General features: G+C 62.9%; 114 protein-coding genes and 1 pseudogene (2 of these 115 running past the window's edge). 66 read left to right on the forward strand and 49 right to left on the reverse strand.

Annotated features, from left to right (window positions below):
• The 4 genes from ACYG97_RS02675 to ACYG97_RS02690 all read right to left on the reverse strand — a co-directional run.
• Positions 1 to 959 carry the 5' portion of a transporter gene (locus ACYG97_RS02675; protein WP_023684466.1) on the reverse strand. The gene continues 34 nt to the left of window position 1, outside the view, so only the first 959 of its 993 coding nucleotides appear in the window; it begins with the start codon at positions 957 to 959; its stop codon lies off the left edge, out of view.
• Positions 960 to 1,117: 158 nt separating this feature from the next.
• A complete protein-coding gene (locus tag ACYG97_RS02680) occupies positions 1,118 to 2,422 on the reverse strand; it encodes a sulfotransferase family protein (RefSeq protein ID WP_023731975.1) in 1,305 nt (434 codons plus the stop codon).
• 121 nt (positions 2,423 to 2,543) lie between these two features.
• Entirely contained in the window at positions 2,544 to 2,750 is a 207-nt protein-coding gene (locus tag ACYG97_RS02685; RefSeq protein WP_023731974.1) for a hypothetical protein, read from the reverse strand.
• Positions 2,751 to 2,784: 34 nt separating this feature from the next.
• On the reverse strand, positions 2,785 to 3,396 hold the full coding sequence (locus tag ACYG97_RS02690) for an LOG family protein (RefSeq protein ID WP_023673582.1): 612 nt from the start codon (positions 3,394 to 3,396) through the stop codon (positions 2,785 to 2,787).
• A gap of 125 nt (positions 3,397 to 3,521) precedes the next feature.
• Here ACYG97_RS02690 and ACYG97_RS02695 point away from each other — a divergent pair, with 125 nt between their 5' ends.
• A complete protein-coding gene (locus ACYG97_RS02695) occupies positions 3,522 to 5,207 on the forward strand; it encodes a LysM peptidoglycan-binding domain-containing protein (RefSeq protein ID WP_460221553.1) in 1,686 nt (561 codons plus the stop codon).
• 344 nt (positions 5,208 to 5,551) lie between these two features.
• Here the strand turns inward: ACYG97_RS02695 and ACYG97_RS02700 are convergent, their stop codons facing one another.
• A complete protein-coding gene (locus ACYG97_RS02700) occupies positions 5,552 to 6,634 on the reverse strand; it encodes a transposase (protein ID WP_460221554.1) in 1,083 nt (360 codons plus the stop codon).
• A 133-nt stretch (positions 6,635 to 6,767) separates the two neighbouring features.
• Between ACYG97_RS02700 and ACYG97_RS02705 the strand changes: the two genes are divergently transcribed.
• The 3 genes from ACYG97_RS02705 to ACYG97_RS02715 all read left to right on the forward strand — a co-directional run bounded on the left by ACYG97_RS02705 (position 6,768) and on the right by ACYG97_RS02715 (position 9,628).
• Positions 6,768 to 7,103 (forward strand): ArsR/SmtB family transcription factor, encoded by a 336-nt coding sequence (locus tag ACYG97_RS02705; protein ID WP_023734826.1) that lies wholly within the window; start codon positions 6,768 to 6,770, stop codon positions 7,101 to 7,103.
• A gap of 24 nt (positions 7,104 to 7,127) precedes the next feature.
• Positions 7,128 to 9,008 carry an ABCB family ABC transporter ATP-binding protein/permease gene (locus tag ACYG97_RS02710; protein ID WP_023734827.1) on the forward strand — a complete coding sequence of 627 codons (1,881 nt, stop codon included), beginning with the start codon at positions 7,128 to 7,130 and terminating at the stop codon, positions 9,006 to 9,008.
• 284 nt (positions 9,009 to 9,292) lie between these two features.
• Positions 9,293 to 9,628, forward strand: coding sequence for an antibiotic biosynthesis monooxygenase (locus tag ACYG97_RS02715; protein ID WP_023734828.1), 336 nt, complete (start codon positions 9,293 to 9,295; stop codon positions 9,626 to 9,628).
• On the opposite strand, the gene ACYG97_RS02720 is transcribed toward ACYG97_RS02715, so the two are convergent.
• Positions 9,607 to 10,497 (reverse strand): SMP-30/gluconolactonase/LRE family protein, encoded by an 891-nt coding sequence (locus tag ACYG97_RS02720; protein ID WP_023734829.1) that lies wholly within the window; start codon positions 10,495 to 10,497, stop codon positions 9,607 to 9,609. The two genes, ACYG97_RS02715 and ACYG97_RS02720, sit on opposite strands and share 22 nt — an antisense overlap.
• Before the next feature lie 277 nt (positions 10,498 to 10,774).
• Positions 10,775 to 11,038 (reverse strand): hypothetical protein, encoded by a 264-nt coding sequence (locus tag ACYG97_RS02725; protein ID WP_156937252.1) that lies wholly within the window; start codon positions 11,036 to 11,038, stop codon positions 10,775 to 10,777.
• Here ACYG97_RS02725 and ACYG97_RS02730 point away from each other — a divergent pair.
• Positions 10,949 to 11,176 carry a DMP19 family protein gene (locus tag ACYG97_RS02730; RefSeq protein ID WP_460221623.1) on the forward strand — a complete coding sequence of 76 codons (228 nt, stop codon included), beginning with the start codon at positions 10,949 to 10,951 and terminating at the stop codon, positions 11,174 to 11,176. The two genes, ACYG97_RS02725 and ACYG97_RS02730, sit on opposite strands and share 90 nt — an antisense overlap.
• Positions 11,091 to 11,978: pseudogene (locus ACYG97_RS02735) on the forward strand (hypothetical protein); the annotation flags it as partial. The gene ACYG97_RS02730 and the pseudogene ACYG97_RS02735, both read left to right, overlap by 86 nt.
• An 11-nt stretch (positions 11,979 to 11,989) precedes the next feature.
• Here the strand turns inward: ACYG97_RS02735 and ACYG97_RS02740 are convergent.
• Positions 11,990 to 12,682, reverse strand: coding sequence for a lysozyme inhibitor LprI family protein (locus ACYG97_RS02740; RefSeq protein WP_023734832.1), 693 nt, complete (start codon positions 12,680 to 12,682; stop codon positions 11,990 to 11,992).
• A 170-nt stretch (positions 12,683 to 12,852) separates the two neighbouring features.
• Here ACYG97_RS02740 and ACYG97_RS02745 point away from each other — a divergent pair, with 170 nt between their 5' ends.
• Positions 12,853 to 13,635: a phosphatidylserine decarboxylase gene (locus ACYG97_RS02745; protein WP_280799849.1), complete on the forward strand. Its 783-nt coding sequence runs from the start codon at positions 12,853 to 12,855 to the stop codon at positions 13,633 to 13,635.
• A 3-nt stretch (positions 13,636 to 13,638) separates the two neighbouring features.
• The gene (pssA, locus tag ACYG97_RS02750; protein ID WP_023672701.1) at positions 13,639 to 14,454 is read left to right on the forward strand and encodes a CDP-diacylglycerol--serine O-phosphatidyltransferase; all 816 of its coding nucleotides are present in this window, start codon (positions 13,639 to 13,641) and stop codon (positions 14,452 to 14,454) included.
• A 206-nt stretch (positions 14,455 to 14,660) separates the two neighbouring features.
• Here pssA and ACYG97_RS02755 read toward each other — a convergent pair whose 3' ends face one another.
• The 3 genes from ACYG97_RS02755 to ACYG97_RS02765 all read right to left on the reverse strand — a co-directional run bounded on the left by ACYG97_RS02755 (position 14,661) and on the right by ACYG97_RS02765 (position 18,744).
• On the reverse strand, positions 14,661 to 15,743 hold the full coding sequence (locus tag ACYG97_RS02755) for a transposase (protein ID WP_460221555.1): 1,083 nt from the start codon (positions 15,741 to 15,743) through the stop codon (positions 14,661 to 14,663).
• A gap of 203 nt (positions 15,744 to 15,946) precedes the next feature.
• On the reverse strand, positions 15,947 to 18,169 hold the full coding sequence (locus tag ACYG97_RS02760; protein ID WP_023733850.1) for an AMP-binding protein: 2,223 nt from the start codon (positions 18,167 to 18,169) through the stop codon (positions 15,947 to 15,949).
• A gap of 167 nt (positions 18,170 to 18,336) precedes the next feature.
• Entirely contained in the window at positions 18,337 to 18,744 is a 408-nt protein-coding gene (locus tag ACYG97_RS02765; protein WP_023733851.1) for a tautomerase family protein, read from the reverse strand.
• A gap of 111 nt (positions 18,745 to 18,855) precedes the next feature.
• Between ACYG97_RS02765 and ACYG97_RS02770 the strand changes: the two genes are divergently transcribed.
• Positions 18,856 to 19,719, forward strand: coding sequence for a LysR substrate-binding domain-containing protein (locus ACYG97_RS02770; RefSeq protein ID WP_023685675.1), 864 nt, complete (start codon positions 18,856 to 18,858; stop codon positions 19,717 to 19,719).
• Positions 19,720 to 19,853: 134 nt separating this feature from the next.
• Here ACYG97_RS02770 and ACYG97_RS02775 read toward each other — a convergent pair whose 3' ends face one another.
• The 3 genes from ACYG97_RS02775 to ACYG97_RS02785 all read right to left on the reverse strand — a co-directional run bounded on the left by ACYG97_RS02775 (position 19,854) and on the right by ACYG97_RS02785 (position 23,356).
• Complete coding sequence (locus ACYG97_RS02775) at positions 19,854 to 20,762, reverse strand: DMT family transporter (protein ID WP_023685676.1); 909 nt, start codon at positions 20,760 to 20,762, stop codon at positions 19,854 to 19,856.
• A 52-nt stretch (positions 20,763 to 20,814) separates the two neighbouring features.
• On the reverse strand, positions 20,815 to 21,702 hold the full coding sequence (locus ACYG97_RS02780; protein ID WP_023685677.1) for a DMT family transporter: 888 nt from the start codon (positions 21,700 to 21,702) through the stop codon (positions 20,815 to 20,817).
• A gap of 148 nt (positions 21,703 to 21,850) precedes the next feature.
• Positions 21,851 to 23,356: a S10 family peptidase gene (locus tag ACYG97_RS02785; RefSeq protein ID WP_023733852.1), complete on the reverse strand. Its 1,506-nt coding sequence runs from the start codon at positions 23,354 to 23,356 to the stop codon at positions 21,851 to 21,853.
• A gap of 289 nt (positions 23,357 to 23,645) precedes the next feature.
• Between ACYG97_RS02785 and ACYG97_RS02790 the strand changes: the two genes are divergently transcribed.
• Positions 23,646 to 24,152, forward strand: a complete 507-nt coding sequence (locus tag ACYG97_RS02790; RefSeq protein ID WP_023702954.1) for an OsmC family protein — start codon at positions 23,646 to 23,648, stop codon at positions 24,150 to 24,152.
• Between the two features lie 152 nt (positions 24,153 to 24,304).
• On the opposite strand, the gene ACYG97_RS02795 is transcribed toward ACYG97_RS02790, so the two are convergent.
• From ACYG97_RS02795 to ACYG97_RS02855, 13 genes are all read right to left on the reverse strand, one after another.
• Positions 24,305 to 24,526 carry a hypothetical protein gene (locus ACYG97_RS02795; RefSeq protein WP_023689120.1) on the reverse strand — a complete coding sequence of 74 codons (222 nt, stop codon included), beginning with the start codon at positions 24,524 to 24,526 and terminating at the stop codon, positions 24,305 to 24,307.
• 136 nt (positions 24,527 to 24,662) lie between these two features.
• Entirely contained in the window at positions 24,663 to 25,292 is a 630-nt protein-coding gene (locus tag ACYG97_RS02800; RefSeq protein WP_023733853.1) for a hypothetical protein, read from the reverse strand.
• 77 nt (positions 25,293 to 25,369) lie between these two features.
• Positions 25,370 to 26,125: an SDR family NAD(P)-dependent oxidoreductase gene (locus ACYG97_RS02805; protein ID WP_023733854.1), complete on the reverse strand. Its 756-nt coding sequence runs from the start codon at positions 26,123 to 26,125 to the stop codon at positions 25,370 to 25,372.
• 30 nt (positions 26,126 to 26,155) lie between these two features.
• Positions 26,156 to 27,637 (reverse strand): amidophosphoribosyltransferase, encoded by a 1,482-nt coding sequence (gene purF / locus ACYG97_RS02810; protein ID WP_023672714.1) that lies wholly within the window; start codon positions 27,635 to 27,637, stop codon positions 26,156 to 26,158.
• Positions 27,638 to 27,745: 108 nt separating this feature from the next.
• A complete protein-coding gene (locus ACYG97_RS02815) occupies positions 27,746 to 28,411 on the reverse strand; it encodes a CvpA family protein (protein ID WP_023672715.1) in 666 nt (221 codons plus the stop codon).
• A gap of 48 nt (positions 28,412 to 28,459) precedes the next feature.
• Positions 28,460 to 29,863, reverse strand: a complete 1,404-nt coding sequence (gene radA / locus ACYG97_RS02820) for a DNA repair protein RadA (protein WP_023733855.1) — start codon at positions 29,861 to 29,863, stop codon at positions 28,460 to 28,462.
• 231 nt (positions 29,864 to 30,094) lie between these two features.
• Positions 30,095 to 31,588, reverse strand: coding sequence for a replicative DNA helicase (locus ACYG97_RS02825; protein ID WP_023672717.1), 1,494 nt, complete (start codon positions 31,586 to 31,588; stop codon positions 30,095 to 30,097).
• 220 nt (positions 31,589 to 31,808) lie between these two features.
• The gene (locus tag ACYG97_RS02830) at positions 31,809 to 32,786 is read right to left on the reverse strand and encodes a small ribosomal subunit Rsm22 family protein (RefSeq protein ID WP_023733856.1); all 978 of its coding nucleotides are present in this window, start codon (positions 32,784 to 32,786) and stop codon (positions 31,809 to 31,811) included.
• Between the two features lie 157 nt (positions 32,787 to 32,943).
• The gene (locus ACYG97_RS02835) at positions 32,944 to 34,293 is read right to left on the reverse strand and encodes an SAM-dependent methyltransferase (RefSeq protein ID WP_023733857.1); all 1,350 of its coding nucleotides are present in this window, start codon (positions 34,291 to 34,293) and stop codon (positions 32,944 to 32,946) included.
• 190 nt (positions 34,294 to 34,483) lie between these two features.
• Positions 34,484 to 35,071 carry a 50S ribosomal protein L9 gene (gene rplI, locus ACYG97_RS02840; RefSeq protein ID WP_023672721.1) on the reverse strand — a complete coding sequence of 196 codons (588 nt, stop codon included), beginning with the start codon at positions 35,069 to 35,071 and terminating at the stop codon, positions 34,484 to 34,486.
• A 266-nt stretch (positions 35,072 to 35,337) separates the two neighbouring features.
• Positions 35,338 to 35,586: a 30S ribosomal protein S18 gene (gene rpsR / locus ACYG97_RS02845; RefSeq protein ID WP_006203718.1), complete on the reverse strand. Its 249-nt coding sequence runs from the start codon at positions 35,584 to 35,586 to the stop codon at positions 35,338 to 35,340.
• Positions 35,586 to 36,086 (reverse strand): 30S ribosomal protein S6, encoded by a 501-nt coding sequence (gene rpsF / locus ACYG97_RS02850; protein ID WP_023672722.1) that lies wholly within the window; start codon positions 36,084 to 36,086, stop codon positions 35,586 to 35,588. Before rpsF ends, rpsR begins: the two co-directional genes overlap by 1 nt.
• Positions 36,087 to 36,397: 311 nt before the next feature.
• On the reverse strand, positions 36,398 to 38,326 hold the full coding sequence (locus ACYG97_RS02855; protein WP_023733858.1) for an LTA synthase family protein: 1,929 nt from the start codon (positions 38,324 to 38,326) through the stop codon (positions 36,398 to 36,400).
• 277 nt (positions 38,327 to 38,603) lie between these two features.
• On the opposite strand from ACYG97_RS02855, the gene fabD reads away from it, so the two are divergent.
• The 7 genes from fabD (at position 38,604) to gmk (ending at position 45,396) form a co-directional block, all read left to right on the forward strand.
• Positions 38,604 to 39,551, forward strand: a complete 948-nt coding sequence (gene fabD, locus ACYG97_RS02860; protein ID WP_023733859.1) for an ACP S-malonyltransferase — start codon at positions 38,604 to 38,606, stop codon at positions 39,549 to 39,551.
• 60 nt (positions 39,552 to 39,611) lie between these two features.
• The gene (gene fabG, locus ACYG97_RS02865) at positions 39,612 to 40,349 is read left to right on the forward strand and encodes a 3-oxoacyl-[acyl-carrier-protein] reductase (RefSeq protein ID WP_023685686.1); all 738 of its coding nucleotides are present in this window, start codon (positions 39,612 to 39,614) and stop codon (positions 40,347 to 40,349) included.
• Positions 40,350 to 40,570: 221 nt separating this feature from the next.
• On the forward strand, positions 40,571 to 40,807 hold the full coding sequence (locus ACYG97_RS02870; protein WP_006203723.1) for an acyl carrier protein: 237 nt from the start codon (positions 40,571 to 40,573) through the stop codon (positions 40,805 to 40,807).
• 34 nt (positions 40,808 to 40,841) lie between these two features.
• A complete protein-coding gene (gene fabF, locus ACYG97_RS02875) occupies positions 40,842 to 42,104 on the forward strand; it encodes a beta-ketoacyl-ACP synthase II (protein ID WP_023685687.1) in 1,263 nt (420 codons plus the stop codon).
• 201 nt (positions 42,105 to 42,305) lie between these two features.
• A complete protein-coding gene (gene mltG / locus ACYG97_RS02880; RefSeq protein ID WP_023715070.1) occupies positions 42,306 to 43,562 on the forward strand; it encodes an endolytic transglycosylase MltG in 1,257 nt (418 codons plus the stop codon).
• A gap of 262 nt (positions 43,563 to 43,824) precedes the next feature.
• A complete protein-coding gene (locus tag ACYG97_RS02885) occupies positions 43,825 to 44,715 on the forward strand; it encodes a YicC/YloC family endoribonuclease (protein ID WP_023695597.1) in 891 nt (296 codons plus the stop codon).
• A 6-nt stretch (positions 44,716 to 44,721) separates the two neighbouring features.
• Positions 44,722 to 45,396 carry a guanylate kinase gene (gene gmk / locus ACYG97_RS02890; protein WP_023672729.1) on the forward strand — a complete coding sequence of 225 codons (675 nt, stop codon included), beginning with the start codon at positions 44,722 to 44,724 and terminating at the stop codon, positions 45,394 to 45,396.
• A gap of 84 nt (positions 45,397 to 45,480) precedes the next feature.
• Here gmk and ACYG97_RS02895 read toward each other — a convergent pair whose 3' ends face one another.
• The 8 genes from ACYG97_RS02895 to lptF all read right to left on the reverse strand — a co-directional run bounded on the left by ACYG97_RS02895 (position 45,481) and on the right by lptF (position 54,044).
• Positions 45,481 to 46,059 carry a Fic/DOC family protein gene (locus tag ACYG97_RS02895; RefSeq protein ID WP_023733860.1) on the reverse strand — a complete coding sequence of 193 codons (579 nt, stop codon included), beginning with the start codon at positions 46,057 to 46,059 and terminating at the stop codon, positions 45,481 to 45,483.
• A gap of 9 nt (positions 46,060 to 46,068) precedes the next feature.
• Positions 46,069 to 46,272 (reverse strand): hypothetical protein, encoded by a 204-nt coding sequence (locus tag ACYG97_RS02900; protein ID WP_023733861.1) that lies wholly within the window; start codon positions 46,270 to 46,272, stop codon positions 46,069 to 46,071.
• A 114-nt stretch (positions 46,273 to 46,386) separates the two neighbouring features.
• Positions 46,387 to 47,223, reverse strand: a complete 837-nt coding sequence (gene rsmA / locus ACYG97_RS02905) for a 16S rRNA (adenine(1518)-N(6)/adenine(1519)-N(6))-dimethyltransferase RsmA (RefSeq protein WP_023705356.1) — start codon at positions 47,221 to 47,223, stop codon at positions 46,387 to 46,389.
• Between the two features lie 24 nt (positions 47,224 to 47,247).
• Entirely contained in the window at positions 47,248 to 48,276 is a 1,029-nt protein-coding gene (gene pdxA / locus ACYG97_RS02910) for a 4-hydroxythreonine-4-phosphate dehydrogenase PdxA (RefSeq protein ID WP_031195193.1), read from the reverse strand.
• Positions 48,277 to 48,288: 12 nt separating this feature from the next.
• The gene (locus ACYG97_RS02915) at positions 48,289 to 49,218 is read right to left on the reverse strand and encodes a peptidylprolyl isomerase (protein ID WP_023685693.1); all 930 of its coding nucleotides are present in this window, start codon (positions 49,216 to 49,218) and stop codon (positions 48,289 to 48,291) included.
• Between the two features lie 91 nt (positions 49,219 to 49,309).
• Complete coding sequence (locus ACYG97_RS02920) at positions 49,310 to 51,760, reverse strand: LPS-assembly protein LptD (RefSeq protein ID WP_023733863.1); 2,451 nt, start codon at positions 51,758 to 51,760, stop codon at positions 49,310 to 49,312.
• On the reverse strand, positions 51,760 to 52,842 hold the full coding sequence (gene lptG / locus ACYG97_RS02925; RefSeq protein ID WP_023702945.1) for an LPS export ABC transporter permease LptG: 1,083 nt from the start codon (positions 52,840 to 52,842) through the stop codon (positions 51,760 to 51,762). The genes ACYG97_RS02920 and lptG overlap by 1 nt, the downstream gene beginning before the upstream one ends.
• 2 nt (positions 52,843 to 52,844) lie before the next feature.
• Entirely contained in the window at positions 52,845 to 54,044 is a 1,200-nt protein-coding gene (gene lptF, locus ACYG97_RS02930) for an LPS export ABC transporter permease LptF (protein ID WP_023733864.1), read from the reverse strand.
• Between the two features lie 32 nt (positions 54,045 to 54,076).
• Here lptF and ACYG97_RS02935 point away from each other — a divergent pair, with 32 nt between their 5' ends.
• The 11 genes from ACYG97_RS02935 (at position 54,077) to ACYG97_RS02985 (ending at position 63,287) form a co-directional block, all read left to right on the forward strand.
• The gene (locus tag ACYG97_RS02935) at positions 54,077 to 54,370 is read left to right on the forward strand and encodes a hypothetical protein (protein WP_156935527.1); all 294 of its coding nucleotides are present in this window, start codon (positions 54,077 to 54,079) and stop codon (positions 54,368 to 54,370) included.
• Positions 54,371 to 54,419: 49 nt separating this feature from the next.
• Positions 54,420 to 55,910 (forward strand): leucyl aminopeptidase, encoded by a 1,491-nt coding sequence (locus tag ACYG97_RS02940; RefSeq protein WP_023733865.1) that lies wholly within the window; start codon positions 54,420 to 54,422, stop codon positions 55,908 to 55,910.
• Positions 55,911 to 55,918: 8 nt separating this feature from the next.
• Positions 55,919 to 56,368: a DNA polymerase III subunit chi gene (locus tag ACYG97_RS02945; RefSeq protein WP_023733866.1), complete on the forward strand. Its 450-nt coding sequence runs from the start codon at positions 55,919 to 55,921 to the stop codon at positions 56,366 to 56,368.
• A gap of 142 nt (positions 56,369 to 56,510) precedes the next feature.
• Positions 56,511 to 57,452 carry a 3-oxoacyl-[acyl-carrier-protein] synthase III C-terminal domain-containing protein gene (locus ACYG97_RS02950; protein ID WP_245260820.1) on the forward strand — a complete coding sequence of 314 codons (942 nt, stop codon included), beginning with the start codon at positions 56,511 to 56,513 and terminating at the stop codon, positions 57,450 to 57,452.
• A complete protein-coding gene (locus ACYG97_RS02955; RefSeq protein WP_031197144.1) occupies positions 57,449 to 58,453 on the forward strand; it encodes an NAD-dependent epimerase/dehydratase family protein in 1,005 nt (334 codons plus the stop codon). Before ACYG97_RS02950 ends, ACYG97_RS02955 begins: the two co-directional genes overlap by 4 nt.
• On the forward strand, positions 58,450 to 59,274 hold the full coding sequence (locus ACYG97_RS02960) for an MBL fold metallo-hydrolase (RefSeq protein WP_023733869.1): 825 nt from the start codon (positions 58,450 to 58,452) through the stop codon (positions 59,272 to 59,274). The genes ACYG97_RS02955 and ACYG97_RS02960 overlap by 4 nt, the downstream gene beginning before the upstream one ends.
• Entirely contained in the window at positions 59,271 to 60,527 is a 1,257-nt protein-coding gene (locus tag ACYG97_RS02965; RefSeq protein WP_023733870.1) for a F390 synthetase-related protein, read from the forward strand. The genes ACYG97_RS02960 and ACYG97_RS02965 overlap by 4 nt, the downstream gene beginning before the upstream one ends.
• Entirely contained in the window at positions 60,524 to 61,657 is a 1,134-nt protein-coding gene (locus ACYG97_RS02970; RefSeq protein WP_023711925.1) for a GNAT family N-acetyltransferase, read from the forward strand. The genes ACYG97_RS02965 and ACYG97_RS02970 overlap by 4 nt, the downstream gene beginning before the upstream one ends.
• On the forward strand, positions 61,654 to 62,658 hold the full coding sequence (locus tag ACYG97_RS02975; RefSeq protein WP_023672745.1) for a Rieske (2Fe-2S) protein: 1,005 nt from the start codon (positions 61,654 to 61,656) through the stop codon (positions 62,656 to 62,658). The genes ACYG97_RS02970 and ACYG97_RS02975 overlap by 4 nt, the downstream gene beginning before the upstream one ends.
• Positions 62,659 to 62,710: 52 nt before the next feature.
• On the forward strand, positions 62,711 to 62,992 hold the full coding sequence (locus ACYG97_RS02980; RefSeq protein WP_023733871.1) for a type II toxin-antitoxin system RelE/ParE family toxin: 282 nt from the start codon (positions 62,711 to 62,713) through the stop codon (positions 62,990 to 62,992).
• Position 62,993: 1 nt separating this feature from the next.
• Entirely contained in the window at positions 62,994 to 63,287 is a 294-nt protein-coding gene (locus ACYG97_RS02985; protein ID WP_023672747.1) for an addiction module antidote protein, read from the forward strand.
• A gap of 57 nt (positions 63,288 to 63,344) precedes the next feature.
• Here ACYG97_RS02985 and ACYG97_RS02990 read toward each other — a convergent pair whose 3' ends face one another.
• The gene (locus tag ACYG97_RS02990; RefSeq protein WP_031244168.1) at positions 63,345 to 64,502 is read right to left on the reverse strand and encodes an ATP-grasp domain-containing protein; all 1,158 of its coding nucleotides are present in this window, start codon (positions 64,500 to 64,502) and stop codon (positions 63,345 to 63,347) included.
• A gap of 182 nt (positions 64,503 to 64,684) precedes the next feature.
• On the opposite strand from ACYG97_RS02990, the gene ACYG97_RS02995 reads away from it, so the two are divergent.
• The 6 genes from ACYG97_RS02995 (at position 64,685) to ACYG97_RS03020 (ending at position 67,965) form a co-directional block, all read left to right on the forward strand.
• Positions 64,685 to 65,299 (forward strand): hypothetical protein, encoded by a 615-nt coding sequence (locus ACYG97_RS02995; protein ID WP_023733873.1) that lies wholly within the window; start codon positions 64,685 to 64,687, stop codon positions 65,297 to 65,299.
• A gap of 7 nt (positions 65,300 to 65,306) precedes the next feature.
• Positions 65,307 to 66,155, forward strand: a complete 849-nt coding sequence (locus ACYG97_RS03000) for a 23S rRNA (adenine(2030)-N(6))-methyltransferase RlmJ (protein ID WP_023684716.1) — start codon at positions 65,307 to 65,309, stop codon at positions 66,153 to 66,155.
• 192 nt (positions 66,156 to 66,347) lie between these two features.
• Complete coding sequence (locus ACYG97_RS03005; protein ID WP_023733874.1) at positions 66,348 to 66,524, forward strand: hypothetical protein; 177 nt, start codon at positions 66,348 to 66,350, stop codon at positions 66,522 to 66,524.
• Positions 66,476 to 66,823, forward strand: coding sequence for a MarR family transcriptional regulator (locus ACYG97_RS03010; RefSeq protein WP_084023740.1), 348 nt, complete (start codon positions 66,476 to 66,478; stop codon positions 66,821 to 66,823). The genes ACYG97_RS03005 and ACYG97_RS03010 overlap by 49 nt, the downstream gene beginning before the upstream one ends.
• Positions 66,824 to 66,893: 70 nt before the next feature.
• Positions 66,894 to 67,316 carry a VOC family protein gene (locus ACYG97_RS03015; protein ID WP_023684718.1) on the forward strand — a complete coding sequence of 141 codons (423 nt, stop codon included), beginning with the start codon at positions 66,894 to 66,896 and terminating at the stop codon, positions 67,314 to 67,316.
• Positions 67,317 to 67,518: 202 nt separating this feature from the next.
• Complete coding sequence (locus tag ACYG97_RS03020; protein ID WP_023733877.1) at positions 67,519 to 67,965, forward strand: hypothetical protein; 447 nt, start codon at positions 67,519 to 67,521, stop codon at positions 67,963 to 67,965.
• A 97-nt stretch (positions 67,966 to 68,062) separates the two neighbouring features.
• Here ACYG97_RS03020 and ACYG97_RS03025 read toward each other — a convergent pair whose 3' ends face one another.
• On the reverse strand, positions 68,063 to 68,686 hold the full coding sequence (locus tag ACYG97_RS03025) for a TetR family transcriptional regulator (protein WP_031198064.1): 624 nt from the start codon (positions 68,684 to 68,686) through the stop codon (positions 68,063 to 68,065).
• A gap of 62 nt (positions 68,687 to 68,748) precedes the next feature.
• On the opposite strand from ACYG97_RS03025, the gene ACYG97_RS03030 reads away from it, so the two are divergent.
• The 3 genes from ACYG97_RS03030 (at position 68,749) to ACYG97_RS03040 (ending at position 71,186) form a co-directional block, all read left to right on the forward strand.
• On the forward strand, positions 68,749 to 69,276 hold the full coding sequence (locus ACYG97_RS03030; protein WP_023733878.1) for a DinB family protein: 528 nt from the start codon (positions 68,749 to 68,751) through the stop codon (positions 69,274 to 69,276).
• A 583-nt stretch (positions 69,277 to 69,859) separates the two neighbouring features.
• The gene (locus ACYG97_RS03035) at positions 69,860 to 70,249 is read left to right on the forward strand and encodes a hypothetical protein (protein ID WP_031262225.1); all 390 of its coding nucleotides are present in this window, start codon (positions 69,860 to 69,862) and stop codon (positions 70,247 to 70,249) included.
• 340 nt (positions 70,250 to 70,589) lie between these two features.
• Positions 70,590 to 71,186 carry a glutathione S-transferase family protein gene (locus ACYG97_RS03040; RefSeq protein ID WP_023689091.1) on the forward strand — a complete coding sequence of 199 codons (597 nt, stop codon included), beginning with the start codon at positions 70,590 to 70,592 and terminating at the stop codon, positions 71,184 to 71,186.
• A 63-nt stretch (positions 71,187 to 71,249) separates the two neighbouring features.
• Here ACYG97_RS03040 and ACYG97_RS03045 read toward each other — a convergent pair whose 3' ends face one another.
• Positions 71,250 to 71,900, reverse strand: a complete 651-nt coding sequence (locus ACYG97_RS03045; RefSeq protein WP_023733880.1) for an outer membrane protein — start codon at positions 71,898 to 71,900, stop codon at positions 71,250 to 71,252.
• 409 nt (positions 71,901 to 72,309) lie between these two features.
• On the opposite strand from ACYG97_RS03045, the gene ACYG97_RS03050 reads away from it, so the two are divergent.
• From ACYG97_RS03050 to ACYG97_RS03075, 6 genes are all read left to right on the forward strand, one after another.
• A complete protein-coding gene (locus ACYG97_RS03050; protein ID WP_023684725.1) occupies positions 72,310 to 73,074 on the forward strand; it encodes an SDR family oxidoreductase in 765 nt (254 codons plus the stop codon).
• The gene (gene uvrC, locus ACYG97_RS03055; RefSeq protein ID WP_023733881.1) at positions 73,071 to 75,146 is read left to right on the forward strand and encodes an excinuclease ABC subunit UvrC; all 2,076 of its coding nucleotides are present in this window, start codon (positions 73,071 to 73,073) and stop codon (positions 75,144 to 75,146) included. Before ACYG97_RS03050 ends, uvrC begins: the two co-directional genes overlap by 4 nt.
• A 170-nt stretch (positions 75,147 to 75,316) precedes the next feature.
• Positions 75,317 to 75,913, forward strand: coding sequence for a CDP-diacylglycerol--glycerol-3-phosphate 3-phosphatidyltransferase (gene pgsA / locus ACYG97_RS03060; RefSeq protein WP_023673449.1), 597 nt, complete (start codon positions 75,317 to 75,319; stop codon positions 75,911 to 75,913).
• 1 nt (position 75,914) lies between these two features.
• Complete coding sequence (gene moaD, locus ACYG97_RS03065) at positions 75,915 to 76,172, forward strand: molybdopterin converting factor subunit 1 (protein ID WP_023673448.1); 258 nt, start codon at positions 75,915 to 75,917, stop codon at positions 76,170 to 76,172.
• 4 nt (positions 76,173 to 76,176) lie between these two features.
• On the forward strand, positions 76,177 to 76,650 hold the full coding sequence (locus ACYG97_RS03070; protein ID WP_023733882.1) for a molybdenum cofactor biosynthesis protein MoaE: 474 nt from the start codon (positions 76,177 to 76,179) through the stop codon (positions 76,648 to 76,650).
• 69 nt (positions 76,651 to 76,719) lie between these two features.
• Positions 76,720 to 77,487: a YbaY family lipoprotein gene (locus tag ACYG97_RS03075; RefSeq protein ID WP_023733883.1), complete on the forward strand. Its 768-nt coding sequence runs from the start codon at positions 76,720 to 76,722 to the stop codon at positions 77,485 to 77,487.
• Positions 77,488 to 77,489: 2 nt separating this feature from the next.
• On the opposite strand, the gene ACYG97_RS03080 is transcribed toward ACYG97_RS03075, so the two are convergent.
• Positions 77,490 to 77,969 carry a cupin domain-containing protein gene (locus tag ACYG97_RS03080; protein WP_023733884.1) on the reverse strand — a complete coding sequence of 160 codons (480 nt, stop codon included), beginning with the start codon at positions 77,967 to 77,969 and terminating at the stop codon, positions 77,490 to 77,492.
• A 64-nt stretch (positions 77,970 to 78,033) separates the two neighbouring features.
• Between ACYG97_RS03080 and ACYG97_RS03085 the strand changes: the two genes are divergently transcribed.
• On the forward strand, positions 78,034 to 78,489 hold the full coding sequence (locus ACYG97_RS03085; protein ID WP_023673444.1) for a MarR family winged helix-turn-helix transcriptional regulator: 456 nt from the start codon (positions 78,034 to 78,036) through the stop codon (positions 78,487 to 78,489).
• An 86-nt stretch (positions 78,490 to 78,575) separates the two neighbouring features.
• On the opposite strand, the gene ndk is transcribed toward ACYG97_RS03085, so the two are convergent.
• Positions 78,576 to 78,998 (reverse strand): nucleoside-diphosphate kinase, encoded by a 423-nt coding sequence (gene ndk, locus ACYG97_RS03090; protein ID WP_023705335.1) that lies wholly within the window; start codon positions 78,996 to 78,998, stop codon positions 78,576 to 78,578.
• Between the two features lie 238 nt (positions 78,999 to 79,236).
• On the opposite strand from ndk, the gene ACYG97_RS03095 reads away from it, so the two are divergent.
• Entirely contained in the window at positions 79,237 to 79,461 is a 225-nt protein-coding gene (locus tag ACYG97_RS03095) for a hypothetical protein (protein WP_023754715.1), read from the forward strand.
• A 12-nt stretch (positions 79,462 to 79,473) separates the two neighbouring features.
• Here ACYG97_RS03095 and bluB read toward each other — a convergent pair whose 3' ends face one another.
• Positions 79,474 to 80,109, reverse strand: a complete 636-nt coding sequence (gene bluB / locus ACYG97_RS03100; RefSeq protein ID WP_023705333.1) for a 5,6-dimethylbenzimidazole synthase — start codon at positions 80,107 to 80,109, stop codon at positions 79,474 to 79,476.
• 262 nt (positions 80,110 to 80,371) lie between these two features.
• On the opposite strand from bluB, the gene ACYG97_RS03105 reads away from it, so the two are divergent.
• From ACYG97_RS03105 to ACYG97_RS03130, 6 genes are all read left to right on the forward strand, one after another.
• Entirely contained in the window at positions 80,372 to 80,884 is a 513-nt protein-coding gene (locus ACYG97_RS03105) for a DinB family protein (protein WP_023673440.1), read from the forward strand.
• Positions 80,885 to 81,330: 446 nt separating this feature from the next.
• Positions 81,331 to 81,981, forward strand: a complete 651-nt coding sequence (locus tag ACYG97_RS03110) for a hypothetical protein (RefSeq protein WP_023689083.1) — start codon at positions 81,331 to 81,333, stop codon at positions 81,979 to 81,981.
• 393 nt (positions 81,982 to 82,374) lie between these two features.
• On the forward strand, positions 82,375 to 83,160 hold the full coding sequence (locus ACYG97_RS03115) for a GGDEF domain-containing protein (protein WP_023705331.1): 786 nt from the start codon (positions 82,375 to 82,377) through the stop codon (positions 83,158 to 83,160).
• A gap of 421 nt (positions 83,161 to 83,581) precedes the next feature.
• Entirely contained in the window at positions 83,582 to 85,003 is a 1,422-nt protein-coding gene (locus ACYG97_RS03120) for an MBOAT family O-acyltransferase (protein ID WP_023733885.1), read from the forward strand.
• Positions 85,003 to 86,511 carry an alginate O-acetyltransferase AlgX-related protein gene (locus ACYG97_RS03125; RefSeq protein ID WP_023733886.1) on the forward strand — a complete coding sequence of 503 codons (1,509 nt, stop codon included), beginning with the start codon at positions 85,003 to 85,005 and terminating at the stop codon, positions 86,509 to 86,511. The genes ACYG97_RS03120 and ACYG97_RS03125 overlap by 1 nt, the downstream gene beginning before the upstream one ends.
• 272 nt (positions 86,512 to 86,783) lie before the next feature.
• Positions 86,784 to 87,602 carry a class I SAM-dependent methyltransferase gene (locus tag ACYG97_RS03130; RefSeq protein ID WP_084013013.1) on the forward strand — a complete coding sequence of 273 codons (819 nt, stop codon included), beginning with the start codon at positions 86,784 to 86,786 and terminating at the stop codon, positions 87,600 to 87,602.
• Here ACYG97_RS03130 and ACYG97_RS03135 read toward each other — a convergent pair.
• Complete coding sequence (locus ACYG97_RS03135; protein WP_198020832.1) at positions 87,589 to 90,621, reverse strand: rhamnosyltransferase WsaF family glycosyltransferase; 3,033 nt, start codon at positions 90,619 to 90,621, stop codon at positions 87,589 to 87,591. The two genes, ACYG97_RS03130 and ACYG97_RS03135, sit on opposite strands and share 14 nt — an antisense overlap.
• A gap of 607 nt (positions 90,622 to 91,228) precedes the next feature.
• Between ACYG97_RS03135 and ACYG97_RS03140 the strand changes: the two genes are divergently transcribed.
• Entirely contained in the window at positions 91,229 to 91,780 is a 552-nt protein-coding gene (locus ACYG97_RS03140; protein WP_352760417.1) for a sterol desaturase family protein, read from the forward strand.
• Between the two features lie 90 nt (positions 91,781 to 91,870).
• Complete coding sequence (locus ACYG97_RS03145; protein WP_084023744.1) at positions 91,871 to 92,122, forward strand: hypothetical protein; 252 nt, start codon at positions 91,871 to 91,873, stop codon at positions 92,120 to 92,122.
• On the opposite strand, the gene ACYG97_RS03150 is transcribed toward ACYG97_RS03145, so the two are convergent.
• From ACYG97_RS03150 to ACYG97_RS03160, 3 genes are all read right to left on the reverse strand, one after another.
• On the reverse strand, positions 92,110 to 92,412 hold the full coding sequence (locus tag ACYG97_RS03150) for a DUF982 domain-containing protein (RefSeq protein WP_023670262.1): 303 nt from the start codon (positions 92,410 to 92,412) through the stop codon (positions 92,110 to 92,112). The two genes, ACYG97_RS03145 and ACYG97_RS03150, sit on opposite strands and share 13 nt — an antisense overlap.
• Positions 92,413 to 92,570: 158 nt before the next feature.
• Positions 92,571 to 94,652: an ATP-dependent helicase gene (locus tag ACYG97_RS03155; protein ID WP_023733890.1), complete on the reverse strand. Its 2,082-nt coding sequence runs from the start codon at positions 94,650 to 94,652 to the stop codon at positions 92,571 to 92,573.
• Positions 94,653 to 94,702: 50 nt separating this feature from the next.
• Entirely contained in the window at positions 94,703 to 94,870 is a 168-nt protein-coding gene (locus ACYG97_RS03160; RefSeq protein ID WP_023684745.1) for a hypothetical protein, read from the reverse strand.
• A gap of 136 nt (positions 94,871 to 95,006) precedes the next feature.
• Here ACYG97_RS03160 and ACYG97_RS03165 point away from each other — a divergent pair, with 136 nt between their 5' ends.
• A complete protein-coding gene (locus ACYG97_RS03165; protein ID WP_023693936.1) occupies positions 95,007 to 95,159 on the forward strand; it encodes a hypothetical protein in 153 nt (50 codons plus the stop codon).
• 237 nt (positions 95,160 to 95,396) lie between these two features.
• On the opposite strand, the gene ACYG97_RS03170 is transcribed toward ACYG97_RS03165, so the two are convergent.
• The gene (locus ACYG97_RS03170) at positions 95,397 to 96,365 is read right to left on the reverse strand and encodes a LysR substrate-binding domain-containing protein (protein WP_023733891.1); all 969 of its coding nucleotides are present in this window, start codon (positions 96,363 to 96,365) and stop codon (positions 95,397 to 95,399) included.
• A 111-nt stretch (positions 96,366 to 96,476) separates the two neighbouring features.
• Between ACYG97_RS03170 and ACYG97_RS03175 the strand changes: the two genes are divergently transcribed.
• From ACYG97_RS03175 to ACYG97_RS03195, 5 genes are all read left to right on the forward strand, one after another.
• Positions 96,477 to 97,310: a hypothetical protein gene (locus tag ACYG97_RS03175; RefSeq protein ID WP_023684748.1), complete on the forward strand. Its 834-nt coding sequence runs from the start codon at positions 96,477 to 96,479 to the stop codon at positions 97,308 to 97,310.
• 25 nt (positions 97,311 to 97,335) lie between these two features.
• Positions 97,336 to 98,292: a DMT family transporter gene (locus tag ACYG97_RS03180; protein ID WP_245259943.1), complete on the forward strand. Its 957-nt coding sequence runs from the start codon at positions 97,336 to 97,338 to the stop codon at positions 98,290 to 98,292.
• Positions 98,285 to 98,518: a hypothetical protein gene (locus ACYG97_RS03185; protein ID WP_023733893.1), complete on the forward strand. Its 234-nt coding sequence runs from the start codon at positions 98,285 to 98,287 to the stop codon at positions 98,516 to 98,518. The genes ACYG97_RS03180 and ACYG97_RS03185 overlap by 8 nt, the downstream gene beginning before the upstream one ends.
• Positions 98,519 to 98,684: 166 nt before the next feature.
• Positions 98,685 to 99,131, forward strand: coding sequence for a Ros/MucR family transcriptional regulator (locus ACYG97_RS03190; RefSeq protein WP_023670270.1), 447 nt, complete (start codon positions 98,685 to 98,687; stop codon positions 99,129 to 99,131).
• A 135-nt stretch (positions 99,132 to 99,266) separates the two neighbouring features.
• A complete protein-coding gene (locus ACYG97_RS03195) occupies positions 99,267 to 101,144 on the forward strand; it encodes an ABC-F family ATP-binding cassette domain-containing protein (protein WP_023705325.1) in 1,878 nt (625 codons plus the stop codon).
• An 18-nt stretch (positions 101,145 to 101,162) separates the two neighbouring features.
• On the opposite strand, the gene ACYG97_RS03200 is transcribed toward ACYG97_RS03195, so the two are convergent.
• Positions 101,163 to 101,864 (reverse strand): hypothetical protein, encoded by a 702-nt coding sequence (locus ACYG97_RS03200; RefSeq protein WP_023733894.1) that lies wholly within the window; start codon positions 101,862 to 101,864, stop codon positions 101,163 to 101,165.
• Positions 101,865 to 102,266: 402 nt separating this feature from the next.
• On the opposite strand from ACYG97_RS03200, the gene ACYG97_RS03205 reads away from it, so the two are divergent.
• On the forward strand, positions 102,267 to 104,375 hold the full coding sequence (locus ACYG97_RS03205; protein ID WP_023733895.1) for a molybdopterin-containing oxidoreductase family protein: 2,109 nt from the start codon (positions 102,267 to 102,269) through the stop codon (positions 104,373 to 104,375).
• Between the two features lie 57 nt (positions 104,376 to 104,432).
• Here ACYG97_RS03205 and ACYG97_RS03210 read toward each other — a convergent pair whose 3' ends face one another.
• Positions 104,433 to 104,909 carry an Lrp/AsnC family transcriptional regulator gene (locus tag ACYG97_RS03210; RefSeq protein ID WP_023684753.1) on the reverse strand — a complete coding sequence of 159 codons (477 nt, stop codon included), beginning with the start codon at positions 104,907 to 104,909 and terminating at the stop codon, positions 104,433 to 104,435.
• A gap of 103 nt (positions 104,910 to 105,012) precedes the next feature.
• Between ACYG97_RS03210 and ACYG97_RS03215 the strand changes: the two genes are divergently transcribed.
• The 6 genes from ACYG97_RS03215 (at position 105,013) to ACYG97_RS03240 (ending at position 110,732) form a co-directional block, all read left to right on the forward strand.
• Positions 105,013 to 106,215, forward strand: coding sequence for a diaminopropionate ammonia-lyase (locus ACYG97_RS03215; protein ID WP_023701889.1), 1,203 nt, complete (start codon positions 105,013 to 105,015; stop codon positions 106,213 to 106,215).
• A 2-nt stretch (positions 106,216 to 106,217) separates the two neighbouring features.
• On the forward strand, positions 106,218 to 107,444 hold the full coding sequence (locus ACYG97_RS03220; protein ID WP_031199450.1) for a Zn-dependent hydrolase: 1,227 nt from the start codon (positions 106,218 to 106,220) through the stop codon (positions 107,442 to 107,444).
• Between the two features lie 12 nt (positions 107,445 to 107,456).
• A complete protein-coding gene (locus ACYG97_RS03225) occupies positions 107,457 to 108,629 on the forward strand; it encodes an amidohydrolase (protein ID WP_023733897.1) in 1,173 nt (390 codons plus the stop codon).
• A 96-nt stretch (positions 108,630 to 108,725) separates the two neighbouring features.
• The gene (gene speB, locus ACYG97_RS03230; protein ID WP_023733898.1) at positions 108,726 to 109,529 is read left to right on the forward strand and encodes an agmatinase; all 804 of its coding nucleotides are present in this window, start codon (positions 108,726 to 108,728) and stop codon (positions 109,527 to 109,529) included.
• Between the two features lie 62 nt (positions 109,530 to 109,591).
• Positions 109,592 to 110,365: a 4-hydroxy-tetrahydrodipicolinate reductase gene (gene dapB, locus ACYG97_RS03235; protein ID WP_023733899.1), complete on the forward strand. Its 774-nt coding sequence runs from the start codon at positions 109,592 to 109,594 to the stop codon at positions 110,363 to 110,365.
• A gap of 142 nt (positions 110,366 to 110,507) precedes the next feature.
• Entirely contained in the window at positions 110,508 to 110,732 is a 225-nt protein-coding gene (locus tag ACYG97_RS03240; RefSeq protein WP_031262227.1) for a DUF680 domain-containing protein, read from the forward strand.
• 193 nt (positions 110,733 to 110,925) lie between these two features.
• Here the strand turns inward: ACYG97_RS03240 and ACYG97_RS03245 are convergent, their stop codons facing one another.
• Positions 110,926 to 111,241, reverse strand: the 3' portion of a protein-coding gene (locus tag ACYG97_RS03245; protein WP_023733901.1) for a SixA phosphatase family protein. 200 nt of this gene lie beyond the right edge of the window; 316 of the gene's 516 nt are visible here — the last part of the coding sequence; the start codon falls outside the window, past its right edge — the gene reads right to left on this strand; it ends in the stop codon at positions 110,926 to 110,928.

A 111,241-nucleotide genomic window follows, 5' to 3' on the forward strand; every position in this document is an offset into this window, starting at 1 on the left:
GTCGCCGCGGCGATCACGATCGAAACCGCCGAGACCACCCAGAAGCCCATCGGCGTATTGACCATGGGCAGGCCACCGACATTCATGCCGAACAGGCCTGATATGATGGTCATCGGCAACAGCACCGCCGTCATCACCGACAGCACATAGAGCAGCTGGTTGGACTGCATTGTCAGCTTGGCCATCAACTCGTCCTGCAGCAACCTTGCGCGTGCCTGCAACTGCTCGCCGTCGTGATAGAGCGTGTGTGCCCGGTGCGAGAGCCTTGTCGCCATGTCATTGATCCGATCGGGCAGCTCATTGCGATGCGAATGGTCGAGATGGCGAAAAAGGTTTGTGAGCGTCGCCATCTGCCGGTGGATGACCACCAGTTGACGGCGCGCCTCGACCAGCGACTGCCGCTCGCCGTGCCAGGCATCGCGCACGATACGGTCCTCGATGCCGTCCAGCGTATCGCCAAGACCGTGGAGCTCGGCCGCCATGCCGTCGAGCGACTGGCCCATGACCGCTTCGACCAGGTCGGCGGGGGAGCGGAATTTGCGCGAGCCGCTCTCCACCGCCTTGCGGATGAGATCGACCGATTCCAGTGGCTGCTTGCGCGCGCCGATCAGCGTCTTGTCGTTGAGCGCAAAACGGAAATGGCCGAGCCCGCGCGCTTCCGCCGAATAGTCGTGGCGCAGATCCGGCAGGTCGCCATAAAGCCAGGCATCCTCGAGATCGATGTGGCAACCCTGGCTGGCGCCGAGGAAAGCTTCGCGCACCGGCCCGGGCAGAGCCTGCTCGGCGGCGATCTCATGACGGGCGCGCAGGTCGGACAGCTGGTAGCTGCGCCATGTCCATGCAACCTCGGCCGCGTCCTTGGTGCGCAGGCCCTCGGCGGTGAAATGGTAGATGAAGAACAGCCCGTGCTCGTCGGGCAGGTAAGGCGACAGGCCTTCCGCGTTGAGAGCAATGTTCACGGCTCGCCTCGCCAAGAAATTTCGACCAGGTTCAGATTTCGACTATGCCGACGCGCGGATGCCGACCCGTCCTTCGTAACACGAGTGAGGCGGGTTCCGTGTGACGGTTTCTTGACAGGCGATCACAGTTTGTCGAGCAGCGTTTAGAGTGTTTGCTGCTATCGCCGACGAATGGAGCTCACCCATCGCAACGGTCCAGTCAATCGCCAGCTGCGTGACGCAAGCGCCGCATCGCGCTCCGCCACCAGGTCGTCTCGGATCCTGGCCAGCGCGCTACGCTCGGCTACGAGGCCGTCTTGGGCCAGGGCGAGCGCGTCACGCTCCGCCATGGAGCTGTCTCGGGCTTGGATGAGGTCCTGCTGGGCGTGAGCAAGCGCATCACGCTCCGCCATGAAGCTGTCTCGGGCTTGGATGAGGTCCTGCTGGGCGTGAGCAAGCGCGTCACGCTCCGCCATGAAGCTGTCTCGGTCTCGGATGAGGGCCTGTTGGGCGTCAGCGAGGGCGTCACGCTCGACGATGCCCTTTTCCAGTTCGCCGTGTAGCCGTTTAGCGCCCAGGTTCCCTGCGGCAACGGCCTTGCCAACCACATCGCAGCTCTCATCGAACGTTGCCCGCACCCTGTCGAGCTGGTCGCGCAAGTCCTGGCTGTCGCCTTCAGACGCCATACTGCGCAAAATGGCATAGGCGCTGCGGACTGATGGCGTGGCATCCGGATGGTTTTGCAGATCAGCGACCGAGGCCCGCTGATGATGCAGGTCCTTGTCCAGGAACTCGGCGATTGCGGCGTCGGCCTGATCGGACGTGACAGGCCAGACGATTCCGGTCTCCCTGGCCGCGCGGTCCATCTGATGTCGCCAGTCGCTCAACAGGTCTTCGTGGCGCAGGATACAGCGCGGCATGTGTCGCGAATGATGCTCCGCTTCGAGCACGTGCCTGAGCCACAGCATGAACGCTGTCGGCAGTGCCATTTGATCCCGTTCCTGCAGCGAACAGGCGACTTCGAGCGGGTTGCGGACAGGCAGAAATGCGATCGGGTCAATCCTGAGATCGGCCAGGATCGAGGCCATGAAGGGGAGGAACCGGCAGATCCGCGGATCCTTGACGAAAAACAGGGGGGCATCGCCGAACTCGCTGGCAATGATCGCCGTCATCATGGGCCGAAATCGCTCGGCTGCCGGCGACTGCAGCCACTGCCGATCTAGCGGCAGCCAATCTTGCCAGGAGGAGGCGGCCGCCGTGAGCAGGTGGTCGTCGGCGATGGTGAGTGGGGTACTTTCCCAATGTCCCTTGGGATTGTGGAGGCTCCCGGGCAGCAGATGTTTCGGCGGCGTGGCTCCATGCGCGGCGACGAGGGCGCCGAGCGCCGAGGTGCCGCTGCGGTGCATTCCGAGGACCAGGATCGCCGTCCTTGGTTGCGACGCGATCTCGCCCTTCGCGGCCGTCAATCGCTCGCGCGGATTCATCTCCCCTTTGTCTCGCTCTCCAAATTTCCGTTCCCGCCCAATGTTCTCCGATAACCAACTGCGAAGCGGGCTGCAAATGGAAATCGTCGCCAACGTGCTTACATTGCGCACAAGACGGAGCTCAAGAAAAGCTGGACAGATCGAAGTCAGCTGCCCCAACGCTACAGATCCTTGCCAAGCAGATGCAGTCGATCAGTGGCTTCGCGTTGGACTTCTGCTTCTGGGCCAGGCTGGCCTTGTTGCCCAGTGTTTCGTAGCCGGCAGCCTTGAGCGCCAGCACGACGCGGCGCAGTTGGTGCGCCAGGCCGACGACACCAACCGGGCTCAATTCCTGGCCGCCTGCGCCAAGGCCGGCTTCGTCCTCACATCTTATCAATCACCGACTGCACGCCTTCCGTCGGCGCATCGACCGACGACCCCGCCACCATGATGGCGGCGACGATGGCCTCGGGGTCTTCGACCACCAGCGGCTTGACCCGTTGCGCGGTGTGGATGAAGCCTTCGCTGGCCATATGGTCGAGCAGCGCCAGCATCGGATCCCAGAATCCTTGAACGTTGGCGAAGACGATCGGCTTGCGGTGATGGCCGAGCTGGCCCCAGGTCATGATCTCGACGATTTCCTCGACCGTGCCGATGCCGCCGGGCAGCGCCACAAAGGCGTCGGATTTCTCGAACATCTTGTGCTTGCGCTCGTGCATGTTGTCGGTGATCAGCAACTCGTCGAGCCGGTCAAGCGCGGTTTCGGTCGCCTCCTTGTTGATGAGGAAGCGCGGAATGATGCCCGTTACCTTGCCGCCGGCCTTGAGCGCGCCTTCGGCGACTGCGCCCATAATGCCTTTGGTGCCGCCGCCATAGACCAGCCGCAGGCCGGCTTTGGCGAGCGAGCGGCCAAGCAGGTGCCCGGCCTTGGCATAGATTTCATCGCGGCCCGGAGACGAGCCGCAATAGACGCAGACGGATCGAATCGTGTTCATTCGTGATTGGTGATTGGGTCTGAATGCGGGGTCAAGCCCCAAGGGCTGACAAGCCCGGGCTTTTTCTTGTCGGTGCCGGCAAAACACGCTAGACCGGCTTCAGGTGGCTAAGGGGTAGGGGAAATATGGCTGTTAATCCATTGAAGGCGTTTCTGTTCGCGGCGGGTGGGACCGTCGCGGTCGTCGGAACCGCCTATGTATCGGGCGCACTCGACCCGTATCTGAATCCCACGCCGCCTGCGGCGATTGCATCGCTGACGCCGCCGGCTGAAAAGCCGGCCGATCCGGGGACCGAGGGAAGGCTGCCGCCGGCGCCCGCCGCGCCCACCGATGCCAAGGCTCCCGCAGCACCCGCGCCTGCCGACGCAACGGCTCCCGCGACCGAAGCTGCGGCTCCGGCGGCACCTGCCGCGCCCGTTGCTGCCCCAGCAACCCCAGCACCGGCCGCGGCCGGCCCGGTTGCGCCGAGCTTCGACGTCGTGCGCGTCGAAAGCACCGGCTCGATCGTCGTTGCCGGCAATGCTGCGCCCAATTCGAAGATCGAGATCCTCAACGGCTCCTCGGTGCTTGGCTCGACTGTCGCCGGTCCGGACGGCGCCTTCGTCATCGTTCTCGACGATCCGCTGAAGCCCGGCGACTATACGATTGCGTTGCGCGCGACGGCCGGCGATGTGGTTACCCCTTCCGTGCAGACCGCCGTCGTTTCGGTTCCCAAGGACGCCGCCGGCCAGGTGCTGGCGATGGTCGAGGAACCCGGCAAGCCGGCCGAGCTGCTTAGCGTCCCGGCGCCTGAGACCAAGCCCGCGGCACCGGCCGCCGGCGATCAGGCCGCTGCCCCAGCCGCTGAGGCGCCTGCTACGGCTGCGCCTGCCGTGGCCGCTGAAACAGCACCTGCTGCTCCGGCTGTGGAAGCCGCAACTGCCCCTGCAGCGCCAGCAGTACCTGCAGCGCCGCCGGCGGCAGGCGTGGCTGCACCCAAGATCGTCGTCGAGGCGGTCGAGATCGACGGCAACAAGATCTTCGTCGCCGGTCTGGCTGACGCCGGCCGCAAGGTGCGCGCCTATGCCAACGATATCCTGCTTGGCGATGCGGTGACCTCGCCCGACGGTCATTTCCTGGTCGAGGCGACGCGCGACATCCCGGTCGGCAGCTACACCATCCATGTCGACGGTCTCGACGCCGACGGCGTGAAGGTCGTGGCCCGCGCCGCCGTGCCGTTCGAGCGCGAACCCGGCGAAGCGATCGCCGCCGTGGCGCCCGCGGAGGCCAAGCCCACCGAGACCAAGCCCGCCGAAGCAAAGCCTGCTGAGCCGGCCGCACCGGCTGCTGCCGAAGCACCGGCCGCTCCGAAGCCTGCGGCGCCAGCCACTATCGCGGCTGCCCCTGCGAAGCCCGCACCAGCTGCTGCCGCATCCGCACCAGCCGCACCGGCGGCTGAAGCGCCGGCTCCGGCTGCCCCGGCGGTTGCCGGGGCACCTGCGGCACCGGCAGCGCCTGCCGCTGAGGTTCCAGCCGTCGTCGCGGCGGCAACGCCCGATGTGCCAGAGACGGTGGCGCCAAAGCTTGAACATGCCGACGGCGCGGTGATCATCCGCAGGCACGACACGCTGTGGCGGATCTCACGGCGCGTCTACGGTCACGGCGTGCGCTTCTCGACCATCTATCTCGCCAACCAGGACCAGATCAGCGATCCCGACCGCATCTGGCCGGGGCAGGTGTTCAAGGTTCCGGAAAAGTCCAAGGAAGGCGAAGCCGCCGACCTCAACGCGATGGGCGAGCAGGTGACAACGGCGCCGGTGAAGACGCAGTAGCGGCCGAGCGCTTGATCTCCCCCCTTTGAGGGGGAGATGGCCGGCAGGCCAGAGGGGGTCGCCGCGCATAGAACGCCGACCTTCTCTTTGCTGCAAACGACGTTGCGTCAGGAAGTACCGACCCCCTCTGTCGCCTTCGGCGACATCTCCCCCGCAAAGGCATAGGCGCTAAGATAGCTTTGGCATGGACTGAAATTTGCGCTTTCGTGGTGGTTCGCGCCAGCGATATCGCAAGGCATGGAGATTTTGGCGCAGGGCCGCCAAGGAAGGTTGAGTAAAGATGGTCGCGATCAGAGAGGCGACGATCTGGCGGGTGGCGCGCCACAGTAGCGGGCGCCCGTCGCTCAAGGGGGAGAGACACCCAACTCCTGCGAGAGGGGTTCGGTCACAAGCGCGATGAGGAAGTGTGCAAGGATCCAAGGCCTTGCGATCCTTGGGTCTTTGGCGGGAGGAGAGCGCAGCCCGATCAGGCTCTTCAGGCGCTTGAAGGCGAGTTCGATGCGCCAGCGCATGCGGTAGAGCTTGAGGACCGTATCGGCGGGAAACTCCTCCCGGTCAAGCGAGGTCACAAGCAGGACGAAGCCGGCCGCAATCAGCGTCTGCGGTTGAACCTTGTTGCCCTTGGCCCTGGCTTCCTTGTTGATTTTGCGCCGCGCTTCTTGTGCCGCGGCCTCGGATTTGCGCAAGGCGATCAGGCGCATCTTCACAGGCTCGCCCTTCTTGAGTGCCAGCCGGGCAGGCGTTTCGCAGACTTCCTCCCGGCAGCTCTCCAGGTAGCCGATGAGATCGAACGCCCTGCCGTTGGCGTCGAGCCATCGCGCGTTTTTCCACGACGCGCGCACAACAACATCGCCGCCTTGCGCCATCACCTTGGCGATCCGCTCGGCCTGCAGATAGGCGCGGTCACCGATGCGGATCTCGCCCGCCACCACCGGCACGCGGTCGATCAGCTCGGCCTCGCTCTGGTCGGTGATCTCGATGAAGTCGAACTGCTCGCGCTCAAGCTCGAAGGCGCAGTGCATGCGCCAAAGACCATTGTTCTTCTTCTCATACGCACCGGCCTTGGCAACCGCTGTCGCATCGAGGATGCGAACCAGTCGGCCTTTGGCCAAACCTGCATCCTCGCGCTTCAAAAGGTGCCCAATCAACTGCTGCAGCCATGGTCCTGCATTGCGCAGCCGGCCAAGCAACGCCACGTCCGAAATGTCGGCAATCCCGCTCGCCGCCGCCCAGGCCACGACGCCCCGCATGCCAACCTTGCCAAGGCAGTAAGCCAGTGTCAGGCGCAACAGGTCGCTCGCCGACCTGACGCCGCGCGGGCGCAGGAACGCCTTTGTCTCGCGGGCGCTTCCTGCGATCAACTCTTCGCCGCCCAGAAGCTCAATCGTCTCGGCCCAGCCGTCATCAACAAGCGATTCGTGTATCATCGCAGTGTAGAATCACACCCGATTCCGCAGGGCAATACCTATTAGCGCCTATGCCTCGAGGGGGGAGATTAGGTCGCTCTACCCATCGGGTTAGCTTGCCACGCACCCGTTCATCGTCTATCGCCGATGAACGATGGCAGACTCGCTCGCTGAACCAGACCACGCAAACTGCGCACCGCCCCAAAGCCGCGCCGTTGCCGCGAGCTTCGCCGCACTCTCGCACCCGGCGCGCATCGAGATCATTAGACATCTGTCGGCCAGCCGCTCCTGCTGCTGCCGTGAGGTTGTCGACCATCTCGACCTCGCGCAGTCGACGGTCTCCCAGCATCTGAAAATCCTGGTCGGAGCAGGCTTGGTCCGCTTCGAGCCCGACCGCCAGCGCTCGCGCTATCAACTCGACCGCGCCGCGCTCGCCGACGTTTCCGCATCGCTGACCGCACTCGTCAATTCCTGCTGCTCCGGCCGCTGATTTCTCACCCAAAAGGCAAGACAAGTGGCAGAAAAAACCGTTTCCGATAGCTCGACCTTCGGCACCTTGCGCAATCTGTGGCCCTATATGTGGCCGGCCGACCGCCCCGATCTGAGGGCACGCGTCACCTGGGCGACGCTGCTTCTGGTCGTTGCCAAGCTGACGCTGGTTGCCGGGCCCTATTTCTTCAAATGGGCGACGGATGCCCTGGCCGGCGACGCCAAATCGCCGCCGCCGCTGCCATCTTTCCTGCTGGCGCCGGTGATGCTGGTCGTCGCCTACAATGTCGTGCGGCTGGTGCAGCTTGGCTTCAACCAGCTGCGCGACGCGCTGTTTGCCCGCGTTGGCCAATATGCGGTGCGCCAGCTCGCGTTCCGCACCTTCGTTCACATGCACCAGCTGTCGCTGCGCTTTCACCTCGAGCGCCGCACCGGCGGCCTGTCGCGCATCATCGAGCGCGGCACCAAGGGCATCGAGACGATCGTGCGCTTCATCATGCTGAACACGGCGCCGACTATCCTCGAATTCGCGCTGACCACCGGCATCTTCGCCTACACTTATGGCTGGAAATATGTGGTCGTGGTGGCGGCCACGGTGTGGCTCTACGTCTGGTTCACGGTGCGCGCCAGCGACTGGCGCATCTCGATCCGCCGCGACATGAATGACAGCGACACCGACGCCAATACCAAGGCGATCGACTCGCTGCTCAACTACGAGACCGTCAAATACTTCAACAACGAGGGTATGGAGGCTGAGCGCTTCGACCGTTCGATGGCGCGCTATGAAATGGCGGCGACCAGGATATGGACCTCGCTCGGTTGGCTGAATTTCGGCCAGGGCATCATCTTCGGCCTCGGCACCGTCATCGTCATGTGCATGTCGGCGCTGGAGGTGCAGGCCGGCACGCAGACGGTCGGCGACTTCGTCTTCATCAACGCTATGCTGATGCAGCTTTCGGTGCCGCTCAATTTCATCGGCTTCATCTACCGCGAAATCCGCCAGGGGCTGACCGACATCGAGCAGATGTTCGACCTGCTCGATGTGCCGCAGGAGATCACCGACAAGCCCGATGCCAAGCTACTCGCCGTTACAGCCGGCAAGGTCGAGTTCCGCGACGTGCATTTTGCCTATGATCCGAACCGCAAGATCCTGAAAGGTGTCTCCTTCGAGGTGCCGGCCGGCAAGACGGTCGCCATTGTCGGACCGTCCGGCGCCGGCAAGTCGACTATTTCGCGGCTGCTATTCCGCTTCTACGACGTCCAGGGCGGTCAGGTGCTGATCGACGGCCAGGATGTCAGGGATGTGACCCAGCAGAGCCTGCGCGGCGCGATCGGCATGGTGCCGCAGGACACCGTGCTGTTCAACGACACCATCGCCTACAACATCCGTTACGGTCGCATCGGTGCCAGCGAAGAGGATATGCAGAAAGCCGCCGAGCTTGCCCAGATCGGCCCGTTTATCGAACGGCTGCCGGAAGGTTATCGCTCGATGGTCGGTGAGCGCGGGCTAAAGCTGTCGGGCGGCGAAAAGCAGCGCGTGGCGATTGCCCGCACGATTTTGAAGGCGCCGCCGATCCTGATGCTCGACGAGGCGACCTCGGCGCTGGACAGCCACACCGAACAGGAAATCCAGGCCGCCCTCGACCTGGTCAGCAAGGGCCGCACCACCATCGTCATTGCGCATAGGTTGTCGACGGTGATCACCGCCGACGAGATCATCGTGCTCAAGGACGGCGAGATCGCCGAGCGCGGCACCCATGCCGAGCTGATGCAAAAGCATGGCCTCTACGCGTCGATGTGGGACCGCCAGCGCGAAGCGACAGAAGCCGAAGAGAGGCTTCGAGTTGCACGCGAGAGCGATGAACTGGGTGTGGTTGTGCGCAGGCGGACTTCGGAGGTGAGCTAGGCGGCGGAGCGCCGATCTCCCCCCTTGAGGGGGAGATGTCGCCGAAGGCGACAGAGGGGGTCGCCGCGCGTGGAGCGCTAACCTTCATCGGTCGCAAGGGGGGCGCATCCAGTCGAACCGACCCCCTCTGGCCTGCCGGCCATCTCCCCCTCAAGGGGGGAGATATGCAGCGTCGTCGCCATCATCACCACCGAAAATTTCCCCTTGACCTCAACCTAAGTTGAGATCGCAAACCGTTCCTGAGCCACCGAACCCAAGTCGTTCAAGAACGGAGACAGATTGAAATGGATCAACTTGCCGAGGCAGCCGTGTTCAGGGTCGACAAATTCGTCGTTCCTGCCGAGGCCCGTGAAGAAATCCTTCGCAAGGTCAGGGCGACTCATGAATTGCTGCGTCTGCAGCAAGGCTTCGTCCAGGATTTCGTGCTCGAGCAATTTTCGGGCCCGGGCGAGTTCAACCTGGTCACCATTGTCGAATGGGAAAACCAGGCGGCCGTCGACAATGTCGTGCCGATCGTCAAGGCAGCCCATGAGCGGGCGGGCTTCAACCCGCAGGAGACCATTGCCCGGCTGGGTGTGAATGCCGATATCGCCAACTATCAGCGTCTACCCGAGATGTAGGAGGGCCAGCCCGTGCCAGGTGCTGGCGCCTCGACGCTCAGCACCTGGCCAGTGCGGGCATCGCTGATCATGTTCTCGAAACCACGCCATTCGGCGGCGACGATGAACAGTGTCGTGCCATCCGGCCCGCCCAGCATGCAGGCAAAGCAGCCGCGATCGGCATCGACGGACTGCAACACCTCGCCACCTTCGCGCACCCGCACGCAGCGCTTGTTGGGAACATCCGCGTACCAGGCAGCCCCTTCGGCATCGAGGCAGATGCCGTCGGGAAAGCCATCGAGATCGGCCCAGACCCGGCGGTTGGAAAGCCCGCCATCCTCCGCGATATCGAAGGCGGTCAGCCGGTTGGCATGCGACTCCGCCACGATCAGTGTCCTGTTGTCCGGCGTCACCGCCATGCCGTTGGCGAAAGCGATGTTCTCGGCCACTTGTCGAACCGAGCCGTCCGGCGTGATCAGCACGATGGTGCCGGGCCCGAAATGCTCGCCCGGTGCAGGCGCCGACCCGCCGCCATTGACATAGATGCTGCCGCGCCCGTCGACGACGATCTCGTTCCACGGGCTGTTTGACAGCGACCGAAGATCGGCATGGGTGGCCAGCGTTCCATCCGCCTCCTGCCGCAGCAACAAGCCATCCCGACCCGAGACGATCAGCAATCGGCCATCCGGCAACCAGTCGATCGAATAGGGCAGGATGGCCGGCACGGTGAGCATCACCTGGTTCCCGCCGTCCTCATCCACCGCGACGATCTCTCCGGTTCCCCAGTTGCAGAGCCACAGGCGTCCGTCGTGCCAGCGGGGAGACTCTCCGAAAGCGAGGCCTTCTGTAATGACCTTGGCGTTCAGGGCGACTGATTTCGAGGATGGCATCTCTGACCCTGGTTTGTCGACTCGCCGCAATTCGGCATTGTCGCGAAGCGCTTTCCTGCCAAGGACGTGTGAATCTATGGCGCCCCGACATGACCGTCGACAATTTCGGCAAACCATCGTGCGGATGCCTCTGGATCAGAGTGCCTTTAATCCTTGAGGGCAGCTGATATTGTCGCGTCGGAAATAACCCGTTCGCGCAAGTTTTGCGACCAAGAGAGTATTTTCGACGTTCGGTTTCTTTTTCCGCAAATCCAAGAAAACGCCCGAGAAGTCGGCATCAGATTCTGGAAAGCAGTTGGAATTCGGCCTGCCGTTGCCAGTCGTCGTACTGCGTTCGAACGTCGAGGATCCTGATGAAGAGCCGTTTTTTCTCGTCTTCGCTGTCATGCAATTCGTCACAGCGATGGTTTCCAAAGGACTCTATCGTTATCCCGAAATCGACACCAAGGCGATGCAGGTCCTTCATGCCGACTCGTACTCTTCGGAGGTAAAGAACGGCGGCCATAGTCAATTCATCCACAATGCCGGGCATCGGCGCCATGATTGCCAACGCACGAGCTGGACTCACTGCTTGTGGCGCAAAGGGCCAGCTTGCGACTTTGGAAAAGATGTCCAGCTGGATTGCAGACCATCCCAACGAAGCCGCCCAGCAGACGGGCTTCGAGGGCGGGCGGGATGATTTTCTCGATACACTTGATCATGCGTTCTACGTTGCGGATGAGACCGCGCCCATGGAAAACCTTTTGGCGCGCTGGATCGCGTCATGGCCTGATCTGCAAGTTGTCGATAGTGACGATTACGACGACGTCATACACCGGCTGGTGATGGCCAATCCGAAGCGCCAAGGCAGGCTTCTTCATAAGTCCGTTGGCAACTTGGCAGGCCAGATGATCTTGAGCTGGCGCGATGTCGGGGCCGGCCTTGCCTGCGCCAAGATCGCGCCGCCCGAGATCAAAATCGCGTTCGGCATGGCAAGGATGCTGAACATAGAAGGAGAGAAACAGCTGGTTTTTCAACTTCAGACCAGCGCGAAGAAGACCCGACTATGCAGTGCGACGGAGACACACGTCACGGTCTACGAGTACATCGCTCCAGAAGAGTTGCTTGTCATACCGCCAGGCGAGAGCCCGCTAGCGGCTAACGCCCCGAAAGTTGGCGCCAAGCTTGGCATTGCTGAAGAGCCCGAGATCACAGCGGTCATTGAGCTGGCGGAACAATACCATGCTCCCGCCGCCGTCGACCTCCTGCTCCGCAAGGCAGGCTTCGACCCGACGGATGCCATCGTTTCTGCGAATTCGGTGGTGCAGAAGGAGGAAGGAGCAATCGTGAATTGGGTGGTGCTGGCATCAGGCCAAGTCTTCCTTTTCCAATCGTTGCGGAACGGCGGTGTCCTCTTGCGCGGCAAGGATGATGAAAGCCTCGCTGAGGCCGCTATGGCCGAGCTCAATGCCCACTTTGATCGCTCCGCTGCGGCGGGTTAGCGACAGCAAGCCTACTTTTTCTCCGTCAGGAAGAACGTGCCATCGGCATGGCCGTTGGCACCGCATGACAGGGGCTCCGATCTGCCATCCTTGCCGGCGCCGCTCTGCTCGACGACAAGCGCATCGCCGTCGCGTCGGAAGGTAAAGACAAAACCGGTTGGGTTGTCGTTGTCGACGGCACGGTCGACCAGCCGCAGAGTGTTGCGCTCCTCGACCGTGCCGTCGATCTCGCATGACCCACTTCCCGAGACTGGATTGGAAACGACATCTTCCGAGATTTCGACCTTGCCTCCGCCAACAGCCTTGATGTCGACGCTGCCGCGCACGCTGCTCCATGTGCCGATCAAACCTGCATCGGGGGGCTTGCGTATGCCGGACAGGAAGGTTGCGCGGTCGCGCAGGAATTCGCCGAGATCGAAAGTCTGTTGGTTCTTGGGCGAACTTTCGTTGAAGCCGGCGATCTGATCGCGATAGGCGATGAAATCGCTTTGGTCGTCCCGCAGCGCCTTGCCGGCATGAGCATCGAGCCTCTTCAGCAGCGCGGCATAATTCTTCGCGACGTCGGCATCGGCCTGCGCCAGGGTCGGATCGGCGCATATGGCCTTTTCCGCCACGCTGGCGGCCTTGGCGCAATCGAAGGATGGCTTGCCTTGCGCCGCTGCGTGGTCGCTCGCTGCCAGGAATACGGTCAAAACGGCACCCATGGCTGCCAATCGTATGGCAACAAGGTACGCTTTGCCTGTGTTTGGCATCATGGGCGGTCGGCCTTTTCGCCGCGCACTGAGCCAGCGGCGGTATGAACTCTGGCGGCAAAGCCGCCGGCAGGCAAGCACGTGACCGTTCCTGCCGGCTGCGGCCGATGCGGCCTTGCCCAATGTTGCGTTGCGGCCGCGGAGCCTTTCCGGTATTGAGGCCGGACCTGAAACAGGGACCGCCCCCAGCCCATGAGCTCCAGCCAATGAGCCTCGTCGATTCGATCAAGAATGCCTTCGTTCCGATCCATCGCGAGGGCTATCCGTTCATTGCCGCCTTTGGTGCGGGCACGCTGTTCCTCGGCTATTTCTCCTCGGTGCTGTTCTGGATCGGCCTGATCCTGACCGCCTGGTGCGTCTATTTCTTCCGTGACCCCGAGCGTGTCACCCCGGTCGATGACAGGCTGGTGGTCAGTCCCGCCGACGGCGTCATCTCGGCGGTCGGCCCGGCCGTGCCGCCGCGCGAGCTTGGCCTCGGCAACACCGAGATGACCCGCATCTCGGTGTTCATGAATGTCTTCTCCTGCCATGTGAACCGCGCTCCGGTGCGCGGCCGCATCACCAAAATCGAGCACCGGCCGGGCAAGTTCCTCAATGCCGAACTCGACAAGGCAAGCTCGGAGAACGAGCGCAACGGGCTGGTCATAGACAGTCCCAACGGCATCGTTGTCGCCGTGCAGATCGCCGGCCTGGTGGCACGCCGCATCGTCTGCTGGGCTGAGACCGGCGGCTCCATTGCCGTCGGCGAACGCTTTGGCCTGATCCGCTTCGGCTCGCGCGTCGATGTCTTCCTGCCGTCGACCGCGGTGCCGCGCGTCGCCGTCGGCCAGACGGCGGTCGGAGGTGAAACCGTGCTCGCCGAATTCGGCGGCGTCGCCGCAACCCCGCTCGTCAGGATTTCGTAAGCGGTGGGCGCGCCGTTCAAAAAGTTCGAGGCCCATGGCAGCGGCGGCCCGCGCATCCGCGAAATTCCGATGCGCATGGTGCTGCCTAATCTGGTCACCGTGCTTGCCATCTGCGCCGGCCTGTCCGGCATCCGCTTCGGCTTCGAGGGCCGTTTCGAGCCGGCCGTGGTGATGGTGCTGCTCGCCGCCTTCCTGGACGGCATAGACGGGCGCCTGGCGCGCATGTTGAAGGCGACATCCAAATTCGGCGCGCAGATGGATTCGCTGGCCGACATCGTCAATTTCGGCGTCGCGCCGGCACTGGTGCTCTACGCCTTCCTGCTCGACCGCGCCGGCTCCTTCGGCTGGATCGCAGCCCTTCTGTTCACCATCGCCTGTGGCCTGCGGCTGGCGCGCTTCAACGTGCTCGACGAAGACCATGACCGGCCGATCTGGCAGAGCGAATACTTCGTCGGCGTGCCGGCACCGGCCGGCGCCGTGCTGGTTATGCTGCCGCTCTATCTGTCCTTCCTGCGGCTCGGTCTCGAGCCGGACCGCCTGACGGCATTCGTCGCCACCGGCTTCACTGTGCTGGTCGCTTTCCTGCTGGTCAGCCGGCTGCCGGTCTATTCCGGCAAAAGCCTGAAAGTGCCGGGCGACAAGGTGCTGCCGATCATCCTGGCGGTCGTTCTCTACGTCCTGCTGTTGATGACCTATCCCTGGTACACGCTGACCGCCTCTGTCGCAGGCTATCTCATCTTCCTGCCTTTCAGCGTGCGGGCGTATTCGAAGCGCGCCAAGCGCGAGGGCGAAAAAGTGCCGCCGTCGGATATTGGGTAGTTGTTATCTCCCCCCTTGAGGGCATAGGCGCTAAGATAGCTTTGGCATGGACTGAAATTTGCGCTTTCGTGGTGGTTCGCGCCAGCGATATCGCAAGGCATGGAGATTTTGGCGCAGGGCCGCCAAGGAAGGTTGAGTAAAGATGGTCGCGATCAGAGAGGCGACGATCTGGCGGGTGGCGCGCCACAGTAGCGGGCGCCCGTCGCTCAAGGGGGAGAGACACCCAACTCCTGCGAGAGGGGTTCGGTCACAAGCGCGATGAGGAAGTGTGCAAGGATCCAAGGCCTTGCGATCCTTGGGTCTTTGGCGGGAGGAGAGCGCAGCCCGATCAGGCTCTTCAGGCGCTTGAAGGCGAGTTCGATGCGCCAGCGCATGCGGTAGAGCTTGAGGACCGTATCGGCGGGAAACTCCTCCCGGTCAAGCGAGGTCACAAGCAGGACGAAGCCGGCCGCAATCAGCGTCTGCGGTTGAACCTTGTTGCCCTTGGCCCTGGCTTCCTTGTTGATTTTGCGCCGCGCTTCTTGTGCCGCGGCCTCGGATTTGCGCAAGGCGATCAGGCGCATCTTCACAGGCTCGCCCTTCTTGAGTGCCAGCCGGGCAGGCGTTTCGCAGACTTCCTCCCGGCAGCTCTCCAGGTAGCCGATGAGATCGAACGCCCTGCCGTTGGCGTCGAGCCATCGCGCGTTTTTCCACGACGCGCGCACAACAACATCGCCGCCTTGCGCCATCACCTTGGCGATCCGCTCGGCCTGCAGATAGGCGCGGTCACCGATGCGGATCTCGCCCGCCACCACCGGCACGCGGTCGATCAGCTCGGCCTCGCTCTGGTCGGTGATCTCGAGGAAGTCGAACTGCTCGCGCTCAAGCTCGAAGGCGCAGTGCATGCGCCAAAGACCATTGTTCTTCTTCTCATACGCACCGGCCTTGGCAACCGCTGTCGCATCGAGGATGCGAACCAGTCGGCCTTTGGCCAAACCTGCATCCTCGCGTTTCAAAAGGTGCCCAATCAACTGCTGCAGCCATGGTCCTGCATTGCGCAGCCGGCCAAGCAACGCCACGTCCGAAATGTCGGCAATCCCGCTCGCCGCCGCCCAGGCCACGACGCCCCGCATGCCAACCTTGCCAAGGCAGTAAGCCAGTGTCAGGCGCAACAGGTCGCTCGCCGACCTGACGCCGCGCGGGCGCAGGAACGCCTTTGTCTCGCGGGCGCTTCCTGCGATCAACTCTTCGCCGCCCAGAAGCTCAATCGTCTCGGCCCAGCCGTCATCAACAAGCGATTCGTGTGTCATCGCAGTGTAGAATCACACCCGATTCCGCAGGGCAATACCTATCTTAGCGCCTATGCCCTTGAGGGGGAGATGTCGCCGAAGGCGACAGAGGGGGTCGGTACGCCCCGGACGCGACCTCGTTTGAGCGAAGAGGACGTCGGCGCTTCACGCGAGGCGACCCCCTCTGGCCTGCCGGCCATCTCCCCCTCAAGGAGGGAGATACGCTAAGCCGCCAGGCCCAGCCCCAGCTTCTCGATCGCCAGGTTCCGCGTCGAGACATAATCCGTCTTACCGGAACCCAGCACCGGGATCTCCTCGACCTTGACGATGTCGTTGGGCACCATCAGTTCGGCCGCACCTGCCTTCTTGCCGAAGGCGCGCAGTTCTTCCGGATCGGCGTCGTCGGCGGTGGTGACCAGCACGATGCGCTCGCCGCGCCTCTTGTCCGGCACCGCCACCGCGGCGTGGCGCTCTTCCGGCCACAGCGACTGCACCAGCATCTCGACGGCGCCCAACGACACCATCTCGCCAGCGATCTTGGCGAAGCGTTTTGCCCGGCCGCGAATGGTGATGAAGCCTTCGCGGTCGACCGAGACGATGTCGCCGGTGTCGTGCCAGCCGTCCAGCGGCTGCAATTCGCCGGGCCGGTCAGCGGTCATGTAGCCCATCATCAAATTCGGCCCGTCGAGCCACAGGCGGCCGGCACCCTCGATACCCTCGACCGGTTCGAGCTTCATGCGCATCGCCGGCAACAGCCGTCCGACCGTGCCGTCGCGACCATGGATGGCGGTGTTGACGGCGACGACGGGAGCGGCCTCCGTCAGCCCGAACCCCTCGATGATCGAGGCATCGAAGCGCTCGCGATAAACGCGCCGCGTCTCCGGCTTCACCGCTTCCGCGCCGGCGACGACGAAGCGCAGGCTGGAGAAATCGCCATCCTTGGCGGTGCGGGCATAGTTGGCGAGGAAAGTGTCGGTGCCGAACATGATGGTCGGCTTCACCTTGCGGGCGATCTCCGGGATGATCTTGTAGTGCAGCGGTGACGGGTAGAGGAACAGTTTCACCCCGGTCACCAGCGGCAGGATGGTACCGCCGGTCAGGCCGAAAGAGTGAAAAACCGGCAGCACGTTGAGCAGGATGTCGGACGGCGAAATGGTAATGCGCGCCTCGGCCTGCATGGCGTTGGCGTGGAGATTGCGATGCGACAGCACCACGGCCTTGGGCGTGCCTTCCGAGCCTGAGGTGAACAGGATTGCGGCGGGCTTGGCCGCATCCTGCCGCTGCAGCGGAAACCGCCACAGCACGGCTGCTGCGAGCTTTTCCGGTATCGTGACGCTTGCGCGCACATCCTCCAGCCACAGCATCTTGGCGCCGCCGGCCTCGACCGCGGCGATGATGTCGGCAAGCGCCGCCTTCTCGACGAACGCGCGCGAGGAAACCACTGTTCGGATGACTGCAGTGCGCACCGCGGCGGTCACGCTGGCCGGCCCTGCCGTGTAGTTGATCATCGCCGCTACCCGGCCGGCCGAGAGCAGGCCGACGAAGGACAGCGCCACGCCATTGGCGTTGGGCAGCAACACCCCGACCGCTTCGCCGGGTGCCGCCACCGCCTCGAAACGGCGGCCGAGAACGCGCGCGCCGATGAACATTTTTCGGTAGCTGAGCGAGCCGCTGATCACGTCCTCGATGATCGGATGCGAGGCGCCGGTCAGATCGGCTGCATTGCGCATGGCCAGGAACAGGCCGCGATCGAGGTTGCTGCCATAAAGCCTGGCCTCGGCGATGCGGTCGAACAGCGCATTGGTGTTGGATGCCTGGTCGGGATTGCGCGCCACCAGTTCGGCAATCGTCATCGGCTCCAGCACGCTGATCGACAGTTTTGGGAACCATTGGCGCGGCGCCCGGTCCTTTGGCGTCAACGAAACCGGCAGGTCGCGCGCGCCGGCGACGAAGATCGGCACGATGCGGGCGTCGGCCTGCATGGCGATGCGGGTGACGGCGCGGAACAGGCGAAACGCCTTCACATCGGGCTCGACGTCATCGGGCAGATAGACGGCAAGCCGGCCTTTACCCTTCAGCACCCTGACCAGCCGCCGGCTGACGAAGAGATGCTCGGCGTTGAAGGCGATGGTGCGGCCAAGCTCGCGCCACGGCTCCAGCCATGGCGAGCGCGCCGAGCCCTCGTCGAGAATGTGCAGCGTGTCGTCGGGCAGCAGCGACAGCATCAGCGCCGGCTCGAAGCGTGACTGGTGCGAGACCACATAGATCACCGGCGTCGGCGCGTTGCGGGCAATGCGGATGCGCCGGTCATCGATCCGGTAGGCTAGCTTGAACGGCACATAGAGTAGCGCCTGGGTAAAGCGCAGGTCGAGACGAAACGTCTCGATCGCGCCAATCAGCAGCCAGGCCACCACGAGGCCTGCAAGCAGCGCCAGTGCCAGGATCATGCCGCGTCTCTCCCAACGGTCCGGTATGCGGCTCTTCGTCCGCTTGGAGAGCAGAGGGTAGCGCAATGGGGGGCAAGGTCAATGTAGAGCCTCTTCCTTCTCCCCGTTCACGGGGAGAAGGTGCCCCGAAGGGCGGATGAGGGGCGGCGCTGCGCTTTCACGTTGGCTCAAGTCGCCTTGATCCGCCCGCTAATGAACCGGAACTCCTGCGACTTGCCGCCATAACCGTACGCCGCGGCCGGGACTTCATGCACGAAGGCATAGCTTTCCTCGTGCACGCCACCCAGCAACTTACCAAAGGCCTCAAAGGTCGCCTTCAGATAGGCTTCCAGCTCCAGCTTGGTGTTGGTGCCGTCGACCACCTTGATGTCGAGCCAGAAGGTGTTGGCGCCATGCTCCGCCAGCGATTTGCCGCCGGCGAACCAATGCTGCGGGTCGACATAGGTGACGGCGACGGCGGTAATCGTCGGGTCCTTGCGCAGATGGGTTGCCGTCAGCTCGGTGATTTCCTTGGCGATTGTGGCGGACAGCTTGGCGTCGGGCTTGCCGGTGACGCTGATGTTGATGATGGGCATTTTTCTCTCCTTCGTTTGAGCGGCGTCTGTTTGCCGTTGGAGAGACAATGCCATCATCTTTGAATCAAAAAATCGAATTGTTTCGAACAAAAGGTTCTGTATTATCGAAGTATGCAAGCTCTCGATCCCGATCTGCTCAAAACCTTCCTTGCCTTTGTCGATGGCGGCTCGCTGGCTCAGGCTGCGTCTGCTGTCGGCCGCTCGCCCTCGGCGGTGACCGCGCAGATGCAGCGTCTGGAGGAGATCGTCGGCGAACCGCTGCTGGTGGCGCAGGGGCGCGGGCGCGGGCTGACGCCGGCCGGCGAGGATCTTGTCGGTCATGCCCGCCGCATTCTTGCCGTGCACAGCGAGGCCTGGCTGGCGCTCAAGGGCGCGCGTGCCGCTGGTCGCGTCGCCATCGGCACGACACAGGATTTCGCCGATAGCGGCCTGCCGGAGCTGCTGCGCGCCTTCGCGACCAGCCATCCGCGCGTCAGGGTCGAACTCCGCGTTGGCCGTTCGGCCGAGCTTGGCGAGGCGCTGCAGGCCGGGCAGCTCGATCTGGCTGTTGTCATACGCAAGACGCCGGCCAATGACGAAGTCGGGCTGTTCAGTGAGCCGATGCTGTGGCTGTGCTCGCAAAAAGGGCTTGCCGTGCGGGAAGAGGAACTGCCGCTGGCGCTGCTCGACCCCTATTGCGGCTTTCGCGAAGCAGCACTCGCGGCCCTCGATGCTGCCGGCCGCCGCTACCGCATTGCCGCCGGCAGCGCCAGCCTTGCCGGCTTGCGCACGGCGGTCAATGCCGGCATCGCGCTGACCTTGCGCACCGCCCGCTTTGCCCATTCAGGCATTGCCGAAGCACCGCGCGAATTCGCCCTGCCGCCGGTGCCGACAGCGCAATTCGCGATAAAACTCGGCCAGGGCGCCGAGCGGCCGGCGCGCGATCTTGCCATCCTGCTCAGCGACAACCTCGCCTTGCCCGGCTTTGCCGGCTGATGTCCAAAGAAAAAGCCGACCTTTACGGTCGGCTTTGAGGAGGACGGGTCGAGGGGTTTGGGGGGACTTGGGGGGTGACCCGTCGCACATAAAACTGCCTGATCCGCATGATGGTTCCATGACTTGGAAAATAATTATTGGGTTGCCGCACTTTTTCTCGCGGCCAGCCAGTCGCGCCCCGCATGGGCGAAAACCGCGCACAGTACTATGGCGCCGCCGATCAGGCTGGCGGCCGGCGCGATCTCGCCGAGGAACAGGAAGGCGAACAGGATCGCAAACGGCACTTCGGCGGCACCGAGAAGGCCGGACTCGGGCGCAGGGATCAGCCGCGAGCCTTCCGTCCACAGGATCGACGCCGCCGCAAACGATCCTCCGAAGGCGACGAGCAGCACGGCGTCGCGAGCAGAAATCGCCAGGGGGTCGGTGACGAACCAGCCGAGCACGAACAGCAGAAGCGCCGAGACCGCGCCCGCCCACACCACCGGCGTGTCGCGGAAGGCGCGCACCATGATCATGTAGAGCGCACTGCCGGCGGTCATCAGCAGCGCGAGCCCATCGCCAAACAGATGACCGCTGCCGAAGCCGGAGCCGACCATGATCGCTACGCCGCACAGCGAAACGGCGGCGGCGGCAAGCGTCTGCGCCCGGAACGGCTCGCGCACCAGCACGAAGGCGAGCAGCGCGGTGATGAAGGGCGCGGTGGCGTAGATGACCGCGACATTGGCGACATAGGTGAATTTGAACGCCGAGATGAAGGCGATGCTGGCCGCGGCGCCCTCGAGGGCCAGCAGCCAGCCGCGCCAGCCAAGCCGTAAGCTTTCCGGCCCGCCGGAGCGGCGCCGGCGCCACAGCACATAGAAGGTGATCAGGATCGCGCCGACAAAGCCGCGCCAGCAAGTGATGGTCAGCGGGTCGGCGTGGATCGATTTGGTCAGCACGCCGGTGAGGGCGAAGAAAGCCGCCGAGGCCGCCACCAGCATAATGCCGAGCGTACGCTCGGCAGCGGTATCTGTGGTGCCTGGGCCGTCGAGCGCTTCCGTCATCTCAGCAGCCTATCCGTCTTCTCCTGCCACCATGCTGTCAGCACGGGGGTACTCATAGCCGCTTGCGGAAATGCTCGTTGCCGATGATCAGCAGGCCGGCGCCGACGATCAACGCCGCCCCCAGAAACACCTCGCGACGCGGCACGTCGCCCCAGATCGCAAAGCCGAGCCCGAAGGCCCAGACCAATGAGGTGTATTCGAACGGCGCCACGATCGACACCGGCGCCCGCTTCATGCCTTCGAACAGCATAAATTGCGCCACGCCGCCGAGCGCGCCGACGCTGATCAAAAGCAGCAACTGGCGCCAGTCCGGCATCTGCCAGACCAACAGCGCCGGCACCGCGGAAAACACCAGGAAGTAGAAATTGTTGAGCACAAGCTGGATCAGCGTGCGCTCGGCCAGCGCCGTCTTGCGCAACAGCACCACGGCAATGCCCCACAGCACTGCCGCAGCCAGTACCAAGAGCATCGGCACGGACAAGCCGAGACGAGTGGGATCACAGGCGATGAAGACGCCGACGAAGCCGATGAACACCGCCAGCCAGCGCAACAGCGGCACCTTTTCGCCAAGCATCACCACCGACAGCACGGTGACGATGATCGGGGCGGCGTAATAGATGGTGGTGAGTTCGGCCAGCTGCAGGGAGCGGGCCGCGTTGTAGTAGCAGAGCCAGGCGCCGAGCGTGAAGGCGCTGCGCACCAGCATCGGCCGCACGATGGGCGAGCGCATTGTGTCGGCAAAGATGGGCGGTCCGCCGATTGCAGCACAGCCGATAAGCACAGCTATCGAGCGGAAGAACATGATCTGCCAGACGCTGATGCCGACGACCAGAAGCTTGATCGCGGCGTCCTGCGTCGAAAACAGGAAATAGGCGCAGCCGGTGAACAGGATGCCGGCAAGCACCCTTTCGCGGGTTTCCAGAATGGCAATATCGGCCATGCGGCGTGTCCGGCGCTGTCAAGAGGACGAAGAAGAAGCCTGCCCCAACAGGCTCCCATTGCAGGCTATACGGGCGAAAGCCTGCGGGGCGCTACGCCAGTGGCAAGCTTGCGTTGGCGCAGCCTGGCCGACAGCGTGGGCACGCCGTTCACTGTGTTGCCTGGTAGAGCTCCGAAGCGGCCTCCTTCAGGGCGCGCCGGCCGCCCGGCCTGAGATACATCATGTGGCCGCCCTCGATGACGTCGAGACGGATAGGTTTTGCCCCGCCGAGCGTCGGGATTTGGCTCACCAGATAGCGTGAGGCCAGATAGGGAGTGACCAGATCGGTGTCGCCGTTGACGATCACCACGCCGAGCCCCGGGTTGAGCGAGCGCGCCCGCTGCAGATCGTCCATCACCCCGGCATAGCCTTGCCGCGAGCCGCCATAGTCCCAGGCGTGGGTCACATCGCCATTGAGCAACCTGTAGCTGACATCGGTGCGAAAATTCAGCTCGTCGCGCGCATAACCGACAAAGGCCGAGGTCAGCGCCGGCACGCTGCGGTCGAGCACCGGATCTGGGCCGGCGCTGCGGGCGCTCTCCGGGGCGATGTCGCTGGTGGCGATGGTGCCGTCATACGGGCTGAGCACTTTTCCACTGGGGCGCTGGAATTCGCGCGCGAACAGGGCGGTCGGGATGCGGGCGAAATTGCGTTGCACGAGGTCGAGCGGCAGGCCGGTGATCTCGGCCACGCGCTGGCTGGCCAGCCGCCCACCCTGTTCCAGCCCGCCGGCCAGAGCGGTGAGGTAGTCACCCATAGCATAGTGTTCGACCTCGGCGAGCTTTTCGCGCAGCGCCTCGCCGCTGAGGCCTTCGCTGCGCAGGCGCACCGCCGCCAGCGAGGGCAGTTCCAGCGCCCAATGCAGTGGCTGGAATTCGTCGGGCAGCACCAGCGTGAACTCCAGTGCAGGCGAGATCAGCACGATGCCGTTGGGGCTCAGGCCGACATCTTCCTGCAGGGTCCTGGCGAGAAGTGCCGCGCGGAACCCACCATAGCTTTCGCCGGCAAGGAAGAGCGGCGATCCGGTGCGGCCGTTCTGGGCGAGATAGAGCCGGATGAAAGCGCCGATCGAACTGGCGTCCTGGCTGACGCCCCAAAAATCTTTTGTGTCCTGGCCGGGGGCCTCGCGGCTGTAGCCGGTGCCGACCGGATCGACGAAGACGAGGTCGGTCATGTCGAGCCAGCTGTCGGGATTGTCGATCAGCTTTTGCGGCGGCGGCAGGAATTGGCCATCGGCGCCGGTCGCGACGACACGCGGGCCGAGTGCGCCGAGATGCAGATAGGCGGATGCCGCGCCCGGGCCGCCATTGAAGACGAAGGTGATGGGGCGAGCCTTCTCCGCGCCCGCCAGTGGCGGCAGCGTATAGGCGACATAGAAGATTTCCGCGGTGACCTCGCCCTTGCCGGATAGCAGTGACAGCGTGCCGGCCTTAGCCTGATAGTCCAGCTTGCGCCCGGCAATGGTGATTGAATGGCTGGTCGTCTGCGGTGCCGGCAGCAGCGACAGCACGCCGCCTGCCGGTGCGGAGCGCTCGGGCGTTTCGGCGAGGACTGGCTGCGCGAAGGCTGCAAGCACCAACAGGGTAAGCGAGATCAGTTTCAGCTTGAACGGCATGATGCCTCCGCGGGAATGACTCTGCTTAGGTATGGCCGGGGCGGTCGAAGTCAAAGTAACTCTTCGTGAGGTAGCATTCCTTCAGCCCCCTCTGTCCTGCCGGACATCTCCCCCCACAGGGGTGGAGATTGGATGTCGCGACCGCCTTCGCTAATCGCCGGCGTAGAAAGCGCCATCGGCGAAGCTGCAGATCTCCCCCCTGTGGGGAGGTGGCCGGGCCAGAGGGGGGCGCTGTCTCGCTGGCATATCAGTGCTATCAAAGCGCGACGGACTCGAAAAGGAATGCAACATGGACGCCACCGCACTCAAGGCCATGCAGGCACCGATCAAGGAGGCTTATCGCGACGATTCCTCGCGAGCGCTGATCACGCTTCGCGCCAAAGGCTCCATCGACGACCAGTCGATTGCCTGCAAGGTCGAGACGGGCAGGGCGCTGGCGGTCGCCGGCCTGCATCCGGCGACCGGCGGTTCCGGGCTCGAATTGTGTTCGGGCGACATGCTGCTCGAGGCGCTGGTGGCGTGCGCCGGGGTGACGCTGAAGGCGGTGGCCACCGCACTAGAGTTCAAACTCGGCGCAGCCACCGTCGAGGCCGAAGGCGATCTCGACTTTCGCGGCACGCTGGGCGTGGCCAAGGACGCCCCCGTGGGCTTTCGCGCCATCCGGTTGAATTTCAACCTCGACACGGATGAGCCGCAGGATCGCATCGACGCGCTGATCAAGCTGACGGAACGCTATTGCGTGGTCTTCCAGACCATCAACAGCAAGCCGGAGCTGACGGTGAAGGCGCGCGCCTGATCTCCCCCCTTGAGGGGGAGATGTCGCCGAAGGCGACAGAGGGGGTCGGCCGACTGGACGCGACGCCCTTTGTGCGGAAGGAGGTTGGCACTCTACGCGAGGCGACCCCCTCTGGCCTGCCGGCCATCTCCCCCTCGAGGGGGGAGATGGCGCTACTGCGCCGCAGGCTCTTCCGCGTCGCCCTCATCGGTAAACGGGGAGGCGCTCGGCACGCAGTTGACCGCCCAGCCGGCCGGCGTCGGCTGCTTCTGATATTCGGTAATCGCGTTTGTGCACTGTTCGCGGGTGTCGAAGGTGCTGGGCAGCACCACCATGCCGCCTTGCGGGCCGGCGATCACCAGGTACCAGACCAATGCTACGCTGGGAGCAGCCATGGGAATTCCTCGCTTTGCTGGGTGTCGGAGTCGGGTCGACCCTAGCAACTCCCGGCTGATGGCGAAAGCAGGGCGAGGGGGGAGGGACCTGCCGGATCATCACAGACCCGTGAACGAACCGCTCCCCAGACGTCTCTCAGTTCGTCGCAAAGCAGTAGAACAGGCCGTCGCCGCCGGTGCCTTTCAGCGCCTCCTGGCTGCAGCCGCCGCGCGAGGCATGCGAGGAGTTCCAGGATTTCGCCGCCGCCGACTCGTCGAGGCCGGTGCGGTCGTGGTGGCCCATCATCGCCGCGCCCTTCGCCCCGCTCAAGGTCCAGTCGCCGCAGGTCTGGTCGGCGATCTTGGTGCCGTCAGGCTTCGAGCCGGTCAATATGTCGTGCCGGTTCGGCTTGTCGCCGCGGCCGTTGACCACCTCGCCCTTTTCGTTGAGCGCCGTCTGCTTGGTGATGGCGTTGGCGTCGCTGTGCAGCGAGGCGACATCGTCAGCTATCTTGTCACCCTTGGCGTTGACCCAGGGACCCTTGCCGATACGGTCGCGCGCATCGACATTGGCGCTCGAGAGATAGGCGTGCCATTCCTTGCCGGTAACCCCAGCCGCTTCCGCCAGCGAGGCGCAATGCGCGTCGGCACCCTTGAGACCGCCGAGATCGGCGCCCTTGCCGGAACCGACGCTGGTGACGAAGAAACTCATCTTTGCGTCTTGCGCCAGCGCCACGCCGGCTGTGGCGGCAATCGCGGCGGCGGCAACGAGAAGAAGTCTACGCATGTCGGTCCTCCGGTTTCGAATGTCCTACATTCGAAGAAACGTAACTGGAGGTCTGTTTAATCCCGCTACAACCCGGTTTATTCCGGCTGCCGGTAGGCGACGAAGCGGTTGTTCTTGACCTGGAAGATCAGCCCCGTCTCTTTCAGCTCGGGGCTCGCCAGCGGCACGATGCGTTTTGCCACCTCTGAGGGGTGCGGCAGCGTTTCCGGATCCTCGCCGGGCGCGGCCTGCGCACGCATGGCGGTGCGGGTGGCGCCGGGGTCGACGGCATTGACGCGGAGCGGCAGGCTCTGCGTCTCATGTGCCCAGGAACGCGTCATGGCTTCCACCGCCGCCTTCGACGCCGCATAGGGCGCCCAGAAGGCGCGCGCCGAATGCGCGGCCCCGGACGACATGAGAATGGCGCGGCCGGCGTCGGACAGCCTGAGCAGCGGGTCGACCGAGCGGATCAGCCGCCAGGTCGAGGTGACATTGATGGTCATTACCTTCTCGAAGGTTTTGGCCTCGACATGGCCGATCGGCGAGATGACGCCGAGCACGCCGGCATTGGCCACCAGAATGTCGAGCTTGCCCCAACGCTCGTGAATGGCCCCGCCCAGCCGGTCGATGCCGGCCATATCTGAGAGGTCGAGTGGCACCAGCGTCGCTTCGCCCTTGCCGGTTTTCGCGCGTTCGGCCTTGATCTGGTCATCGAGTTCTTCCAGCCCGCCGACGGTCCGGGCAACCGCAATGACATGCGCGCCGGCGGCGGCAAGTTCCTTGGCGATGAAGTAGCCGATGCCGCGCGAGGCGCCGGTAACGACCGCGACGCGGCCGGAGAGGTCGAGGGTCATGCGAGCGCTTTCAAGGATAGCAGTTGGGCTTTACGCCCCGTTGTTCGCCAGCAGCGACAGCGTGCGCACATTGTCGTGGCCTTCGAAGTCGAGCAGGCGGGTCGGGTACTGGCCGGTGAAACAGGCGTCGCAGAATTGCGGCTGCTCATTGTCGCGGCTGGCTTCGCCGACGGCGCGGTAGAGCCCGTCAATGGTGAGGAAGCCGAGCGAATCGACACGGATGAACTCGGCCATTTCCTCGATCGACATGCGCGATGCCAAAAGCTTCGACTTCTCCGGCGTGTCGACGCCGTAGAAGCACGACGCGCTGGTCGGCGGCGAGGCGATGCGCATATGCACTTCCTTGGCGCCGGCGTCGCGCACCATCTGCACGATTTTCTGGCTGGTGGTGCCGCGCACGATCGAATCGTCGACCAACACCACGCGCTTGCCCTCGATCATCCGGCGGTTGGCGTTGTGCTTGAGCTTGACGCCCATATGGCGGATCGAATCGCCGGGCTGGATGAAGGTTCGGCCAACATAGTGGTTGCGGATGATACCGAGTTCGAAGGGGATGCCTGCCGCCTGGGAGAAGCCGATTGCCGCCGGCGTGCCGGAATCCGGCACCGGCACGACGATATCGGCCTCGACCGGGCTTTCCTGCGCCAATTCGGCGCCGATACGCTTGCGCACTTCGTAGACATTGCGGCCTTCGACCGAGGAGTCCGGGCGGGCGAAATAGACATATTCGAAGATGCAGAAGCGGGTCTTCTGCGGCTCGAAGGGGAACAGGCTCTCGATGCCCTTCGAGGTCACCACGACCATTTCGCCGGGCTTCAGGTCGCGCACGAAGCGGGCGCCGATAATGTCGAGCGCGCAGGTTTCGGAGGCCAGGATCCAGGCGCCGTCGAGGTCGCCGAGCACCAGCGGGCGGATGCCGAGCGGATCGCGGCAGCCGATCATCTTCTTGGAGGTCATCGCGACCAGCGAGAAAGCGCCTTCGACCTGACGCACGGCGTCGATGAAGCGCGAATTCAAATCGCGTTCCTTGCTGGTGGCAACGAGATGCAGGAGCGTCTCGGTGTCCGAGGTCGACGAGAAGATCGCGCCCTGCTTCTGCAGCGCGCGCTGCACGGTCATGGCGTTGGTGAGATTGCCGTTATGGGCGACGGCAAAGCCGCCATCGGCGAGTTCGGCGAAGAAGGGCTGGATGTTGCGCATGCCGGCGCCGCCGGTCGTGGCATAGCGCGTGTGGCCGATGGCACGGTTGCCTTGCAGGCTGTCGATGACGTGCTGCTTGGTGAAGGTGTCGCCGATCAGGCCGACATGGCGTTCGACATGGAACTGCGTGCCGTCATAGGAGACGATGCCGGCCGCTTCCTGGCCGCGATGCTGCAGCGCATGCAGGCCTAGCGTTACGATGGCCGCAGCGTCCTGCCGGCCGAAAATGCCGAACACCCCGCATTCGTCGTGGAAATGATCGTCTGCTTCGGCGGAAAGCACGTCGTCCGCGTCTGCCTTCGAAACTGCCATGGGGCTCAAGCTCCGCTAAAATGGCCATATAGTGCGATAGCACCGCGAAAGCAACGTAGTCAGGCCGGAACTGCCGGGATGGCGCCTGTCCGGCACCATCCGTCCGTATCAGTTTGCCGGCGCGGCCGGAGCCGGAGCAGCGGGCGCGGGTGCGTTATCGGCCGGAGCGTCGGTCTCGTCGTCGGGCGCCGGCGTATCGTCACCGGTTGCCGGAGCATCCGCCGCCGGTGCATCGGCCGCCGGAGGCGTCTCGGCTGCCGGCTGATTCGGATTGAGCTTCTTCAGGATGGCGTTTTCCGGATCTTCGGGCAGCAGGCTTTCCAGCTTGGCGCCGATGGTCTCGAGCAGCGGCTTCGACTTGGCGTTGGCGATCCAGGCAGGGGCCTTGGCGCCGGCCAGCCAGTTGAAGAACAGCAGCGCCACGGCGACGACGAGGACGCCGCGCGCGGCGCCATAGAGGAAGCCCAGCGTACGGTCGAGCGCGCCGATCCTGGAATCGATGATCCAGTCGGCAAGCTTCATGGTGATGACGGAAACGACGATCAGCGCGATGAGGAAGACGATGCCGGCGGATGCCGCCATGGCGATCTTGTCGCTTTCGACATAGGGCTGAACGTAAGGCAGCACCGGCTTGTAGAAGAAGAATGCCGCCGCGGCGGCAGCCGCCCAGGACACGACGGACAGGATTTCGCGTGACAGGCCGCGAACCATGGCGAGCATCGCCGAGACCAGGGTGAAGCCGACGAGAATTCCGTCCAGCAGCGTAATCGGCATGTCATTCGCCCCACTCAGATTGTCTTTTCACGGCTCGGGCGAGCCGCGTCAATCTTCCACGTCGACACGGCTGCGCCGTGAGCCGGCTATGCGTGCGACGAGATCGGCAAGTTCGGTCGGCTGGAAAGCGCCGGCCCCGATCCCCCCGACAACCTCCTCGCTGCCCAAGGGCAGAACCGCACTTCCAAAACCCAGCTTTTCGGCCTCTTTAAGGCGCTGCTGCGCATGCGCAACCGGCCTCACTGCGCCCGACAGGCTGATTTCGCCGAAATAGACGCAATCGGCGGGAAGGGCAAGACCGGTGAGCGACGAAACCAGTGCAGCGGCAACCGCCAGATCGGCCGCCGGCTCGGAAATCCGGTATCCGCCGGCGACGTTGAGGTAGACATCGTGGGTGCCGAAGCGCACGCCGCAATGGGCTTCGAGCACGGCAAGGATCATCGACAGCCGTGCGCCGTCCCAGCCGACGACGGCACGGCGCGGCGTGCCCAATGTGGACGGCGCCACCAGCGCCTGGATCTCGACCAGCACCGGACGTGTGCCTTCCATGCCGGCAAATACCGCGGCACCCGGCGATTTTGCGTGGCGTTCGCCGAGGAACAGCTCCGACGGATTGGCGACCTCGCGCAAGCCCTTGTCCGACATCTCGAAGACGCCGATCTCGTCGGTCGGCCCAAAACGGTTCTTCACCGTGCGCAGGATGCGGTAGTGATGGCCGCCTTCGCCTTCGAAATAGAGAACGGCGTCGACCATGTGCTCGACGACGCGCGGACCGGCGATCTGGCCTTCCTTGGTGACATGGCCGACCAGCACGATGGCAGCACCGGTGGATTTGGCGTAGCGGATCATCGCTTGCGCCGAGGCGCGCACCTGGGTGACGGTGCCGGGCGCCGAGTCGGCCATGTCGGTCCACAGCGTCTGGATGGAATCGAGGATGACGAGGTCCGGCCTTCTGCCGTCGGCTATTGTTGCCAGGATATCCTCGACATTGGTCTCGGCGGCAAGTTCGACCGGCGTGTCGGCGACGCCAAGCCGCTGCGCCCGCAGCCGGATCTGCGCGACAGCCTCTTCGCCCGAGACATAGACGATGCGGTGGCCTTTTGACGCCAATGCTGCTGCGGCCTGGGTAAGCAGCGTCGACTTGCCGATGCCGGGATCGCCGCCGACCAGCAGCGCCGAGCCGCGCACGAAACCGCCGCCGGTGGCGCGGTCGAGTTCGCCAATGCCGGAGATGATCCGCGGCGCATCCTCGATGTCACCGGACAGGCTGGTCAGCACCACGGCGCGGCCCTTGCGCGCATTGCGCGTGTTGGCCGGTCCCGAGCCGATGCCGCCGGACGTGCCTTCCTCGACGAGTGTGTTCCACTCGCCGCAGGCATCGCATTTGCCGGCCCAGCGCTGATGCACCGACCCGCAATTCTGGCAGATGAACTGGACGCGCGATTTAGGCATCAGGCGCGGCCTGCTTCGAGCGTTGCTAGAAAGGCTGGTGGGGCACCACCCCCCTCTGGCCTGCCGGCCATCTCCCCCTCAAGGGGGGAGATCAGCAGCTTTGGTCTCGGCGCCCACCGTGCCACGTTGATAATTGGCGAAAGCCGACATGACATCCAATCTCCCCCCTTGAGGGGGAGATGTCCGGCAGGACAGAGGGGGGTGCGAAGGAATGAGGCCTTTCTCAACAGACTACTCGAACCTCTCCGCAATATGATGCTCTTCGGCGAGGTCGGAAAACCGTGTGAACTCGCCATGGAAGGCGAGGCTCACCGAACCTGTCGGGCCATGGCGCTGCTTGGCGACGATGACTTCGGCCTTGCCGCGCATCTCGTTCATCTCGTGTTCCCATTTGATGTATTCATCGGTCCCGGGCTTCGGCTCGCGGTTCTTCAGATAATATTCCTCGCGGTAGACGAACATCACCACGTCGGCGTCCTGCTCGATCGAACCGGATTCGCGAAGATCGGACAGCTGCGGGCGTTTGTCTTCGCGGCTTTCGACCTGACGCGACAGCTGCGACAGCGCGATGATCGGAACGGAGAGTTCCTTGGCCAGCGCCTTGAGGCCGGTGGTGATCTCGGTGATTTCCTGCACCCGGTTCTGCGACGATTTCGCGCTCGACCCCTGCATCAGCTGGATATAGTCGATGACGATGAGGTCGAGGCCGCGCTGACGCTTCAGCCGCCGCGCCCGCGCCGACAGCTGCGCGATCGAGATACCGCCGGTCTGGTCGATGAACAGCGGGATCTTCTGCATGGTCTGCGAGCAGGCGACCAGCTTTTCGAAATCCATCTCTGAAATCTCGCCGCGGCGGATTTTTGACGACGAAATTTCCGTCTGTTCGGAAATGATGCGGGTGGCGAGCTGCTCGGACGACATTTCCAGTGAGAAGAAGCCGACGACGCCGCCATTGGCTGCCTTGAACGAGCCGTCGGCCTGTTGCGCCGGCTCATACATCTCGGCGATGTTGAAGGCGATGTTGGTGGCTAGCGATGTCTTGCCCATGCCCGGACGGCCGGCAATGATGATCAGATCCGACGCCTGCAGGCCACCCATGCGGCGGTCGAGATCGCGCATGCCGGTGGCGAGGCCCGACAAATGGCCGTCGCGCATATAGGCGGCGTTGGCCATGTCGACGGCGGTCTTGACCGCGTCGGTGAAGCTCTCGAAGCCGCCATCGTAACGGCCGGTTTCGGCCAGTTCGAACAGCCGCCGCTCGGCATCCTCGATCTGTTCGGACGGCGCCATGTCGACCGGCGCGTCATAGGCGATGTTGACCATGTCCTCGCCGACGGTGATCAGCGCCCGGCGCGTGGCCAGATCGTAGATGGCGCGGCCATAATCGGTGGCATTGACGACGGTGACGGCTTCGACCGCCAGACGAACCACATATTGCGCCACCGTCATGTCGCCGACCTTCTCGTCGGCCGGCAGGAAGGTTTTCAGCGTGATCGGCGTCGCCACCTTGCCCATGCGGATGAGCTCGGCCGCGACCTCGAAGATTTTCCGGTGCAGCGGCTCGTAGAAATGGCCGGCCTTGAGGAAGTCGGAGACGCGGTAGAAGGCATCGTTGTTGACGAGGATGGCGCCGAGCAGCGCCTGCTCGGCCTCGATGTTGTTCGGCGCTTCACGATAAAGCGGTTGCTGCTCCGCCACGCCGAATTTTCGCGCTGCCTCTGCCATGATGTCCCCGATTTTGATCCCGGCTTCTCGATATCAGAACGAGATAAATCGGTGCTGACCTTTCTGCATCACCGCACGACCAATCAACCTCGATGCCCGTTGTTCACAGGGGCGGCAAACCGTCCACAGAAGAGTGTTTCCGCGCCCCGATTCCGGTTGACTCAGAAAGGCGCTGACTTTTATCCGAGTCGTTGGAACAGAGCAAGAACAATCTCGGTGATTATCCGCTTCTTCCGTCCAGTGTATCGCCCCAGTCCAGCCGCCGCGCTGCCTTGAACAGCTCGCCCTCGCGCTTGGTGAAAAGTGTCTCGCCGGCGCCGCCATCCGGCTGGCACAGTTTGAGCAGCACCTTGCCGGAGCCCGATTTCGGCGGCGCAATCACGCGGGGCGGATGTACAGGCGCGGGTTGCCGCGACGCCGCGACGTAGATGAATTTCTCGTCCTCCCACGGCACGTCCGCGTCTTTGGCCAGGCGATGAAGGCGCGAGCGGGCGACGCGGCGCGAAAAATGGCACCAGTCGGGCGGCTCAAGCGGGCAGGGCGCCTCATGCGGACAAGGCGCCAGCACATGCGCCCCGGCCTCCAGCAATTGCCTGCGCACTGCCAGGATGCGCTGCCAGCCTGCCGGTGTGCCGGGCTCGACGATCAGCAGTGTGTCGCCGGTCAAATGCCAGAGCCGGCCGACAAGCTTCGGCAGCGATGCTGGCGCGATCTCGTCCAGCACATAGGCGCAGGTGACGAGGTCGGCAGGCTTGAGATCGGCAAGGTCGATGGTCACGTCGCCAGCGCGCCAGTCCATCCTCGTGGCGATGGTATCAAGGGCGAGCGACTGGCCAACCTTGCGCACCGCGGCGCTTGCTTCAACCAGAACCGCCTCTTCGAGGTCGGGCCACAGGTCTGTAGTGGCCCAAAGCACCGTGCCAGGACCGGCGCCGACATCGAGCAAGCTCGTTGGCTGGAAATCGGGCCGCGCATAGGCGAGTTCGTCGAGACCGGCCCGTACCGCCGCGTAGGTCGCCGGCAGCCGCGTCGCCAGATAGGCTTTTACCGCCATCTCTTCGGCCATGTGCAGGCGGCCGTCGCGCAATTCGGCGCGGTAGCGGTCAGACAGCGTCTTCGCCGCCTGGCGCAGCACCGCCAGCGGTATCGTTTCGAGCAGGCGCTCGACGCCTTGTCGCAGCGAGGCGGGGAGTTCCACGCTCAGGCTCCGCGTGCCGCGAGCACCGAGGCGCCGGCGAACTCGACAAGGGTGGTGGCGATGGTGGGCAGGCAGGTCATTAAAAAAGGTCTCGCGAGAACGAGACCTTTTTCAGTGTCAGAGCCGTCAATGGCAAGCGGCAATCGCAATCGAGGCGTTATTCGCGATCCGCCACCTTGCGACGGCGCGCTGGCTTGGCCGCAACGGACCTGACAGCAACGGACCTGGCAGGCACAGACCTGGCGACAGCAGGCTCGGCGGCCGCCGCCTCCTGACGATGCCCCATTTCGCGCATTTCGAGCGCCTTTTCACATTTGGCCATGTAGTCGCGCGTCATCGGCAGCGTGTCGTTCTTCTTGGCGATCTGGATCTGGAAGATCACCAGATCCTGCCAGCGGAAGGCGGCTTCCGAAGCCGCCAGATAGAACTCCCACATCCTGCAGAAGCGCTCGTCATAGATGGCCTTGGCCTTGTCCCGGTTGGCGGCAAAGCGCTGGCCCCAATGCTTCAGCGTATCGGCATAGTGCAGCCGCAGAATCTCGATGTCGGTGACTACAAGGCCCGACTTCTCGATGGCCGGCATCACCTCCGACAGCGAGGGAATGTAGCCGCCCGGAAAAATGTACTTGCGGATAAAGGCGCTGGTCGCCCACGGCACGCCGGAGCGGCCGATCGTGTGCAAGAGCATGACGCCGTCGGGCTTCAACAGCGTCGCCGACTTGTCGAAGAAGGTGCGGAAGTGGTTGACGCCGACATGCTCGAACATGCCGACCGAAACGATGCGGTCGAAGCGTTCGTTGAGCTCGCGGTAGTCCTTGAGGTCGAAATGCACGCGGTCCTGCAAGCCTTGCGCATGCGCCCGGTCGGTGGCGACGCCGTGCTGCTCGGTCGACAGCGTCACGCCTTGCACGTCGACATCGAAAGCCTTGGCGAGATAGAGGCCGAGTCCACCCCAGCCGGAGCCGATATCGAGCACGGTCTGGCCGGCCTTCAGCCTGAGCTTGGCGGCGATATGGCGTTTCTTGGCCATCTGCGCCTCGTCGAGCGTCATGTCCGGCTGTTCGAAGTAGGCGCAGGAATACTGCATGTCGTCGTCGAGGAAGAGCCGGTAGAGGTCACCCGACAAATCATAGTGGCGCTGCACGTTGCGGCGCGCCCGTGATGCGGTGTTGATCTGCTGCAGGCGGCGAAAGGCGTGGCGCAGACCCTCGATGGCCTTCGACCAGGTGGCGTCGATACCGCCGCTGCCCATGTTCTGGAAGGCGATGCGCATCATACCCAGTACGCCGCCCTCGATGATGTCGAGTTCGCCGTCCATGTAGGCTTCCGGCACGGCCAGCATCGGATCGAAGGTAATGGCGCGCTCGGCATGCGCGGTCTTGATGTGCATATGCACCGGCTCGCCGCTGCCGTCGCCGAAAACCACTGTCGAGCCCTTCGGCCCGGTGACTTTCAGATTGCCCGTACGCACCAGGCGGTCGAGAACGCGCCTCAACAGAATATTCATTACCAAATGTCCCCTCACGGTCAGACTGGCGGACCAATTCTGCAACAATATATAGGCGTTCGGAAAGTTCCATTTGGCACAAAAATGCCCGGGCGAGAGGCCCGGGCATTGGTCCAGAAAGGCTGGATGACGACAAAGTGATTGGAGCGCTGCTCCGCTCGCTTCCTGTGCGATCAGGCCCCGTGCGAGATCAGGCGTTGTCTTCTTCGCCGCCTTCGAACTCGGTGTTCGGGTCGAAGAAGTTCTCCGGCCGTGCGTTGTCGTTGATGTCATCGCCATAGATGGCTTCGGCGGTGGTCAGCGTCTCGCCCTTGGCCTGGCGCTCGGCTTCGTCGGCCGTGCGGGCGATGTTGAGGCTGATGGTGACCTCGACTTCCGGATGCAGCGCAATCGCCACATTGGTGACGCCGATGGTCTTGATCGGCTGGTTGAGCTGGATCTGGTTGCGGTTGACCGAGAACCCTTCGGCGGTCAGCAGGTCGGCGATGTCGCGGGTCGACACCGAACCGTAGAGCTGGCCGGTCTCGCCTGCGGAACGCACGGCGATGAAGCTCTTGCCGTCGAGCTTTTCGGCAACCTGGCTAGCTTCCGACTTGCGCTCGAGGTTGCGGGCTTCGAGCTGCGCGCGCTGTCCTTCGAACTTCTTCTTATTGGCTTCGTTGGCGCGCAGCGCCTTGCCCTGCGGCAAGAGGAAGTTGCGGGCAAAGCCGTCCTTGACCTTGACGGTATCGCCCATCTGGCCGAGGCGGGAAACGCGTTCGAGAAGAATCACTTGCATGGTCTTGTTCCTTCGTCTGGGCACCGACCGCGGGATCGGCGCCGAATTGAATGGAACAGGTCAGGAAGCTCTGAGCGCCTTGGCGCCGGTGTCGCTGTCCTGCCTGTCGCGGCAGTTAGAGGCTTTTCACCTCAACTCGGGATTTCAATGCACGTCGCCAAGAGTGGTCCCGGTTTTGGGACAACGACATGCATCATCAAATTACCCCTGCGGCGCCCGTCGCCGTGGGAGAAGGAAGCGGGCGGCGAACCGCCCGCCCGAAAGTCTTAGCGAACCACGTAGGGCAGCAGGCCGAGGAAGCGGGCGCGCTTGATCGCCTTGGCGAGTTCGCGCTGCTTCTTCTGGCTGACGGCGGTGATGCGCGACGGCACGATCTTGCCGCGCTCGGAAATGTAGCGCTGCAGAAGACGCACGTCCTTGTAGTCGATCTTGGGCGCGTTGGCGCCGGAGAACGGGCAGGTCTTGCGGCGGCGATGGAACGGGCGCCGGGTCGGGATCTGATTGATGTCGACCATTATTCTGCACCTCCTTCAACGCCTTCGCGCGGACGGCGCGGACCACGATCACCACCGGCGTCGCCAAATGAGCGCGGCGGACGATCGCCACGGTCGCCGCGATCACGGTCGCCGAACGAGCGCGGACCACGATCACCACGGTCGCGGTCGCCGAAGCCGCCGCGTTCCGAGCGCTCTTCGCGCTTCTGCATCATGGCCGACGGGCCTTCCTCATGCGCCTCGACCTTGACGGTCAGGAAACGCAGCACGTCCTCGGACAGGCCCATCTGGCGCTCCATCTCGTTGAGCGCTGCCGGCGGGCAGTTGAGGTCCATAAGCGTGTAGTAAGCCTTCCGGTTCTTGTTGACCCGGTAGGTGAGGGACTTCAGTCCCCAGTTCTCGACCCGGCCGACGGACCCGCCATTTGCGGAGATGACGCCCTTGTACTGTTCGACAAGCGCATCGACCTGCTGCTGCGAGAGGTCCTGCCGGGCAAGGAACACATGTTCGTATAGAGCCATAGTGGTTCAGTGCCTTTCTTCGTTTCTCTCCCGGATCCTCGCGGCAAAAGCCTCTGCAACTTCTCTGACCCGCTGGTCCCGAGGGGGCGAGGAAGAAAGGAGCATTTCGAGACGGTCGAGAGCGGAGACACGGGAGGCGGAAGCGCTTCTGGCTTCACACGAAGGTTTTGGATAAAACCTCCGGCCCTCCGTTCAGCCCCCAGCAAGGACCGGCAGATTGCGGGCGTCTATATAGCAATTTGGCTGGAAGGCAAGGGTAACGCATGCTCCGGACAGCGTCCTGGCGTCGCAGGGTTGGAAAAGACCAGGCATCAACTCGTATGCGGGGTACGACCGTTGATCGTTTCGGGGAAGAAGTCCGGAGCCGCCTTACGCTTGCCGAACATCATATCGTATTGCAGCAGGCGGAAATCGTTGATCGCCGGATCGATGTCCTTCTGCCGCGCCCAGTCCGCCGTGGCCTCACCTGACGGTGTCAAAAGCAGATTGCGATCCACGACGCGATAGCGTTCGCGCAGCGCGCCTAAGAAGCCGGTATAGTAGGGGTGCGTGATCCCGGCCGTGGTAAGGATATGGTAGGGCAGGAAGGCCGGGCTCACGGCGCCCATATCCTGCGCCGGACCGGTGCGGTTAGACCAGATGACCAGCGGCGTCTGATGATGCTCCAGTGCCGCCTCGGGCGTCGGTTCCTTGCGCGGCGCGACATTGTCCTTCAGGTAACCGGTTTCGACATAGACGGGGCCGAGCGGCGGCAGATGGTCGCCGAAGAAGGCGATGACCGTCGGCCGCTCGCGCTTCTTCGCCCATTCGATCAATCGTTCGAGGCCACGGTCGGCATCGGCGGAGCCTTCGGCGTAGCTGAGCAGCGATTCCCGCGCCCATGTGCTGATCGGTGCCGCGACCTTGTGGGTCGGATTGTAATAGCGGTACGGCTCGTAGGGACCGTGGTTCTGCAGGCTGACGGCGAAGAAGAACACCGGCCGCTCGCTGGCGTCGGCCTCTGCGATGATCTCGTCGGTCATCGAGGCATCGGAAGCCAGCGGCCCGCGCTTTTCCAGTGGCGGCAGCGTCTCTTCCGAGCGGAAATCGTTGAAGCCGAAATCGGCATAGACGGCGCCCCTGTTCCAGAACCAGTTGGTGCCCGGATGGATGGCGCGCGCCCGGTATCCCTCGCTTTTCAGGAAGGTCGCCAGCGACGGCGTCGGCGTGCGCACATATTGCTGATAGGGGATCGAGCCCGCCGGCAGGAAGGCATTGGAAAAGCCGGTCAGCGCCTCGAATTCGATGTTGGCGGTCATGCCGCCGAATTCCGGCGAGAACATATAGCCGGAACGCAGCGCCCGCACATTGGGGATCGGGTCAGGCGTGATTGTGACGCCGGGCAGCTTGGTCGGATCCCAGAAAGATTCGCTCATCACCACGATGATGTCGGGTTTCTCATCCGGTACCGAGGCCGTCACATCAGGCCTGTCGATCGCGTCGATCGCCTTGTCGGAATAGCCCGCCGGCGCCGAGACATGCGCCATCGGCACGTTGAGCGCGAAGGCCAGCGCAAACCCGTTGGAGGCGTAGTTCTCCTTCTGGTCCCACATGATCGGGATGATCTGCAGCCGGTCGCGGGTCCACGAGAAGGTGGCGTAGTCCATGATCGAGACGAAGAAGGCGAGCAGCGGCACTGCCAGCGTCAGCCGCGCCAGCCGCCCTTTGCGGCTGAGGATCGGAACCTTGCGGCGCCACAACCGCCAGCCATAGATCAGCAGCGACAGGCCGGCGACGATGCCGACCGCCATGGCGAGCGCCGTCCAGGGCCGCTCGCGCACCAGGAGCGGCATCAGTGCCATGATCTGGCGCGAATAAAGAAAATCGGTTGGGTAGAGCGGATCGCCGAGATAATGCGACTTCTGATGCCCGACAAAGGCCAGCGCCAGCGTCAGCGGCGCCACGATCATCAGGCTCTGGTGACTGCGGCCAAGCACGGCGTCCAGTCCCATCAGCACCAATGCAAAGACAATGATGGTGGTCCAGCCCGGCTTGAATGGCTGCAGGAAGAAGTCGACTGTGCCGAAGAAGTCGCCGCGCACGATCCATTCGATGGCGAACACCAGGATGGCGGAGGCAAGCAGCGTGACCAGACCGTAGCGGATGACCGGCCATCTGCGCCCCGGCAGGTAGCCGGTGGACGGATCGTCTTCCAAGAACTGTGGCGCGGGTACGGCCGCGCCCTTCCTGATCCTAGCCACGTCTCTTCCCCCGGCCCAAGCAACGCGCATTTCCACTCGCGCCACCGTTCTGTCATAGAACTGTCATGCAAAAGCTAGCGCCTGTGGCGAAAATAAGAAGAGCCAGCAAACGATTCGTGAGCGGTTTTCATCAGGTGTGATCGGCAAAAAGCCTTTGGGAACAGGGACTCGAGGTCAGCTCCGGTTCAAGCGAGAGCGGAAATGCCGCCTCCGGGCTTGACTTGACGGTCCGCCTTGCGTCACAGGCAGGAAAAATCAGCCGCTGGAGAGCGCCCAAATGGCCGTCGCATTCACCTTTCCGGGACAGGGCAGTCAGGCTGTCGGCATGGGCAAGGACCTCGCCGACGCCTTCCCCGAGGCACGCAGGGTGTTCGAGGAAGTCGATGATGCGTTGGGCGAAAAGCTGTCGAAACTGATCTGGGAAGGCCCGGAAGAGGCGCTGACCCTGACTGCCAATGCCCAGCCGGCGCTGATGGCGGTCTCGCTGGCGGGAATCCGCTCGCTGGAAGCGCGCGGCTTTTCGCTGAAGGACAAGGTTGCCTACGTTTCCGGTCATTCGCTCGGCGAATATTCCGCCCTTGCCGCGGCCGGTTTCGTTTCGGTCGCCGATGCCGCCCGGCTGCTGCGCATCCGCGGCAACGCCATGCAGGCGGCGGTGCCGGCCGGCGAGGGCGCCATGGCGGCGATCATCGGACTGGAACAGCCCGACGTCGAAGCCGCTTGCACCGAGGCCGCAACGGGATCCGGCAAAGTCTGCCAGATCGCCAACGACAATGGCGGCGGCCAGCTGGTGATCTCCGGCGCCAGGGCGGCGGTGGAACTCGCCGCGAAACTGTGCACCGAAAAGGGCGCGAAGCGGGCGCTGATGCTGCAGGTCTCGGCCCCCTTCCATTCGGCGCTGATGGCGCCGGCGGCCGATGTCATGCGCGAGGCGCTGGCCGGGGTGACCAAGAATGCACCGGTGGTGCCCGTCGTCTCCAACGTCACTGTAGTCCCGACCAGCGACCCCGACGAGATCGCGCGCCGCCTGGTCGAGCAGATCACCGGCCGCGTGCGCTGGCGCGAAACGGTGGAGTGGTTCGGCGCCAATGGCGTCGCCACGCTGTTTGAGATCGGCGCCGGCAAGGTGCTTTCCGGCCTGGCGCGGCGGATCAGCCGCGACATCGCCACATCGGCCGTCGGCACGCCGGCCGATGTCGAGGCGGCGCTGGCCGCGCTTGCATAATCCACTGGCGATTCAACCCCTCCCGTGGGAAGGGTGTTCTCTTAAGATCAGGAGACGAAAATGTTCGAACTGACCGGCCGCAAGGCGCTCGTCACCGGCGCATCGGGCGGCATTGGCGAGGCGATTGCCCGGGTGCTGCATGCGCAAGGCGCCATTGTCGGCTTGCACGGCACCCGCATCGAGAAACTGGAGACCCTGGCCGGCGAACTCGGCGACCGGGTAAAGCTGTTCCCGGCCAATCTTGCCGACCGTGACGAGGTCAAGGCGCTTGGCCAGAAGGCCGAAGCCGAACTCGAAGGCGTCGACATACTGGTCAACAATGCCGGCATCACCAAGGACGGCCTGTTCGTGCGCATGGCGGACGCGGATTGGGACAGCGTGCTGGAGGTGAACCTCACCGCCGTGTTCCGGCTGACCCGCGAGCTGACCCATCCGATGATGCGCCGCCGCCATGGCCGCATCATCAACATCACCTCGGTGGTCGGCGTCACCGGCAATCCTGGTCAGACCAATTATTGCGCCTCCAAGGCCGGCATGATCGGCTTTTCCAAGTCGCTGGCGCAGGAGATCGCCACCCGCAACATCACCGTCAACTGCGTCGCCCCGGGCTTTATCGAATCGGCCATGACCGACAAGCTCAACGACAAGCAGAAAGACGCGATAATGGCCGCGATCCCGACGCGCCGCATGGGCACGAGTGTTGAAGTGGCGTCGGCCGTCGCCTATCTCGCCTCCAACGAGGCAGCCTACGTCACCGGCCAGACCATCCATGTCAACGGTGGCATGGCCATGATCTGACAGGATATTGCCGGGTGATAAGAAGACATGGCCGGCTTGTGAAAAGAGACCATTTCGCCTTGGACCTCAGCCATTTTTCGTGTAATGCGGCCCGCAACCCGGCGGTTCGGGCAAAAACCGGTCCGGCATCGTTGCGTTTCCGGCAGGACCATCTTTCAGCTTGATTAGCGGCATTCTGCCCGCTAACGAAGACAGACAAACAAAAGACGAGGATGCCCCAAATGAGTGACACCGCAGAGCGCGTCAAGAAGATCGTCATCGAACATCTTGGCGTCGATGCCGACAAGGTGACGGAGCAGGCGAGCTTCATCGATGATCTGGGCGCGGACAGCCTCGACACGGTCGAACTCGTCATGGCCTTCGAAGAAGAGTTCGGCGTCGAGATTCCGGACGATGCGGCCGAGACCATCCTGACCGTCGGCGATGCCGTGAAGTACATCGACAAGGCTTCGGCCTGACACTATCCGCAGTCATCACCGGGGAGGACCTGCGATGAGGCGTGTCGTCGTCACGGGCCTTGGCCTGGTTTCGCCGTTCGGCATGGGCTTCGAGCACAGCTGGAAGGAACTTCTGACCGGCCGCAGCGCCGCCAAGCGCGTCACCGAGTTCGAAGTGGAAGATCTTGCCTGCAAGATCGCCCACGTCATTCCGCGCGGTGACGGCACCAACGGCACGCTCAATCCCGAAGCCGTGCTCGAGCCCAAGGAACTGCGCAAGATCGGCGACTTCATCCTTTACGGGATTGCGGCCGCCGACGAAGCGCTGAAGGATTCCGGCTGGGAGCCCAGCACCGAAGCCGAGCGCTGCGCCACCGGCGTCATGATCGGCTCCGGCATTGGCGGCCTCGAGGGCATCGCCGAGAACGCTATCATCCTGAAAGAGCGCGGACCGCGCCGTATCAGTCCATTCTTCATTCCCGGCAACATTATCAACCTGGTATCTGGCCAGGTATCGATCCGGCATGGGCTGAAAGGCCCCAACCACGCCGTCGTCACCGCCTGCTCGACCGGCGCGCACGCCATTGGCGATGCCGCCCGGCTGATCATCTTCGGCGATGCCGACGTGATGCTGGCCGGCGGCGCGGAATCGCCGGTGACCAGACTATCGCTTGCCGGCTTCGCTGCTTGCCGGGCACTGTCCACCGACCGCAACGACACGCCTGAGAAGGCCTCGCGTCCCTATGACCGCGACCGTGACGGCTTCGTGATGGGCGAGGGCGCCGGGGTCGTCGTGCTGGAAGAACTCGAACACGCCAAGGCGCGCGGCGCCAAGATCTATGCCGAGGTCACCGGCTACGGCCTGACCGGCGATGCCTATCACATCACTGCACCGGCCGAAGACGGCGACGGCGCCTTCCGCTGCATGACGGCGGCGCTGAACCGGGCCAAGCTGACGCCCGCCGACGTCGACTACATCAACGCGCACGGCACCTCGACCATGGCCGACACGATCGAACTCGGCGCCGTCGAGCGGCTGGTCGGCAACGCCGCCTCGAAAATCTCGATGTCGTCGACCAAGTCGTCGATCGGCCATCTCCTGGGTGCCGCGGGTGCCGCCGAGGCGATCTTTTCGATCCTCGCTATCAGAGACAACATCGCGCCAGCCACCATCAATCTTGACAACCCGGAACGCGAAACCGCGATCGACCTTGTTCCGAACACGCCACGGCATCGCCAGGTCGACGTGGCGCTGTCCAACTCCTTCGGCTTCGGCGGCACCAACGCTTCGCTGGTATTCCAGCGTTATACAGGCTGATTGCGGTATCGACCGGCGCGCCAGCGGTCTGTCGTCAATTTTGCCATATTCAAGCCTACTCTGCCGCTGGGGATTCGTCGCATCGGCCTGAAACCGAAGGCGCTTTTTTAAAAGCACGATGCGTAGGCTTGAAATGTTAGGGCACGCTGTGCGTCCAATCGGGCGCATGGTCGCTCTAAGAGATCAGATGGTAGGGCGCTAATGAACACCAATCCGGGCGGCAGCGGACAATTCGGACAAAACCAGCAGACCGGCCCGATCGTGCCGAAGACCGCGGCCGAAGCTTTGCGCCCGGAAGCCGGCACACCACCACCAAAGCGCTCGCGCGCCTCGCGCAGCCAAGTCGTCGTGTTCATGAACTTCGTCATCTCCGCGGTGATGTTGATGATCCTCGCCGCCGGCGTTTCGCTCTATTTCGGCAAGCAGGCATTCAACGAACCGGGCCCGTCGGTGGCCGGCGACACCTTCCTGGTCAAGCCGAGCACCGGCGTCCAGGATATTGCCGACCAGCTCGAACGGCGTGGGCTGATCAGCGATGCCCGCATCTTCCGCATCGCCGTGCGGGTCTATGGCAATGATTCAGCGCTGAAGGCAGGCGAATACGAGATAAAGCCGCGCGCCTCCATGCGCGACATCATGGAGCTTCTGAAGAGCGGCAAGTCGGTGATGTATTCGCTGACCATTCCCGAGGGCCTGACGGTCGAGCAGGCGCTGCAGCGCATCGCCGAGCAGGATGCGCTGACCGGCGACATGCCGGCCGCCAAGCCGGCTGAGGGCAGCCTCGCCACCGACACGCTGCGCTTTACCCGCGGCGCCACGCGCCAACAGATGGTCGACAAGCTGCTCGCCGACCAGAAGAAGCTGGTCGACGAGGTCTGGCAGCGGCGCGCGCCCGACCTGCCTCTGGCCAATGTCGACGACTTCGTCACCTTGGCCTCGATCGTCGAAAAGGAAACCGGCCGGGGCGACGAGCGCTCGCGCGTTGCCGCCGTCTTCCTCAACCGTCTGGCCAAGGGCATGCGGCTGCAATCCGATCCGACCATCATTTACGGCCTGTTCGGCGGCAAGGGCAAACCCGCCGACCGGCCGATTTATCAATCTGACATCCAGAAACAGACGCCTTACAACACCTATCTGATCAACGGCCTGCCGCCGACGCCGATCGCCAATCCCGGCCGCGCCGCGCTCGAAGCCGTCGCCAACCCGTCGAAGACCGATGATCTCTATTTCGTCGCCGACGGCACCGGCGGCCACGTCTTTGCCACCACGCTTGCCGAGCACAATGAGAACGTTGCCCGCTACCGGGCACTGCAGAAGAAGCAGGCTGAAGACGCCGCCAAGGGCGCCAAGACTCCGGGCCAGACCGATGCGCCGGCGGATGGCGACGACAACGGTGACGCAAGTGGCGATGCCGCCGGTGACAGCGGTGATGCCGGCGATACGGGTGCCGCCCAGTAGCAGGCCGGCGCTTTCAGACGGATCGACCTTAAGCGATGCGGACAGAGGCGGACGCGCTGCTGCTTTGAACGAGTAGCGGGGTTCGAAGCGTTTTCGGTCTTGCTCGGGTGCCTCTGCTTCTCGATTTCAGCCCAGCGAGATCGAAACGACAGCGGAAATCAAGATCTTGCCGGTATTGCGATTCTGACATTCGCGCTGCCCGTGATATCGAACGCATGCGCAATTGTTAGAATCGGACCATCAGGGAGACACGAGCCGCATCATGAATTTGCAGAGCATGACCGGATTTGCACGCACTGTTGCCGAACATGACGGCGCCTCGATCGCCTGGGAGGTCAAGTCGGTCAACGGCAAGAGCGTCGAGGTCAGGTTGCGGCTGCCGCAAGGTTTCGAGCGGCTCGAACCGACTGTGCGGCAGACGCTGCAGAAGCGCTTTTCGCGTGGCAATTTCCAGGCGACGCTGACCGTCGGCCGCGCCGCCGGCCAGCAGGCGCAGCCGGTGGTCAACGAAGCCTTCCTCAGGGATCTGGCGGGCTTGGCCAAGCGGCTGCAGGACCAGTTCGGTGTTGGTCCGGCAACTGCCGACGGTCTGCTTTCCCTGCGCGGCGTGCTCGATATCCCTGAAACCAGCGAAACCGAGGAGGTGCGGGCAGCACTCGACGCGTCAATCCTGTCCGCACTGGAAACGGCGCTTACAGGCCTCGAGCAGGCACGCCAGAGCGAGGGCGAAGCGCTGCGTTCGCTGCTTTCCGGCCATATCGACGCCATCGAGGCGTTGACGCTTCAAGCCGAGGCCGACCCGTCGCGCGAACCGGCGGCGATCCGCGAGCGGATCGCCGAACAGGTGCGGCTGCTGATGGATGCGTCGGCCAATCTCGATGCCGGCCGGCTGCACATGGAAGCGGCGTTCCTGGCCACCAAGGCCGATATCCGTGAAGAGATCGATCGGCTGAAGACGCATGTGGCGTCGGGCAGAGCGCTGCTGGCAAATGGCGGCGCCATCGGCCGCAAGCTCGATTTTCTGGCGCAGGAATTCAACCGCGAATCGAATACGCTGTGTTCCAAGTCGAACGCCGCCACTGTCACCGCCATCGGGCTGGAACTGAAGGCGGTGGTCGACCAGTTTCGCGAACAGGTCCAGAATCTGGAGTAAACCCGAATGGGTGGCAAGGAGCCGATGGTTGCCAGGGATCTCGGATCCCGCATTCGCCGCCGCGGGCTGATGCTGGTCCTGTCGTCGCCGTCGGGCGCCGGCAAGTCGACGATCGCGCGCAACCTGCTGGAAAGCGACGGCAGCCTGGAATTATCGGTCTCGGTCACCACCAGGCCACGCCGCGGCTCGGAGATCGAGGGCGTCCACTATCACTTCCGCACCACGCGCGAGTTCGAGCGGCTGCGCGATTCCGACGCGTTGCTCGAATGGGCCGAGGTGCACGGCAATTGCTACGCGACGCCGCGCGAGCCGGCCGAACTGGCGCTGGCGCAGGGCCGTGACATGCTCTTCGACATCGACTGGCAAGGCGCCCAGCAGCTCAAGGAGAAGATGCGCGCCGACATCGTCTCGATCTTCATCCTGCCGCCGTCGATGAAGGAATTGAAGTCGCGCCTCAAGCGCCGCGCCGAGGACCAGGAGCACGTGATCGAGACCAGGCTGAAGAACGCCCGCAACGAGATCGAGCACTGGAAGGAATATGACTTTGTCATCGTCAACGACGATCTCGACCGCGCCTTCGCCGAAGTGCGTGGCATCGTGACGGCGGAAAGGCTGCGGCGCGACCGCCGGCCCGGGCTGTTCGATTTCGTCTCGGGGTTGCTGGACGAGAAGACGGAATAGGCAGCTGTCGTTCCCCGATGGCCGGCTGTCCCATGAAGGCGTCTTTGGCAAACGATCTGGCAATATGGACGCTGTGGGCATCTGTTACTGGCTGGCGATATCTTTTATGAGTTCTGCCAATGGGGTTTCCTCGCCGGCAAAGCTCTCAATCATCGCATTCAGGACGTTTTCGCGACCGAGCATATCGGCATTGAATGGGAATCCCGCATTCTCCATCAGCATTGCCAGAAAGGTAAGCTGCGTGCGGCCGTTGCCTTCGCGAAACGGGTGGACGGCATTGATTTCGGCCAAAACATGCGCGGCCCGAACGGCGAAGGCGTCGAGGTCGAGTTCGCAGAGATAATCACCGTCGGCGAGTTCGCCGAAAATTCTATGCATTTCCTGGTTGATATACTCAGGATAGCAGAACCAGTTGCCCCCCTTGCCGATGCGGATGGCGCGAACCTCTCCCGCCCATTCATAAACGTCCTGGAACAGGTGATGATGGACAGCCTTGTGGTGCTCGAAATCCAGACGGCCTGCGGGGATATGTTCGTCGGCCCTGGTCAGGAAAAGTGCCAACTCGAATTCATCGAGTTGGGCCTGATCTTTGATATTCAGCCTGTTGCGGAGAACGGTCGTGCCTGGGTAGCACAGCGGATCATGTTCAGCGGCATAGACCACCTGCCGATCCTACTTCTTGCGGGTTACTTGGTCCTTGATAAGCGCCCTGCGCTCATCCCCGCTCAGGCCGCGCTCACGGCTTTCCTTCAGAATGAAGCCCATACGTTGCGATAGCTTCAAGCCTTCAACCGCGCTGATTTTTTCGCCCCTGCCGCTGGTCAGGACAAACTGGCCATTTTGGGTCGGCCGGTGGCTTGAGGTACTCTTTTTCATATGACGACAATATCAACTCGGCGACTCACCGGCAACTGCATGCCGCTATATGCTGCTTGTCGTCGCTGTCACACAGAATGCGATTTGGGTCCACGGCCGCGCCAGCGCCGCCGGTCAAACCGCGTTTGTCAGCCGCACGAATTCCTCGACGCTGAGCGTCTCCGCACGCCGGGTCGGATCGATGCCGGCGCGCGTCAGCAGTGCCTCGCCACCCAGGCTCTTCACGCTCTGCCGCAGCATTTTCCGGCGCTGGCCGAAAGCGGCTTCGGTGACGCGACCGAGTTTTTTCACGTCGGTTGACAAAGGGCTGGCGCGCGGCACCAGATGCACCACCGAGGACGTTACCTTGGGTGGCGGCGTGAACGCTTGCGGCGGCACGTCGAAGGCGATCCTCGCCTCGGTCCGCCAGCCCGCCAGCACGCCGAGCCGGCCATAAGCATCGCTGCCGGCACCGGCGACAATGCGCTCGGCCACCTCGCGCTGGAACATCAGCGTCATCGATTGATAGAAGGGTGGCCAGTCCGCCACGGTCAGCCAACGGATCAACAGCTCGGTGCCGATATTGTAGGGCAGGTTGGCGGCAATCCTCACCGGGCCGTCTTGTGACGCGGTCTTGGCAAGAGCGGCAAAATCCGTCTTCAGCGCATCGCCGCTGATCACCTCGAGCCGGCCCGGATAGTGGTTGGAGACCTCGGCCAAGGCCGCAAGGCAGCGTTCGTCGCGCTCGATGGCGACGACGCGGCCGGCACCGGCAGCGAGCAGCGCCCTGGTCAGCCCGCCGGGGCCGGGGCCGACCTCGATCACCGTGCTGTCGCTGAGGTCGCCGGCGACCCGCGCGATCTTGCCGGTCAAATTGAGGTCGAGCAGGAAATTCTGGCCAAGCGCCTTCTTTGCCTGCAGTCCATGGCGCTCGATCACCTCGCGCAGCGGCGGCAGCCCGTCAATGCTCATGATTTTGGGCTCATGATTTTGGGCTCATGCAGCTGCGGGCTTTGCGCCGGTATCGGCCAGCCGGCGGGCCAGCTTCAGCGCCGCGATCAGGCTGTCGGGACGTGCGATGCCCTTGCCGGCGATGTCGAAGGCTGTGCCGTGATCGGGCGAGGTGCGGATGAACGGCAGGCCAAGCGTGACGTTGACGGCCTCGTCGAAGGCCAGCGCCTTGGCCGGGATCAACGCCTGGTCATGATACATGCAGACCGCCACGTCGTAGCCGGCGCGGGCGCGCGCATGAAACATCGTATCGGCCGGCAGCGGCCCGAAGGCATCGATGCCTTGCGCCCGCAACATGTCGACCGCAGGACGAATGATGCGCTCGTCCTCTGTCCCCATGGCGCCGCTTTCGCCGGCATGCGGATTGAGGCCGGCAAGCGCGAGCCTCGGCCTGGCGATGCCGAAACGGCGTGCAAGATCGCCGGCGGTGATGCGCGCGATGGCAACGATCAGCTCCGTCGTCAGCGTCTTCGGCACCTCGGCCAGCGCGATGTGGATGGTGACCGGAACGGTGCGCAATTCGGGGCCGGCGAGCAGCATCACCGGCGTCACCGTGCCGCCGGTGTGGAGCGAGGCCAGATGCGCCAGATATTCGGTGTGACCGGGAAAGCCGAAGCCGGCATCGTAAAGCGGCTTCTTCGCGATCGGACAGGTGACGACCGCGGCCGCGTGACCGGCAAGGCAGTCGGCGACGGCGCGATCGATGGCCTCGATGATGCCGGCGGCATTGGCCGGGTCGGGCCGGCCGGGATCGTCGGTGAAGTGGGCCGCCAGCGGCACCACGGGCAAGGCGTGTTGAAAGACACCAGCTGCTTGGGCCGGCACCGTCTCGGCGATTGCCACCGCCGCGCCGAGCCGGCGCGCCCGCGCGGCAATCAGCGCCGGATCGGCCAGAAGATAGAAGGGCGCGGCACCGGAACCGCGGGCGCTCTGCCACGCGGCAATGGCGATTTCCGGACCGACGCCGGATGGATCGCCGACGCTCAGCGCCAGCGGAAGCTCTGTCTCACGCACGGCTGGGCCGGTTCAGCGCGTAACGATCTTGGCTTTCGCCTTCAGCTCTTCGACATATTTGGCCGAGAGCTCGTCGGCGTTCTTGTCGCCGCTGCCTTCGCTCTGGAACACCATCTGGGCCGCCTTGTCGTCGGAAACCTCGCGCGACGAGCAGATGCCGATGAATTCAATGCCGCGATCGGTCTCGCGCACGGCCGTGGCGCCGCCCAGCTTGGTGGCCTTGATCTGCTCGGCCCAGTCCGGCGGCAGTTGTGGCGCCAGCAATCGGGGGAGGTCGCGAACGGTGACGTCGATCAGGCCCTTGGCGAATTCACGCGTGGTGTTGCAGCCATTGAAGCGGGCGCGCATGGCTTCGGCCTCGCGCTTGCGTTTGGCGAGTGTGGCACTGCGCTCGGCCTTCGGCACCACGAAGATCACCTGCTGCAGCATGTACTCGGTGGCGCTTGGCTTGGCGCCGCCTTTTTCGAGCATACGCTTGACCAGATCCTGTTCGCTCACCTCCCCGCCGCCGCCGCTGTAGCGTGCGCTCAGCGCCTGGTTCCACGCCATCTGGGAGCGGATGAATTCCTTGAAATGCTCCTTGGTCACGCCGGACTGCGCCATGACACCGTCGAGCTGCTTGAGCTGCATCTTGTTGCTCGAGGCAAAGCGCTGATAGGCAGCCTCTACCTGGGCGTCGGAGATGCGGATGCCGAGACGCCTGGCCTCCGCCATACGCAGCGTCTGGTCGATCATTTCCTGACCCGCGTCACCCTTCTTGCGCTGCAGTTTCAGGAAGGCAGCCCGGTGCGCGATGTCGCCGGTGGTGATCGGCATGTTGTTGACGACATACTTGATTTCACTGGCGAAGGCCGGCGGTACCATCGTGGTGACAGAGACCGAGGTCGCCGCGAACAGGAGCGCGAATCCTGCCGAAAACAGGTATTTCCTCATCGAAAGCATCCCAATTCTAGCCCGGTTTTGGCCGATTCCAGCCCGATATTGGCGAAATCCGTGCCCGCTTTATGCGGCAAAACGATGTCGTCAGCCGGCTCTACTGGATGGAGTCGATCGAGCTTTGGGACGAGCCGAAATCGCCGAGCGTGCGGAACGACAGGTTGAAGCCGACATTCTGCGACACTTCCTTGGTGTTGATGTCGCGTGATTCCGAGTACGTCATCAGGTAGGTGAAGCAGGAATCATTGTAGGCAAAGCCGACGCCGTCCTTGACCAGCACGCTTTGTTGCAGGTCGTAGGTGCCGGTGCCGAAGACGCGCCAGTTTTCGGCCAGGTGTGTCGAGGCGCCGAGCGTGACTTCGTGGCGGTCGGTGGTGAAACCATAGAGGGGCTGCGCCTGGATGAAGGCGTATTTGGCGCTCAGCGAAACCGGCAGCCCGGAATAGGCGGCCTTCACCTCGGCACGGCGAACTTCGAAGGTCTGCTCGTCGAAGCGGCCGCTGAGCGAACCGGAGAAGCCGCTCGGGCTGCTGAAGCCGACAAGGCCGACATAGTCGGAGGTCGAAGTCTCCAGGCCCGAATTGGCGGCGCCATCGACATTGGCGCCGACATTGACCAGATCCGGCGAATTGAAGGAGTTGCGGCCGCCCAGCTGGTAGGATTGGCCGAAGATGGCATTGGTGCCCCAGCCATTGTCGTAGGCGCCGGAATAGCGGAAGCCGACATTGGCGCGGCTGCCGCCTTCGACGCGGTCGTAGCCGGAGAACTTGTCGCGCTCGAACAGCGTCGTGGCATCGAAGACGAAGCTCTGTGCATCCTCGTTGGGAACGGCGAGCCCGCCGACATACTGCTCGTTCGGGCGCATGAAGACCTGCGCCATCGGTTCGACGATATGGCTGGAGCCGGTCATCGAGAACAGCACCGGCCAGCGCATTTCAAGTCCGGCAGTCGCCATGTAACGGGCGAAGGAAGACCGCATGTCGTCGGCGGCACCGACATTCGTCGCCATCTGGTTTACCGCAGTCAGCGAAGCCGAAGAAGCGTTGAGATAGTCGACGTCGCCCTGCAGAGCCAGAAGCGGCGTCAGCTGCAATCCGCCGTCCGTGGTGAAGGTACGCTTCCACTCGGCCTCGGCGGTGAGGCGACCGGATTCGCCCTCGATGCCGCGCACGCGCTGGACGCCTGAGCCCGGCACATAGGGGGTAAAATAGGCCTGATCGAGATCGTCACGGCGGATGATGCGCGCATTGACGTTGAACGACAGCTGGCCGCCGGCCACCGACATGTCGGGAATGTAGGCATAGTCGAGCGATGGCAACACCCAGGGCTGCTTGTCGCTGCGCGATGCGACGTTGCCGTCCGGTGTGTTTTCCTGAACCTGGAAGCGCATGGCGCGCACATCGAAATAATTGCGGTCGTTTAGGCCGGTCAGGTAGACCGACGATTGATGCACGGCGTCGTTGTAGCCTTCGATCGTGTAGGTACGCGAAAAATTCTTGTCGGTCTGAAGCAGGATATCCCAGCCGAAGTCCCAGCGCGGATTGATGGCGAACTGGCCTTTGGTGCCCATCATCCCGCGGAATTTGTTCGGATCGCCTGCTGGCCCCGAATTGACATTGTAGCCGCCGGGGAAAGCCGCGAAATCACGGAAAGCGCCAGGGTCCTGCTGGTTGATTCCGGCAAGCTTCAGCGTGTATTGGCCATTGTTGAAGCGCTGGCGCCACTCGGCCTCGCCGAGGAAACCCTGCTTGGTGTAGCCGCTGCCGGTAACGGTGAGGTCGTAGGTCGGCGACAAAGCGAAGTAGTAGGGGACTTTGACGCCGACGCCGAGACGATTGTTGTAGCCGATGCTGGGGATCAGGAAGCCGCTTTTGCGCTTGACCGTCGGGTCGGCGATCTCGAACGCCGGCAGATAAGCCAGCGGGAAACCGAAGAACTCGAAATTCGCGTTCTCGAAGCGAACCGTTTTCTTTTCGCCGTTCCAGATGATCTTCCTGGCTTTGATCCGCCAGGTCGGCGCCTTGTCCGGCTTGTCTTCGCAAGGCTCGCAGGCCGTATAGACGCCGTTGTGGAACGTTGTCAGCACCCCGCCCATGCGCTCGGCGCTTTCGGCGGCGAAATAGGCTTTTTCGGGCGTTTCGACGCGCAGCGCATTGACGAAACCGTCAGCGAAATCGTCGGTAATATCGATATGCTGCGAGTTGATCTTGGTGCCGTCGCTGTTGACGATCTCGACATTGCCGCTGGCAACCAGCCGCTTGGTGTTTCGATCATAGACGACGCGCTGGGCGACGAGCTTGTTGCCGCCATAGTCGATCTGGACGCCGCCGATGGCGGTGACCGTCTGGTTGTCGTTGTTATAGACGAGCGTGTCGGCCGCCAGCAGCATCTGGGAGCCGGAGGGAACCTTCGTTGCCACGTCGGTGACGTCCTGCGCCAGCGCAGGGGCCGTCAGCACGCCACAGGCGAGCAGGCATGCCAAGGCGCTCGCCGAATAGAGGCGCGCCAAACCGGCCTGCCTATGGCTGCGCAAAGCCGCCTCCCTCACTAGCCGTCTTCCTTGTATAGCAGGAATGTCACCCCAAAGAACATAGCCACGACAACCGGAACCCATGCAGCCACGGCTGTGGGCACGAATCCCGCCACGCCGAATGCCTTGACCAATACCGAAACGACATAAAGCAGAAAGCCGGCGAGGACGCCACCCAGAATCATCGTTGCCGACTGCCCCATCCTCGCAAATCGCATTGAAACTGTTGCCGCAATCAGCGTCATGGCCACAAGCAGGAACGGTAACGCCACCAGCGAATCGAACTGCATGGCGAAGGCATTTGCCTTGAGGCCGAAGGAGCGGGCAACCTCAATCTTGCCGGGAAGGTCGTAAAACGGGATGGTTTCGGGGCGCGCCAGCCGTTCCTGCACGAATTCCGGCTTGAGGTTGGTCGGCAACTGGTCGGTCGTTTCGGAACGGATGTTGCCGTCCTTGAACACCTTGACGTCCTGCAATTCCCAGTAGCCGTCGCGCAGAAAGGCCCGCGCCGCGTCCTTGCGCTCGACGATATTGCCCTGCGGATCGAGGACGAAGAACACGGTGTCGGCCATTTCCAGGCCCTGGTTCAGGATGGCGCGGGCGCCGATGATGGTGTCGCCCGAGTTGGTTTTCTGGCGGATCCACGGCGTGGCATCGGCCGCCACCACGTTCGAATTGCCGGATCGCAGCTGGTTTTCCATCTGCTCCGACCATGAGAAGCCATGCGCGGCGATCGGATTGAGCACGCCGACCGACAATATGCCGAATAACAGCGCACCGATGCAGCAGGGCAACAGAAACTGCCAGGCCGACACTCCGGCCGAGCGCGCAATCACCAGCTCGTATTTGCGGTTGAGCGAGACCAGCGTCGCCATCGCCGAGAACAGGCCGACGAACGGCACCGTCTGCAGCATGATCATTGGCATCCTCAGCGCCGAGATCGCGACCGCCGTGCCGTAGGTGAAGCCCGGCAGGCCGGTGATGCGGCCGGACAGCTCGGTGAAGTCGATCAGGAACACCAGCGCCAGAAGGCCGATGAAGAACCAGATCGTGATCGACACGTAGCGAAAGAAGAAGTAGCGGCCCAGGGTCCAGCCCATCGTCAGGCTCCCTGGCCGGATGTGTAGCGCCGATTGAGGCGCAGCTTGAGCGCCGTCCAGCCATGGCTGACGCGGCCGGCGAAATTCGTCATCCAGTCGGCCCAGCTGCCGGGCAGTTCCATGCTTCGCGAGGTGACGATGAACCAGATGGCGACCGCCGAGGCGATGACCGGCACGCCATAGACCATATAGGCGTATTGCGGGATCTTGTCGGCCTTGCCGGCGGCAAAGAAGCCCAGCCAGCGCACGAACAGCGCAATGGCGATGGCTGTGATCAGCGGGTGGATGCGCGCCTCGCGGTGTGAGCGCGCATCGCCTGCCACGGCCAGCGCGATCAGCGCGAACACCAGCGAATAGGACCATTCGGAAAAGCGCTGGTCGAGCTCGGCCTTGTAGGCGCCGGGCCTGCGCTGGAAGATCTTGTCGTTCGGATCCGGGTTGAGCAGGTATTGCGTCGTTCGGTCCTTGGGCAGGAGCATGATATCGTTCGCCGCCGACATGAAGGCGGAAAGGTCGAAGGCGTAGGACGTGAAGCGGATGACCGACAGGTCGCCGGTCAGCGTCTTGCGATGAATGACGCCGTCATTCATCATCAGCACCTTCTCGTCACCCTTTTCGACGACGCTGCCGCTCTTGGCATAATAGATCAGATTGGCGCCTTCCTCGCGCGAATCGGCCACGAAGATGCCGCCGAGCCGGTTGTCCGGCAGCCGCTCGCCTATCTGCAGGAACAGCCCGTCGTCGATCTTGCGGAACGTGCCTTCCTGGATGATCAGCGACAAGAGATCGGCGCGCGAGGATGCGATCAGCTGGCGGTTCTTCTGCCTGGCATAGGGTTCGACGCCATTGTCGACCGCGAAGGAAAAGACGCTGGCCGCCAGCGCGATCAGCAGGACCGGCCGCACAATCGTCCAGCGCGAGGCGCCGGCGGCGTTGATGACGGCCAATTCCGAATCGGAGTTCATGACGCTGAGCGTCTGGGCCACCGCCACCACCAGGGCGAATGGCACCACGATCGGGATGATGGTGGGGATGATGAGGCCCGCGACCTCGAAAAAAGTCAGCGCCGATTGGCCACTATCGGTGACCAGGTCGATGCGGGCAAGCACCTGCGTCGTCCAGACAATGGCCAGCGTCCAGATCAGCGCAGCGAGAAACACCGCCAGTGCGCGACGCATGATGTAGCGTTCAACGACCTTCATGTAAGGCTTTTCTCGATTTGCCGAACGGCATCATGCCCGCGGACAAGGTAGTCGTCCGGCTGCGGCTGTACAACTGGGTGCGTTTGGCCATTTCTTTCAGGCGGTTCGATCCGATTCTCCGTCCCACATCGCCCGTCCCGCAGGCCGGAGTGTCGGCGGCAATGGATAAGAAAGGGAGAACATCGATGGTTAACAACAGGTTGCGGCAGGAAAGCGGGGCCGTGCCGCGACGAATCGTTATCGATTCCGTTGCGCATATGAGCCCCGATTCCGGCAAAGTCTTGCCAAATCAAGGAAAACGACCAAATGTCGCGCATCTTCCCTGAGAATGCATTTTTCCTGAAAATCTGAGCCGTTTCCCGAAAGCAGGACCTGATGACTTTGAGACCATTGATCGCCTTCGCCAAATTTGCCGCACCCAAAAAGGGCAGCATCTTCGTGCTGGCGGCCGACGATGGTGGTCTTGGCGAACCGGCAAAGGCCTGCGACCCGGCAGGAACGCTGGCGCGGGCGTTTCCGGTGGCGGAGTTTTCCGGCAAATTCGCCGGTGTCGTCGAAGTACTGGCGCCGCAGGGAACATCGCTCGACCGACTGGTGGCGGTCGGCGCCGGCAAGGTCGCCGGCCTCGATGACTTTGCCTGGCTGAAGCTTGGCGGCACCATCGCCGCGTCCCTGCGCAAGGCAGCGGAGGTGGCCGTCATCCTCGATGTGCCGGGCGCAAAGATTGGCGGCAGGCAAGCGGCGAACCTTGCCGCCGGCATCATTCTGCGCAGCTACTCCTTCGACAAATACAAGACCAGGAAAGACAAGGACGATGCCGAGCCGAAGAAACCGGTCAAGGTGACCATCCACACCGCCGATCCTGCCGCGGCGAAAAAGGCCTTCGCCGACGAGGTTGCGGTCATCGACGGCGTGCTTCTGGCGCGCGACCTTGTCAACGAACCGGCCAATACGCTCGGCCCGATCGAATTTGCCGCCCGCGCCAAGGAACTGGAAGCGCTCGGCGTCGAGGTCGAGATCCTCACCGAGAAGGAAATGAAGAAGCTCGGCATGGGCTCGCTCCTCGGTGTCGCGCAAGGCTCGCCACGCGGCGCCCGGATGGCTGTCATGCAATGGAAGGGCGGCAAGGCCAAGGACGCACCGGTCGCCTTCGTCGGCAAGGGCGTCACCTTCGACACCGGCGGCAATTCGATGAAACCGGCCTCCGGCATGGAAGACATGAAGGGCGACATGGGCGGCGCCGCGGCCGTCATCGGGCTCATCCAGGCGCTGGCCGCGCGAAAGGCCAAGGCCAATGTCGTTGGCATCGTCGGGCTGGTGGAAAATGCCGTCGACGGCCATGCCCAGCGCCCCGGCGACATCGTCACCTCGATGTCGGGGCAGACCATCGAGGTGCTCAACACCGACGCCGAAGGACGCCTCGTGCTGGCCGATGCGCTGTGGTACTGCAACGACCGCTTCCAGCCGAAATTCATGGTCAATCTGGCGACGCTGACCGGCGCCATCATGGTCGCGCTCGGCCAGCATTATGCCGGCCTGTTCTCCAACAATGACGAACTTTCGGACAGGTTGACGGCGGCCGGCCAGGCGAGTCAGGAGCGGCTGTGGCGCATGCCGCTTGGGCCCGAATACGACAAGCTGATCGATTCCAAGAACGCCGACATGAAGAACATCGGCGGCCGCTATGGCGGCGCCATCATCGCCGCGCAGTTCCTGCAGCGCTTCGTCAAGGAAACGCCGTGGGCGCATCTCGACATCGCCGGCACCGCGATGGGCTCGCCGCCGAGCGAGATCAACCAGTCCTGGGGCTCGGGTTTCGGCGTCAGGCTGCTCGACCGGCTGGTGCGCGACAATTACGAGGGATAAGGCAGGGAATGGCCGATGTCCTGTTCTACCACCTGACCGAATCGACGCTGGAGGATGCGCTTCCCGGCCTGCTCGAGCGCAGCGTCGATCGCGGCTGGCGCGCCGTGGTGCAGACCGGGACCGAGGAGCGGCGCGATGCGCTCGACCTGCATCTGTGGACATTCAGGGACGATTCGTTCCTCGCGCACGCGACCGACCGTGAAGCCCATCCGGCCGAACAGCCAATCCTGCTCACCACAAGCGACGCCAACCCCAACCAGGCGCAGATACGCTTCCTCGTCGATGGCGCCGCACCCGCCGATCTCGCCGGCTACGAACGCGCCGTGTTCCTGTTCGACGGCCATGACGCGGCCCAGGTAGAAGGTGCGCGGATGCATTGGAAGGTGCTGAAGGAGGCTGGCCACGCGGTCACCTACTGGCAGCAGACGCCGGACCGGCGCTGGGAGCGCAAGGCGTAAGCGCTTTGCCGGCGCGTCTTGAAAACGACGCTGTTATCGCCGAACCATCCGATCTAAGGATTGCGAAAAGCGCAACTCAAGCGGCGGGCTGAGAATGCGGATCAGGATCATCGGAACGGGGCGGGCCGTGCCGGCTCGATGCGTGACGTCGCGCGCCCTCGATGCGCGGCTGGGGTTTGGCGATGGACATTTCGAGGCCGCGACCGGCATCATCGAACGCTATGTCTGCGAGGCCGAATCGCAGGTCGACCTTGCTTGTGCCGCAGCCCGTCTGGCGCTTGCCGATGCCGAACTTGAGGCAGGCAGTGTCGATCTGGTCATCGGCGGTTGCGGCGTGCCTTACCAGCCGTTGCCGTCGACGGCGCCGCTGGTCATGCAGCGCCTCGGCCTTGCCGATGGGTCGGCGGCCGCTTTCGACGTCAACAGCACCTGCCCCGGCTTCCTCACAGCCTTCGAGACCGCGTCGCGCCTGATCGAGGCCGGGCAATGCCGGACGGCGCTGGTGTTCTCGTCTGAAATCGCCTCGCGCGCGCTGCCGTGGCAGGGCCAGCCGGAAATTGCGGCCCTCTTCGGCGATGGCGCGGCGGCCGCCGTGCTGCAACAGGCAGCCCCTGCCGAGGGTCGAGTCGCGGCCAACCTGATGCGCACCTACCCTTCCGCCTATGAGGCCTGCAGCATCGGCTCCGGTGGCACCCGGTTCGACTTTCATCGTGAGCCTGAGGAATTCGCCCGCCACAGCCTGTTCCACATGGAGGGTAAGGAACTGTTTCGCGTCACGTCACGCCATTTCAACGGCTTTGTAGCGGAGTTGCTCGATCGCGCCGGCTGGCGGCACGACGATGTCGACCTCGTCGTGCCGCATCAGGCGAGCCCTTTGGCGCTCGCCCACATGGCGCGCCAGACCGGCTTCGCCAGGGAAAAGCTGGTCGACATCGCGGCGCGCTACGGCAATCAGATCGCCGCTTCCATCCCCTTTGCGCTCGACGTCGCGCGCCGCGAACAACGCATTGTGCCCGGCGCCAAAGTGCTGTTCCTCGGCACCTCGGCCGGCGTGTCGTTCGGCGGCATGGCGCTGGAAGCATGACCGTGGGACGCGTCCTCGTCACCGGCGCCAGCGGCTTCCTCGGCGCGCATGTCATGGCGCGGCTGGCTGCACTGGGCACACCGGCGCTGGGTCTTGGCAGGGACGCCAAACGCTGCGCGGCGCTCGAAGCCGCTGGTCATCGGGTCGTTCGGCTCGATTTGTCTCAACCATTCGATGCAGCTGCCGCGCGCGCTCTCGACGGCGTCGATGCGATCATCCACTGCGCGGCACTTTCCGCGCCCTTCGGCAGGTTGGCGGATTTCCAGACGGCAAATGTCACAGCTACCCGCAACCTCAGCGATTTCGCGCGCGGGCAAGGCGTGCGCCGCTTCGTCCATATCTCCAGCCCGACGGTCTGTTTCGCCTATCGCGACCAGCTCGGAGTTCCCGAGAATGCGGCCTTGCCCCCTCCGGTCAATCACTATGCCCGCACCAAGCGGCAGGCCGAGGAGATCGTGCTGGCGGCGCCTGAGATCAGCCCGGTGGTGCTGCGGCCGCGCGGCCTCTACGGTCCCGGCGATCGCACGCTGCTGCCGCGTCTGCTGCAGGTGGCACGGCAGCGCCCGCTGCCGCTGTTTCGCGACGGCAAGGCGCGCATCGATCTCACTTATATAGAGGATGTCGTCGATGCGGTGCTTGCCGCGCTGTCCGCCGGGAGCGCTGCCGAGGGACAGATATTCAACATCTCCGGCGGCGAAGTGGTGCCGGTCCGCCGCATTGCCGAGGCGGCCTGCGCCCGCGCCGGCGTGCAGCCGCGCTGGCGCAGAATGCCGCTCTGGCCCGCCATGCTGACGGCCGGGATAGCGGAGGCGGTAGCGAATATATTGCCCGGCCGCCCGGAACCGCCGGTGACGCGCTACGGTCTTGGCCTGTTCGCCTATGCGCAGAGCCTCGATCTTTCCAAGGCAGGCCGCATCCTCGGCTGGGCGCCGAAAGTGTCGTTCGAGGAAGGGCTCGATCGCACATTCGGCAAGGCGATGGAAAGCAGGAGGGCAGCGTGAAGATCGTCTTCGCCAACAGCGCCTCTGTCAGCGCAGCCGAGCGCCTGATCCTGCGCGGCGGCAGCTGGGCGAAGGTCAGGCTACGTGTCCGCTACGGCCTGATCATGCATCCACAGGCCGGCCCCGTACTGATCGATACCGGCTGCACGCCGCATGTGACACAAGGCAGCGAGCGCAGCACGGCGCTGCGTCTTTACATTGCGATCCTCCGGCCCCAGCTCAACGAAGCCGAGCAGCCGCTCGCGGTACTGGCGCGCTTCGGCCTCTCGCCGCAGGACGTCCGCACCGTCATTGTCACGCATTTCCATGCCGACCACATGTCGGGCCTGTCGCTGTTTCCCAACGCTCGGCTTATCGCCAATGACACCGCCTGGGCGCGGGCGAAGGCCAAGACTTCCCTGCAGAATCTGCGCCATGGCGTCTTCAAGGAACTGTTCCCGTCTGACTTCGAGGCCCGACTCGACGGGCTGTCGTCGAAGCGGCGGATCGAACCTCGCGGCGGCGTGCCAGGCGGCGCCGATCTGTTCGGCGACGGCAGCGTCGTCGCAGTCGATCTGCCCGGCCATGCCGATGGCCAGTTCGGCCTTTTGTTCCCCAATCTGGAGCGGCCGCTGCTCTACGCCGTCGATGCGCAATGGCTGATCAGAGCATTGGTGGAAAACCGAACTCCCGGTCTGCCTGCAACCCTGCTGGCCGAGGATGCCGCCGCGATCGAGCCGACCAGCGTAATGTTGCGTCGGTTTCTGGCGACCGGCGGCGAGGTTGTTCTTTGTCATGATCCGGCGGTGACGGCCTACGATGTGGCCGGAGAGAGCGCGTGAACGGGCCGGCCGAAGCGATCCGCTCGTTTGCGCTGACGCAATGGGTTTCGCGCAAAAGCCGCGAGAGTTTCGAGCGCTGGCAGGCGCAAGCCTTGCGCCGCTTTCTCGACCGCGACCTGCCGCGCGCGCCGTTCTACGGCAAGGCGCCGCGTCTTCTCGGCGACCTGCCGGTGACCGACAAGGCGACGGTGATGGGCAATTTCGAGCGCTTCAACATTCATGGCGTCTCGGCCGCCGAGGCCTGGAAGGCGCAGGCCGGCGATAGCCGCATTGGCGAGCTGACTGTCGGCTCCAGCACCGGCACGTCGGGCAATCGTGGCCTGTTCGTCATTTCCGAGGCGGAAAAATACCGCTGGCTGGGCACCATCCTGGCCAAGGCCGTGCCCGATCTGCTCTGGCTCCGGCAGCGCGTTGCGGTGGTCCTGCCGCAAAACACCGGGCTCTACGATAGCGCGCGCAAATCGCGGCGTATCGACCTGCGCTTCTTCGATCTGACGCGCGGTCCGGAGAGCTGGCGCGGCGCTCTCGAAGATTTCGCGCCGACGGTGATCATCGCGCCACCGAAGATACTGCGGCACTTCGCGGCCGAGGGCTTTCGGCTCAAGCCGCAGCGTGTCTTCAGCGCCGCCGAAACGCTCGACCCGGTTGACCGGCCGGTCATCGAGGCATTCTTTGGTGGTCAGGTCGACCAGATCTACATGGCGACCGAAGGGCTGTTCGCCGTCACCTGCCGCCAGGGCGGGCTGCATCTGGCCGAGGATTCGGTGTTCTTCGAGTTCGAACCGGCCGGCGACGGCCTGGTCATGCCGCTGATCACCGCCTTTCGCCGCCGGACCCAGATCATGGCGCGCTACCGGATGAACGATCTGCTGCGGCTGTCGGAAAAGCCATGCCGCTGCGGCTCGCCGCTGCGCACGCTGGACGAGATCGTCGGCCGCATGGACGACGCTTTCCGGCTCGCCTCGCCGCACGGGCAGCTCCTCGTCACGCCCGACATACTACGCAATGCGGTGCTCAAGGCCGACCGGCGCATCGACGATTTCCGCCTGGTCCAGACCGCTGAAGATGCAATCGAACTCAGCCTGGCCCCCGGGCTTGCCGACGAAGCCGCCACCGCTGCCCATCAGGCCGTGCGCAATTTGCTGGCGGCGCGCCAGGCGACAGCTTCGGTCAGCCTTGTTCGCAGGGACCTGCCGTTGGAGACCGGCCGCAAACTGCGTCGGGTCGAATGCCACCTGGGAGCGGCATCATGAACCGGCTCGCTATGTTGCCACTCGATCAGACGAACCGGGTAGAAAACAGCCCGCGTGAGGTCGAAGCCTTCGTTCAGCTTTTCAACGAGGTGCCGGTGCGCGACCTCGTGCGCAATCTGACAGTGGCTGTCGAAACCTTCGAGATCGCCGGCCGCTCCTTTCCGCTGACGCTGAACGACAGAAGCGAAGCGCCGAACTGCTATATCTGCTGCCCGTCCAGCGCCTATATCGACTATGCCATCGACGAGACCCGCAATTTCGTCTCCTCGCCCTTGCTGCAAAAAACGATGCGGATGCTGATCGGCCTGTGCGCGCCGCTGGTCAGGATGAGCGGCCTTGACCATCAGGTTCAGGTCAACAACTGGCTCTATTCGACCAATCCGGTGCCGCTGCTCGATCGCAACGCGGTCGCGGCGATGCGCGACGATCTCACCGCGCGTTTTCCAGATCGCGCTGTTTTCATCCGCTCCCTGAACGAGATCGCCGATCCCTCGACAATCGCAGCGCTGAAGGCGGAGGGTTTTCGAATGCTGGCGGCGCGGCAGATCTACATCTTCGCAGGCGACGGTTCGGCCATGACCAACGACATGAAGCGCGACCGCAAGCGGCTGCCCACGACGCCTTTCGAGCAGGTCGGCAATGGCGACTTCACCGAGGCCGACTATGCGCGCGCCGAAGCGCTCTACCGGATGCTCTATCTCGACAAATACACGCCGCTCAACCCGCACTACACGGCCCGCTATATCGGCGAGACGCACCGTCGCGGCATCCTGCAACTGGCAGGCCTGCGTCGTCCCGGCGGTGAACTGGTCGCCGTCGCCGCTTTGTCTCAGAACGGCAGGACACTGACGCAGCCCATCGTCGGCTACGACACCGGCCTCCCGGTGAGCGAAGGCCTTTACCGCATGATGATGGCGCTGGCGCAGGATCATGCGATGGCGCACAGCCTGTTCTTCAACATGAGCGCCGGTGCCGCCGCCTTCAAACGCTTGCGCGGCGCCGTGGCGACGGTGGAATACAACGCCGTCTATGCTGCCCATCTGCCGCGCCGCCAACGCATGGCGGTGCGGATCATGGAATTTGTGCTCGCGAAGATCGGCATTCCCCTGCTCAGGAGATTTGAACTTTGAGCGACACCCGGCAGCAGAAAGACAAAGACTATTGGCAGGCGGTGATGCGGTCTGCCGACATCAAAGCCAAGCCGAAGCGCATCCTGTTCGACGGCGCGCCACTGGTGCTGTTCCGCTCGGCGAAAGGCATTGCCGCCCTCTTCGACCGCTGCGCTCACCGCCTGGTCGAACTCTCGACCGGCAAGGTCGTCGGTGGCGAGATCGAATGTCCCTATCATGGCTGGCGCTACAATGGGGAAGGGCGCTGCACCGCCATTCCCGGCCATGTCGGCGACGTCCCGCATTACCGTATCCGCCGCTACAGCGCGATCGAGCGCGACGGCGTCGTCTTCGTCTCGGCAGGCACGCCTGAGGGCGAGCCCTATCTCCATTGCATGCAAGGCAAGGATGTCGTCGTGAAGCGGGTGCGAAGCTCGGCGCGATCGACGGTGCTCGACGCCGCCGAGAACATTCTCGACGCCACTCACACCCACTTCACCCACAAGGGTGTCCTGCGCGGCCTGACCGCAAAGCGCCATCTCGTGCGCGTCGAGGTGACCGGCGGCAAGGGCTGGGTCGAAAGCTGCTACACCGGCGAGGACCGCCAACAGGGGCTGGTCAGCCGGCTGCTGGAAGGCGAGCGCGCCAAGACCATCGGCCGCTACCGCCATCCCGGCATCGTCGAACTCGAATATTGGGGCAAGGGCGGCTTGGCGCTGGCGACCACTTTCCATTTGCGTCAGGCGGACGAACGGACCGTCGAAGGCGTCGGCTGGCTGATCGGCCCGCGACAGGGCCTGTTCGGCGAACTCAAGGCGCTTGCTTTCCGGCCGCTCTTTGCCTTTGCCCTGCAGCAGGATCGCCGTGTGCTGAAATCGGCCAGCGACAACGCCCGTATATCGCCGCAGGTTCAGCCGGCGATCGGCCCGCTGGATTTCCTGCGCCGCGACATAGCGGCGATCATCGACGGCAAGATGCCACCGGCGGCGGCAGAGCCGCGGGTGCACCAAATCGAGTTGTAATCTAAAGTTCACGGCACTTGATTCCAGTTCTGCTGTAAATTATAGTTCACGGATGATCGAAGTTCGATCCACTGACGAATTCCGAAAATGGCTCAGAGGGCTCACGGACATTCGCGCCGTAAAGAAGATCACCCAACGGATTGTCCGCGTTCAGGCTGGGCTGTTGGGAGACGCCAAGTTCTTCGATGGCATAGGAGAATTGCGCGTAGATTACGGTCCGGGATACCACTTCGTCCGGCGCGGCAACACGGTCATTATCCTGCTCTGCGGCGGTGACAAAGGCTCGCAGGACAGGGACATCGGAAAAGCCAGGAAAATGGCAAAGGAAGTTTGATATGACCCTCAGAACCACACCATTCGACGCCGCCGAATATCTTGATGATGCTGAGTCTCAAGCCGAACTGCTCGCTGATGCGTTCGAGACCGGGGACGCGACTTATATTGCGCACGCCCTCGGCATTGTCGCGCGCGCCCGCGGCATGACAAGCATAGCGAAGGACGCCGGCGTGACCCGAGAGGCACTCTACAAGGCGCTGAGCGAAAAGGGCGATCCGCGCCTCAGTACATTGCTGGGCGTAACCAAGGCGCTTGGCCTGCAATTGTCCGCAAAGCCAGTTAATCCCGTTTAGGCAACCTTAGCAGGACTTACGCACTCAGCTGAAACGGGAAGTTCCGCTTCAACTCGACTAGTCCTGCTCCGGCCCATTCCACTCGATATCGCGCGTCGACGCAGCCTGAAGGCTGATGCGCTGGCGCAGTGCTGTGCCGGCGATCTCGGCCAGCGTGCGCCACTGCGCCCGCTTCGGCGCGGGGTCGCCCGGCCAGTCGAGCAGCTCATCGGCATCGTGCATCGCCTGGCGAAAGCTGCCGAGACCACCGGAGCGCAGTGCCGCCGGCATCCCGTAGATCCACATCGCAAGCCTCACCGTCTGCGGCGCCGTCACGTCGGGCTTCACCTCGGCGCCATCCTCCAGGACCGCGTCGGCGAAGCGCCGCGGATCGCGAAAGAAGTGCAGGCCGCTCACGGCGCGCGGATTGCACTCCAGTGGCAGCACCGTGCCGTTATTCTCGCGCATCAGGTCGAAGGAGATCTGGCCGGTCCAGCCGGCGCCGGCGACGAAGGTTTCGACGAAGCGCCGGGCAGCCGCATCCCCGACTGGCTCGAAACAGATGCCGGCGCCCATGCCGGCGCGATAGAGCGAACTGTAGAGCGCCAGCGCTTTGAGTTCACCCTCGACCGCCACCGCATAGGCGCTGATCTCTTCACCTGCGATGTAGCGCTGCGCCACCCAAGGAGCGGCGGGCGAGGGGCGGACGGCGTCGAGTTCGTCCGGCGATGGCCGCAGCAGTACGTCACGGGCAAAACGTGACCACACAGGTTTGAACACCAATTCGCGCGATTGGCCACGAACGCCGTCGAGATCGGCCTCGCTTTGCAGCAGCATCGTTTCCGGCACGTCGAGCCCAAGGCTCTGCGCCAGCCGGATGAAGGCATGCTTGTCGTGAACGCGGGCGAGCATCGCCATCTCGGGTGCGAAGAGGCGGGCCGGCATGGCGCGGTGCTGCCAGAGACGACCGAGATAAAAGACTTCCTCGCAGGTCGGGATAACGAGTTCGATGCCTTCCGCGCGGACAAGCGCTTCCACCGCCTTGGCATAGGCGTCGGCGGCAAAGCGCGGCGGCGGCAGGCGATGGTAGGCGGCGCAGGCCGTGCTCGCTGCGGCGATCGGCCGGGCCGGGCTGTCGGCCAGGATCACCCGGCGACCGGCGCCATGCAGCAGCCGCGCCAGGTGCAGCGCCACCGGCGCGCGGGCACCGGTGATCAGCACGGTGCTATTGGGCATGAGCCACCGGCATCGGTTGGAAAAGACGAGTCGATGCTTCTGCGGAAGGCTTCATTCGCCATAAGTGCCACATGGCTTGCGTGCCGCCAACGGACTCCACAAAGGTGGCTCCGCTGCGTCAGCCATCGCTTTTTGGCCTTCAGGGCGTTATTGGCAATCTGTCGAACACCCGGATCTCCTCAATGCGCTTTCTGTTTGTCCTGATACTGCTTGCCGGCGCCGCCATTGGCTTCGTCTATCCCTGGGCCATGAGCAATTTCTCCGGCCACGAGATCGGCGCCTGGCGCGTCTACGACCAGGGCCGGTTTAGGCCTGTGACGGTGACGCTGAAAGCTGGCGACGCGCCGGTCAGAGTGCTGGTCGACCTGACGGCAAAGGCCGAGCGCATTGTCTCGCAGCAGCGCACCGTGCTGACGCTGACTGCCGCCACAGCCGGGCGCACGGTGCTTGCCTCGACGCTGCAATTCAACCACGCCGACAATCCGCGGCAGGTCAGCCCGCAACTGCCCGACAAGATCTTTCGCGACGAGGCCGGCGTGATCGAAACCGTCAGTCCCGGCGCCTATCTCTTCACCGCCGGCCCGGGCGACGCCGACGATATCCCGATACGCGCAGTGGATCTGATACTGCGCTCCGGCGCCGGTGAGATCGATCAACGCGCACGGCCGGTTGGCTATGGGCTGATGGCCGTCGGCCTGATCGGCTTCCTGCTTACTCTGGCTTTCGGCGGTCGCCGGCCGGAGAACCCGAACTCGAAGCCGCCACCGCCGCGTTGGGGCAGAGGCTCCTCGACATGAGCGCAGCATGAACTACCGTCACGCCTATCACGCCGGCAATTTCGCCGACGTCGTCAAGCATGTCGTGCTCAGCCTTCTGCTCGACTATCTGAAGCAGAAGGACAAGGCGTTCCGTGTCGTCGACACTCATGCCGGCATTGGCCGCTACGATCTTTCGTCGGCGGAAGCGCAAAAGACCGGCGAATGGCAAGGCGGCATCGGCCGCCTCATCCACGCCCCGATCGAAAAATCGGCGGCTGCGCTGCTTGCCCCCTATCTTGAAGCGGTGCGTTCGCTCAATCCCGATGGCGGGGTGAAGAAATATCCGGGCTCGCCATTGATCGCCAGGCACCTCATGCGAAAGCAGGACCGGTTGTCGGCGATCGAACTGCACGGCGCAGATGCCGCCAGGCTGAAGACGCTGTTTGCCGGCGATTTCCAGACAAGGGTGATCGAACTCGACGGCTGGCTGGCGCTTGGCGCGCATCTGCCGCCAAAGGAAAAGCGCGGCCTGGTGCTGATCGATCCGCCGTTCGAGGAAGCCGGCGAATTCGACCGCCTGGTCGACGGCATGCAGAAAGCGCACAGGCGCTGGCCGGGTGGCATCTACGCGCTGTGGTATCCGATCAAGGATCGCAAAGCGATCATCGCCTTCCGCAAGGCGCTCAAGCAATCCGGCGTCCCAAAGTTGCTCGACATCGAGTTCGAGATCCGGCCGGCATCGCGTGAACCAAGCCTCGACGGCAGCGGCATGGTGGTGGTCAACCCGCCCTTCACGCTGGAGCGCGAACTGCGCATCGTGCTGCCGGTCCTGCACAGATTGCTGGCGGTCGAAAAGCCGGCGCACTGGTCGCTGGAATGGCTGGCCGGGGAGTAGCGACGCTTCGCAGCGGGCGACGCCCGCGGCAAAGACACAAAGTCGCTAGAGGTTTTGACGGTGGCGCCATCCGCGAATGCTCAGCTGTGTTCAACGAACCGAAACCATGGAGATGCACATCTAATCGGCTCGGCGTTGACGCTAATCCCAGAATCAGATAGATAGATATCTAATTATTAGATTTCGAATCGAATGCCAAGATCGACAGAAGAGGAACTGGTCAACGCGATAGGCTTCGCGATATCGCGCTGGCAGGATGCCGTCGAAACGTTCGATGGGACCGTCGCCGAAATCTATGTGCTGAGCGCTGCCGAGCGCCGCTGTCTCGGTGCGATCAATCACGGCCGGCGGGGCCGGCAAACCTCGTAGCGAGGGAGACAAATCTCACGCCGGCGGCGGTCACGACGTTGATCGACCGGCTGGAAAAGCGCGGCTTCGTCAGCCGTCAGCCGGATCCCGATGACAGGCGCAAGGTCATGGTCGCGGCGGGCAAGAAGACCGAGGAACTCGTCCGGCGCTGCTACCATCCGATCCTCGAGGCGGGCGCCGCATTGCTGGAGAATATTCGGCGGCCGAGATGCAGTTTTTGCTCGGCTTATCAAGAGGTCGAAGCGATGCAGAAGGCGCAGACCGAGAGGGTGCGCGGCAAACCAAAACCGGTGCGTTGAGAGAAGGCATCGGAGGATGGTCCGGCGAAACGCCGGTCCGGTTTCAAGTGTGTACTGTCAAGGAGACCCTATGCCCCGCATGATCTTCGTCAACCTGCCCGTCGCCGATCTCGCTGCGTCGATGGCATTCTACAAAGCCCTCGGCTTCGACAACAACCCGCACTTCACCGACGACACCGCAGCCTGCATGGTGCTGAGCGAAACGATCAACGTCATGCTGCTCACCCACGCCAAATGGCGTCAGTTCACCGATCGCCCCATCCCGCCGGCCACCTCGAGCGAGGTCATGCTTGCCGTGTCCTGCGACAGCCGCGCGGCGGTCGATGCGATGAACGAGGCGGCGGCGAAAAATGGCGGCGCCGCCGACATCAACGCCCAGCAGGATTATGGCTTCATGTACAATCGCAGCCTGGCCGATCCTGACGGCCACGTCTGGGAAGCGATGTGGATGGACCCGGCCGCCATACCGCAGGGCGACGCCAAGCAAGGCTGAACCGGGTTTCGGCGGCCCGCCGGCCATGGGCAGGCCGCTTTTCCTAATGGGCATGGCGAGCTTTTTCGAAGGTCAGGACGTGGTTTCGCAGCTTCGCACCGGCAAAACCGGTTGCGGAGCGGTAAACCATCGTCAGGGCGACCGCTTGACCGCGCGCCGCCGAATCCGCAAAGTGGGCGCAGTCGACCTTTGAGAGGCTGCCATGACTCGCTTTGCCAAATCCGCTCTTGCTGCCCTGATTTCGCTTTGCACGCCGCTGGCCGCACCCCTTGGCCAGCCAGCACAGGCCGCCGACCTTTCCGTCTATTCCGACGAGGACAGCGGCGTTTGCGGCGAGGCATGGGTGCTAAGCAAGATCTCCAGCCGCTTCTCCTACCAGGTGCATCACGTGCCGCATCTGCCGGATATTTCGATCACCGATTTTCAACGCATCCACCAGCATCGCTATCTCCCGGCCAGCGAAGAATGGCCGATCGGCCGCCGCTATTGCGGCGCCACCGTCAGCCTTTCCGATGGCCGCGCCCGCACCATCTGGTACTTGATCGAGGAAGGCCAGGGTTTTGCCTCGATCGGCGACAATGTCGAATTCTGCGTCTCGGGCTTCGACCGCTGGATGGTCTACAACGGCCGCTGCCGCGTCCTGCGCTAAGGTCGGATAAGAACCGCCGTTGAACCTGCCATCTCCCCGCAAGGGGGAGATCTGATGTCGCTCCGGATTCGCCAATCTCCGAACTGCTGCCGCTGCCTCACACCGCCTTCCCACCAGATACGTAAGCGCAGATCAGCTCGACCAACTGCTTCTGCAGTTCCGGGGCGTCGAGCATGTCTCGCCGCGCGGCATTGTGGATGACGCCCTCGACCGCTGAGGACAGCACCCGGGCCACGGTCTCATTGTCCTTTCTGCGCCTGCGATATTGCGCCACCGCCGCCGTGTAGTGATCCAGATAGCGCGACTGGAACGAGGCATGGGCGGCGCGTGAGCCGCGATCGCCCGGCGCCTCGTCGAGCAGCACCTGATGCAGCGTCGGATGGATGCTGTGCGCATCGATCATGCCGCGCACCAGCTCCTGCGCGAATCGCTTGAGCGGCTTGTCGCCTTCTGCTGATTCGGCGATCACCGACAGCACCTGATCGAAATGTCGCCGGCGAATTGCTTCGACCAGCGACAGCTTGTCGGGAAAATATTGATAGAGCGAGCCGATGCTGACGCCGGCCGCATCGGCCACCTTGTTGGTGGTGAAGCCGGCCCAGCCGAGCGCGCTCAGAACATGAGCACCGGCTTCGATGAGCGCCTCGACCGTCGCTCTCGAACGCGCCTGGCGCGGCTGCTTGCGCATGCGTGAGCGCGGCTTTGCAATGCGAGTAGACATGTCTGCTCCAGCAGCCAAGAATATAGACAACATACTCATATTTCTTGCAAAGGATACAGACCATGGACGCGCTGGATTTGCTCCGCAGCCTCTTCGTTTATCAAGCCTGGGCGAATGGTGAATTGCTGGAGAAGCTTGCGGGCCTCGACCAGCAGGAGCATGTCGATCAGCGTCACACAGCGACCCGTCTCGTCAACCACAACCTCGTCGTATCGAAGATATTCGCCGCGCATCTTTCCGGCACGCGTCATGGCTATGCGTCCGACAACACCGTGGACACACCGGCACTCGATGAATTGAGCGCTGATGTCGCTGCGATGGATCTTTGGTATCTCGACTATATCGAAGCCGTCTCGCCAAAGCTCATGTCAGAGCCTGTGGCTTTCACCTTCACCGACGGCGACAGGGCGATGATGTCAAGCCAGGAAATGCTGACACATGTCGTCACGCATGGCGGCTATCACCGCGGCGAGATCGGGCGGATCCTGATGCAGATCGGCATTGCGCCGCCGTGGGATACGTTTGCCGTCCACCTCCACCACGCCGAGCCTTCGCGCCGGCTGCAGGTGCGCGAACGGGTTGGCGCTTAGGGGCCCGCACCCGTTGGCTTCCAAGGGATCGCGGCTTCCCGGGAGGAGGATACCCCTATCTTTCGTTTCCCATTTCCGTTCGGCATCTCTTGCGCCGAAGCTGGCGATCCCCCTTCTCGTCTGGGAGACGTCCGACACACAACAGGCTGTCCTTCAAGTGCTGTCTTTCCTGGCTTTCATCCAACCATTTTCGATATACGAGCAAAAAGCTCGTGTTTAGTTTATTGCTGTTCCTGCAACCGTGGGGATGAAGCAAGATCAGCCTCTGCGGTGCGATGATTGTTGCCATCCGATAGGCCGCCGATGACCGCGTGAGATCGACGGCGTTGCAAAGAGAATGTGAGCTTGACGAGAAGATCGTGTGAGTCTCGATATCAGAGATTTCTCCCGCAACAGTTCGCTGCGAAGCGGGAAGATTCTTTGCCGATTTCTGTGCCGATCATTGCGATCATGCTCTCAGCGTAACCGAAACTTAATCTGCGAAATTCTATGTAATGCTTCGCTGGCTAGATAGGCACGAGTCAGATATGCATTAGCTCGCCGGGTCACTCACGGCCATCGGCACAAACGCAAGGGGCATCGCATGGCAAAGACCACGACGAAGGCGCCGGCGGCGAAAGCGCCGGCAAAGAAAGCGGCATCGAAAGCTGCCGCGAAACCTGCAGCAGTAAAGAAGGCAGCACCGAAGGCATCGGCAAAGCCGGCCGCCAAGGCAGCGGCAAAGCCGGCAGCTAAGGCAGTAGCAAAACCCGCCGCCAAGGCAGCAGCGAAACCCGCCGCCAAGAAGCCGGCCGCCAAGGCTGTGGCGAAGCCTGCTGCGAAGGCAGCAGCCAAGCCCGCCGCCAAGAAGCCGGCAGCCAAGGCAGCGGCAAAGCCCGCCGCCAAGGCTCCGATGAAGGCCGCCGCCGCCAAGTCGACGGCAGCTGTGAAGAAGGCTGCACCGGCCAAGAAGCCAGCCGCCAAGAAGAAGTAACAGCGGTCCATCTCAAAGCTCCCGGGAACTTTGCCGACTGGCAGATTCCCGGGAGCTTTTTTGTTGTGATTTAGGTCTTGTTTTGATGCATGTCGTTCTCTCGAAATTGACGCCACTTCTGTGAGACATGCATGGCGATTTCATTGTCGGCGGATTGGCCGCCTGGTTTTGCCCTTCTGGCAGTTGCTCCCTCAGGGAAGATCGGCCAACACTAAGGCGGTCGCATTCGATGGGGTTCAGGCGACACGCTCTAGACCTTTGCTTTACGCGCGTCGTTCTCAAGACCGGAATCGCATTTTTGAGCGACATGCACTGGCCGTCCGAAAACAGGGAACCGATCATGCCGAAGCTGCTCTACGCGTCCTCATCCCCCTACAGTTCCAAGGTGCGCATGGCAGCACTCCATGCCGGCATTGCCGTCGAGCTCGTTCCGGTCAAGACCGAGGACAAGCCTGCTGAACTGATGTCAGCCAATCCTCTCGGCAAGATTCCGGTGCTGGTGCTCGACGACGGCCGCTCGATCCATGACAGCCGCGCGATCACTCAGCATCTCAACCGCGCTTCGAAGAGCCTGTTGTTGCCGCGCAATGCCGACAAGCGCCTCGAGGCCGAAGTGCTGGAGGCGCTGGCCGACGGCATATGCGACTGCGCGCTGTCGATGGTCTATGAGCGGCGCACGCGTCCGGAGGAGATGGTCTATCAACCCTGGCTCGATCGCCAGTGGACCAAGATCACCGCCGCACTCGATTTCCTCAACGCCAATCCGCCGAAGCTGCCGAAGAAGATCACGCTTGGCCAGCTGGCGTTGCGTGCATGCCTCGGCTACCTCTCTCTGCGCTTCGCCGGCAAATGGGAAAAGGGCCGCGGCCGCCTGACCCGCTGGGCAGCGCGTTTCGATGAGAAGTTTCCGGGGCTGAAGGTGGCTGTGCCGGCCTGACGGGCGAAACAAAAAAAGCCGGGCGCGAGGCCCGGCTTTCTTGTGTCGTGGCTTGAACGACAGTTAGAACTTCATACCGACGCCGAAGGTGACGCGGTTGTCGCTCTCTTTGACCTTGGTGCCGACACTGTCGAAGCTCTTGGAACCGAAGTCGGTGTAGCGGTACTCGACACGGCCGAACACATTGTCGGTGATCTTGATGTCGGTGCCGACGCCGGCCGTCCAGCCGAGCATGGTGTTGCTGTCGCTGTCGCCGGGGACCGAGACCTTCTGGTTCTTCAGGGCGCCGCCGCCGGTGCCGTAGAGCAGGATTTCCGGGGTCACGGCGTAACCCAGACGGGCGCGCAGCGAGCCTTCGAAGCCGCCCTTGGAATTGACGCCGCCGCTGTCACCCTTGACGCCATTGTAGCCGAGATCGGCTTCAGCACCGTACACGAAGTTTTCCTGCTGCCACTGGTAGCCGCCGAAAACGCCGCCGACAAAGCCCTTGGTCTTGATGTCCGGGCCGCCGTCATGGACTTTGGCATGACCGCTGAAGCCGTAGCCGGCGCTGACACCGGCATACGGGCCGGCCCAGGAAGCGACGGGGAGCTCGGCGATCGGGGCCGGCGCCGGGGGCTCTTCCGAGACGACATCGGCAGCAAAAGCGGTACCGCTGAGGGCGAAGAGCCCGAGCGCAACCGCGAGCGGCGCGAATTTGAGATTGGTTTGCATTGTTGTTACTCCTTAAGCCACAAGACACGTAGGCTTGTTTGTCCTGAGCGCCATCAACCCGTCCGGGGGGTGAAACGGATCTGGCACTCAACGGTTCCGAATGTCGTGTCAAAATGCGGCGGCAGCGAACCTGAAAATGGGTCATTCCCCGGCACGAATGAGGCCGAAGCTTGACGTTGCATCTTCGCAACAGCGAAATGTCAGTACGCAGGCGATGCTGCACTGCACTCGGCTTGGTGCAACGGGTTCAGCGTCCTATATTGCGGTCCTGCCGACCCGAATCCGGGGCGGTGCCGGCGGCGAAAAAGCCGTTTCGCCACATTCCTGCCCCAGTGGAAACGGCATTTAACCCCTGGACGCGTCACAATGTGCCGCTAGCCGAATTGAGGCGCAGATTGAGGATTGACAGATGATCGAAGCCGCCGGAACGGCGCTGGTGACGGGCGGGGCGAAGCGGATCGGCAAGGCGATCGTCGAGGATCTGGCCGCGCACGGTTTTGCCGTCGCCATCCACGCCAACCGCTCGACCGCCGAGGCCGACGCGCTGGCTGCGAGCATCAGGGACGGAGGCGGCCGCGCCGGCGTGGTAGCCGCCGATCTGACCGACATGGATGCGGTTGGCGATCTCGTCGGCCGCGCCGCGGCAGCGCTCGGCCCGGTCACGCTTCTTGTCAACAATGCGTCGCTGTTCGTCGACGATAGCGTCGAGGACTTCGACTGGGCGGCATGGGACCTTCACTTCGCCATCCATGTGAAGACGCCGGCGCTGTTGGCGCAAAACTTCGCCCGCGCCTTGCCGCAAGGGCAGGAGGGGCTGATCGTCAACATCATCGACCAGCGCGTCTGGCGGCCGACGCCGCGCTATTTCTCCTATGCGCTCTCGAAGTCGGCCCTGTGGACGCAGACCGAAATGCTGGCACAGGCGCTCGGTCCGCGCATCCGCGTCAACGCCATCGGTCCCGGTCCGGCGCTGAAGAATGCGCGCCAGGACGATGATGATTTCCAAAAGCAGGTCGATGGCCTGATTCTGAAGCGCGGCCCGCAATTGGCCGAATTCGGCGCCACCATCCGCTATCTCTGGGAGGCGCGCTCGGTGACCGGCCAGATGATCGCGCTCGACGGCGGCCAGCATCTTGCATGGCAGACGCCGGATGTGACAGGCATGGTGGAATGAGTCCCGCAGACCAGAAACACAAAACGCGCGCCGGCGCCGCCGACGATATGCCGCCCGACATCGAGCTTGAGGATGAAGCGGTCGAGGAGATCGTCGAGCCCGAGGCCACCGGGCCCGATGTCGCCTTCACAGCGATAGACTGGGCGCCGCATGCCGGCGACGCCGACGGCATGGTCGGCGCCGAGGTCATCCAGACATTGGTCAAGCGGCTGCCCAATGCGCCCGGCGTCTACCGCATGATGAACGCTGCCGGCGACGTGCTTTATGTCGGCAAGGCGCGCAGCCTGAAGAAGCGGGTGACCAACTACGCGCAAGGCCGGTTCCACACCGCCCGCATCGGCCGCATGGTGCGCGAGACATCGACGATGGAGTTCGTCGTCACCCGCACCGAAATCGAAGCGCTGCTGCTCGAGGCCAATCTCATCAAGCGCTTGCGGCCGCGTTTCAATGTTCTGATGCGGGACGACAAGTCGTTCCCTTACATCCTGTTGACCGGCGATCACGTCTCGCCCGGCATCTACAAGCATCGCGGTGCGCGCTCGCGCAAGGGCGACTATTTCGGACCTTTTGCGTCGGCCGGCGCGGTCGGGCGCACCATCAATTCGCTGCAGCGCGCCTTCCTGCTCAGGAGCTGCACCAACTCCTTTTACGAAAACCGCACCCGGCCGTGCCTGCTCTACCAGATCAAGCGCTGTGCCGGTCCATGTACCGGGGAGATCTCGCATAGCGACTATGCCGAGCTGGTCAGCGAGGCGAAGGATTTTCTGTCGGGCCGCAGCCAGAAGGTGAAGACCGAAATCTCTGCCGCCATGCAGCAGGCCTCGCAGGAGCTCGATTTCGAGCGCGCCGCCATTTATCGCGACCGGTTGGCTGCACTGTCCCATGTGCAGAGCCATCAGGGCATCAACCCGGCCACGGTCGACGAGGCCGATGTCTTTGCCATCCATCAGGAGGGCGGCCAGGTCTGTATCCAGGTGTTTTTCTTCCGCACCGGCCAGAACTGGGGCAACCGCGCCTATTTCCCCAAGGCCGATCCGGCACTGGAGGGGGCGGAAGTGCTGGGCTCGTTCCTGGCGCAGTTCTATGACGACAAGCCGACGCCACGGAACATCCTTCTGTCGCGAGGCGTCCAGGATCAGGAACTGTTGGCCGAAGCGCTGTCCACCCGCGCCGGCCGTAAAGTGTCGATCTCGGTGCCGCAGCGCGGCGAGAAGAAGGATTTGACCGACAACGCGCTGCAGAATGCCCGCGAGGCGCTCGGCCGCCGCCTGGCCGAAACCTCCACGCAAGGCCGGCTGCTCGCCGGCTTTGCCGAGACCTTCGGCCTGCCGAAGCCGCCGGTGCGCATCGAGGTCTACGACAATTCGCACATTATGGGCACCAACGCCGTTGGCGCCATGGTCGTCGCGGGGCCGGAAGGGTTTGTGAAGAACCAGTACCGCAAATTCAACATCCGCTCGACCGAGATCACGCCCGGTGACGATTTCGGCATGATGCGCGAGGTGATGGAACGGCGCTTTTCGCGGCTGCTGAAGGAACATGGCGATGTCGTTCCCGACGACGCGGCAGCCGGTGGAGCAGGCGACGACATCGAAGAAGACATCTCCGGCAGCTTCCCGGCCTGGCCCGACGTCATCCTGATCGATGGCGGCCAGGGCCAGATGAGCGCGGTGCGCAAGATCCTCGCCGACCTCGGCATCGAGGATCGCGTGGCGGCCATCGGCATCGCCAAGGGCCAGGACCGCGATGCCGGCCGCGAGCGTTTCTTCGTCAGTGGCAGGGACTCGTTTTCGCTGCCCGTCCGCGATCCCGTGCTCTATTTCGTCCAGCGGCTGCGCGACGAGGTGCATCGCTTCGCCATCGGTTCGCACCGCGCGCGGCGCAAGAAGGAATTGGTCAAGAGCCCGCTCGACGAGATCGCCGGCATCGGTCCCGGTCGCAAGCGCGCGCTGCTGCTGGCCTTCGGCACTGCCAAGGCGGTCAGCCGCGCGGCAGTCGAGGATCTGGTCAAGGTCGACGGTATTTCAGAGCAGGTCGCCAAGCTCGTCTACAATCATTTCCATGAGAGCTGAGCGCCGGTGACGCCGCTGTCCCGATCAAATGGCAGCAGCCGTTCTTTTCTCGCAGGCCACTCGAATCCCGGCAATCGCGCGCTATTTTCGTCTGGCCAATCGAATCTCGCCTGTTGACCCCCTACATCCGGTTCTGATTTGAGTACGCAGGCAGAGAGAGTCCCTGAGATATGGCCAAGCGCGCGTTCAACCTGCCCAACATGCTTACCTATGCCCGCATCGTCGCGGTGCCGCTGGTGGTGCTGTGCTTTTTTCTCGAGGGGCATCTGAAATCGAGCGACTTCGCCCGCTGGTCGGCGTTGATCATCTTCCTGCTGGCTTCGATCACCGACTATCTCGACGGCTATCTGGCGCGCGCCTGGCAGCAGACGTCAAACATCGGCAAGATGCTGGACCCGATCGCCGATAAACTGCTGGTCGCCACCTGCCTGCTGCTGCTCGCCGCCGACACCGACCGCCATGCCGGCATCGCAGGCTGGTCGTTGTGGGCGGCAATCATCATCCTGTGCCGCGAAATCCTGGTTTCGGGGCTGCGCGAATATTTGGCGGCATTGAAAGTCTCGGTGCCGGTGACGCAGCTCGCCAAATGGAAGACCGCCATCCAGATGGTCGCCATCGCCTTCCTGCTGGCTGGGCCTGCCGGCGACAAGATCTTCCCGCTGACCACGCAGACCGGACTGGTGCTGCTGTGGATCGCAGCCCTCGTCACGCTCTACACCGGCTACGACTATTTCCGCGCCGGCCTCAAGCACATCATGGACGAGTGAGATGATCACCCGGCTCATTTATTTCGCCTGGGTGCGCGAACGGATCGGCAAGCCGGAAGAGGATGTCGAACTGCCCGCCGGTATCGAGACGGTGGCCGACCTCCTGCGCTGGCTGAAATCGCGTGGCGAGGAATATGAGCACGCGCTGCAATATCCTGATGTGATCCGCGTCGCCATCAACCAGGAACATGTCGAGCATCGCGAGAAGATAGCCGGCGCGCGCGAGATCGCGCTGTTTCCGCCGATGACCGGGGGCTGACACCATGTCCGGCGCGCCGACGGTGCGCATCCAGCGCGACGATTTCGACGTTGCCGCCGAGATCGCGAAACTGACCGAGGGTCGCGCCGACATCGGCGCCGTGGTGTCCTTCTCAGGACTTTGCCGCGACGAGCAGGGCCAGCTGTCGGCCCTGGAACTCGAGCACTATCCCGGCATGGCCGAGGCCGAAATCACCCGCATCGCCCGCGAGGCACTTCAGCGCTGGCCGCTGCAAGGGCTGACCGTCATCCATCGCCACGGCAAGATCGCACCGGGCGAAAACATCGTGCTGGTGGTGGCGGCGTCCTCGCACCGGCAGGCGGCGTTCGAAGCGGCCAATTTCCTGATGGATTTCCTGAAATCGCGTGCACCCTTCTGGAAGAAGGAGCACCGCGTGGACGGCACCGATGGCGGCTGGGTCGAGGCCAAGGACGCCGACGACCAGGCTGCGGCGCGCTGGAAGGCGCGGCCCGAATAAATCTCGGCGCAGCCATGTATTGACCGCATTCCCTTGGCCAAATCGCATCGGCAAAAAGGGAGCAAGGGCATGCTGGACAGGATCGCCGAATTCTTCGTCTTCGGTTTTGTGCCGCTGGTTATCGGCGTTCTGGCCGTTCCCGAGCCTTCCGTCGCCGCCGAGAAAACCCTGAAGGGCGAGGTGATGTATCGCGAGCGCATCGCGCTGCCGCCCAACGCCGTGCTGTCGATTCAACTTGCCGATGTATCGCTGGCCGATGCGCCGGCCGCCATTGTCGGCGAGCGCAAGGTAGCGCCGGCCGGCCAGGTGCCGATCAAGTTCGAGATCAGCTTCGATCCAACGGTGATCCGGCCCAACATGACCTATGCGCTACAGGCGCGCATCACCGCCGACGACAAGCTGCTGTTCGTTACGGACTCGCGCTATCAGGTCGATCCGCTCAGCGACGCGCCGCAGGCCATTGTGCTGAAAATGGTGGCGCCGAGCGACAAGCCGACCTCGGCCTCGCTGTTCGGCCAGAGCTGGCTGGTCGAGTATATCGACGGTATCGGCGTGATTTCGGAGCCGCAGGCGACGTTCCGGGTCAGCGAAGCCGGCAAGGCCGGCGGCAGCGGCCCGTGCAACGCCTATTTCGCCACCGCCAAGGTCGATGGCGAGACCATCGTCATCAGCGACATCGGCTCGACCTACAAAGCCTGCGCGCCGGAGGTGATGGCCGAGGAAAAGGCGCTGTTCGAGGCGCTCGCCAAGGCGGCGTCATACCGTGTCGATGGCGGCAAGCTGATCATCGCCGACAAGGACGGCCGTGACATTTTGCGATTTAACGCAGCGAGTTAAGATCAAGACTGCGGCGGCGGCGGGGGCGCCGGCGTCAGGCCGAACCGGCGCATCAGGTCCATCAGCCTGGTGCGGTCTGGCGGGCCGCCAGTGCTGAAGATGGCGAAGGCCTCGCGAAAATATTCCGGGCCGATCGCCGCCGGTGTCACCACGCACAGCACCTTGGCTGTCGCGGCGATGTCGTTGTCGAAGCGATGGACCGCGCCGCGCGGAATGCACAGCGCCTGGCCCGGCCCGATATCGTGCCGGTGTCCGTCGACGGTCAGCATCAGCACGCCTTCGATCCCGTACATCGTCTCTTCATAGTGATCGTGGCTGTGCGCCGGGGCGGGCAGGCGCTGCGAGCCGGCGACCGTCAGTTCGAAGGCGGCGATGCTGCCGTTCGACTGGTCGCCGGTAAGCAGGAAGCGCACGGCAAGGCCGCCATGGCTGATTGTCTCGTCGGCCGGATTGACGCTGATCTGGCTAGCTCTGTCTAGCATTTCATCCTCCCACGTGGTAAATTGAATTTACCGAAATGAGTAAACTCAATTTACCAGAGTGTCAATGCCATTATCCGCGGAAGCACCGCCAAAGAAGCCACCGCTGATCGGTGCGCTGCTGCGCGTTCCGGCCATGGCCATTCACCGCAAGCTGATCAGGGATCTCAGGGCGTCGGGTTTCGAGGACCTCAGCCCGCCGCATATGGCGGTGATCCAATATCCCGGCCCGGATGGCCTTCGGCCGAGCGCGCTCGCCGAGCGCGCCGCGATGAGCAAGCAGGCCATGAATCAACTGCTGAAGACGCTGGAAGCGATGGGTTATATCACTCGCTCGGCGGCACCCGATGAGAGCGGCGGGACCGTCGTCCACTTCACCGACCGCGGGCGCGCCGCATACCAGAAGATGGCCGACATCCTGCTCGACGTCGAACGGGAATGGGCCGAGGAACTGGGCGAGAAGCGTTTCACGGAGCTGAAAACGCTGCTCGGCGACCTCTGGGACACGCCGCTCATCCGTTGAAAGCGGCATGAAGCCGAAGCCGGGACCTGACCAAAGAAAAAGGCCGGCGAAGTGCCGGCCTCTTGCATACATTGGTTCGCGTCGGCTCAGCCGACGATCTCGGTGTCGGAGAACCAGTACTTGATCTCCTGCGCGGCGGTTTCCGGCGCGTCGGAGCCGTGCACGGAATTCTCGCCGATCGACAGCGCGTGGACCTTGCGGATGGTGCCTTCGGCGGCGTTGGCGGGGTTGGTCGCGCCCATAACTTCGCGGTTCCTGGCAATGGCGTTTTCGCCTTCCAGAACTTGCACGATGGTCGGCGCCGACGACATGAATTCCACCAGTTCGCCGAAGAACGGACGATCCTTGTGGACGGCGTAAAAGCCTTCGGCCTCGCGGCGGCTCATCCACACGCGACGTGAGGCGACGACGCGCAGGCCGGCCTCTTCCAGCATCTTGGTGATGGCGCCGGTAAGATTGCGCCGGGTCGCGTCCGGCTTGATCATGGAAAAGGTGCGTTCGAGCGCCATGGGGTCGTCCTTGTCTTGAGATGGAAAGTCTTGAGATCGGAATGTGGAGTGGCGGGCTCTATACAAGCCGCCCGGCCCATTGCCAAGGGGAGGCGCCCCGGCAGCGTTATTCGACCGCGACCGCCCGCATGGCCGTTCGCAACGCTGTGGTCAAAGGCAAGGCTTTGCGGGAAAATGGCGATTGCGCAGGCACGCACGGTTTCGAAGGGAAACCAGCGGAATGGAAAGACATCGGACCATGTTTGACGGGACGCGCTGGCCCTACCACCACCTCAGGCCGGGCGACATAAAAGGGAGCCTATTGATTATCGGCATTTTTGCTGCCGTGGGCCTTGTTATGCTGCTCTTTCCGGGACTCCGCACAGATACGAACTTCGGCTTCGGCCCCGAATGGCAATGCACGCTGATGCCGAAGGGCGACCCGATCTGCGTCAAGCTGGTCGGCAAAGAGGGCGCGAAGTGACTGTCAGTATCACTACCGCCTGATAACAACGGGCGGCCGCCGGCGCTCCCAGCCCTCGCGCTCCAGCGTCGGCATCTCATGCTCCTCGCTGGGATAGCCGAGGCAGAAATAGCCGATCAGCGTCCACTCAGGCGGGGTGTCCAGGATTGCGGCCATCTCGGCGGCGTCGAGGATCGACACCCAGCCCATGCCGATGCCTTCCGCCCGCGCCGCCAGCCACAGTGTGTGCACCGCCATGACGGCCGAATAGTCGATGGTCGCCGGCATGGTCATGCGGCCGAGCCCGTGGCCCTGTTGCGTCGTGCGGTCGGCGAAAACCGCGAACTGGCAGGGCGCTTCATTGAGACCGGCGAGCTTCAGCCGGGCATAGAGAGCGGCGCGCTCGCCCGAAAAGCATGCCAGCGCCTCGGCATTGCAGCGCTCGAAACAGTCTCTCACCGCGCCCCGCCGCTCGGCGCTCTCGACCACCACGAAGCGCCACGGCTGGCTGAGACCGACGGACGGCGCGACGCTGGCAAGCTCCAGCAGCCGCTCCAGCGTATCCTCGGGCAAAGCCGTCCGCTCGAAGCGCCGCACATCCCGGCGCCAGCGCAGCAGCGTGACCAGCCCGGCGCGAAAATCATCGGTGAAATCGGGGGGTGGTGGCATGGCGATCAGGAGACTTGTGTGGGGAATAGGCAGTAGGCAGTAGGCAGCAGGCAGTAGGCAGTAGGCAGTACAGCGCTCAGACCCTATTGCCTACTGCCTATTCCCTAAGCTGCTGCCGCCGCCTCCTTCCAGCAATGCCGGTTGAGCGGACGGGTCGCGTCGTGTCCGACGAGTTCATAGAACAGAATGGTCATTGGCGGCTGCGTCCTCGCGGTCTAATTAGGCGCCTGCGGCTGAAGCGGAACTCGTCGGCGGGAAAAAGATGAAACAGCATTTCATGATGTTCGCGGCCTACAATCAATGGGCCAATGGCCGCATCTACGATGCCGTCGCCGCACTTGACGAAGAAGAGTTCAACCGCGATGTCGGCGCATTTTTCGGCTCGATGATGGGCACGCTCAACCATCTGCTGGCCACCGACCGCATCTGGATGAAACGCTTCACCGGCGAGGGCGACGCGCCGGCAAAGCTCGACGCCATCCTGCACCGCGCATTGCCTGGTCTAAAGCTGGCGCGTGAGGCCGAGGACAGGCGGATCGTCGACTGGGTCGGCGGTTTGACCGAAAAGGCTTTGTCCGGCCGCTTCTCCTACATGACCGTTTCCGACATGCGCACCGTCTCGCAGCGGCTGGCGCCGGCGCTGGGACACGTCTTCAACCACCAGACCCATCACCGCGGCCAGGCGCATACCATCCTGACCATTCTCGGCCGGCCTTCGGTGCAGCTCGACCTGGCGTTTTTCCAACGCACCGACGAAGGCCGCGCCTACGCCTGATCTCCTGACCGCGCTTCCCGTTTAAACGCACGGGAGCGTTAACCGGTGCATTTGCGCGGCCGTCGATGCCCGGCACCAGCTCTGGATCCAAGCCGGGTTTGAGGACCCTGTCGGCACAACGCTGCCCGGTGACTGGGCCAGATGGCTGGGCTGTCAGTGGCCCGCCTTTTGTGGGCCTTCGGCTCCAGGCCGCCGCAGCCACAACCCGCTCCAACTCCGGTGGAATTTCTGTCGAGAGAATTAAACAAAGTTTAAATATTGAAGCAAAAACATATTTTTTTTTAGCAGACCAGTGCACGCCTTGAGAACTACAATCCTTATTCTTGGAAAAAATAAAGAAACTATAAGGAAGACTCGTGCGTAGCTGTGAGTGCATAAGCATATGTCTGCTTTGGTTTGCTGGCATGTTGCAATGCACAAAGCAGAACGGCAACAAGGAGAGTGTCATGGTTAATATCACTCAAAAAATCGCTAGAACACTGGCGGCGGGTGCAATTATCGTCATTTTTGCCGCTCCCGCGAATGCAGGCGGCGGAATTGGCGTCGGTGTCGGCGCATCTATCGGCGGTGCTGGCGGCATCAATGCCGGTGTTGGCGCTTCGATCGGCGGCAGCGGCGGGGTCAAGGCCGGTGCCGGCGCCTCGGTTGGCGGCAGCGGCGGTATCAAGGCGGGTGCTGGCGCAACGGTCGGCGGCAATAGCGGCGTTACAGCAGGCCTCGGCGCCTCAGTCGGCGGTAGCAGCGGCATTAAGGCTGGCGCTGGCGCGACGGTCGGCGGAGCCGGTGGCATCAATGCCGGTGTTGGGGCCACGGTCGGCGGCAGCGGAGGTATCAATGCCGGTGTCGGCGTCAACGTCGGCAGCGGCATCAACGTCGGTGTCGGCGTCGGCATTGGCGGAACGCCGGGCACGCCCGGTACCCCCGGCACTCCAGGAACTCCTGGAACACCAGGCACCCCTGGGACACCCGGTATCGTCGCTAGCATGTCGAACAGCCAGCTGACACGTATGAAGAAGCGCTGCGTCGATGTGCTCGCCAGCGAGGGCACCTACGACAGCGATCTGCGGCAGCTATGCCTTATGATCTCGCGTCGCTGAGACAGGTTTCGCCGGGAGTGTCGAGCCAGCCGTGAGGCTTTACGGCACTCTCCTACCGCATGGCCCAGACTTCCCGAGGGACATGCGCTGACGAGAAGCCTCCGGCCAGTCGGAAAGCCCGCCGCGCAAGTGGCGGGCTTTTTGTCGCCACTCACAAGGCAACCGATCGCGCCTTTCGATTGCCGGAGTTTTTTATCGTTTAACGGAAACGGTGAAACGCGCTATCCCTTTGTCTTGGTAATTCTCAGGGAAAGCGCCCACGCGCTTCTCCCGGGAAAGCTGCTCACACTTTCCTGGAATTGTTCTGGTTAACCACATTCGAATTGCAGGTAAGATTTTAGGGTTTCATTTGTGTTCCCGCTGCAAAATGGCGAACACAGTGGGAGAAATGGCATGCGGGTCGATCTTTCGCCCACGAGCTTGGGCAGGGTCATAGCAGTCACGGTTGTCGGCACGGCGATCTGTATCGCGGCGGCCTTCCTTGTCGATTCCTACAATTTTCCGTCGCTGTCGCCCGAAGCGTTGCGCTGGGCGCAGCTCACCGACCTGTTGCTGCCGCTCGTGCTGGGTGGATCGTTCTTCTCTTTCCTGATGTACAAGATGCGCCAGCTGGCGATCGCCCAGAAGAATCTGAGCATCGTCGCGGCGACCGACAGCCTGACCGCGGTGTTCAACCGCGGCGCGTTTTCGATGCTGGTCGAGGCCTATCTCGAACAGGCGCGCAGCCAGGCCGTCGTCGATGCCGGCGCCCTGCTGATCGTCGACGCCGATCATTTCAAGACCATCAACGATCGATTGGGCCACGATTGCGGCGATCAGGCGCTCAAGCTGATTGCGCAGACGATCAAGGCCCAGCTGCGCGGCGCCGACATCGTCGGGCGCATCGGCGGCGAGGAGTTCGCCATCTTCCTGCCTGGCGCCGACCCGTCGCAGTCCTGGCTGGTTGCCGAGGGGATCCGGCGGCGCATCCGCGAGGTCGAGTTTGCCCCGGATGGACGGCCCTGTCCGCTCTCGGTGAGCATCGGTGGCGTCGCCTTCAGCGGACCCACCACCTATGCCGACATGTTCCTGACGGCCGACCGGCACCTCTACAAGGCCAAGTCCAACGGCCGCGACCAGGTCAGTTTCGAAACGACCGGGCCGCGCGCCCTGCTCGCCGGCGACCCGACGTTGCATTGAGGGCTGGGACCGGTGCGCCGACAGCTCGGCGTAGCGCCTTAGAGCAATTCCAAGAAAAGTGTGTGTTCCCAGGAAAGCGCTTAGCGCTTTCCTTCGGAATTGCGTCAGAACAAGAGATAGAGTGTCTCGCCGTTTCCCTAAACGATGAAACGCTCTAGCGGCTTGGGCGCGTTATCAACAACCTGTGCATAGAGATAAGCATTTACAGATCAGGCGAGGCGTCTACTATCTGAGCAGGGACGATTCAGAGAGAATTGCCGAATGCTCATACATTTTGTCGATATTTTCGCCGTTGGGACATGTTTTTGTATTTTGGCCGATCCTTGCGCGCTATATTCGATATAGATGGTGAGGTCTTGGGTGGCAAACTTGGCTCTTAGAGCTGAGGTGGTCACCGAGCGTGGGCGTGGTTGGAGGCAGGATGGTATTTTCGGCAAGTAATTTTCTTTTCTTCTTCCTGCCTATCGCACTTGCCATAGCTCTTTTTGCCAAGCCCTCTGCCTTTCGGCCAAGCCTGCTCGTTCTGAGCTTGGCATTCTACTATTGGTCGTCAGGGTCGTATGTAATCATACTCATCGCGGATGTAGTCATCGCCTATTTCGGCGCGCTCGCTATCGACCTTTGCAAAAGCGCGCGATTGAGAAATGTAGTTGTCGGGGCGGCAATCGTCCTGCTGGTCGGCATTCTCGTGTTCTTCAAATATCTCGATTTCATAGCGGTGAACGTTGACCTCGCCTCCGGCAGCAATCTGTCGGCGACATTCGCCGGCATAGTCCTCCCCATCGGCATATCCTTCTTTACCTTTCAGGCATTGTCTTACCTGATCGACGTCTACCGCCGCGACATTCCGGCAGAGCGCAGTGTCGTGCTCTTCAGTACGTACTTCACATTTTTTCCGCACCTGATTGCCGGCCCGATCGTGCGGTTCCGCGACGTCGTGGATGATTTTCGAGCGCCGAGAATATCTCTCGAGAACTTCTCCACTGGGGCCACCCGCTTCGCTCACGGCCTCATGAAAAAGGTGATCATAGCCGATGGTATTGCGCCGATCCCCGATGCCATTTTCGCCGCACCCCACGACACCATAGGTTTTGCCACGGCATGGCTGGCGGCCGCGACCTACGGCATCCAGTTGTATTTCGACTTCTCCGGCTATTCCGACATGGCCATCGGGCTTGCCCGCATGTTCGGCATCCGCTTTGCGGAAAATTTTGAGAGACCCTACGCCAGCCGTTCGATCACCGAATTCTGGCGACGCTGGCACATCTCGCTTTCAAGCTGGTTTCGCGACTATCTCTACATCCCGCTGGGGGGAAGCCGGCATGGCAGGATCGCGACCTATCGAAACCTGTTGATCGTCTTCGCGGTAACCGGCCTCTGGCATGGCGCCTCCTGGACGTTTTTCTGCTGGGGTATGTTCCACGGGCTTTTCATCCTGGTCGAGCGCGTGGCCACCGGCACCTGGCCGAAAGTGCTGGAGAAGGGGTGGCTGCGATATGCCTATTTCCTGCCGGTCGTGACGCTGAGCTGGCCGCTGTTCCGCTCGACGTCGCTTGAACAGGCAATGTCTTTGTGGAAGGCGATGGCTTCGCCCGGCGCCGCTGGTGCATTCAGCCTCGATGCGGCTGCGCCAATAGCCACGACCAGCTTGATCGCCCTTGTGGTAGGTGCAGCAATTTACGTTTTGCCCGGCCGGCTTTCGTTCGGCCAGTTGCTGACAAGCGAGACCAGAGGCGATAGGCTGTATGTCACTGGCGCCTGCTACACGGTTGTTGCCCTGATGGTATGTCAGGTGTTGGCGCTGAGCGGTGGCTACACTCCGTTCCTGTATTTCCAATTCTGATGAAAACAGCCAGAAAAATATGCAGCGCAATAGTCACCGCGGCCTTCGTGGTCATCATCGCGTCGCCGCTGTTGGTGCTGGCTGTTCGCGGCGCCGTTGAACCTTATGGTCAGAAGGACTTTACCGCTTTTCCTGCGCCGGAATCTCTGCGGGCAAGTTCAAGCGGCGCTTTCGATCAGCTGGCTTCCGCCCTTCTGGAGCGTTCCTGGTTAAAGCGGTCCGCCATTTCCATTCGAAATGCCGTATTACTCAAAGTCGTTCGCCAATACGACCACAACAACATCGCTACTGGAAGAGACGGCTGGATATACTGGAAAGGCGACTGGTTCGAGGGGAAATGTCAGGAACGGTATAACGTGGAATTGGCTGTCTCACGTATGGATGCCATGATTGACGTCGCCGGTGCTTCCGGCATTGAGATGTATTTTACGATAGCGCCTGATAAGTCGACAGTATATCCAGAATTTCTCGACCCCCACTTTGAAAAATACTGGGCCTGCAAACAGCAGAGTGCCGACCTTCTGCGATCGACGATCAGAGCCAAAGCACCTCGGATTGTTGATCACTTAAGCGCACTGCAGGAGGCAAAAGGACGTTCAAACGGCACCGATCTGTATCGCAAGACAGACACCCACTGGAGCTACTTTGGTGCGGCCATCGCCTTTCGCCAATTGCTCGTAGCGATCTTCCCCGATGGCAACGGGGTGCGGCCGCCAGTACTAGCCGGGAAAATGGCTCAGAATCCGACAGATCTCGAGACGCGTATGCTGCTGGTAGGTAACGGCGAACCCGAAAGTGAGATAGACACCCCGGCGGAAATAGAGGCGCTTTCTTCGTTCAAGCAGGTCGACCAAGCGGTCTCCACCGTAATCTTGCATGATTCGTTCTACAATAAAGTCATAGGCTTGACGCAGCCATTCCGACACGCCGTCGAATACTTTATGGACCTTTCCGATCCACAGGGGATCACGAACGCGGTGCTCGCCAGCCAGCGGCTGATCGTCAGCCGCGTCGAGCGAGCGGTCGTCGATTCGGTGTTGATCGGCCCTCTTTCGTGGTCCAGCACGCTGGGTCAGGCTCTGGTCGCGCGCGACGAGTTGGCTGCTAGGGAATGCAGAGATTTTGCCCCTGCCACCGGTGAGCCGAAGCTTCAAGCTATGGTTGTTGGCGCGAGTGGTTTTCTTGCGACCGCCCCTGATCCACAAATGATAGCCACCGTGCCCGTCTCGGATAGCAGCCGCACAACCCCCTGTGTTCGCCTGCAGCTTACGCTGAACAGCCCAGATGTGTTCGAGATCTTTTTTTCACCACACGGAGGCGAGGATGGAGCTTTTGTGGCCGGCCGGTCGATTCAACTACCCCTCGGTGCTGGCGACCACGCGATTGCGCTGGTTCTGCCCAACTATCTTGCCGGACGCTCCATTCGTATCGACCCAGGAGATTCAGGGCAGCAAACGATCATGAGGGATGTACAGTTTGGTTGGCATTCGAGCGAAGCGACTCCATGATCCTGTTCCTGGGCAGGTCATTTTCGCGACAATGCCGGAACCCTTGACGGTGAAGTGATGGCTACGACGCAGAAAGAGAGAAACGTCAATGTTGAAAGCCAGGGGGATAACGGGAAGAAGGACCGCGGGCATTCAGATCAGCAGTATGCTGGGGAGCGAGCCTAATATATTCTGTGAGGCCCGGTGGAGATATCAGGATCAGTAATTGTCCAAGAACTGCTTGAGGCCTCCGCCGCACTCGGTGAATTAAAGGCAAAAGGAAGGAGTCAACGATGTTGCCAATGAAGGAACCGAGTCACAACAGCCCGCCGGTCCGGTCGTCAAAGGCGTTTGAAGCCAACGATTTTCTGCGCTCCCTCGCCAAAGTATGGGCGGACAGATACTCGGTCACTCCGGAACTTCATGAATATGATCACATTTTCGGCCATCTGGTCGCTCGATTGTCGACAGGCGAGGAAATAAAGTTATTCGAAGCACTGAAGCACTACTTTGAGAATGGCGCCGCCAATGCGCAACAGGTGCGAGAGCTTATGACATCATTGGGCTTGCCCAGGGATGCCAGGGCGCTGGAATTTGCAAGCGGCTATGGTCGCGTGACGCGACATTTGAAGGACCTGAATTTAGTTGCCTGCGACATTCATCCCGAAGCGGTGTCCTTTTGCACTGAGGTGCTGAGTGTTGCGGCTATTCCTTCGGCCAGCATTCCCGAACACTGGAAACCTGGCGAAAAGTTCGATTTCATCTTCGCCATTTCGCTATGGTCGCATCTTCCGGACGGCTTGTTTCAGCGCTGGCTGTCTGCGGTGTGCGCCGCTCTCAAACCGGGCGGGTACCTGATGTTCTCCACGCACGGCGCGCATGCTGCAAGCGTTGTTCCACAACTTGCCGAAGTCATCAGCAATGGCCAACAATATGGCTATCTTGACGGGTCTGATCAGAAGGATCTAGATCCGTCTATCTATGGCTCCACCGTCGTGTTGCCACCATATGTCATCAAGGCGATCTACGATGCCACGAATGCACGCATCGTATCGTTCAAGCCAGCCGAATGGTGGGGCTTGCAGGATGAGTGGGTCGTTAGGGTTCCCTGACCGGCTTCCTCCGGTGATATAAGGCAGCGGGACGGTGATGACCGGCCGCCGCAGCGCGAACTGAGTCCAGTCCATTCGGAGGCGAGCGGATCGGAACGGACAGGGTCGGCCGATCAGACAGGAAGTCGACGATCTTCTTCATCGCTGCTGGCGAGAACGCGTCGTCCCAGTCTGTCGGCCAATTGAAGCGCGAGCCCTGCAGCCGCTTGTCGTATTGATCGACGCGCGAGATGGCGTCCTTGAGCCCGGCGACCACGCCCTCCAGTGTCGGTTCCACCGGGATCAGATTGGTCGAGATATCCCGCAGGCTCTCCGCCGTCTTGTTTTCGAACGTGTTGGTCACGGTCCACATACCGGCCGAGGCCATCTCGAGCGGCACCAGGCTGGGATGCGGCGTCAGCATCAACGAGAGGCCGACATCGTGGTGCGGCAGACGTTGAGTATACGTCTGCAGGTCGGTCTTGGGCATCATCTCCAGAACCACGTCGCGCGTCAGCCTGATCTTGCTGGCGCCGCCGATCGAGCCCATGCCGTAGAATTTCCACTTGTCGGCGTCAAAATCAGGAGAACGAGCTAGCTCTGCAAGCGCCATCATTCCGAGCTCAAACATATTGCGCGCGGCGTGGGCCTCCGGGCGGGCGTAGAAAAGAATGCGCCGCTCGCGATCACGCATGTCGTTTATCGATGGTTTGAATTTCTGAATGGCATTGCGGAATACGGCGTGGTTCTTGTCCGCGCCGGGCTTCGAGAAGACGCCGATCCTGTTCAGCTTGAAAAAATCGCGCAGCAAGGGCGTCGAAAAAAGCTGGAATTGCGGAAAGCGGTAAGACTGCTGGAAAAGCGCGGCGATTGTGTTCATAGGCAGGAAATAGGGTTCATATTCCTGGACCATGAACATGAAACGGTCCTGTCCCAATTCTCGGCTGGCGCGGTGCGCGACATGAGCCCCCCAGCCATTGGTCGCGATGAAGCGATCGTCGGGGCTGACGAACAATTCCTCTTTGCGGTCATGCCGATGCTCGATTTCGATGTCGTCGAACAATCGCTCGATGCCTGGATAGCCCTTGATGCGCTCGCGGGCGAGCGTCATGTCCAACTCCGTACGTTCCATAGTCACGATCCGGACGAGAAAACCTTCCCGGCGCAAGCGAAGCGCCAGGCTGAACATGCCGATATAGCCGCCGAAAATGTATTTGAAGTCGATCGTGGCCAGAAGGATGTTGACGCGCTTTGGCTCGCGGCGCGATACGTGCAACGTCAACGGCTGGATATTGCGAAAAATCCAGTTGTTCTCCATATCTTCGATGCTCAGTATCCCGCCGGCGGCGACGGCCATCGGTAGAGCTTCGGACCCTGTCTTGATCTTGCGGACATATCGCAAGTATTTGGTTTTCCTTAATCGATAGGCGAGATTTCTTGCTCTGGCCCCCAAGGCGGCGTTCATCAGCAGGCCCTCGACGTTCAATGTCGAATGACGCCGCAATATTCTTGAAATTTTCAGACGTATCGGTTCGAAGATACCGGTCGTCAAACGCGGGATTCGGTTGGCCGTCTTCTTGAGGGTGCTCGACATTCCAGGGTTTCGCAGCCGAAGTGTTTCGGCGAATACTGCCTTTTCCAGCGCCCCCGAAAAATCCGCGCGTGCTTGCTGCAGCAAGGTCCTGCCTGCGTCGAGCAGGGCGCGCTTGTTTTTTGCGCCTTTCAGGATGGCTCCTATTGAATAGGAGATCCCGCGGTAGCGCTTGATAACCTGCCCGATAACGTTAGCACCGTGCTGATGGTAATCGTACAGAGGCTCCTCGATATAGGAAATCCCGCCGGCAACCTCGGCGGCAAGCGCGATCCATTGGTCGTGGTAGGCGTCCATCAGCCGCTGCGGAAACGGCAGGATACGGTCTAGGATGTCGCTGCGAAAAAGGCTCGCGGCGCCGGTCACGCTATTGGCAAGGAACAGCGAAAGAAAATCCGTATATTCGTTTTTGCGGTCGGTCCAATATGTGTCGGAGATAACCTCGCGGCCGGTCACGATGCGACAATCGCTGAATGCAAGTTTCTTGCTTTCCGGCAAAGCATGGATGAGCTTCGTCAGTTTGTCGGCATGCCAATAGTCGTCCTGATCCGCCAGTGCGACGAACTCGGCGTTGACGGGCACCAGCGAAAGGCATTCCTCGAAATTGTTGTAGAAGCCTTTGCGTTCCTTGTTTTTGACATAGACGAACCGGCTGTCGTTTTCGATCAGGTCCAGAATGTCGTTGCGGGAGGCTGCGCTGGAACTGTCGTCGGTGATGATGCAGATCCAGTTCCTATGGTTTTGCTCCCGAATCGATCCGATTTGCCGTTTCAGAAGCTCAAGCGGCGGATTGTAAGCCGCCATGCAGATGGCAACCTTGGCCCCTTTGGCAGGCCACTTCACCTTCACCGGACGACGGTTGGCCCCAGGCTGGAACTCGAAGACAGCAAGCGACTGCTCGATCATCTCTCCCGATTTAAGCTCGGCGAGCAGTCGCAGTTCGCGGCTCTCCGGCTCGGCAATCTCCTCGATCGGCAATATCGTGATGAATTCGGAAAACAGGCTGCCGCCGGTCGGATCCTGTGCGGGATGGAAGTAGTGCACGACATCGGGCCGAGCCCAGGAATGGTTCTTGATTTCGTGCTGCCTGGTTCCGTCCAGGACATAGAGCCGCCTGATCGGATTGCCGGGACAGAAAGCCCAACCCTGCAGATACAAAGCAAGCCCCTTGCCGACGTGAAACGAGCGGCTCGACGGAACGTCGAGTCCGCACATAAGCTTGGGATGCCGAGGCGTATTTTCTCTTAAATCTGGCTGCCCGGTTATAGGGATTCCGGCGACCGGAATTTTGGCAGGTAGTGAGTTGTCTTTGTCGGCGACAGGTTCTTTGCGGAAGTCAAAAAACTGCTGGATGCCGAGTTGCCTTACCGCAGCGAACAGGGCGCCGATATTGGCGCTATTCCACCGGTTACTTGTCGTGCGCGATAATACATCTCGTGTATTCGCCAAGTGTCCACCCATCTGCGCGCCGATATTGTTTTTATACCGGTCTATGACATGAGGATCTAGAAAAAATATCGTGCCGCTCCTCGTGCTGTGACGGCAGGGTAGCCATGAGAGCTCAATTTCACAACATGAATTCGAAGCTTGTCTTCATGTTTTATCTTATACTTTTAACAGAATACCGATCTCAGCTTTCAAATCACAGAAATTTGCACATAAATTGGCTTCCACTGTGAAAAGTTATATTTTGTCGTTAATGTCTTGCAATGTAGATCCTCGGCGAATGAACACGAACAACCGCGAAATTCAATTTGTTTGGCGGAAAATATCGTTTTTCCTAGAGGTAGGAATGCGGAGTGGGGGACGAGGCGCCACGCGTCCTTCTCGAAACCTGTTCAAAAGGCCGGCGCGATCCGGGCCGATGGCGGCAAACTCTCCAGTCGCCGCAGTGCCGCTGCCTGCGTCTGCGCTGTCGGATGGACTGGTTCGCCAAACCTGGGACCTGATTTGGCCAGACATGCAGCCCGTGCCGGCAAATGGAAGCAATCCGTGGCCAGCCGCCGTCAGCAATTGGCGCTAATCTCCGGCGAGCCGATCTTCGGCCGAGGGCAGGGTGTCCAATCTCATAAACCTCAAGGCGGTGCTGGTCATCGCGCTCATCTTCATTCCGCTGGAGCGGCTGTTGCCGCTGCATGCGGAGCACTCGTCGGCGCGCGGGCATTGGCCGAACGACGTCGTCTACCTCTTGTTCAACGGCATCATCATCAAGATTGCCCTGATCATCGTCATCGGCACAGCCATGCTGCTGCTGCACCAGCTTGTTCCGGCCGGACTTACGCAGGCGGTGCGGTTGCAACCGGTCTGGCTGCAGGCGATGGAGGTTCTGGTGCTGGCCGATACCGGCTTCTACCTGTCGCATCGCGCCTTTCACGCCGTCCCGTTCCTGTGGCGCTTCCATTCAATCCACCACAGCATCGAGGAGATGGATGGATTGGCTGGCAGCGCACCGCGTCCATCCTGTCGACCAGATCCTGACCAAATCGGCGTCGTTCCTGCCGGTCTTCGCGCTCGATTTTCGACCCCCGCCATACTGATCTTCACATTGGTCTATCAGTGGCAGTCGCTGTTCATCCATTCGACACGCGTATCAGGGTCGGACCGTTGAAATGGCTGCTGGCGTCGCCGCAATTTCATCACTGGCATCATGCCAATGAGCGCGAAGCCTGGGACAAGAATTTCGCCGGGCAGCTGCCCTTTGCTCGACATGCTGGGAGGCACATTGTTCATGCCCGACAGGATGCCGCAGAAATACGGCGCCGATGACCCGGTTCCCTCGCTCTATCATCGGCAGCTTGCCTATCCCTTTGTCGGCGATCAACTCTTTGTCGGCAACACCGAACAGACCGCCCCGTCGGCAAGGCTGGCACAGGCCTCGCCGACGTCTGCCGGCAAGTCCGAGTATCTTTTTGCTGGGCAGGCCCGGTCCCGGCCGTCTCAGACGGCGTAGCCGCCATAACCGTGTGCGACCGGCTTGACCGAGACGGCCGGCTGGACCGCGGGCCAGAGGATGCCTGCCGTGACTGCAAAGGTGATCAGGGCATCGCGTGCGGCCTCGGTCGAGATTTCGCCGGCGCGCGCTGCCTCGCACGCCCGCACGGCCGCGCCATAGCTCAGGCGCCGGCGTGACGGCGGAAATTCGGTCAGGAAATCATGCATCTCGAACAGCGAGGCGAGCATGCGTTTGTGGCCGGCGCCAACGCTAACGGCAACCGGGGTGAAGAACATCGCGTCGTGCATTCTGGCCTCTCTGGATGGGCGGAAGGGCGGCGGCCGCCGCCCTCCGATCGCGGGTTGGACGCCAGAAAACGCGGCTGGCGGCCCGAGGTTCCCTGAGAGATGCCATGACAGGACGATTTGCTCTTGAGGTCGCTCCCTGCCGGCATTCGCGGTTGCGGCTATTTCCACATGCCGCGCATGCGGGCGCCGAGGTCGACGCGGACTTCAGGTCTGTGGCGCGGATCGTCCTTGGCGTGGACGCTTGCCCACGACGTCTGCTCGAAGGCGCCGAGGATCGAGGCCGGGATGAAACGGGTTCGCGAGGCATAGACGTGGCGGTCGCCGCGCGCTGCCTGGCCGTGAGTGAAGAAGCGCTGCGGCGTCACCAGATGCAGGCCGTCCTTGGCCCGCGTCATCGCGACGTAAAGCAGCCGGCGCTCCTCCTCGATGTCTTCCTTGGTGCCGACGCCGAGATCGGCCGGGATGCAGCCATCGACGGTGTTGAGCACGAAGACGTTCTTCCATTCCTGGCCCTTGGCCGAATGAATGGTCGACAGGATCAGATAGTCCTCGTCGCGGTGCGGTGGCCCGGCCTGGTCGCTGGTCGCATCCGGTGGATCCAGCGTCAGCTCGGTCAGGAAGCGCTCGCGCGAAGCATAGCCTGAACCGATCTGCTCGAGCTGCATGAGGTCGGCTCGCCGCGTCGTCGCATCCTCGTGGATGCGCTCAAGATGCGGCTCGTACCACAGCCTGACCTGTTCGAGATCGGCCGGCCATTTCCCCGACCGGGCGCGCAGGCCGGAATAAAGCGCAACGAAGGCCGGCCAGTCCTCAGCCGCGCGTTGCGGCGGCCGGTAGCGGGCCAGCCCCATTTCCTCGTCGAGCGATGTCGCCATGGTCTCGACGATGGTGCTCGCCGCCGAAGGGCCGATGCCGGGCAGGAGCTGCAGCACGCGGAAGCCGGCGACGCGGTCGCGCGGGTTCTCGGCAAAACGCAGCACCGAAAGCACATCCTTGACATGGGCGGCGTCGAGGAATTTCAGCCCGCCGAACTTGACGAAGGGGATGTTGCGGCGCGTCAATTCGATCTCCAGCGGGCCGCTGTGGTGCGAGGCGCGAAACAGCACCGCCTGCGATTTCAGCACCGTGCCGGCCTCGCGCTCGGCAAGGATGGCCTGGCAGACATAGTTCGCCTGCTCCGCCTCGTCGCGCACGCTGACCAGTTTCGGCCTTTGCGAGGATTTGCGCTCCGACCAGAGCTTCTTGGTGAAGCGCTCCGATGCCTCCGAGATGACCGCATTGGCTGCCGCCAAAATGGTCTCGGTCGAGCGGTAGTTGCGCTCCAGCATGATGACATCGGCGGCTCGCGCGAATTGTTGCGGGAAATCGAGGATGTTGCGCACGTCCGCGGCGCGAAACGAATAGATCGACTGCGCGTCGTCGCCCACCACCGTCAGTCCGGCGCCGTCCGGCTTCAGCGCCGAAAGGATCGAGGCCTGCAGCCGGTTGGTGTCCTGGTATTCGTCGACCAGCACATAGTCGAAACGCGAGCCGAGATGCGCCGCGATCTCCGGCTCGGCGGCCATCTGCGCCCAGTAGAGCAGGAGGTCGTCGTAATCGAGCACGTTCTGCGCCTGCTTGGCTTCGACATATCGGGCGAACAGCGCCTTCAGTTGTTCGGTCCAGCCGGCACACCAGGGAAAGGCCGAACCCAGCACCTCGCCGAGCGGCGCTTGCGCGTTTACTGCGCGCGAATAAATCGCCAGGCAGGTGCCCTTGGTCGGAAACCGGCTTTCGGTCTTCGAGAATCCAAGCTCATGCCGGGCAAGATTCATCAGGTCGGCGGAATCCTCGCGGTCATGGATGGTAAAGGCGGGGTCGAGGCCGATCGTCAGCGCATAGTCACGCAGCAGCCTGGCGCCGATGCCGTGAAACGTGCCGGCCCAGGCCAGCGCATCGGCGATGACGGACGCGTCTCGGCCCAGCACCTCGCCGGCGATGCGTTCGACCCGCCTAGCCATTTCGGTGGCGGCGCGGCGCGAGAATGTCATAAGCAGAATGCGTCTGGGATCAGCCCCCTTGACGATCAGATGCGCAACCCTGTGGGCGAGCGTGTTGGTCTTGCCGGAGCCGGCGCCGGCGATCACCAGCAGCGGCCCGGCGATCTGGCCGTCGCCATGTTCGACGGCGAGCCGCTGCTCGGCGTTGAGCTTCGCCAGATAGGCGGGCTGCAAGGACGAATCATTGATGGCGATGGTCATCGCCTATCAAGCATCGTTTCCGCTTTGTTCGCAACGGGCGGAAGTCGCCCTTACCGCCGTGGCGCGACACCCGTTGCCGCCGACTGGCGCCGCAAGGCGGCGCGTTCGTCGCCAGGCACCGGCAACGGATCGAAATTGTCGGGCACGTCCTTGATGATCTCCTTGGCGATGCGATAGGTCGCGTAAGCGAAAAGGCCGGTAATGAGCAGACGGATCATGGCGCGATCTCCTTTGGGCAACCAACCTCAGAGCCGCCGTTTGGTTCCAGCCGACGCGGCGTCGTTTGCGAGCGTGCAACCAAAGCCGAACCACCTCGTTGCCTTACGAAGGAGAGGGCAGACCTAGGAGGTCGCCATGAAGAGGCTTCTGATTCTGCTAGCCGCCAGCTTGGCGCTCGCCGCCTGCGACGGCGACATCCAGCCAACCAAAGCCCCGGTGCTCGATCAAACTCCGCAGACGGATTCGGCGCCAAAGCCGGCGGCCAGCGGCGATCAGCCGGCGCAATGATCGTTTTCCGGCGGGAGACGAGAAATGGCTTTCAGGAGAAGAAGGCCGGCGCCGCTTGGGAGGTGAGCTGATAGCGCCGGCCAGGCGGATATCAGGTCCGCCGCAACAACCGAAGATAGCTGAGTCTCTCGCCTGCGTCATGAGGTGGCAGTTTTCGTGCCGGTTCTGCTCGTGCCGTCTGCGCAAAACCAGCTGAAACGGCCGCAAATCCCGCAAGGCCGCGGAAAGAATCCGACCTCAGGCCATCGCCTGCCGCAGCACCGGGCCGCCGGCAATCCCGGCGTCCAACTGGCACTGCGTCAGCGCCGCCTCGGCCATTATCCACTGCTTGAACAGTTCCACCTTGCGCGTGTAGGGCGCGGTGACCGGGCAGACGAAATACCAGCCGGCGGTGTTGGGGTGATGCACGGCAAACGGCGCCACCAGCCTATCTGCGCGGATCTCGCTCGCCATATAGGCGCGGTTGGCGACTGCAAAGCCCATGCCGGCATTGGCCGCCTCATAGGACATCATGCAGGAATCGAAATAGATGCTCTTGGTCTCGCCGAGCACGGAACTCGCGCCGGCAAAACCCAGCCACGACTGCCAGTTCTGCGTGCAGGTGTCGGAATGCAGCAGCGTGAAATGCCTGAGGTCGTCGGGCGTCACCTTTGACGGCGGCCTGTCGCCGAGAACCTCGTGGAACAGCTTCCTGCTGCACACCGGCGTCAAATCCTCCTTGAACAGCAGGTCTGCCTTGAGGTCGGGAAAGCTGCCGTCGCCATAGCGGATCTCGAGGTCGAACTCGGAGGTGGCGAACTCATTGGTGGCGTAGGAGGTCGAGACCCGCATTTCGATTTCGGGATATTGCCGCTGGAACAGCGGCAGGCGGGCAAACAGCCAGCGCGCCGCGAACGTCGGCAGCACCGAAATCTTCAGCACATGTGCCTGCGACTGTCCGGTCGCCTCCATGCTGGCCGCCACGATGCGCTCCAGCGCCTCGCGAACGCGCGACACATAGGTCTCGCCCTCGGGCGTCAGCGACACCGCATTGCCGCCGCGCTGGAAGATCTTGAAGCGCAGCTGTTCCTCGAGGCTTTTGACGCGCTGGCTGACGGCGGAAGCAGTAATAAACTGCTCTTCGCCGGCGCGCGTGAAGTTACGGTGCCGGGCGGCACTTTCGACAATCTTCAGCGAATTGAGGTTGACCTGACTGAGCAGACGCACGCGTTTCGACCTTAAGCTGGGCTTACACTAGCACCAGCATTCCTAATTTTACAGGGGTGGGGAAATTAATTGACAGTTTACCAAGTGATGCCCCCATCCTGGAGAAGTAGAATGAACGCCCATACCATACCTGAACTGCGCTACGCGATGAGCCGAGAAGCCATTATCGGTCATGAGACGGCCTGGAAAGTGTCGGGTTTCGGCGTTGCGCAGTATCTGCATGGCTACGACCCGGCGCTGCTGGCGGCGATCGAAGAGGCGGCGTTGAAGCTCAAGGCCAGCCACGCCGTGCACAAGCACCTCGATCTGACCTTCATCACCGGCGCCGACCGTTTCATCCCGGAGATCAAGGAACTGCTGCATGACAAGCTGCGCCTGGAACGTCTGTCCGACATGATGGGCACCAAGCTCGAGCCCTATCCGCTGTCGATCGTCGGCTCGACCGTCACTTTCATGAATCCCAAGGACGGCGCCGTCGATTGGCATTGCGACGGTGTCCCGGTCACCGAACTCATTCCGCTGTCGATCAGCAATCCGCTGGTCGGCGGCCATCTCGAAATCTACTGCGACGATTCCGAGACCGGCCGCGCCATCCTTGAATCCGGCCGCGAGATTCCGCGCAACCAGGTCATGCGCATCGACCACAAGATGAACTACGCCACACTCGGTCAGTTTCTCGGTGTGCTGCACCGCACCGCGCCGATCCAGCTCGGCTCACGCGTCACGCTGGTCCTCAACCAGCGCTCTGTGGCCAAGCCCTACGTCGACGACAATCGCATGTTCTATCTCGCAGCCGACAATGATCACGATCGCGAATGGGTCAACGAACTGGCCGAAGACGTCTGGACGAACCAGCTGCCGGCCTATCGCCGCTTCGAGGAAGAGCGTCCGGTTGCGGCGGCGACCGATGCGCCGGTCCCGGGCGGATCAAGGGAATCATGGTAGCCAGAGCATAGAAGTGGACGCCTGTTTGGCCGTCGGTAACATCATGGTCGGCGATAAGGACAAGGCACCGTCTCGGCGATTCCGGGGTGGATCGGGCTCGCCGTCGGCCCTGGTCTTCGCCGCCGGCGCGGTCGCCCTGTGGTCGACCAACGCGCTGGTCGGCAAATCCCTGCTGGCCAGCCATCCGGTGTCGCTCGTGCAGTTGCTGCAGTTTTGTGGAGCGGCTCTGGTGTTCGCCGTCATCCATCTGGCGAGCCGGAAGGGGGACACGCAAGACGCAGCCTTTGCCAAGGGTGCTGACGGCACCCTGGCGCCGGTCGCGGTCGGCTTTATTGGCCTGGTCGGCACCATGGTGCTGCAATACATCGCCTTTGCCTCCATGCCGGTGATCGAGGCCAATCTCGTCGCCTACACCTGGCCGCTGATGGTCGCGGCGGCGGTCATCGTGCTGGGCAAGCGGCAACGCCCCGTGCTGCTGGGTTTGACTGCCGTGTTCGGCTTTGTCGGCGTGGCGCTGGTGATCTCGGGTGGTCGCGGCCAGCCTTTTCTCCAGGGCAGCATCGTCGGCTATCTCGCTGCCTTCGGCTCGGCGCTGTGCATGGCCTTCTATTCGATTGCGGTCGCCCGCCTGGCCACACCGTCGGAGCGTTTGCTTTTGCCTTCGGCATTGGTCGGCGTCGGCCTGACCTTGCTATGGTGTATTCACGACGGCGCAGCCTGGCCATCCAGCGAGCACCTCCTGCTTGGCCTCTATCTCGGCGCCGGCCCGATGGGGCTGGGATATTATTTCTGGTCGCGCGCCTTGAAGCTTGAAGGCGGCGGCAAGGTTGCGGTCATCGCCTATCTGACGCCGATCGCATCGACGCTGCTGCTGACGCTGTCGGGCGAAAGGCTGACGCTGACCGCGATAGCCGGTGCGGTCCTCGTCATCGGCAGCTGTATTGCGGTGGGCATAGAACGCTCGGAGGCTGAACATGCTTGACGACGATGAACGCCTCGCCAGACAGGAAGCATTCTGGCTGCTCAAGGAGTTCGGCGCCGAGGCGCCGCTCTACGCCGCCATGAAGGCCGAAAAGGCGATAGAGCAAAAAGATTTCGGCCGGTGCGCCCGCTGGAAGCGCATTCTGGAGATACTGGCCGACTCCAAACCTGCCGGGTCCGTGCAGTTGAAATCTGCTGGCGCGAAGTCGGCCGTTTCCAAGTATTAGATTTTCTAATTTGCAACGTTGCAACCTGTTGTGGAAACATCCTCCTGTTCCGATTCTTGATCGTTTATTGAGACTTAGCGACCCGTTGGGGGGTGCAGCTAGGTCGATACATCAAGAGAAGTCTTAAAAAAAGCCGGCAACTTCATGACCGGCGGGAGAAACAGAATTGCACACCATCGACAGCAAGACCGCTATTGAACTGACTGCTGACATCGTCTCGGCCTATGTCGGCAACAATCCTCTCCCTGCGTCCGGCCTGCCGGATCTGATCGCCAGCGTCAGCGCATCGGTGCGCAAGCTGGGCAGCATTGCCGCCGTGGAAAGCCCCGCGCTGAACCCCGCTGTCAATCCGAAGCGGTCGGTGTTTCCCGACCACATCGTCTGTCTGGAAGATGGCAAGAAATTCAAGTCGCTGAAACGCCACCTGATGACCGACCATGGTCTCAGCCCGGAGGAATATCGTGGCAAATGGGGCTTGCCGTCGGACTATCCGATGGTGGCGCCGAACTACTCCGCGACCCGTTCGGCACTGGCCAAGTCCTCGGGCCTCGGCCGCAAGCCGGCCGTTCCGGCCGCCGCGGCCAAGGTGACGAAGCGCAAACCCAAAGCCTGAACCAGGCAGCCTCTGAAAAGTCAGTCTGCTGTTTGCAATGGACGGCGCGCTTAAGGCGCGCCGTCTTCATGCCTTATGCCCCCGCCAGCGCCCAGGCCCTTGCGAAGCGCCGCCCTCCCGTGCAAAAGCCCCGGCATGCTTATCATCAACGATCTTTCGCTCCGCATGGCCGGACGCTTGCTTCTCGATCATGCCTCGCTGACCTTGCCGGCCGGCACCAAGGCCGGCCTCGTCGGCCGCAACGGCACCGGCAAGACGACGCTGTTCAAGGCCATCACCGGCGACTTTCCCTCCGAGACCGGCTCGATAAGCCTGCCCAAGAACACCCGCATCGGCCAGGTGGCGCAGGAAGCGCCCGGCACCGAGGAGCCGCTGATCGAAATCGTGCTCAAGGCCGACCTCGAGCGCACCGCATTGCTCGAGGAGGAAAAGACCGCCACCGACGCGCACCGCATTGCCGACATCCATATGCGGCTGGCGGATATCGATGCGCATTCGGCGGAATCCCGCGCGGCCACCATCCTCGCCGGCCTTGGCTTCGACGACGCCGCGCAGCGCCGCCCGGCCTCGTCCTTCTCCGGCGGCTGGCGCATGCGCGTCGCGCTTGCCGCCGTGCTGTTTGCCGAGCCCGACCTTCTGCTGCTTGACGAGCCGACCAACTATCTCGATCTCGAAGGCACGCTGTGGCTGGAAAACTATGTTTCGAAATACCCGCACACGGTGCTTCTGATTTCGCACGATCGCGACCTGCTCAACCGCGCCGTCAATTCCATCGTTCATCTCGACCAGAAGAAGCTGACCTTCTGGCGCGGCGGCTACGACCAGTTCGAGCGCCAGTACACCGAGCAGAAGGAGTTGCAGGAGAAGGGCCGTGTCAAGCAGGAAGCCGCGCGCAAACACATGGAGTCCTTCGTCGAACGCTTCCGCGCCAAGGCTTCGAAGGCGAGACAGGCGCAGTCGCGCATCAAGGCGCTGGAGAAGATGAAGCCGATCGCGGCGATCGTGAACGACACGGTGAGGCCGTTCTCTTTCCCGGAGCCGGTGAAAACGGTGGCGTCGCCGATCATTGCCTTGAACAACGTCAATGTCGGCTACACCGAGGGCCAGCCGATCCTGAAGAAGATGACGCTGCGCATCGATGCCGACGACCGCATCGCGCTGCTCGGCGCCAACGGCAACGGCAAGTCGACCTTCGCCAAGCTTCTGTCGGGCCGGTTGAAGCAGGAGAGCGGCACCATGACGGTGGCGCCGGGCCTGAAAGTGGCTATCTTCGCGCAGCATCAGCTCGACGATCTCAGGCCTGATGAAAACGCCTATGAGCATGTCCGCCGGCTGATGCCGGAGGCGCCGGAATCCAAGGTACGTGGCCGCGTCGCCCAGTTCGGTCTCACCACCGAGAAGATGAACACCGCCGCCAAGGACCTGTCCGGCGGCGAGAAGGCGCGCCTGCTGATGGGCCTGTCGGCCTTCGAAGGCCCGAACCTGTTCATCCTCGACGAGCCGACCAACCATCTCGACATCGACAGTCGCGAATCGCTGATCCATGCATTGAACGAGTTTCCCGGCGCCGTCATCCTGATCTCGCATGACCGCCATCTGCTGGAAGCGACCGCCGACCGGCTGTGGCTGGTCAAGGACGGGGCGGTCAACCCGTATGACGGCGACCTTGAGGACTACAAGACGCTGGTCACCGGCGTGTCCGGCGACCGACGCGGCAAGCGCGAGGCCGAGAAGGCATCAAAGGCCGATCGCCGCCGCGATGCAGCCGCGCGCCGCGCCGCCTTTGAGCCGCTGGCCAAGGAAATACGCGCCACCGAAGCGCTGATGGACCGCATCCGCAAGCGCATCGACCTGATCGAGGACGAACTCGCCAACCCGGCGGTGTATGAAAAGGATCCGTCGACGGCCACACGGCTCGCCAAGGAGCGCTCGCAGCTGGCGCAGCAGCTGGCCGGCCACGAGGAAAAGTGGCTGACCATGTCGGCCGAGTATGAGGAAGGCACGGCAGAGTAAAGCGGCGCCGTCTCCGCGCTAGCGGATGCTGTCACGTTTGATTGTGTGTTCTGAAAGAAAGCGCCGAGCAGCGGCACACATTTTTTGGGGCTGGTTATAGATCGCCCGCGAGACGATGAGTCGGACGTCCCAGCCGTCAACGATCGTGTTTATGCCGCACCTTGGCGTCGAGGAGCATGGATGCACCTGATCGGCAATTCCGTCTTCCACGATACTGCTGTCGTAATCATCATCGCGGATACAGTATTCATCGGATTTAACTCTGGGATAGAGGCTACTGTTGCTTAAAGTGATATTCAAGAAATTGTCCTTAAGCCGTGCGGGATCGGACAACACAGCCGGCGTCAATTGATCCGTCTTGAGGTCGATAACTGTCTCAAAATCTATGAAAAAGGTTCTTCGCGCGGGCCATTCATACCAGCGGCTTTCTCTGCGTCCTCCCGGGGCGATCGCACCGTTGGTGCCTATCTCTATGGTCACGAACGCTCGTGGCAAGACGACGCGCCACTCAAGGGGCTTTGCCTCAGGCGGAAGACGTTTGCCCCCTTTGAACGGGGTTCGTAGTACGACCCCATAAGGCTCCATGCTTTTGGAAATCATACGAGATGCGCCGAACATTGAAGTGGTGAGGCTTGCGAGAGCCCCGCCCAACAGGAGCAAGGCGCCTGACAATACGACAACCGCAAGAACCAGCCCGACCGCGAGCTTTCGATATTTCATGGATACGGTCCTTCAAAGCCATCTCCATGAATACCCTAGGAAACCAATATCCGCAGTTGAATTTGAGATATGAGCCTAACAGCATGCTAAGCGAGGTGCAGCCCAGCGCCGCGCCGCCTTCGAGCCGCTGGCCGGCCATGAGGAAAGTGGCTAACCATGTCGGTCGAGGATGAGGAAGGCACGGCGCAGTAGGGAGCGGTCCTCCCTTCTCCCCTTGTGGGAGAAGGTGTCGCCGAAGGCGACGGATGAGGGGTGTTCCAGGGAACGCCAACGTCTCACTCCGCTGGAACACCCCTCAACCGTCTCGGCGCTGTGCGCCGATCCACCTTCTCCCACAAGGGGAGAAGGAAGAGATGCCATCTGGCACTACACGTCGCCGTCATAAACGGTTAGTTTGACCCCATGAACCAGCACGCCAAGCTCCGCATCGGCCACTCCGCCTGTCCGCATGATTGCCCTTCGACCTGCGCGCTCGAGGTCGAGCTGCTCGATGGCAACCGCATCGGCCGTGTCCATGGCGCCAAGTCCAATACGTATACGGCTGGTGTGGTCTGCGCCAAGGTCGCGCGCTATGCCGATCGTGTCCATCATCCGGACCGACTGCTGAAGCCGCTGATGCGCGCCGGCGCCAAGGGCGACGGCGTCTGGAAGGAATCCAGCTGGGAAGCGGCACTCGACGTCGTCGCCGAGAACTTCATCGCGGCCGAGGAAAAATACGGCTCCGAGACCGTCTGGCCTTATTTCTATGCCGGCACGATGGGGCTGGTGCAGCGCGACGGCATCGACCGGCTGCGCCATGCGAAAAAATACTCCGGCTTCTTCGGCTCGATCTGCACCAATCTGGCCTGGACCGGCTGGATGATGGGAGCGGGCGCCTTGCGCGGTCCCGATCCGCGCGAGATGGCGAAGTCCGACTGCGTGGTGATCTGGGGCACCAATGCCGTGGTCACGCAGGTCAATGTCATTACCCACGCCATCAAGGCGCGGAAGGAGCGTGGCGCCAGGATCGTCGTCATCGATGTCTACGAGAACGCGACGATGAAGCAGGCCGATATAGGCCTTGTGCTGAAGCCCGGCACCGATGGCGCGCTGGCCTGCGCGGTCATGCATGTGCTGTTCAGGGAAGGCATGGCCGACCGCGCCTATCTCGAAAGATACACCGACGATCCGAAGGGGCTGGAAGCGCATCTGGAGACGCGCACGCCGGAATGGGCTTCCGCCATCACCGGTCTTGCCGTCACCGAGATCGAGGCTTTCGCACGCCTCGTCGGCACGACGAGGAAAACCTATTTCCGCCTCGGCTATGGCTTTGCCCGCCAGCGCAACGGCGCGGTCAACATGCACGCGGCATCCTGCATCGCCGCCGTCACGGGCGCCTGGCAATATGAGGGTGGCGGTGCCTTCCATTCCAATTCCGGCATCTTCAAGCTCAACCAGGATGTGCTGGAAGGCGCCGCGATGCGCGATCCCAATATTCGCCATCTCGACCAGTCGCGCATCGGCCCGGTGCTGACCGGTGCAGCGGACGCGCTCTATGGCGCCCCGCCGGTGACGGCGATGCTGATCCAGAACACCAACCCGGTGAATGTCGCGCCCGAGCAGCGGCTGGTGAAGCAGGGTTTCCTGCGTGACGACTTGTTCACCTGCGTGCACGAGCAGTTCATGACCGACACGGCAAAGCTCGCCGATGTCGTTTTGCCGGCAACGATGTTTCTCGAGCATGACGACGTCTACAAGGGCGGCGGCAACCAGCACATCACGCTTGGTCCCAAGCTGATCGACCCGCCGGAAGGGCCGCGCACCAACCATTTCGTCATCGAGCAATTGGCGCAGCGTCTCGGCGTCTCCGACCGGCCGGGCTTTGGCCTGACCGAGCAGCAGCATATCGACATCATCCTGGGCAAGCGCGGGCTGGGCTCCTTCGCCAGCCTCAAGGAAGACAAATGGGTCGACCTGCAGCCGGATTTCGAGGCGGCGCATTTCATCGATGGTTTCGGCCATGCCGACAAGAAATTCCATTTCCGCGCCAATTGGAGCGGGCAGGCGGCGCCCAACCGGCCGCCGAAAAGCATGGGCCTGTTCGGGCCGGTGGCGGAACTCCCCGAATTCCCCGACCATGTCGACCTGATCGAGGTCGCGGATGCCGAGCATCCGTTCCGGCTGACGACATCACCGGCGCGCAACTTCCTCAATTCGACCTTCTCGGAAACGCCGGTGTCGAGAGCCAAGGAAGGCCGGCCGGAACTCCTGGTGCATCCGGACGACGCTGCCGCGCTTGGCTTGGGCGACGGCGACCGTATCGAGGTCGGCAACCGGCGCGGCGAGGTGGTGCTGCACGCAAAGCTGTTCGAAGGCCTCAAGCGCGGCGTGGTGATCGCCGAGGGCATCTGGCCAAACAGCGCCCATGAGCGTGGCGAAGGCATCAATGTGCTCACCGGCGCCGACGCACCAGCGCCCTATGGCGGTGCGGCCTTCCACGACAACAAGGTCTGGCTGCGGCCGGCGGGCTAAAGCAATTCCAGGAAAAGTGTGAGCGGTTTTCCGTCCGGAATTGCGTAAAGAGACTGGCTATCCCGGCAGAGGCACCGTCAGCCCCACCTTGACACGGTCCATGGCAACGAAGGTGCGGAATTTTCGGACATTCTTGCTGTCGAAGAACAGTCTGCGCGTCAGGGCCTCATAGGCCCCCATGTCGGCCGCGGTGATGACTAGGATGAAGTCGGCCTCGCCGGTGACGTAGTAGCATTGCTGCACTTCGGGCTCTGCCGAGAATTGCCGCTTGGCCGCGTCGATCAGGTCCGAGCGTTCGCTCTCCAGTTCGACCTCGACGAAAATGGTGATGGGATGGCCGACCGCCGCCGGGTCGACCACGGCGACATTGCCCGCAATGACGCCGGACTGTTCCATGCGCTTGATGCGCCGCTGCACCGCCGGCGCCGACAGGTTGACGGCTTCGCCGATCAGCCGCTGCGGCATCGTGTTGTCCCGCTGCAGGATGGCAAGGATGGCGAGGTCGAAACTGTCGAGTGAAGGCGATCGAGGCAAAGCGCTATCCTGGCGAAACAAACTTGCATTTCGAAGCGCCAATAACAGCGCTATTTGCGCCTCGGCTGCAATATGATTTCGTCACACCCAAAGGAGGCCACCCGTGTTCCTGCTCAACAGCAATGCCTTGCACCGTCGGCCGCTCGATCCGGTCGATGCCGAAACGCTGGGGAATGCCGGTGCCGATACGGTCGAGCGCTTTCTTGCCCATCGCGACAATCACCTGGCAACTCCGTTGCATGCATTGCCGACGCTGGCCGGCGAACTCGGCCTCGGCTCCGTCCACATCAAGGATGAAGGCTTTCGCCTCGGTCTCGGCAGTTTCAAGGCGCTCGGCGGCGCCTATGCCGTTTTTCGACTGGTGCTGGAGGAGGCGAGCCGATCGCTTCATCGGCCCGTTGACGTGGCCGATCTCAACCGGTTCGACGTCCGGGCGGTCGCTGCCGGCATGACGGTTGCCTGCGCCACCGACGGCAATCATGGCCGCTCGGTCGCGCAAGGTGCACAGTTGGTAGGCGCGAAAGCGGCAATCTTCGTTCACGCCGGCGTCAGCGAGGCGCGCATTGCAGCAATAGCCCGCTATGGCGCCGAGATGATCCGCGTCGACGGCAATTATGACGACTCGGTCAGGCAGGCCGCCGAGGTTTCAGCGGAGCAAGGCTGGACCGTGGTGTCCGACACCTCCTGGCCGGGCTACGAGCGCATCCCCGGTCTGGTCATGCAGGGCTATACGGCGATCGTGCGCGAAGCGTTGGGCCAGTTGCCGCAGCCGCCGACCCATGTCTTCGTGCAGGCCGGTGTCGGCGGCATTGCCGCCGCCCTGGCCGGCCATCTCGCCATCGTGCTCGGTGACGCCAGGCCGACCTTCATCGTCGTCGAGCCGGCCCGCGCCGCCTGCGTTGTCGCAGCCGCCCGGGCGGGCCACGTGGTCAAGGTCGCACACGACCAGCCGACGGTGATGGCGATGCTCGAATGCTACGAGGCCTCGCAAGTTGCCTGGCGCGTTCTGGCGCGGGTTGCCGATGCCTTCATGACGGTGGATGAGGAGGAGGCGGTCGCGGTGATGCGGCGGCTGGCACGGCCGGCTGGCAATGATCCAGTGATCGTCGCCGGCGAAAGCGGCGGCGTCGGTCTGGCCGGGCTGATCCGGGCGGTGGCCGACCACAAGGCCGCTCTCGGGTTCGACGACAAATCCCGCGTGCTTGTAATCAACACCGAAGGCGCCACAGACCCGCACCGCTATACCGAGCTGGTCGGGCAGAGCCCCGCCGATGTGCTGGCCGGCAAGCTGAAGGCCGAGGCATAGCCATGATCGGGATCGATGCACAGCGTCTGCTTGGCCGCATCCGGGAACTCGCCGCCGTTGGCCGCGACAGTGAGGATAGGCTGATCCGGCTCGCCGCCTCCGACACAGACAAACAGGGCCGTGACCTCTTTGTCGGCTGGCTCAGGCAGGCCAGGCTGGAAGTCGCCATCGACCGGGTCGGTAATATCTTCGGCATCTGGCAAAGCCCCGACAATGCCGGGCAGGCGCCGCTGCTCATCGGTTCGCATATCGACACCGTTATCGATGCCGGCATCTATGATGGCTGCTACGGCGTGCTGGCCGGGCTGGAGGTGATCGAGACGCTGCAGGCTTCGGGCTTTTCGCCGTCGCGCCCGGTCGCGGTCGCCTCTTTCACCAATGAGGAAGGTGTGCGCTACACGCCTGACATGATGGGCTCGCTATGCCATGCCGGTGGCGTCAGTGCCGAGGCCGTGCTGGCCGCCATCGGCACGGATGGCAGCGTGCTCGGCCAGGAGCTCGCCCGCATCGGCTATGCCGGCGACCGCGAACCCGGCTTCCTCAAGCCGCATGCCTATCTCGAACTTCATATCGAGCAGGGGCCGGTGCTGGAGCGTGAAGGCGTGCCGATCGGCGCGGTCGAGAATTTGCAAGGCATTTCCTGGCAGCGCATCACCATCGACGGCGCCGCCAACCATGCCGGCACCACGCCGATGTCGATGCGCAGCGACGCCGGCCACGCCGCCGCCCGCATCATCACCTTCCTGCACGATCGGGCCAGGGCTTCAAATGGGCCAACCGTGGCCACGGTCGGCACGATGCGCTTCGAACCCAACGCCATCAACGTCATTCCCGCGCGCGCCGTCTTCACCATCGACCTGCGCGATCCCGACGAACAGCGCTTGCAGGCGCATGAGGCGGCCCTTGCTGCCTATCTCGAGGAGCTTGAGGTTTTGGAGAACGTATCGATCTCGGTCGAGCGGCTCGCCCGCTTCGAACCGGTGCTATTCGACATCGGCATCGTCGAACGGATCGAGGCGGCCGCGAAGAACCGCGGTCTCGGCGTCAGGCGCATGACATCGGGCGCCGGCCATGACGCGCAGATGATGGCCCGCCTCGCGCCGGCGGCAATGATCTTCGTCCCGAGCGCCGGTGGCATCAGCCACAATCCGCGCGAACACACTGAAGATGCCGAGCTTGTCGCCGGCACCAACATCCTGCTTGATGTCGCCAGTGAGCTTGCAAGATAGGTCGGGGAGAAAATGGCTGAGCTCGATCGTGATGTGCTGAAGCAGGAAATGACCGGCTGGCGGCGCGATTTGCACGCGCACCCCGAGTTCGGCTTTGAGGAAAAGCGCACCGCTGGCTTTGTCGCCGCGAAGCTGCGCGAATTCGGGCTGGACGATGTTGCAGAGGGGGTCGGCGGCACCGGCATCGTCGGCACATTGAAGCGCGGCAGCGGCAACCGGGCGATTGCGCTCAGGGCCGACATGGATGCGCTGCGCATCACCGAGCAGTCCGCGACCGCCCATCGCTCGCAGAACCCCGGCATCATGCATGCCTGCGGCCATGACGGCCACACCACCATGCTGCTCGGCGCGGCAAAGCTGCTGGCCGCCGAGGGCGGTTTCGACGGCACCGTGCGCTTCATCTTCCAGCCCGCCGAGGAATGGGGCAGGGGCGCGCTGGCGATGCTGGACGACGGGCTGCTGCAGCGCTTTCCCTTCGACGAGATTTTTGGCCTGCACAACATGCCTGGCCTGCCCATTGGACATTTCGAGACCCGTGCCGGCCCGTTTATGTCGGCGGAGGACAATTTCGAGATCGTGCTCAAGGGGATCGGCGGCCATGCGGCGCGGCCACATTCCGGGAACGAGACGCTGGTCGCCGCCTGCGCGCTGGTAACCAATCTGCAAACCATCGTCTCGCGAAGGCTGAGCCCGGCCGACATTTCGGTGGTTTCGGTGACCGAACTGATCACCGACGGCACCCGCAACGCATTGCCCGGCCTCGCCCGCATCCTTGGTGACGCCCGCAGTTTTCGTCCCGAGGTCAGCGCCGAGATCGAGCGCCAGATGCGGGTCATCGCGGCGGGCACCGCCGCCGCCTACAATGTCACCGCCGACGTGACCTACAGCAGGGAATTCGTGCCGCTGCAGAACGATGCCGACCTGGTGGACGCGGCCTTTGTCGCCGCAAGGCGCGTGCTGGCCGATGGCGCCGCCGGCATCGCGGCGGAGCCGATGACCGCCTCGGAGGATTTCGCCCGCTTTCTCGACCACGTACCGGGCTGTTTCGTCTTCCTCGGCAATGGCGAGGCCTCGGCCCCGCTGCACAATTCCAGCTACGACTTCAACGATGACGGGCTGTTGCACGGCACGAATTTCCACGCCGCGATCGTCAGGCAAAGGCTGGGCGGCGCGATCGGGAAGTGACGCCTGATCGCCTTCGCAGCTGGCCCAAGCGGCACTGCTATCGCCAGCCAGCTCCCAGGTTTAGGGAGATTGCCTGTTCCCGGAGATCGCACGCCGATGACCAGGGTTTCGCTTCTGGGAATACCGCATGACGAGAACTCGTCCTATCTCAAGGGCGCGGCTGCAGCGCCGGCCCTGATCCGGCGCGAACTCAAAAGCGACGCGCACAGCTCGTGGAGCGAAACCGGCTTCGATGTGGCGGACAGTTTCGTCGACCACGGCGACATCGACTTTTCAGGCGCCGGCGATCCGTGGGAGCGAATCGAGGCCGAGGTCGGCCGCGCGCTGGATGCCGGCCACCCGTTGATCAGCCTCGGCGGCGATCATGCCATCGCCTGGCCGGTGCTGCGTGCCGTGCGCCGCCGCCATGCCAGGCTAACGATCGTCCAGATCGACGCCCATCCCGACATCTACGATGCCTATCAGGGCAACAGGCGGTCCCACACCTCGTCCTTCGCGCGCATCCTGGAGGAGGGGCTGGCCGACCGGCTGATCCAGATCGGCTCGCGCACCCTCAATGATGAGCTTCGTGACCAGCTCAAGCGCTTCGGCGTCGAAATGATCGAGGCGCGGCATTTCAGCGAGGATCTGCAGCTCGATCTCAAGACGCCGGTCTATCTCTCGGTCGATCTCGACGGCCTCGACCCGGCTTGTGCGCCCGGCGTGTCGCACCGCGAACCCGGTGGTCTTACAACCCGGCAAGTGATCAACCTGATCCAGCGGATCGACCAGCCCATCGTCGGCGCCGATGTCGTCGAATACAATGCAAGCCAGGACGTCTCCAATCTCACCGCGCTGGTTGCCGCCAAGCTGGTCAAGGAGATCGCCGGCATGATGCTCAAGACGCATGGCGCCGGCTGAATCAATCTGGCAGGCGGCATGGTAGATCATTGTTGCGACTCGCATTTCCAGTGAAAGCCGCCATGCCGCATCCATTGAAAATAGCCATAGCCGGTGCGCTCGGCCGCATGGGCAGGGAGATGGCGCTGGCCGTCGAGACCGATCCCAGGCTGGCGCTCGTCGCCCGCTTTCACAGGCCGGGCAGCATCGGTGAGGGGCTGGTCGAGCGCGACGAAGCACTGGCGCTTGCGGATGTCGTCATCGATTTCACCACGCCTGCGGCCTCCGTCGATCTTGCACAAGCTTGCGCGGCCCGCGGCGGCCCGGCGCTGGTCATCGGCTCGACCGGCTTCGAGCCGGCCGATCTCGCCGCCATCGCTGCTGCTTCGAAGTCCGTCGCCATCGTTCGCTCCGGCAGCTACTCGCTCGGGCTCAGCATGCTGACCGGGCTGGTCGAGCAGGCGGCGCGAGCACTTGGTCCCGACACCGACATCGAAATCCTGGAAGCGCATCACCGCATGAAGGTCGACGCACCGTCGGGCACGGCGCTGATGCTGGGCGAGGCGGCCGCTCGCGGACATGGCGTCAGGCTGGACGATGTGGCGAAACGCATCCGCGACGGCGTTACAGGTCCACGCCCTGCCGGCGAGATCGGCTTTGCCGTGCTGCGCGGCGGCAGCATCGTCGGCGAGCACAGCGTGAGCTTGCTGGCCGAGGGCGAGACGCTCACGCTTTCCCATTCGGCCGCCGACCGCTCGATGTTCGCGCGCGGCGCCATTGCGGCAGCACGCTGGGTCGCCGTCCGGCCGCCCCGCGAATACGACATGCGCGACGTACTGGGCTTCACGACCTTTTGAGATGCAAGCGTAACGCAACGAGGGGCGTTGCGAGGTCGGAGCCGTATAGAGAATAGAATATAGCAACAACTACGCCATTTCGCGCCTTCCCACACCGAACCGAACGGTTCGGTTCGCACATTTTTGTGATTGGCAATGGCAGATCGCATTTACCGCTGCTGCCATCCTCCTTGCCACCGGCACCGCTTTCGCAGGCAGCGACCACTACGGCTCCGACGGCGTCAACCAGCCTGCTGTGGCCGCGCCCGCCGGCAACATCGATCACAATTATACCGCCTCGATCCGCAAGCCGGCCAGCCTCGGCGATTTCACGATCAAGGGCGACTCGAACCAGCCGGAATCCGGCCAGGGCATCTGGGGTCGTTGATTTTCTGAGAAATCTACGACCACAAAGAGCGGTGGGCCCGGCCCACCGCTCTTGTTTTTATGCAATCGACTCGGGGCCGCAAAGATCTTGAATCAATCCGCCAGCAATTGGTCCTATCTCCTTGTTTGACCGTGGTCTTTTCAAAACACGGTTTGCGGCTGTCACCTGCGGCTAGCCCGTTAGGCAGCTTGGTCTAGCTTAGATCCTTCGGCTTGATGCAATGCGTCAACCGGGCCGCGCCGAAGCCGAGATCCGCCCAGTCGCCGTCGATGACAAAGCGGGCAAGGGCGCCGGTCGGGAATTTCTCTTCAAGTTTCCTGAGAGCAGCCACACCCGATCGCGGACCGGCGAGCCGGCGGGCAAAGTCCTCCAGGCCGGGATTATGGCCGAGCACCAGGAGACAGCTAGCCGATGCGACTGCCTGCTGCAGCTCGGCCAGAATGTCGCCAGCCGTGGCTTCGAAAAGCGCCTCGGCGAACTCCACCGTTACGCTCGCCGACAGTTCCGCC

The organism is Mesorhizobium sp. W067, assembly GCF_054719525.1.

Bases quoted from the DNA above. Each gene is read 5' to 3' on its own strand.
- ACYG97_RS02680 (WP_023731975.1), bottom strand. From the start codon at position 2,422: ATGAATCCGCGCGAGCGATTGACGGCCGCGAAGGGCGAGATCGCGTCG.
- ACYG97_RS02690 (WP_023673582.1), bottom strand. From the start codon at position 3,396: ATGAACACGATTCGATCCGTCTGCGTCTATTGCGGCTCGTCTCCGGGC.
- ACYG97_RS02695 (WP_460221553.1), top strand. From the start codon at position 3,522: ATGGCTGTTAATCCATTGAAGGCGTTTCTGTTCGCGGCGGGTGGGACC.
- ACYG97_RS02700 (WP_460221554.1), bottom strand. From the start codon at position 6,634: ATGATACACGAATCGCTTGTTGATGACGGCTGGGCCGAGACGATTGAG.
- ACYG97_RS02705 (WP_023734826.1), top strand. From the start codon at position 6,768: ATGGCAGACTCGCTCGCTGAACCAGACCACGCAAACTGCGCACCGCCC.
- ACYG97_RS02715 (WP_023734828.1), top strand. From the start codon at position 9,293: ATGGATCAACTTGCCGAGGCAGCCGTGTTCAGGGTCGACAAATTCGTC.
- ACYG97_RS02720 (WP_023734829.1), bottom strand. From the start codon at position 10,497: ATGCCATCCTCGAAATCAGTCGCCCTGAACGCCAAGGTCATTACAGAA.
- ACYG97_RS02730 (WP_460221623.1), top strand. From the start codon at position 10,949: ATGCAGGTCCTTCATGCCGACTCGTACTCTTCGGAGGTAAAGAACGGC.
- ACYG97_RS02725 (WP_156937252.1), bottom strand. From the start codon at position 11,038: ATGGCGCCGATGCCCGGCATTGTGGATGAATTGACTATGGCCGCCGTT.
- ACYG97_RS02740 (WP_023734832.1), bottom strand. From the start codon at position 12,682: ATGGGTGCCGTTTTGACCGTATTCCTGGCAGCGAGCGACCACGCAGCG.
- ACYG97_RS02745 (WP_280799849.1), top strand. From the start codon at position 12,853: ATGTTGCGTTGCGGCCGCGGAGCCTTTCCGGTATTGAGGCCGGACCTG.
- ACYG97_RS02755 (WP_460221555.1), bottom strand. From the start codon at position 15,743: ATGACACACGAATCGCTTGTTGATGACGGCTGGGCCGAGACGATTGAG.
- ACYG97_RS02760 (WP_023733850.1), bottom strand. From the start codon at position 18,169: ATGATCCTGGCACTGGCGCTGCTTGCAGGCCTCGTGGTGGCCTGGCTG.
- ACYG97_RS02765 (WP_023733851.1), bottom strand. From the start codon at position 18,744: ATGCCCATCATCAACATCAGCGTCACCGGCAAGCCCGACGCCAAGCTG.
- ACYG97_RS02770 (WP_023685675.1), top strand. From the start codon at position 18,856: ATGCAAGCTCTCGATCCCGATCTGCTCAAAACCTTCCTTGCCTTTGTC.
- ACYG97_RS02775 (WP_023685676.1), bottom strand. From the start codon at position 20,762: ATGACGGAAGCGCTCGACGGCCCAGGCACCACAGATACCGCTGCCGAG.
- ACYG97_RS02780 (WP_023685677.1), bottom strand. From the start codon at position 21,702: ATGGCCGATATTGCCATTCTGGAAACCCGCGAAAGGGTGCTTGCCGGC.
- ACYG97_RS02785 (WP_023733852.1), bottom strand. From the start codon at position 23,356: ATGCCGTTCAAGCTGAAACTGATCTCGCTTACCCTGTTGGTGCTTGCA.
- ACYG97_RS02790 (WP_023702954.1), top strand. From the start codon at position 23,646: ATGGACGCCACCGCACTCAAGGCCATGCAGGCACCGATCAAGGAGGCT.
- ACYG97_RS02795 (WP_023689120.1), bottom strand. From the start codon at position 24,526: ATGGCTGCTCCCAGCGTAGCATTGGTCTGGTACCTGGTGATCGCCGGC.
- ACYG97_RS02800 (WP_023733853.1), bottom strand. From the start codon at position 25,292: ATGCGTAGACTTCTTCTCGTTGCCGCCGCCGCGATTGCCGCCACAGCC.
- ACYG97_RS02805 (WP_023733854.1), bottom strand. From the start codon at position 26,125: ATGACCCTCGACCTCTCCGGCCGCGTCGCGGTCGTTACCGGCGCCTCG.
- purF (WP_023672714.1), bottom strand. From the start codon at position 27,637: ATGGCAGTTTCGAAGGCAGACGCGGACGACGTGCTTTCCGCCGAAGCA.
- ACYG97_RS02815 (WP_023672715.1), bottom strand. From the start codon at position 28,411: ATGCCGATTACGCTGCTGGACGGAATTCTCGTCGGCTTCACCCTGGTC.
- radA (WP_023733855.1), bottom strand. From the start codon at position 29,863: ATGCCTAAATCGCGCGTCCAGTTCATCTGCCAGAATTGCGGGTCGGTG.
- ACYG97_RS02825 (WP_023672717.1), bottom strand. From the start codon at position 31,588: ATGGCAGAGGCAGCGCGAAAATTCGGCGTGGCGGAGCAGCAACCGCTT.
- ACYG97_RS02835 (WP_023733857.1), bottom strand. From the start codon at position 34,293: ATGAATATTCTGTTGAGGCGCGTTCTCGACCGCCTGGTGCGTACGGGC.
- rplI (WP_023672721.1), bottom strand. From the start codon at position 35,071: ATGCAAGTGATTCTTCTCGAACGCGTTTCCCGCCTCGGCCAGATGGGC.
- rpsR (WP_006203718.1), bottom strand. From the start codon at position 35,586: ATGGTCGACATCAATCAGATCCCGACCCGGCGCCCGTTCCATCGCCGC.
- rpsF (WP_023672722.1), bottom strand. From the start codon at position 36,086: ATGGCTCTATACGAACATGTGTTCCTTGCCCGGCAGGACCTCTCGCAG.
- fabD (WP_023733859.1), top strand. From the start codon at position 38,604: ATGGCCGTCGCATTCACCTTTCCGGGACAGGGCAGTCAGGCTGTCGGC.
- fabG (WP_023685686.1), top strand. From the start codon at position 39,612: ATGTTCGAACTGACCGGCCGCAAGGCGCTCGTCACCGGCGCATCGGGC.
- ACYG97_RS02870 (WP_006203723.1), top strand. From the start codon at position 40,571: ATGAGTGACACCGCAGAGCGCGTCAAGAAGATCGTCATCGAACATCTT.
- fabF (WP_023685687.1), top strand. From the start codon at position 40,842: ATGAGGCGTGTCGTCGTCACGGGCCTTGGCCTGGTTTCGCCGTTCGGC.
- mltG (WP_023715070.1), top strand. From the start codon at position 42,306: ATGAACACCAATCCGGGCGGCAGCGGACAATTCGGACAAAACCAGCAG.
- ACYG97_RS02885 (WP_023695597.1), top strand. From the start codon at position 43,825: ATGAATTTGCAGAGCATGACCGGATTTGCACGCACTGTTGCCGAACAT.
- gmk (WP_023672729.1), top strand. From the start codon at position 44,722: ATGGGTGGCAAGGAGCCGATGGTTGCCAGGGATCTCGGATCCCGCATT.
- ACYG97_RS02900 (WP_023733861.1), bottom strand. From the start codon at position 46,272: ATGAAAAAGAGTACCTCAAGCCACCGGCCGACCCAAAATGGCCAGTTT.
- rsmA (WP_023705356.1), bottom strand. From the start codon at position 47,223: ATGAGCATTGACGGGCTGCCGCCGCTGCGCGAGGTGATCGAGCGCCAT.
- ACYG97_RS02915 (WP_023685693.1), bottom strand. From the start codon at position 49,218: ATGCTTTCGATGAGGAAATACCTGTTTTCGGCAGGATTCGCGCTCCTG.
- lptG (WP_023702945.1), bottom strand. From the start codon at position 52,842: ATGGGCTGGACCCTGGGCCGCTACTTCTTCTTTCGCTACGTGTCGATC.
- lptF (WP_023733864.1), bottom strand. From the start codon at position 54,044: ATGAAGGTCGTTGAACGCTACATCATGCGTCGCGCACTGGCGGTGTTT.
- ACYG97_RS02935 (WP_156935527.1), top strand. From the start codon at position 54,077: ATGCCCGCGGACAAGGTAGTCGTCCGGCTGCGGCTGTACAACTGGGTG.
- ACYG97_RS02940 (WP_023733865.1), top strand. From the start codon at position 54,420: ATGACTTTGAGACCATTGATCGCCTTCGCCAAATTTGCCGCACCCAAA.
- ACYG97_RS02945 (WP_023733866.1), top strand. From the start codon at position 55,919: ATGGCCGATGTCCTGTTCTACCACCTGACCGAATCGACGCTGGAGGAT.
- ACYG97_RS02955 (WP_031197144.1), top strand. From the start codon at position 57,449: ATGACCGTGGGACGCGTCCTCGTCACCGGCGCCAGCGGCTTCCTCGGC.
- ACYG97_RS02970 (WP_023711925.1), top strand. From the start codon at position 60,524: ATGAACCGGCTCGCTATGTTGCCACTCGATCAGACGAACCGGGTAGAA.
- ACYG97_RS02980 (WP_023733871.1), top strand. From the start codon at position 62,711: ATGATCGAAGTTCGATCCACTGACGAATTCCGAAAATGGCTCAGAGGG.
- ACYG97_RS02985 (WP_023672747.1), top strand. From the start codon at position 62,994: ATGACCCTCAGAACCACACCATTCGACGCCGCCGAATATCTTGATGAT.
- ACYG97_RS02990 (WP_031244168.1), bottom strand. From the start codon at position 64,502: ATGCCCAATAGCACCGTGCTGATCACCGGTGCCCGCGCGCCGGTGGCG.
- ACYG97_RS02995 (WP_023733873.1), top strand. From the start codon at position 64,685: ATGCGCTTTCTGTTTGTCCTGATACTGCTTGCCGGCGCCGCCATTGGC.
- ACYG97_RS03000 (WP_023684716.1), top strand. From the start codon at position 65,307: ATGAACTACCGTCACGCCTATCACGCCGGCAATTTCGCCGACGTCGTC.
- ACYG97_RS03005 (WP_023733874.1), top strand. From the start codon at position 66,348: ATGCCAAGATCGACAGAAGAGGAACTGGTCAACGCGATAGGCTTCGCG.
- ACYG97_RS03015 (WP_023684718.1), top strand. From the start codon at position 66,894: ATGCCCCGCATGATCTTCGTCAACCTGCCCGTCGCCGATCTCGCTGCG.
- ACYG97_RS03020 (WP_023733877.1), top strand. From the start codon at position 67,519: ATGACTCGCTTTGCCAAATCCGCTCTTGCTGCCCTGATTTCGCTTTGC.
- ACYG97_RS03025 (WP_031198064.1), bottom strand. From the start codon at position 68,686: ATGTCTACTCGCATTGCAAAGCCGCGCTCACGCATGCGCAAGCAGCCG.
- ACYG97_RS03030 (WP_023733878.1), top strand. From the start codon at position 68,749: ATGGACGCGCTGGATTTGCTCCGCAGCCTCTTCGTTTATCAAGCCTGG.
- ACYG97_RS03035 (WP_031262225.1), top strand. From the start codon at position 69,860: ATGGCAAAGACCACGACGAAGGCGCCGGCGGCGAAAGCGCCGGCAAAG.
- ACYG97_RS03040 (WP_023689091.1), top strand. From the start codon at position 70,590: ATGCCGAAGCTGCTCTACGCGTCCTCATCCCCCTACAGTTCCAAGGTG.
- ACYG97_RS03045 (WP_023733880.1), bottom strand. From the start codon at position 71,900: ATGCAAACCAATCTCAAATTCGCGCCGCTCGCGGTTGCGCTCGGGCTC.
- ACYG97_RS03050 (WP_023684725.1), top strand. From the start codon at position 72,310: ATGATCGAAGCCGCCGGAACGGCGCTGGTGACGGGCGGGGCGAAGCGG.
- uvrC (WP_023733881.1), top strand. From the start codon at position 73,071: ATGAGTCCCGCAGACCAGAAACACAAAACGCGCGCCGGCGCCGCCGAC.
- pgsA (WP_023673449.1), top strand. From the start codon at position 75,317: ATGGCCAAGCGCGCGTTCAACCTGCCCAACATGCTTACCTATGCCCGC.
- moaD (WP_023673448.1), top strand. From the start codon at position 75,915: ATGATCACCCGGCTCATTTATTTCGCCTGGGTGCGCGAACGGATCGGC.
- ACYG97_RS03070 (WP_023733882.1), top strand. From the start codon at position 76,177: ATGTCCGGCGCGCCGACGGTGCGCATCCAGCGCGACGATTTCGACGTT.
- ACYG97_RS03075 (WP_023733883.1), top strand. From the start codon at position 76,720: ATGCTGGACAGGATCGCCGAATTCTTCGTCTTCGGTTTTGTGCCGCTG.
- ACYG97_RS03080 (WP_023733884.1), bottom strand. From the start codon at position 77,969: ATGCTAGACAGAGCTAGCCAGATCAGCGTCAATCCGGCCGACGAGACA.
- ACYG97_RS03085 (WP_023673444.1), top strand. From the start codon at position 78,034: ATGCCATTATCCGCGGAAGCACCGCCAAAGAAGCCACCGCTGATCGGT.
- ndk (WP_023705335.1), bottom strand. From the start codon at position 78,998: ATGGCGCTCGAACGCACCTTTTCCATGATCAAGCCGGACGCGACCCGG.
- ACYG97_RS03095 (WP_023754715.1), top strand. From the start codon at position 79,237: ATGTTTGACGGGACGCGCTGGCCCTACCACCACCTCAGGCCGGGCGAC.
- bluB (WP_023705333.1), bottom strand. From the start codon at position 80,109: ATGCCACCACCCCCCGATTTCACCGATGATTTTCGCGCCGGGCTGGTC.
- ACYG97_RS03105 (WP_023673440.1), top strand. From the start codon at position 80,372: ATGAAACAGCATTTCATGATGTTCGCGGCCTACAATCAATGGGCCAAT.
- ACYG97_RS03110 (WP_023689083.1), top strand. From the start codon at position 81,331: ATGGTTAATATCACTCAAAAAATCGCTAGAACACTGGCGGCGGGTGCA.
- ACYG97_RS03115 (WP_023705331.1), top strand. From the start codon at position 82,375: ATGCGGGTCGATCTTTCGCCCACGAGCTTGGGCAGGGTCATAGCAGTC.
- ACYG97_RS03120 (WP_023733885.1), top strand. From the start codon at position 83,582: ATGGTATTTTCGGCAAGTAATTTTCTTTTCTTCTTCCTGCCTATCGCA.
- ACYG97_RS03125 (WP_023733886.1), top strand. From the start codon at position 85,003: ATGAAAACAGCCAGAAAAATATGCAGCGCAATAGTCACCGCGGCCTTC.
- ACYG97_RS03130 (WP_084013013.1), top strand. From the start codon at position 86,784: ATGTTGCCAATGAAGGAACCGAGTCACAACAGCCCGCCGGTCCGGTCG.
- ACYG97_RS03150 (WP_023670262.1), bottom strand. From the start codon at position 92,412: ATGCACGACGCGATGTTCTTCACCCCGGTTGCCGTTAGCGTTGGCGCC.
- ACYG97_RS03155 (WP_023733890.1), bottom strand. From the start codon at position 94,652: ATGACCATCGCCATCAATGATTCGTCCTTGCAGCCCGCCTATCTGGCG.
- ACYG97_RS03160 (WP_023684745.1), bottom strand. From the start codon at position 94,870: ATGATCCGTCTGCTCATTACCGGCCTTTTCGCTTACGCGACCTATCGC.
- ACYG97_RS03165 (WP_023693936.1), top strand. From the start codon at position 95,007: ATGAAGAGGCTTCTGATTCTGCTAGCCGCCAGCTTGGCGCTCGCCGCC.
- ACYG97_RS03175 (WP_023684748.1), top strand. From the start codon at position 96,477: ATGAACGCCCATACCATACCTGAACTGCGCTACGCGATGAGCCGAGAA.
- ACYG97_RS03185 (WP_023733893.1), top strand. From the start codon at position 98,285: ATGCTTGACGACGATGAACGCCTCGCCAGACAGGAAGCATTCTGGCTG.
- ACYG97_RS03195 (WP_023705325.1), top strand. From the start codon at position 99,267: ATGCTTATCATCAACGATCTTTCGCTCCGCATGGCCGGACGCTTGCTT.
- ACYG97_RS03200 (WP_023733894.1), bottom strand. From the start codon at position 101,864: ATGAAATATCGAAAGCTCGCGGTCGGGCTGGTTCTTGCGGTTGTCGTA.
- ACYG97_RS03205 (WP_023733895.1), top strand. From the start codon at position 102,267: ATGAACCAGCACGCCAAGCTCCGCATCGGCCACTCCGCCTGTCCGCAT.
- ACYG97_RS03220 (WP_031199450.1), top strand. From the start codon at position 106,218: ATGATCGGGATCGATGCACAGCGTCTGCTTGGCCGCATCCGGGAACTC.
- ACYG97_RS03225 (WP_023733897.1), top strand. From the start codon at position 107,457: ATGGCTGAGCTCGATCGTGATGTGCTGAAGCAGGAAATGACCGGCTGG.
- speB (WP_023733898.1), top strand. From the start codon at position 108,726: ATGACCAGGGTTTCGCTTCTGGGAATACCGCATGACGAGAACTCGTCC.
- dapB (WP_023733899.1), top strand. From the start codon at position 109,592: ATGCCGCATCCATTGAAAATAGCCATAGCCGGTGCGCTCGGCCGCATG.